The organism is Streptomyces sp. NPDC008001 (assembly GCF_042958085.1).
In the GTDB taxonomy this organism is placed as follows: domain Bacteria; phylum Actinomycetota; class Actinomycetes; order Streptomycetales; family Streptomycetaceae; genus Streptomyces.
Genome location: NZ_JBIBIZ010000008.1, coordinates 57068 through 169820, shown reverse-complemented (window position 1 = coordinate 169820; position 112753 = coordinate 57068). Strand labels below are relative to the sequence as shown.

At 73.4% G+C, this 112753-nt stretch carries 97 protein-coding genes, 2 pseudogenes and 1 riboswitch (1 of these 100 only partly in view); of the genes and pseudogenes, 29 read left to right on the top strand and 70 right to left on the bottom strand.

Features of this window, described 5'->3' with window-relative positions; all coding sequences use genetic code 11:
• Window positions 1-164: the 5' end (the start) of an AMP-binding protein gene (locus ACFZCD_RS22145; RefSeq protein WP_391833396.1), read on the bottom strand. The gene continues 1567 nt to the left of window position 1, outside the view; only the first 164 of its 1731 coding nucleotides appear in the window; the start codon lies at window positions 162-164; its stop codon lies beyond the left edge, outside the window.
• Between the two features lie 157 nt (window positions 165-321).
• Between ACFZCD_RS22145 and ACFZCD_RS22140 the strand changes: the two genes are divergently transcribed.
• Together ACFZCD_RS22140 and ACFZCD_RS22135 are read left to right on the top strand one after the other, a co-directional pair.
• Window positions 322-1455, top strand: a complete 1134-nt coding sequence (locus ACFZCD_RS22140) for an acyl-CoA dehydrogenase family protein (protein ID WP_391833394.1) — start codon at window positions 322-324, stop codon at window positions 1453-1455.
• Window positions 1456-1595: 140 nt separating this feature from the next.
• On the top strand, window positions 1596-1988 hold the full coding sequence (locus tag ACFZCD_RS22135; RefSeq protein ID WP_391833988.1) for a RidA family protein: 393 nt from the start codon (window positions 1596-1598) through the stop codon (window positions 1986-1988).
• A 66-nt stretch (window positions 1989-2054) separates the two neighbouring features.
• On the opposite strand, the gene ACFZCD_RS22130 is transcribed toward ACFZCD_RS22135, so the two are convergent.
• The 7 genes from ACFZCD_RS22130 to ACFZCD_RS22100 form a co-directional block, all read right to left on the bottom strand.
• Window positions 2055-2510 carry a hypothetical protein gene (locus ACFZCD_RS22130; RefSeq protein ID WP_391833392.1) on the bottom strand — a complete coding sequence of 152 codons (456 nt, stop codon included), beginning with the start codon at window positions 2508-2510 and terminating at the stop codon, window positions 2055-2057.
• Between the two features lie 301 nt (window positions 2511-2811).
• Window positions 2812-5508: a polynucleotide kinase-phosphatase gene (locus ACFZCD_RS22125; RefSeq protein ID WP_391833390.1), complete on the bottom strand. Its 2697-nt coding sequence runs from the start codon at window positions 5506-5508 to the stop codon at window positions 2812-2814.
• On the bottom strand, window positions 5505-7055 hold the full coding sequence (locus tag ACFZCD_RS22120) for a 3' terminal RNA ribose 2'-O-methyltransferase Hen1 (RefSeq protein WP_391833388.1): 1551 nt from the start codon (window positions 7053-7055) through the stop codon (window positions 5505-5507). Before ACFZCD_RS22120 ends, ACFZCD_RS22125 begins: the two co-directional genes overlap by 4 nt.
• Window positions 7056-7089: 34 nt before the next feature.
• A complete protein-coding gene (locus ACFZCD_RS22115; protein ID WP_391833386.1) occupies window positions 7090-7818 on the bottom strand; it encodes an NUDIX hydrolase in 729 nt (242 codons plus the stop codon).
• A 19-nt stretch (window positions 7819-7837) separates the two neighbouring features.
• Window positions 7838-9358, bottom strand: coding sequence for a hypothetical protein (locus ACFZCD_RS22110; protein ID WP_391833384.1), 1521 nt, complete (start codon window positions 9356-9358; stop codon window positions 7838-7840).
• Between the two features lie 213 nt (window positions 9359-9571).
• Window positions 9572-10507 (bottom strand): homocysteine S-methyltransferase, encoded by a 936-nt coding sequence (mmuM, locus tag ACFZCD_RS22105; RefSeq protein ID WP_391833382.1) that lies wholly within the window; start codon window positions 10505-10507, stop codon window positions 9572-9574.
• Between the two features lie 89 nt (window positions 10508-10596).
• A complete protein-coding gene (locus tag ACFZCD_RS22100; RefSeq protein ID WP_391833380.1) occupies window positions 10597-11520 on the bottom strand; it encodes an LLM class F420-dependent oxidoreductase in 924 nt (307 codons plus the stop codon).
• 247 nt (window positions 11521-11767) lie between these two features.
• Between ACFZCD_RS22100 and ACFZCD_RS22095 the strand changes: the two genes are divergently transcribed.
• Complete coding sequence (locus tag ACFZCD_RS22095) at window positions 11768-12106, top strand: hypothetical protein (RefSeq protein ID WP_391834034.1); 339 nt, start codon at window positions 11768-11770, stop codon at window positions 12104-12106.
• An 11-nt stretch (window positions 12107-12117) separates the two neighbouring features.
• Here the strand turns inward: ACFZCD_RS22095 and ACFZCD_RS22090 are convergent, their stop codons facing one another.
• The 4 genes from ACFZCD_RS22090 to ACFZCD_RS22075 form a co-directional block, all read right to left on the bottom strand.
• Window positions 12118-12576 carry a DUF6099 family protein gene (locus tag ACFZCD_RS22090; RefSeq protein ID WP_391833378.1) on the bottom strand — a complete coding sequence of 153 codons (459 nt, stop codon included), beginning with the start codon at window positions 12574-12576 and terminating at the stop codon, window positions 12118-12120.
• A 130-nt stretch (window positions 12577-12706) separates the two neighbouring features.
• A complete protein-coding gene (locus ACFZCD_RS22085; RefSeq protein WP_391833376.1) occupies window positions 12707-13102 on the bottom strand; it encodes a nucleotide pyrophosphohydrolase in 396 nt (131 codons plus the stop codon).
• A complete protein-coding gene (locus tag ACFZCD_RS22080; protein ID WP_391833374.1) occupies window positions 13095-14345 on the bottom strand; it encodes an AAA family ATPase in 1251 nt (416 codons plus the stop codon). Before ACFZCD_RS22080 ends, ACFZCD_RS22085 begins: the two co-directional genes overlap by 8 nt.
• A 24-nt stretch (window positions 14346-14369) precedes the next feature.
• Complete coding sequence (locus ACFZCD_RS22075; RefSeq protein ID WP_391833372.1) at window positions 14370-14783, bottom strand: cell division protein SepF; 414 nt, start codon at window positions 14781-14783, stop codon at window positions 14370-14372.
• Between the two features lie 296 nt (window positions 14784-15079).
• Between ACFZCD_RS22075 and ACFZCD_RS22070 the strand changes: the two genes are divergently transcribed.
• The 4 genes from ACFZCD_RS22070 to ACFZCD_RS22055 all read left to right on the top strand — a co-directional run bounded on the left by ACFZCD_RS22070 (window position 15080) and on the right by ACFZCD_RS22055 (window position 16927).
• On the top strand, window positions 15080-15502 hold the full coding sequence (locus tag ACFZCD_RS22070) for a YjbQ family protein (RefSeq protein WP_391833370.1): 423 nt from the start codon (window positions 15080-15082) through the stop codon (window positions 15500-15502).
• Window positions 15503-15804: 302 nt separating this feature from the next.
• Window positions 15805-16365, top strand: coding sequence for a DUF5994 family protein (locus ACFZCD_RS22065; protein ID WP_391833369.1), 561 nt, complete (start codon window positions 15805-15807; stop codon window positions 16363-16365).
• A gap of 5 nt (window positions 16366-16370) precedes the next feature.
• The gene (locus ACFZCD_RS22060; protein WP_391833368.1) at window positions 16371-16631 is read left to right on the top strand and encodes a hypothetical protein; all 261 of its coding nucleotides are present in this window, start codon (window positions 16371-16373) and stop codon (window positions 16629-16631) included.
• 2 nt (window positions 16632-16633) lie between these two features.
• The gene (locus ACFZCD_RS22055) at window positions 16634-16927 is read left to right on the top strand and encodes a hypothetical protein (RefSeq protein ID WP_391833366.1); all 294 of its coding nucleotides are present in this window, start codon (window positions 16634-16636) and stop codon (window positions 16925-16927) included.
• An 84-nt stretch (window positions 16928-17011) separates the two neighbouring features.
• Here the strand turns inward: ACFZCD_RS22055 and ACFZCD_RS22050 are convergent.
• Window positions 17012-17182: pseudogene (locus ACFZCD_RS22050) on the bottom strand (Asp23/Gls24 family envelope stress response protein); the annotation flags it as partial.
• On the opposite strand from ACFZCD_RS22050, the pseudogene ACFZCD_RS22045 reads away from it, so the two are divergent.
• Together ACFZCD_RS22045 and ACFZCD_RS22040 are read left to right on the top strand one after the other, a co-directional pair.
• Window positions 17181-17309, top strand: a pseudogene (locus ACFZCD_RS22045) (Asp23/Gls24 family envelope stress response protein); the annotation flags it as partial. The pseudogenes ACFZCD_RS22050 and ACFZCD_RS22045 sit on opposite strands and share 2 nt — an antisense overlap.
• 425 nt (window positions 17310-17734) lie before the next feature.
• On the top strand, window positions 17735-18172 hold the full coding sequence (locus tag ACFZCD_RS22040; RefSeq protein WP_391833364.1) for an STAS domain-containing protein: 438 nt from the start codon (window positions 17735-17737) through the stop codon (window positions 18170-18172).
• Between the two features lie 368 nt (window positions 18173-18540).
• Here the strand turns inward: ACFZCD_RS22040 and ACFZCD_RS22035 are convergent, their stop codons facing one another.
• The 11 genes from ACFZCD_RS22035 to ACFZCD_RS21985 form a co-directional block, all read right to left on the bottom strand.
• On the bottom strand, window positions 18541-19329 hold the full coding sequence (locus ACFZCD_RS22035) for an oxygenase MpaB family protein (RefSeq protein WP_391833362.1): 789 nt from the start codon (window positions 19327-19329) through the stop codon (window positions 18541-18543).
• A 721-nt stretch (window positions 19330-20050) separates the two neighbouring features.
• Complete coding sequence (locus tag ACFZCD_RS22030; RefSeq protein ID WP_391833360.1) at window positions 20051-21379, bottom strand: class I SAM-dependent RNA methyltransferase; 1329 nt, start codon at window positions 21377-21379, stop codon at window positions 20051-20053.
• Between the two features lie 98 nt (window positions 21380-21477).
• Entirely contained in the window at window positions 21478-23529 is a 2052-nt protein-coding gene (locus ACFZCD_RS22025; protein WP_391833355.1) for an APC family permease, read from the bottom strand.
• A gap of 119 nt (window positions 23530-23648) precedes the next feature.
• Complete coding sequence (locus tag ACFZCD_RS22020; RefSeq protein WP_391833353.1) at window positions 23649-24761, bottom strand: cytochrome P450; 1113 nt, start codon at window positions 24759-24761, stop codon at window positions 23649-23651.
• The gene (locus ACFZCD_RS22015) at window positions 24758-26230 is read right to left on the bottom strand and encodes a cytochrome P450 (RefSeq protein ID WP_391833986.1); all 1473 of its coding nucleotides are present in this window, start codon (window positions 26228-26230) and stop codon (window positions 24758-24760) included. The genes ACFZCD_RS22020 and ACFZCD_RS22015 overlap by 4 nt, the downstream gene beginning before the upstream one ends.
• 506 nt (window positions 26231-26736) lie before the next feature.
• On the bottom strand, window positions 26737-27381 hold the full coding sequence (locus ACFZCD_RS22010; protein WP_391833351.1) for an ATP/GTP-binding protein: 645 nt from the start codon (window positions 27379-27381) through the stop codon (window positions 26737-26739).
• Window positions 27359-27721: a DUF742 domain-containing protein gene (locus tag ACFZCD_RS22005; protein ID WP_058042179.1), complete on the bottom strand. Its 363-nt coding sequence runs from the start codon at window positions 27719-27721 to the stop codon at window positions 27359-27361. Before ACFZCD_RS22005 ends, ACFZCD_RS22010 begins: the two co-directional genes overlap by 23 nt.
• Window positions 27718-28119: a roadblock/LC7 domain-containing protein gene (locus tag ACFZCD_RS22000; RefSeq protein WP_391833984.1), complete on the bottom strand. Its 402-nt coding sequence runs from the start codon at window positions 28117-28119 to the stop codon at window positions 27718-27720. Before ACFZCD_RS22000 ends, ACFZCD_RS22005 begins: the two co-directional genes overlap by 4 nt.
• Window positions 28120-28148: 29 nt before the next feature.
• The gene (locus ACFZCD_RS21995; RefSeq protein WP_391833349.1) at window positions 28149-30014 is read right to left on the bottom strand and encodes an ATP-binding protein; all 1866 of its coding nucleotides are present in this window, start codon (window positions 30012-30014) and stop codon (window positions 28149-28151) included.
• A gap of 244 nt (window positions 30015-30258) precedes the next feature.
• Window positions 30259-31749: a 3-carboxy-cis,cis-muconate cycloisomerase gene (pcaB, locus tag ACFZCD_RS21990; RefSeq protein ID WP_391833347.1), complete on the bottom strand. Its 1491-nt coding sequence runs from the start codon at window positions 31747-31749 to the stop codon at window positions 30259-30261.
• Complete coding sequence (locus ACFZCD_RS21985; RefSeq protein WP_391833345.1) at window positions 31746-33740, bottom strand: FAD/NAD(P)-binding protein; 1995 nt, start codon at window positions 33738-33740, stop codon at window positions 31746-31748. Before ACFZCD_RS21985 ends, pcaB begins: the two co-directional genes overlap by 4 nt.
• Before the next feature lie 312 nt (window positions 33741-34052).
• Here ACFZCD_RS21985 and ACFZCD_RS21980 point away from each other — a divergent pair, with 312 nt between their 5' ends.
• From ACFZCD_RS21980 to ACFZCD_RS21970, 3 genes are read left to right on the top strand one after another with little or no spacing between them, the layout of a single operon-like run.
• Window positions 34053-35027 (top strand): NADPH:quinone reductase, encoded by a 975-nt coding sequence (locus tag ACFZCD_RS21980; RefSeq protein ID WP_391833982.1) that lies wholly within the window; start codon window positions 34053-34055, stop codon window positions 35025-35027.
• A 56-nt stretch (window positions 35028-35083) separates the two neighbouring features.
• Window positions 35084-35686, top strand: coding sequence for an SRPBCC family protein (locus ACFZCD_RS21975; RefSeq protein WP_391833343.1), 603 nt, complete (start codon window positions 35084-35086; stop codon window positions 35684-35686).
• A complete protein-coding gene (locus ACFZCD_RS21970) occupies window positions 35683-37065 on the top strand; it encodes an MFS transporter (RefSeq protein WP_391833341.1) in 1383 nt (460 codons plus the stop codon). The genes ACFZCD_RS21975 and ACFZCD_RS21970 overlap by 4 nt, the downstream gene beginning before the upstream one ends.
• A 475-nt stretch (window positions 37066-37540) precedes the next feature.
• On the opposite strand, the gene ACFZCD_RS21965 is transcribed toward ACFZCD_RS21970, so the two are convergent.
• The 3 genes from ACFZCD_RS21965 to ACFZCD_RS21955 are packed head-to-tail and all read right to left on the bottom strand — an operon-like array spanning window position 37541 to window position 41612.
• On the bottom strand, window positions 37541-39106 hold the full coding sequence (locus ACFZCD_RS21965; RefSeq protein WP_391833339.1) for an FAD-dependent monooxygenase: 1566 nt from the start codon (window positions 39104-39106) through the stop codon (window positions 37541-37543).
• Complete coding sequence (locus ACFZCD_RS21960; protein WP_391833337.1) at window positions 39103-40713, bottom strand: class I adenylate-forming enzyme family protein; 1611 nt, start codon at window positions 40711-40713, stop codon at window positions 39103-39105. Before ACFZCD_RS21960 ends, ACFZCD_RS21965 begins: the two co-directional genes overlap by 4 nt.
• A gap of 17 nt (window positions 40714-40730) precedes the next feature.
• Window positions 40731-41612: an arylamine N-acetyltransferase gene (locus ACFZCD_RS21955; protein ID WP_391833335.1), complete on the bottom strand. Its 882-nt coding sequence runs from the start codon at window positions 41610-41612 to the stop codon at window positions 40731-40733.
• A gap of 400 nt (window positions 41613-42012) precedes the next feature.
• Here ACFZCD_RS21955 and ACFZCD_RS21950 point away from each other — a divergent pair, with 400 nt between their 5' ends.
• Window positions 42013-42699, top strand: a complete 687-nt coding sequence (locus ACFZCD_RS21950; protein WP_391833333.1) for an NADPH-dependent FMN reductase — start codon at window positions 42013-42015, stop codon at window positions 42697-42699.
• Window positions 42700-42822: 123 nt separating this feature from the next.
• Here the strand turns inward: ACFZCD_RS21950 and ACFZCD_RS21945 are convergent, their stop codons facing one another.
• The 4 genes from ACFZCD_RS21945 to ACFZCD_RS21930 form a co-directional block, all read right to left on the bottom strand.
• Window positions 42823-43350: a hypothetical protein gene (locus ACFZCD_RS21945; RefSeq protein ID WP_391833331.1), complete on the bottom strand. Its 528-nt coding sequence runs from the start codon at window positions 43348-43350 to the stop codon at window positions 42823-42825.
• Window positions 43347-45254, bottom strand: a complete 1908-nt coding sequence (locus ACFZCD_RS21940) for an anthranilate synthase family protein (RefSeq protein WP_391833329.1) — start codon at window positions 45252-45254, stop codon at window positions 43347-43349. Before ACFZCD_RS21940 ends, ACFZCD_RS21945 begins: the two co-directional genes overlap by 4 nt.
• Window positions 45255-45334: 80 nt before the next feature.
• The gene (locus ACFZCD_RS21935) at window positions 45335-46015 is read right to left on the bottom strand and encodes an isochorismatase family protein (RefSeq protein WP_391833327.1); all 681 of its coding nucleotides are present in this window, start codon (window positions 46013-46015) and stop codon (window positions 45335-45337) included.
• A 5-nt stretch (window positions 46016-46020) separates the two neighbouring features.
• Window positions 46021-47196, bottom strand: a complete 1176-nt coding sequence (locus ACFZCD_RS21930) for a 3-deoxy-7-phosphoheptulonate synthase (protein WP_391833325.1) — start codon at window positions 47194-47196, stop codon at window positions 46021-46023.
• Between the two features lie 387 nt (window positions 47197-47583).
• On the opposite strand from ACFZCD_RS21930, the gene ACFZCD_RS21925 reads away from it, so the two are divergent.
• Entirely contained in the window at window positions 47584-48687 is a 1104-nt protein-coding gene (locus tag ACFZCD_RS21925; RefSeq protein ID WP_391833323.1) for a transaldolase family protein, read from the top strand.
• A 243-nt stretch (window positions 48688-48930) separates the two neighbouring features.
• Here the strand turns inward: ACFZCD_RS21925 and pabB are convergent, their stop codons facing one another.
• Together pabB and ACFZCD_RS21915 are read right to left on the bottom strand one after the other, a co-directional pair.
• Window positions 48931-51012: an aminodeoxychorismate synthase component I gene (pabB, locus tag ACFZCD_RS21920; RefSeq protein ID WP_391833322.1), complete on the bottom strand. Its 2082-nt coding sequence runs from the start codon at window positions 51010-51012 to the stop codon at window positions 48931-48933.
• Window positions 51013-51030: 18 nt separating this feature from the next.
• Window positions 51031-51780: a 50S ribosomal protein L11 methyltransferase gene (locus ACFZCD_RS21915; protein WP_391833320.1), complete on the bottom strand. Its 750-nt coding sequence runs from the start codon at window positions 51778-51780 to the stop codon at window positions 51031-51033.
• Window positions 51781-52051: 271 nt separating this feature from the next.
• Here ACFZCD_RS21915 and ACFZCD_RS21910 point away from each other — a divergent pair, with 271 nt between their 5' ends.
• A complete protein-coding gene (locus ACFZCD_RS21910) occupies window positions 52052-54025 on the top strand; it encodes a helix-turn-helix domain-containing protein (RefSeq protein WP_391833318.1) in 1974 nt (657 codons plus the stop codon).
• A gap of 28 nt (window positions 54026-54053) precedes the next feature.
• Here the strand turns inward: ACFZCD_RS21910 and ACFZCD_RS21905 are convergent, their stop codons facing one another.
• Window positions 54054-55313 (bottom strand): IS701 family transposase, encoded by a 1260-nt coding sequence (locus ACFZCD_RS21905; RefSeq protein ID WP_391833316.1) that lies wholly within the window; start codon window positions 55311-55313, stop codon window positions 54054-54056.
• Between the two features lie 402 nt (window positions 55314-55715).
• Here ACFZCD_RS21905 and ACFZCD_RS21900 point away from each other — a divergent pair, with 402 nt between their 5' ends.
• Complete coding sequence (locus tag ACFZCD_RS21900; protein ID WP_391833314.1) at window positions 55716-56384, top strand: potassium channel family protein; 669 nt, start codon at window positions 55716-55718, stop codon at window positions 56382-56384.
• A complete protein-coding gene (locus ACFZCD_RS21895) occupies window positions 56381-57055 on the top strand; it encodes a potassium channel family protein (protein ID WP_391833312.1) in 675 nt (224 codons plus the stop codon). The genes ACFZCD_RS21900 and ACFZCD_RS21895 overlap by 4 nt, the downstream gene beginning before the upstream one ends.
• Before the next feature lie 72 nt (window positions 57056-57127).
• Here ACFZCD_RS21895 and ACFZCD_RS21890 read toward each other — a convergent pair whose 3' ends face one another.
• The 4 genes from ACFZCD_RS21890 to ACFZCD_RS21875 all read right to left on the bottom strand — a co-directional run bounded on the left by ACFZCD_RS21890 (window position 57128) and on the right by ACFZCD_RS21875 (window position 61711).
• Entirely contained in the window at window positions 57128-57853 is a 726-nt protein-coding gene (locus ACFZCD_RS21890) for a DUF3159 domain-containing protein (RefSeq protein WP_391833310.1), read from the bottom strand.
• Window positions 57854-57856: 3 nt separating this feature from the next.
• Window positions 57857-58255, bottom strand: a complete 399-nt coding sequence (locus ACFZCD_RS21885; protein ID WP_391833308.1) for an OB-fold nucleic acid binding domain-containing protein — start codon at window positions 58253-58255, stop codon at window positions 57857-57859.
• A gap of 128 nt (window positions 58256-58383) precedes the next feature.
• Window positions 58384-59073, bottom strand: coding sequence for a response regulator (locus ACFZCD_RS21880; protein WP_391833306.1), 690 nt, complete (start codon window positions 59071-59073; stop codon window positions 58384-58386).
• Between the two features lie 85 nt (window positions 59074-59158).
• A complete protein-coding gene (locus tag ACFZCD_RS21875) occupies window positions 59159-61711 on the bottom strand; it encodes an ATP-binding protein (RefSeq protein ID WP_391833304.1) in 2553 nt (850 codons plus the stop codon).
• 193 nt (window positions 61712-61904) lie between these two features.
• Between ACFZCD_RS21875 and ACFZCD_RS21870 the strand changes: the two genes are divergently transcribed.
• On the top strand, window positions 61905-62441 hold the full coding sequence (locus ACFZCD_RS21870; protein ID WP_391833303.1) for a GNAT family N-acetyltransferase: 537 nt from the start codon (window positions 61905-61907) through the stop codon (window positions 62439-62441).
• A gap of 249 nt (window positions 62442-62690) precedes the next feature.
• Here ACFZCD_RS21870 and ACFZCD_RS21865 read toward each other — a convergent pair whose 3' ends face one another.
• The 8 genes from ACFZCD_RS21865 to ACFZCD_RS21830 all read right to left on the bottom strand — a co-directional run bounded on the left by ACFZCD_RS21865 (window position 62691) and on the right by ACFZCD_RS21830 (window position 71677).
• Window positions 62691-64568, bottom strand: a complete 1878-nt coding sequence (locus ACFZCD_RS21865; RefSeq protein WP_391833980.1) for an NAD-binding protein — start codon at window positions 64566-64568, stop codon at window positions 62691-62693.
• A 367-nt stretch (window positions 64569-64935) separates the two neighbouring features.
• Complete coding sequence (gene kdpC / locus ACFZCD_RS21860; RefSeq protein WP_391833301.1) at window positions 64936-65592, bottom strand: potassium-transporting ATPase subunit KdpC; 657 nt, start codon at window positions 65590-65592, stop codon at window positions 64936-64938.
• Between the two features lie 7 nt (window positions 65593-65599).
• Window positions 65600-67702 carry a potassium-transporting ATPase subunit KdpB gene (gene kdpB, locus ACFZCD_RS21855; protein ID WP_391833299.1) on the bottom strand — a complete coding sequence of 701 codons (2103 nt, stop codon included), beginning with the start codon at window positions 67700-67702 and terminating at the stop codon, window positions 65600-65602.
• The gene (gene kdpA, locus ACFZCD_RS21850) at window positions 67699-69390 is read right to left on the bottom strand and encodes a potassium-transporting ATPase subunit KdpA (RefSeq protein ID WP_391833297.1); all 1692 of its coding nucleotides are present in this window, start codon (window positions 69388-69390) and stop codon (window positions 67699-67701) included. The genes kdpB and kdpA overlap by 4 nt, the downstream gene beginning before the upstream one ends.
• 8 nt (window positions 69391-69398) lie before the next feature.
• The gene (gene kdpF, locus ACFZCD_RS21845) at window positions 69399-69488 is read right to left on the bottom strand and encodes a K(+)-transporting ATPase subunit F (protein WP_043188605.1); all 90 of its coding nucleotides are present in this window, start codon (window positions 69486-69488) and stop codon (window positions 69399-69401) included.
• Window positions 69489-69814: 326 nt separating this feature from the next.
• Complete coding sequence (locus tag ACFZCD_RS21840) at window positions 69815-70594, bottom strand: DUF3710 domain-containing protein (RefSeq protein WP_391833295.1); 780 nt, start codon at window positions 70592-70594, stop codon at window positions 69815-69817.
• Window position 70595: 1 nt separating this feature from the next.
• A complete protein-coding gene (gene dut, locus ACFZCD_RS21835) occupies window positions 70596-71096 on the bottom strand; it encodes a dUTP diphosphatase (protein ID WP_391833293.1) in 501 nt (166 codons plus the stop codon).
• Window positions 71093-71677 carry a PaaI family thioesterase gene (locus ACFZCD_RS21830; RefSeq protein WP_391833291.1) on the bottom strand — a complete coding sequence of 195 codons (585 nt, stop codon included), beginning with the start codon at window positions 71675-71677 and terminating at the stop codon, window positions 71093-71095. Before ACFZCD_RS21830 ends, dut begins: the two co-directional genes overlap by 4 nt.
• Before the next feature lie 59 nt (window positions 71678-71736).
• Here ACFZCD_RS21830 and ACFZCD_RS21825 point away from each other — a divergent pair, with 59 nt between their 5' ends.
• Window positions 71737-72186 (top strand): DUF3093 domain-containing protein, encoded by a 450-nt coding sequence (locus ACFZCD_RS21825; protein WP_391833289.1) that lies wholly within the window; start codon window positions 71737-71739, stop codon window positions 72184-72186.
• Window positions 72187-72241: 55 nt separating this feature from the next.
• Here ACFZCD_RS21825 and ACFZCD_RS21820 read toward each other — a convergent pair whose 3' ends face one another.
• From ACFZCD_RS21820 to ACFZCD_RS21805, 4 genes are all read right to left on the bottom strand, one after another.
• Window positions 72242-73057, bottom strand: coding sequence for a hypothetical protein (locus tag ACFZCD_RS21820; RefSeq protein WP_391833287.1), 816 nt, complete (start codon window positions 73055-73057; stop codon window positions 72242-72244).
• A gap of 14 nt (window positions 73058-73071) precedes the next feature.
• On the bottom strand, window positions 73072-73368 hold the full coding sequence (locus tag ACFZCD_RS21815; RefSeq protein ID WP_030366107.1) for a DUF4193 domain-containing protein: 297 nt from the start codon (window positions 73366-73368) through the stop codon (window positions 73072-73074).
• Window positions 73369-73766: 398 nt separating this feature from the next.
• Complete coding sequence (locus ACFZCD_RS21810) at window positions 73767-75029, bottom strand: sensor histidine kinase (protein ID WP_391833285.1); 1263 nt, start codon at window positions 75027-75029, stop codon at window positions 73767-73769.
• 5 nt (window positions 75030-75034) lie between these two features.
• Window positions 75035-75688 carry a response regulator transcription factor gene (locus tag ACFZCD_RS21805; protein WP_030368611.1) on the bottom strand — a complete coding sequence of 218 codons (654 nt, stop codon included), beginning with the start codon at window positions 75686-75688 and terminating at the stop codon, window positions 75035-75037.
• A gap of 361 nt (window positions 75689-76049) precedes the next feature.
• On the opposite strand from ACFZCD_RS21805, the gene ACFZCD_RS21800 reads away from it, so the two are divergent.
• The gene (locus ACFZCD_RS21800) at window positions 76050-76217 is read left to right on the top strand and encodes a hypothetical protein (RefSeq protein WP_391833283.1); all 168 of its coding nucleotides are present in this window, start codon (window positions 76050-76052) and stop codon (window positions 76215-76217) included.
• Between the two features lie 112 nt (window positions 76218-76329).
• On the opposite strand, the gene ACFZCD_RS21795 is transcribed toward ACFZCD_RS21800, so the two are convergent.
• Together ACFZCD_RS21795 and ACFZCD_RS21790 are read right to left on the bottom strand one after the other, a co-directional pair.
• Window positions 76330-77130: an inositol monophosphatase family protein gene (locus tag ACFZCD_RS21795; RefSeq protein WP_391833281.1), complete on the bottom strand. Its 801-nt coding sequence runs from the start codon at window positions 77128-77130 to the stop codon at window positions 76330-76332.
• 14 nt (window positions 77131-77144) lie between these two features.
• Window positions 77145-78272 (bottom strand): ferrochelatase, encoded by a 1128-nt coding sequence (locus ACFZCD_RS21790; protein ID WP_391833279.1) that lies wholly within the window; start codon window positions 78270-78272, stop codon window positions 77145-77147.
• Between the two features lie 141 nt (window positions 78273-78413).
• Here ACFZCD_RS21790 and ACFZCD_RS21785 point away from each other — a divergent pair, with 141 nt between their 5' ends.
• Both ACFZCD_RS21785 and ACFZCD_RS21780 read left to right on the top strand, forming a co-directional pair.
• Complete coding sequence (locus ACFZCD_RS21785; RefSeq protein WP_391833277.1) at window positions 78414-79715, top strand: MFS transporter; 1302 nt, start codon at window positions 78414-78416, stop codon at window positions 79713-79715.
• Complete coding sequence (locus ACFZCD_RS21780) at window positions 79645-81021, top strand: D-arabinono-1,4-lactone oxidase (protein ID WP_391833275.1); 1377 nt, start codon at window positions 79645-79647, stop codon at window positions 81019-81021. Before ACFZCD_RS21785 ends, ACFZCD_RS21780 begins: the two co-directional genes overlap by 71 nt.
• Window positions 81022-81139: 118 nt before the next feature.
• Here the strand turns inward: ACFZCD_RS21780 and ACFZCD_RS21775 are convergent, their stop codons facing one another.
• Window positions 81140-82213 (bottom strand): hypothetical protein, encoded by a 1074-nt coding sequence (locus tag ACFZCD_RS21775; RefSeq protein ID WP_391833273.1) that lies wholly within the window; start codon window positions 82211-82213, stop codon window positions 81140-81142.
• A 348-nt stretch (window positions 82214-82561) separates the two neighbouring features.
• Here ACFZCD_RS21775 and sepH point away from each other — a divergent pair, with 348 nt between their 5' ends.
• A complete protein-coding gene (gene sepH / locus ACFZCD_RS21770) occupies window positions 82562-83677 on the top strand; it encodes a septation protein SepH (RefSeq protein WP_391833271.1) in 1116 nt (371 codons plus the stop codon).
• Window positions 83678-83859: 182 nt separating this feature from the next.
• Here the strand turns inward: sepH and ACFZCD_RS21765 are convergent, their stop codons facing one another.
• Window positions 83860-84705 carry a sulfurtransferase gene (locus tag ACFZCD_RS21765; RefSeq protein ID WP_391833269.1) on the bottom strand — a complete coding sequence of 282 codons (846 nt, stop codon included), beginning with the start codon at window positions 84703-84705 and terminating at the stop codon, window positions 83860-83862.
• Between the two features lie 292 nt (window positions 84706-84997).
• Between ACFZCD_RS21765 and ACFZCD_RS21760 the strand changes: the two genes are divergently transcribed.
• A complete protein-coding gene (locus ACFZCD_RS21760; protein WP_391833267.1) occupies window positions 84998-85837 on the top strand; it encodes a VOC family protein in 840 nt (279 codons plus the stop codon).
• Here ACFZCD_RS21760 and ACFZCD_RS21755 read toward each other — a convergent pair.
• The 4 genes from ACFZCD_RS21755 to ACFZCD_RS21740 form a co-directional block, all read right to left on the bottom strand.
• Complete coding sequence (locus ACFZCD_RS21755) at window positions 85812-86540, bottom strand: thymidine kinase (RefSeq protein ID WP_391833265.1); 729 nt, start codon at window positions 86538-86540, stop codon at window positions 85812-85814. The genes ACFZCD_RS21760 and ACFZCD_RS21755 overlap by 26 nt on opposite strands.
• Window positions 86541-86654: 114 nt before the next feature.
• Entirely contained in the window at window positions 86655-87863 is a 1209-nt protein-coding gene (locus ACFZCD_RS21750) for an alkaline phosphatase family protein (protein WP_391833263.1), read from the bottom strand.
• Window positions 87863-88459, bottom strand: a complete 597-nt coding sequence (locus tag ACFZCD_RS21745; protein ID WP_391833261.1) for a DUF5998 family protein — start codon at window positions 88457-88459, stop codon at window positions 87863-87865. Before ACFZCD_RS21745 ends, ACFZCD_RS21750 begins: the two co-directional genes overlap by 1 nt.
• Before the next feature lie 511 nt (window positions 88460-88970).
• On the bottom strand, window positions 88971-91772 hold the full coding sequence (locus ACFZCD_RS21740) for a GNAT family N-acetyltransferase (protein ID WP_391833259.1): 2802 nt from the start codon (window positions 91770-91772) through the stop codon (window positions 88971-88973).
• Window positions 91773-91880: 108 nt separating this feature from the next.
• Between ACFZCD_RS21740 and ACFZCD_RS21735 the strand changes: the two genes are divergently transcribed.
• Window positions 91881-92162 (top strand): HPr family phosphocarrier protein, encoded by a 282-nt coding sequence (locus ACFZCD_RS21735; RefSeq protein ID WP_391833257.1) that lies wholly within the window; start codon window positions 91881-91883, stop codon window positions 92160-92162.
• A 206-nt stretch (window positions 92163-92368) separates the two neighbouring features.
• Here ACFZCD_RS21735 and ACFZCD_RS21730 read toward each other — a convergent pair whose 3' ends face one another.
• The 4 genes from ACFZCD_RS21730 to ACFZCD_RS21715 form a co-directional block, all read right to left on the bottom strand.
• Window positions 92369-93118, bottom strand: a complete 750-nt coding sequence (locus ACFZCD_RS21730) for a GntR family transcriptional regulator (RefSeq protein ID WP_391833255.1) — start codon at window positions 93116-93118, stop codon at window positions 92369-92371.
• Between the two features lie 233 nt (window positions 93119-93351).
• Window positions 93352-94161 (bottom strand): M23 family metallopeptidase, encoded by an 810-nt coding sequence (locus ACFZCD_RS21725; protein WP_391833253.1) that lies wholly within the window; start codon window positions 94159-94161, stop codon window positions 93352-93354.
• Window positions 94162-94174: 13 nt separating this feature from the next.
• Window positions 94175-94330: riboswitch (cyclic di-AMP (ydaO/yuaA leader) on the bottom strand.
• A 214-nt stretch (window positions 94331-94544) separates the two neighbouring features.
• Entirely contained in the window at window positions 94545-95912 is a 1368-nt protein-coding gene (locus ACFZCD_RS21720) for a M16 family metallopeptidase (RefSeq protein WP_391833978.1), read from the bottom strand.
• Window positions 95913-95947: 35 nt separating this feature from the next.
• Window positions 95948-97315: a M16 family metallopeptidase gene (locus ACFZCD_RS21715; RefSeq protein ID WP_391833976.1), complete on the bottom strand. Its 1368-nt coding sequence runs from the start codon at window positions 97313-97315 to the stop codon at window positions 95948-95950.
• Between the two features lie 237 nt (window positions 97316-97552).
• Here ACFZCD_RS21715 and ACFZCD_RS21710 point away from each other — a divergent pair, with 237 nt between their 5' ends.
• Window positions 97553-100009 (top strand): DNA topoisomerase (ATP-hydrolyzing) subunit A, encoded by a 2457-nt coding sequence (locus tag ACFZCD_RS21710; protein ID WP_391833251.1) that lies wholly within the window; start codon window positions 97553-97555, stop codon window positions 100007-100009.
• Between the two features lie 54 nt (window positions 100010-100063).
• On the opposite strand, the gene ACFZCD_RS21705 is transcribed toward ACFZCD_RS21710, so the two are convergent.
• Window positions 100064-101125, bottom strand: coding sequence for a CobW family GTP-binding protein (locus ACFZCD_RS21705; RefSeq protein WP_391833249.1), 1062 nt, complete (start codon window positions 101123-101125; stop codon window positions 100064-100066).
• A gap of 183 nt (window positions 101126-101308) precedes the next feature.
• On the opposite strand from ACFZCD_RS21705, the gene ACFZCD_RS21700 reads away from it, so the two are divergent.
• Window positions 101309-102277, top strand: a complete 969-nt coding sequence (locus tag ACFZCD_RS21700) for a sucrase ferredoxin (RefSeq protein ID WP_391833247.1) — start codon at window positions 101309-101311, stop codon at window positions 102275-102277.
• On the opposite strand, the gene ACFZCD_RS21695 is transcribed toward ACFZCD_RS21700, so the two are convergent.
• The 3 genes from ACFZCD_RS21695 to ACFZCD_RS21685 all read right to left on the bottom strand — a co-directional run bounded on the left by ACFZCD_RS21695 (window position 102261) and on the right by ACFZCD_RS21685 (window position 105169).
• Window positions 102261-103319 (bottom strand): ABC transporter substrate-binding protein, encoded by a 1059-nt coding sequence (locus tag ACFZCD_RS21695; protein ID WP_391833246.1) that lies wholly within the window; start codon window positions 103317-103319, stop codon window positions 102261-102263. The genes ACFZCD_RS21700 and ACFZCD_RS21695 overlap by 17 nt on opposite strands.
• Before the next feature lie 142 nt (window positions 103320-103461).
• Window positions 103462-104337, bottom strand: a complete 876-nt coding sequence (locus ACFZCD_RS21690) for an ABC transporter permease (RefSeq protein ID WP_391833244.1) — start codon at window positions 104335-104337, stop codon at window positions 103462-103464.
• A complete protein-coding gene (locus ACFZCD_RS21685) occupies window positions 104327-105169 on the bottom strand; it encodes an ABC transporter ATP-binding protein (RefSeq protein WP_391833242.1) in 843 nt (280 codons plus the stop codon). The genes ACFZCD_RS21690 and ACFZCD_RS21685 overlap by 11 nt, the downstream gene beginning before the upstream one ends.
• A 233-nt stretch (window positions 105170-105402) precedes the next feature.
• Between ACFZCD_RS21685 and ACFZCD_RS21680 the strand changes: the two genes are divergently transcribed.
• The gene (locus ACFZCD_RS21680) at window positions 105403-107109 is read left to right on the top strand and encodes an ATP-binding protein (protein ID WP_391833240.1); all 1707 of its coding nucleotides are present in this window, start codon (window positions 105403-105405) and stop codon (window positions 107107-107109) included.
• Window positions 107110-107112: 3 nt separating this feature from the next.
• Complete coding sequence (locus tag ACFZCD_RS21675) at window positions 107113-107790, top strand: response regulator (protein ID WP_391833238.1); 678 nt, start codon at window positions 107113-107115, stop codon at window positions 107788-107790.
• 11 nt (window positions 107791-107801) lie between these two features.
• Here the strand turns inward: ACFZCD_RS21675 and ACFZCD_RS21670 are convergent, their stop codons facing one another.
• The 4 genes from ACFZCD_RS21670 to ACFZCD_RS21655 form a co-directional block, all read right to left on the bottom strand.
• Window positions 107802-108593 (bottom strand): response regulator, encoded by a 792-nt coding sequence (locus tag ACFZCD_RS21670; RefSeq protein ID WP_391833236.1) that lies wholly within the window; start codon window positions 108591-108593, stop codon window positions 107802-107804.
• Entirely contained in the window at window positions 108590-109747 is a 1158-nt protein-coding gene (locus ACFZCD_RS21665) for a sensor histidine kinase (RefSeq protein ID WP_391833974.1), read from the bottom strand. Before ACFZCD_RS21665 ends, ACFZCD_RS21670 begins: the two co-directional genes overlap by 4 nt.
• Before the next feature lie 34 nt (window positions 109748-109781).
• A complete protein-coding gene (locus ACFZCD_RS21660) occupies window positions 109782-110261 on the bottom strand; it encodes a DUF1453 domain-containing protein (protein WP_391833234.1) in 480 nt (159 codons plus the stop codon).
• Between the two features lie 221 nt (window positions 110262-110482).
• Window positions 110483-112603 (bottom strand): type IIA DNA topoisomerase subunit B, encoded by a 2121-nt coding sequence (locus ACFZCD_RS21655; RefSeq protein ID WP_391833232.1) that lies wholly within the window; start codon window positions 112601-112603, stop codon window positions 110483-110485.
• Window positions 112604-112753 lie beyond the last annotated feature (150 nt).

Genomic DNA, 112753 nt, shown 5'->3' with positions numbered 1-112753 from the left:
AGGGCGGCGGGCGGGAGGTGGTCGCGCGGGAAGGTGTCGGCGTGGCCCGACGGCTGAAGCCCCGTCGCATCCGCCGCGCCCGCTGTACCCGCCGTGCCCGCGGCACCCGTCTCGCCCGCCGTCTCCGGCTCGCCCGCCGTATCCGTCGCATCCGTCGCTGCCATCGCTGATGCGCCCCCTCGCGCCGGTGACTGACCTGAGGTGAAGCAGGGTGAACGGGGGTCTTGCCAGCCGTGCGGATCCGCTGTCAGCGTAGCGACTTGGTGACGGCAGTCAACAGAGCGCGATAAGCGCCGCCACGCGATCACGAAGGGGCCGCCCATGGTCACCCCGTTCGCCCTCGACCCGCAACAGCGCGCCTGGTGCGACGGCCTGCGCACCCTCGCGGCGGAGCGCCTGCGCACCCTCGCCGCCGCGGGAGAGCCGGGCCGCGTCAACCGGCCCCTCGTCGCCGCCCTCGGCGAACTCGGCCTGCTGGCCAGGCTGTTCCCCGCCGAGGGCCCTGTGTGCGCCATGGACCTGTGCCTGCTGCGGGAGTCCCTCGCCCGGGAGTGCACGGAGGCCGAGACCGCGCTCGCCCTGCAGGGCCTCGGCGCGTACCCCGTCGTGCAGTCGGGCAGCGCCCGGCAGCGCGCCCGCTGGATGCCGGAGGTCGTCGCGGGCCGGGCCGTGGCCGCGTTCGCGCTGAGCGAGCCGGCGGCCGGGTCCGACGCGGCGGCGCTGGAGCTCTGCGCCGAACCGGACCCGTCGGGCGGGGACGGCTGGCGCCTGACGGGCGAGAAGACGTGGATCTCCAACGCGCCCGAGGCCGACGTGTACACCGTCTTCGCCCGTACGGGGCAGGCGCCGGGCTCGCGGGGCGTGACCGCGTTCCTCGTCCCGGGTGACAGCGCGGGCCTCTCCGGCCGGCGCCTGGACATGCTCAGCCCGCACCCCATCGGCACCCTGGCGTTCGACGGCGTGCCGGTCGGTGCCGGGGACGTGCTCGGCGTGCCGGGCGGCGGCTTCCGCGTCGCCATGCGCACGCTCGACCTGTTCCGGCCCAGCGTGGGCGCGTTCGCCGTCGGCATGGCGCGGGCCGCCCTCGCCGCGGCCGTCGCCCACGGCGGGGAGCGGCAGGCCTTCGGCGGCCCCCTCAAGGACCTGCAGGCCGTCTCCCACCAGCTCGCCGAGATGGCCACCCGGACGGAGGCGGCGGCACTGCTCGTGTACGCGGCGGCCGCGGCCTACGACGCGGGCGAGCCCGGCATCGCGGCCCGCTCGGCCATGGCCAAGCTCTTCGCCACCGAGACCGCGCAGTACGTCGTGGACGCGGCCGTCCAGCTCCACGGCGCCCGCGCCCTGCGGCGGGGGCACCTGCTGGAGCACCTGTACCGGGAGGTGCGCGCGCCCCGGATCTACGAGGGCGCGAGCGAGGTCCAGCGCACGATCATCGCGAAGGAGCTGTACCGGTGAGGGGGGCGGGGGTGCCGGAGGGGGGCGGGGTGCCGTCGCCGGGCGGGGCGGCCGGCTTGTCGTCGGGTGCACCAGCCGGCGCGACTTCAGGCCTGTCCTCCGGCGCGACGGCCGGATCGCCGCCCGGCTCGTCGTCCGGCCTGCGGAGGGTCAACCCCCCGGAGCTGTCCCCGCCCGCCGGCTTCTCGCACGCCGTCACCGTCACCGGCGGCCGCCTCGTCTTCCTCGCCGGGCAGACCGCGCTCGACGCGTCGGGCCGCATCGTGCCGGGCGGCCTGCCGGAGCAGTTCGAACGGGCCCTGGGCAATCTGCTCGGCGCCCTCGCCGCCGCGGGCGGCGCCCCGCAGCACCTCGCGCGCGTCACCGTCTACGCCACCGACGTCGCCGCCTACCGGGCCCACGCGCGGGAACTCGGCACCGTCTGGCGGCGGCTGGCCGGGCGGGACTATCCGGCCATGGCGGTCGTCGGCGTGGTCCGGCTGTGGGACGAGGAGGCGCTGGTGGAACTGGACGGCATCGCGGTGGTGCAGTGACGGCGGCCCGGGGCGGGCACGGGGTGGCGGTACGGGGCTACGGGCGTGCGGGGCGGCGGTGCGGGCTCAGAAACCGGTGCAGGTCGCCGTGGCCCCCGGGCCGGACGCCGTCGCGGTCCTCGGCCGGCCGTCGTTCACCGTCACCGAGCAGGAGACCGTACCGCCGCCCTTCCCGGCCGTGACGGCGAGCAATCCGCCCTTCACGAAGTCCTTCGTCACCAGCTCCTTGCGCCAGGGCAGGTCCCGGTGGGCCTCCTTACTGGTCACGCGGCCCCCGTCCTTCCAGGTCGTGTACGCGACGGCCACGTCCTGCGCGCTGCCGGTGACCTCGTAGCGCACCCGGACGGTCTTGCCGGTCTCGTCCGCGAGACCGATGACGAGCGCCGCGCACCCGCCGGCCAGCAGGAGCACCGCGGCGAGCAGCACCCAGGGCCACCTGCGGCGCCCGGCGCGGCTGCCCGCCGCAGGGCGAGGCGCCCAGCCGCCGTGCGTGGGGCCGCCGCCCGGATGAGGCGTACTCATGCGGCCAGCATGCCGTTGCCCCTGCGGGGTGGCGACCGGAGACCGCCGTACGGGCGGCGGTCCGCGGGCGGCGGTCCGCGGTCGGCGGTCCGCGGTCGGCGGTCCGCGGTCGGCGGTTCCCCGGGGCAGGCCAGGGGCCCGCGCTACGGCCCGGACCGGCACCGCCGGTCCGGGCCGGTCCGGGCCGGCACCGCCGGTCACCACCGTCGTGGCCGGTCGCCGCTGCGGCGGGAAGAAAGGTGACCGGCACCTTCATCCCGCCGCACCGGCCGCCACGTACCCGACGACCGGCCCGCGGCGCCTACAGCCGCGGGTCGACCGGTTCCGACTCCAGGGCGAGCACGCCGAAGACCGCCTCGTGGACCCGCCACAGCGGTTCGCCCTCCGCCAGCCGGTCCAGCGCCTCCAGGCCGAGCGCGTACTCGCGCAGGGCGAGCGAGCGCTTGTGGCCGAGGTGGCGGGCGCGCAGGCGGGCCAGGTTGTCCGGGCGGGTGTACTCCGGACCGTAGATGATCCGCAGGTACTCCCGGCCACGGCACTTGACGCCCGGCTGGACGAGCCGGCCGCCCTCGGTCCGTACGAGCGCCTGCAGCGGCTTGACGACCATGCCCTCGCCGCCCGCGCCGGTCAGGTCCAGCCACCACCGCACACCGGCGGCGACGGACGCCTCGTCCCCGGTGTCGACGAGGAGCCGGCGGGTCGGGGCGAGCAGGCGGTTCACGTACACCGGGGTGTACGCGCAGAGGCCGTTGTTCGCCTCGGCGTCGTACATCTCCGCCTCGATCATCCGGTCGATCAGGGCGAGCTGCTGGTCGTGCGGGAGCGCGGCCAGGCTGCGGCCCTGGACCGCCAGGATCTGGAACGGTGCCATCCGGATGCCGTCGAGGCCGTCCGTGCCCCTGGCGCCGACCCGGCGGAGGGACTGCGTCTCCGCCCGCTCCCCCGGCCAGCCCTGCGCGCTGTCGCCGGTGGTCCAGCAGTAGCGCCGGTACGCCTCGGTGAACGCCGCCGCGTCCGCGGCCCGCTCGCGCTGGCGGTCCAGCAGCCCGGAGACGTCGACGCCGCGCTCGGCGGCCGACTCCAGCGCGGCGAGCGCCGGCGGGAAGACCGCGCCGGCCGCGGCGCCCACCGCCGCGTACTGGTGGCGCAGCAGCCCCTGGGCCTTGAGGGACCAGGGCATGAGCTCGGCGTCCAGCAGCAGCCAGTCGGTCTCCAGCTCCTCCCACAGCCCGGCCGAACCGGCCGTCGCGCTCAGCCGTCGCAGGATGCGCTCGGTCATCGCCGGATCGTCGAAGAACGGCCGCCCGGTGCGGGTGTACAGGGCGCCGGACGCCCCGCCGGTCGCGCCGAAGCGCTCCCGCGCCACGTCCGCGTCGCGGCACACGAGGGCCACGGCGCGCGACCCCATGTGCTTCTCCTCGCACACCACCTGCCGCACCCCGTCGGCGCGGTAGGCGGCGAACGCCTCCGCCGGGTGCTCCAGATAGCCCTCTTCCTGGGAGGTCGCGCAGGGCGCCATGGTCGGCGGGAGGTAGGGCAGCAGCCGCGGGTCGACGGCGAAGCGGCTCATGACCTCCAGCGCGGCCGCGGCGTTCTCCTCCTTCACGGCGACCCGGCCCATGTGCCGGGTCTCGACGACGCGGCGGCCGGTGACGTCGGTCAGGTCGAGCGGGCGGCCGTCCTCGCCGCCGGGCGCGTCGCTCGCCAGCGGCCGCACCGGCTCGTACCAGACGCGCTCGGCCGGTACGTCCACCAGCTCGCGCTCGGGCCAGCGCAGCGCGGTCATCTTCCCGCCGAAGACGGCGCCGGTGTCGAGGCAGATGGTGTTGTTCAGCCACGTCGCGGACGGGGTGGGGGTGTGGCCGTAGACCACGGCGGCGCGGCCGCGGTAGTCCTCGGCCCACGGGTAGCGCACGGGCAGGCCGAACTCGTCGGTCTCGCCCGTCGTGTCCCCGTACAGCGCGTGCGAGCGGACGCGGCCCGAGGTGCGGCCGTGGTACTTCTCGGGCAGGCCCGCGTGGCAGACCACCAGCCGGCCCTCGTCCAGGACGTAGTGGCTGACGAGCCCGTCGACGAACTCCCGCACCTGCTCGCGGAAGGCGGGGTCCCGGGCGTCCTCGCGCTCCAGCTGCTCGATGGTCTCGGCCAGTCCGTGGGCGTGCTGGACCTTCTTGCCGTGGAGCCAGCGGCCGAGCTTGTTCTCGTGGTTGCCGGGCACGCACAGGGCGTTGCCCGAGGCCACCATGCCCATGACGCGGCGGAGCACGCCGGGGCTGTCGGGGCCGCGGTCGACGAGGTCGCCGACGAACACGGCGGTCCGGCCGCCGGGGTGGACACCGTCCTCGTACCCCAGCTTCGCGAGGAGCGTCTCCAGTTCGGAGCTGCAGCCGTGGATGTCACCGATGATGTCGAAGGGGCCGGTGAGGTGGCGGAGGTCGTTGAAGCGGCGCTCCAGGACGACTTCGGCGGACTCGGCTTCCTCGGCGCTGCGCAGCACGTGCACCTTGCGGAAGCCCTCGCGCTCCAGGCCGCGCAGCGAGCGGCGCAGCTCGCGGCGGTGGCGCTGGATGACGTGGCGCGGCAGGCCGGCCCGGTCGGCGCGGCCGGCGTTGCGCGCGGCGCACACCTCCTCGGGCAGGTCGAGGACGATGGCGATGGGCAGCACGTCGTGCTCCCGGGCGACCCGCACCAGCTGCCTGCGGGCCTCCGGCTGGACGTTGGTCGCGTCGACGACGGTGAGGCGGCCGGCGGCGAGGCGCTTGCCCGCGATGTAGTGCAGGACGTCGAAGGCGTCGCCGCTGGCGCTCTGGTCGTTCTCGTCGTCGGCGACGAGGCCGCGGCAGAAGTCCGAGGAGATCACCTCGGTGGGCTTGAAGTGCTTCCGGGCGAAGGTGGACTTGCCCGAGCCGGTCGCGCCGATGAGCACCACGAGGGACAGGTCGGTGACGGGGAGCGTGCGCTTCGCCCGTGCCGCGCCGGCTGTTGCTGTGGTCGTCATGCGGCTTTCTCCTGCTTCGGCTCTTTCTCTGTCCGGTTCGGTGTCCGGCTCTCGGTCCGGCTCTCGGTCCGGTTCACTGTCCCGTTCTCGGTCCGGGTGTCTGTCCGGTTCTCTGTCCGGGTGAAGACGGCCATCTGGGTCGGCGGTCCGGTCTCCGGGTCGTCCGGCCCCACGGGCGCGTGCGCCACCTCGTAGCCGTACCGCTCCGCGACCTCCGCCGCCCAGGTGCGGAACTCCTCGCGCGTCCACTCGAAGCGGTGGTCCGCGTGCCGGAGGTGCCCGGCGGGCAGCGTTTCCCAGCGCACGTTGTACTCGGAGTTCGGGGTGGTCACGATCACCGTCGCGGGGCGGGCCGCGCCGAACACCGCGTGTTCCAGGGCGGGCAGGCGCGGCAGGTCGAGGTGCTCGATCACCTCGCTGAGCACCGCCGCGTCGTACCCGGCCAGCCTGCGGTCCGTGTAGGCGAGCGAGCCCTGGAACAGGGTGACGCGCGCCGCCTGGCGCTCGGTCATCCGGTCCGGGCGCAGCCGCCGGGCGGCCTCCTTCAGGGCCCGGGTGGACACGTCCATGCCGGCCACCTCGGTGAACCGCGGGTCCTTGAGCAGCTCTCCGACGAGCTGTCCCTGTCCGCAGCCGAGGTCGAGGACGCGTGCGGCGCCGGCGGCGCGCAGGGCGCCGAGGATCGCCGTACGGCGCTGCACCGCTAGCGGCACGGGCCGCTCCTCGGTGTCCGTCTCCTCGTCGACGGCGTTGTCCAGCTCCTCGGCCTCGGCGTCGTCGGCCTCCGCGAGGCGCGCGAGGGCCAGGCGCTCCAGGGCGTCGCGGGTCAGCGACCAGCGGCGGCTCAGGTAGCGGCCGGCGATCAGACGCTGTTCGGGGTGGTCCTCCAGCCAGCCCTCGCCGGCTCGCAGCAGCTTCTCGACCTCGTCGGACGCCACCCAGTAGTGCTTGGCGTCGTCCAGCACCGGCAGGAGGACGTAGAGGTGGCGCAGGGCGTCCGCGAGCCGCTGCTCGCCCTCCAGCACCAGGCGTACGTAGCGCGAGTCGCCCCACTGCGGGAACTTCTCGTCCAGCGCCACCGGCTCCGCCGTCACCGTCCAGCCGAGCGGCGCGAACAGCCGCTCCACGAGCGCCGCGCCGCCGCGGGCGGGCAGCACCGGCACCTCGATGCGCAGCGGGCGCGCGGCGCCCGGCAGCTCCGGACGGGCCGCGCACTGCCCCTTCAGCGCGGTGGAGAAGACGCTGCTGAGGGCGACGGCGAGCAGCGAGGACGCCGCGTACGGGCGGTCGTTGACGTACTGCGCGAGGGCGGAGTCGGGCGCTCCGCCACGGCCCTTGCCCTTGGCCCGCCGCACCAGCGCCACCGGATCGACCTCCAGCAGCAGCGCGGCCGTGCAGCGCTCCTCGCCGGCCTCGGGGTAGAGGACGTGCGCGGTGCCGTGGGAGGTGGAGAACCGCTGCGCCTTCCCGGGATGCTTGTGCAGCAGGAACCCGAGGTCGGTGGCAGGGGATCCGGTCGTACCGGTGGTGGATATCGTCAGGAACACGCGGTCGAGTATCCCCGGCCGCGTACGCCGCCTGCTAATTCTTTTCGCCGGCGCCCTCGGCGGTATTTCCCAGAAGCCCGTTCAGCAGGGCGCGGGTGAGGACCGCAATGGTGAAAGCGCAGGTGATCGCCCCTGTCGCAATCATCTCGGCCACATCCGGCCAGGGGCGGGTGACGATCCGCCGGATGCCTTCCGAGGTCTCCGGAGATCCGAAGCCGCCGATACGGGCGGCGAACAGTTCGACGTGGTCCCCGAGCAGGCCGGTGTCGGGATGCAGGCGGCCCAGGGAAATCAATTCGAGGGGCTGCGCTCCGATTTCCTCCGCGAGTTCCCGCACGGCGCTTTCCTCTCCGGTGGCGCCCGGTGCGCCCATGCCGCGGGGCACTTCCCAGTGCCAGGAGCGGGTGGCGTGGCGGTAGTGCTCGACGAGGACGATGTCGCCCGTGGTGGTGAGCGGGAGGACGACGGCGCCGGGGCTGCCGGCCGTGGAGAGCATGCGGACGTAGAGCCCGAGCGCGCCGCCGGGGAAACGGACGGCGTCCCGTACGAGGGTGACGAAGCGGTCGGCGTAGACGACGCCGACGGGGGCCGGAGCGCTGGGGGCAGCAGCTTCTCCGGTCTCCGGCGCGCCGTGCGCCGTGCCCTCCGCCGCGCGCCGGGCCTCCTCGACCTCGGCCGGGTCGAGGAGGATGTCGATCCCGCCCGGGGTGTTGCCGAACAGCTCGGGGCGGGTGGCACGCAGCCGGTCGTAGGGGCTTGCCACGGTCTCTTCACACACGGGTTCAGTACTCCGGGATGTCGTCCTGCACGGTGGCGGAGCCGGTGGCGGCCGGGGAGCCGCCCGCCTCCCGGTACCCGGGCAGCTTGCTCACCATGCCGTGGAACCTTTCCCACTCCCGGGTGCTGTCGAACCGGACCGAGGCCATCTCCCGGGCGAACTTCTGCTCGCGCCGGCCCTCCACCCGGTTGCGGAGCACCAGCTGTACGGAGCCGCCGTACTTGGCCGAGATCCCGCCGAGGCTGCCGGCCACGCTCCAGGACTCGTCGCCGGTGATCGCCGTGAAGACGGCGCCGCCGACGGTGACGACGACCTCGATGACGGGCAGCCACCTGTTGGCCCCGGCCCGCCGGTCGCCGCGGGCCTCGGCGAGGCGGACGATCTCGGAGTTGAGCCGGACGTAGCGGTCGAAGACGGGCCCCACCCGCTCCTGGAAGGCCGCCGGATCCGCAGTCAGTTCGTCGAAGGCACGGATGTACGCGTTCCAGGCGTCGCTCTGGCGCAGGCTGCAGATGTCCTCCAGGGCGAGCGCGTCGACGGCGGAGGGGGTCAGGGCGAGCCGGTCCTGGACCGTCGAGAACGCCTGGCGCTTCAGGAACAGCAGCAGCTGCTCGGGGTCGGTGACCGTCCCGGCCGCGGTCGTGCGGACGTCCCGCCACTCCTGGAGGGCCACGCGCCGCAGGCTGCCCGCCGGGGTGAGCGGGTACATGCCGAGGGCGTCGGCGAGGTTCACGCTGTAGATGAGGTCGAGGAGCTGCTTGACCTCCGCGGCGAACGGCTTGGTCCCGTCGTACCGGCCCTCGGAGACCGGCGCGCCCGGCACCGTCACGAACTCCTGGTAGAGCGCGTTGCGCGTGACGAACTCGCCCCGGACGCTGAGCTCGTTGCTCCACCGGACCACCTCGCCGATCCGCTCCGCGAACGCCCCGTACTGCGGCTCCGGGACCCCGACCTGGCGGGCGAGGAGGGGGATGTCCTTCGCGGTGAGCGCCTGCACCCGCGCGGCGAACGCGTTGAACAGCGCCGTCCTGGTGGTGTCCCGGTTCTCCTGGTCCTCCCAGGAGAACCGGACGCACTTCACGCGCTCCCCGGCCGGCATCCCGTCGAGGGTCTCCTGCCAGGCCATGAACGCCCGCGCGTCGTAGTCCAGGCCCGGGCGCGGCGGCTCGGCGGGATCGCGCTCGTTCAGCAGGTAGGGCACCAGGGCCTCCTGCGCCAGCAGCTTCTGATGCGCGCGGCGCGCCGCGCCGCCCTCGATGAGATCGCAGCTCACGGCCGCGTTGTTGTAGAAGAACACCCGGTTGGCCACCACCTGCCGGGTGTTGATCAGGCTGCGGAAGTACTCGGCCCGCACTTCCTTGTCGCGCGCGCTCCCGACGTCCTGGAGCGACTTCCCGCGCGCGACCATCTCCCTGGTCAGCTCCGCGGTCACCCACTGGTTGTCCAGGGACTGTGCGATCACCGCGCCCGGCGCGAGATCCGCCGGTCTCACCCTGACTGCCGCCTCGGTGGAATGCTGGGCCATCCCTCCACACCCCCGCTCCTCGTCCCCCGGTGACGCTCTGCTCACGTCCGTACACACGCTAGCCGTGAACCAGTGGCCCGGACCCGCTGTTGCGTCAACTCAGCTCATATGCCCAGGTGTTGGTGATCAGCCGGGGTCGGTGATCAGCCCATGCGTCCCGTCGGCCGGCGCGCCGGCCGACGCGCCGGCGCCGGCGCCGGGCAAGGGAGCCGTCTACTCGGGCCCTGCGTCGAGGGCGCGGGCCAGGGCCGCGATATCGCCCGGGCCCACACGGCAGCAGCCGCCCAGGAGGCGCGCGCCCGCCGCGCACCAGGTCGTGACGCGGTCGGCGGTGAAGTCGGCGCTGAAGGCCGGGCGCCCCGTCCAGGAGCGGGCGGCGGCATCCCACTCCTCGCCGCTGTTGGGGTAGACCACGACCGGCTTACGGGCCGCCTCGGCCGCCGTCCGGACCGCCCCGACGGCATCCGCAGGGGTACAGCAGTTGACCCCGACGGCGATGACCTGGTCGTTCCCCGCGGCCAGGGCGAAGGCCTCCTGCAACGGCTGACCGGCGCGGGTGCGCTCACCCGCGACGCTGTACGAGAGCCATACGGGCACCCCGCAGCCCGCCACGGCCCGCAGCAGCGCCTCCGCCTCCTCCATGTCCGGCACGGTCTCCAGCGCGAGGACGTCGGGCTCCGCCTCCGCCAGAGCCTCGATCCTCGGCCGGTGGAACCGCTCCAGCTCCGCGACGCTCAGGCCGTAACGGCCGCGGTACTCACTGCCGTCGGCCAGGAAGGCGCCGTAGGGGCCGACGGACGCGGCGACCCACACGTCCTTCCCGGGAGCCTCCTTCTCCGCCGCGCTGCGGGCCAGCTCCACGCTGCGCCGCAGGAGCTCCGCCGCCTGCGGGCGGCCCAGGCCACGGCGCGCGAAGCCCTCGAACGTGGCCTGATAGCTGGAGGTGATGAGGACCTGTGCGCCCGCCCGCACATAGGCGGCGTGCGCCTGCTCGATCTGCCCGGGGTCGTCGGCGAGCAGCCGGGCCGACCACAGGGCGTCGGACAGATCACAGCCCTGCGCCGCCAGCTGGTTGGACAGCCCGCCGTCGAGGACGAGCGGACCACGCGCCAGCGCAGCGGCGAGAGGGACGGTGGGGGCGGGCGACACAGGCGATGCTCCTCATGGGATGGGGAGGGACGGTCGTCGGGTGTGGTGCTGGGGTATTGCGGGGCCCTGCTGGGCGTCGCCGGTAGGCGTCAGCCCAGCTGGGACTGGACCTCGGAGGCGATCAGCTCCAGGTGGTCGAGGTCGTCCAGGTCCAGGATCTGGAAGTAGATCCGGGACGAACCGACGGCCGCATAACGACCGATCTTGTCGACCACCTCGGCCGGGGAGCCCGCCAGGCCGTTCTCCTTGAGCTCGTCCACCTCCCGCCCGATGACCGCCGCCCGCCGTGCGACCTCCGCGTCGTCCTTGCCGACACAGGCGACGAGCACATTGGAGTACACGAGGTCGCTGCCCTTGCGGCCGGCCTCCTCCGCAGCCGCCCGCACCCGGCCGAACTGCCGCTCACTGTCCTCGACCGACGCGAACGGGATGTTGAACTCGTCGGCGAACTTCGCGGCCAGCCGCGGCGTGCGCTTGGCGCCGTGGCCGCCGATGAGCACGGGCAGCTTCTCCTGCGCGGGCTTGGCCAGTGCGGGGCAGTCGGTGAGCCGGTAGTACGTGCCGTCGAAGTCGAAGGTCTTGCCGGTCTCCGTCTCCCAGAGGCCGGTCACGATGGCGAGCTGCTCCTCCAGGCGGCCGAACTTCTCCTTCGGGAAGGGGATGCCGTAGGCCTTGTGCTCCTCCTCGAACCAGCCTGCGCCCAGGCCCAGCTCGACGCGCCCGCCGGACATCTGGTCCACCTGCGCCACCTGGATGGCCAGCACGCCCGGCAGCCGGAACGTGCCCGCCGTCATCAGCGTGCCGAGCCGGATGCGGCGCGTCTCGCGGGCGAGGGCCGCCAGGGTGATCCAGGCGTCGGTCGGGCCGGGCAGGCCGTCCGCGGAACCCATGGCGAGATAGTGGTCGGAACGGAAGAAGGCGTCGAAGCCGAGGTCCTCGGTGGCCTTGGCGACCGTCAGCAGCGTGTCGTAGCTCGCCCCTTGCTGGGGCTCGGTGAAGATTCGCAGATCCATGCCCCCATCCTGCACTGCCGGGCGGGCGTCAACCGGCTGTGCCCTGCGCCGGTGCACCCGCCCCGGTCGGGTGAAATTCCGCCGCACCCGCAGGGCCGGTGAGCCGCCGCCAGTGTCCGCCGAGGCCGGTGATCGTTGGCTCGGGCGGAGCCGGACCGCCCGGCCCGCGCACCGGTGCACCCTGCCGGAGGCGACGACTGCAACACCGCTCTCCCGCACCGGGAGGGCCGGGGCCGAGGAGGCCGCGATGACCCAGGAAGCCGTGCCCGACGAAACGGTGCCCGCCCAGCCCGCCGTCCGGCAGCCCGGCGCGCCCAAGGGCCTGCTGCAGCAGATGGAGGAGCTGATGGCGGCGCTCAACGCCGACCTGTCGCAGCTCGACGCGGACCTGCAGCCGCGCGACGGACGCCCTGCGTCCGCCGGCACCACCGCCGGCGCGAATGCTGGTGCCACCGCCGACGTGGCCGTTGGCGCCACCGTCGACGCGACCGCTGGTGCCACCGTTGGCGCCGCCCCCGACGCGACCGTCGACGCGACTGCCGATGCGACCGCCGGCGCGTCCGCCGACGGAGGGGATGCCCGCTGACCGCCCGCGCTTCACGCGGCACCCCCCTCCCGCTCGCGCGACGCGAGCCGTCTCTGTAACCAGCGCACTCTGTCGCTCGTCTCGTCGGCCGCGTCGATCGCTTCTATGCACTGCCAGTACATGGCGTCCTCGTCGGAGGAGCAGGCGACTCCCACCAGAGCGATGCCCACCTCCCCGAGCAGCCCGCACAGCCCGGCCAGCGCGCTCCACGGGTCGCGGACCTCGGTGAGCTGCCCGGCCCGGATCGCTCCGGCACGCAGCGTCTGACGCAGCGCGCCGGACGCGCGGGCACCGGCCTCGCTCAGACTCCCCGCGGCGGCGCGGGCCTCGAAGGGGCCGTGGACCGCGAGATGGCCGCCGACCGCACCCGCCAGCGCCTGGGTCTGCCATGCCTCGGTGACGATGTCGTGGACGGCCCTGGCCTGCGCCAGGGCCGCCCGGGTAGCTCCGATGAGCCGCACTGCATCCATGACCCGGACCCCCAACTTCCCGACTACGCCGTGCCCACACCTTCTCACTACCCAGAGTGATGACTAACCGCCGGAAACGCCAGGGGAATTCAGAAATCTGTGGATACCAGATGGGGTGTGGATAACTCAATCACTCCGGAGAGTGACGACCAGGCGACCCGGCGGCGTCCCGGTCCGGCACCGGGAACCGCTTCTCGTTGCGCTCGATCTTCGCGGCGAGCGCGGCCGCCGCGTCGATGCCCAGCACCTCGCAGAACTGCAGCAGATACGCCAGGACGTCGGCGACCTCGTCCTCGACCCGCGCGGCGGTCCCCGGGCGGTCCATCACCTGCACCGACTCCTCCGGCGTCAACCACTGGAAGATCTCGACGAGTTCCGATGCCTCGACGCTGAGCGCCGCGACGAGGTTCTTGGGCGTGTGGTACGGCTGCCAGTGGCGTGCTGCCGCGAAGTCGGCCAAGCGCCGCTGCAGCGCCCGCAGCTCGCCTTCGCCGCTTCCGCCTTCTGCCGGGTGTTGATCATTCACCCCTCAGGTCTACCACCGACACGCCTGCCACGGGCGGATCCGCGGCACCGGTATCCCGCACCGCGCCCACCAGCCGCACATGCCCGCGCTCCCCCATCCGTACCGCCAGGGCGAGCAGCTCGCGCTCCTGCCCGGCGTCCAGGCAGCGGTCGAAGTCGTCCGCGAGCACGGTGAGGGCCTGCCGCGCCTGCAGCACCTCGCCGGCGGGGTCCATGTCCAGCACGCCGGGGCCGGTCATCAGCACCAGGCAGAGCGCGAGGTAGCGCAACTCGCCGTCCCCGAGCCGCTCCAGCCCCACGGCGCCGCCGGCCCTCTGCCCCAGCACCGCCTGCACGAGGCCGTCGTCCGTCCCCCGTACGGACAGCCCGTCCACGGGCACCCGGCACCCGGCGTCCACCGCCGCCACGAGGGCGGCGTGCCGGGTCGCGCACTCATGGCGCGTACGGCCCAGGACCGCGGCGACGTTGTCACAGGTGCCGCGCAGCAGCCCGTCGTCGCGGGCGGCGGGGGCGCGCATCAGATCCGGGCGCGGATCGCAGGCGAAGACCGCGCGCAGGGCCACGACGACCTGCTCGGCGGCGTCGAGGACGAGCTGCTGCCCGGCGGTCTTCCCGGCGACGCGTAAGGGCATCAGGGCGGTGCCGAGCCGGTCGTCCGGCAGCGGTGCGCGGGTGACCGGAGCGGCCCCGGCCGTGTGCCAGGCGGCCTCCACGGCGCGGCGGCCGGGATCCCGGAGCGCCGTGGAGAGCAGGGTGCGGCCGGAGGCGGTCATCCGCTCGCCGACGATGCGGAGTTCGGGCTCGGCCTGGACGGCGACGTCGAGCCGGACGGGCCCCACGGGCCCCTCGACAGTGCAGCCGATACGGAAGCCGCGCCGCCCCTGCGCATCCGGCCGGGCTTGCTGGGGGACGCACGCCCCGGGGCCGCCGTCGACCAGGGAGAGGGCCTCCTCCAGAACATCACCGCCGGCGAGCCGCGCGAGGACCCCGTAGGCCTGGAGCGCACTGGACTTGCCGGAGCCGCTCGGTCCCCGGAAGAGGGTGAGCGGGCCGAGTGCGTAGGAGGCGTTGCGGTGCGACTTGAAAGCGGAGAGCCGGAGCTCGGTCACGACGGACCGCTGCACACAAGAAGGCGCAGGGGAGGCGGTAGAGGGAACGACAGAAGGGGCGGCAGAAGGGGCGGCAGAAGGAACGACGGAAGGAATGCCGGAGGAAGCGTCCGGTCGGGCACAGCGAGTGTCCATGCCCGGACCGTATGTGACAGATATTCAGCCAAACCGTTTCGGCTGATCACTTTTCCTACGATCGGGGTAACCCGATGCCACCTCCGTCCCTTCGGGTGCCAGCAGGAAGACGTTGGTGTCGACCCGGTGCATGCCACTGCCCAGGCCGAAGACGACCCCGCTGGAGAAGTCGAGGATGCGCTTGGCGACGTCCGTGTCGGCACTGGTGAGGTCCAGCAGCACCGGCACCCGCGCCATCAGGTGCTCGGCGACCTCGCGGGCGTCCGCGAAGACCTGGACCCGCAGCACGACCATGCGCCGCTGGTCGGGATCGGGCGCCTGCTCCTCCTCGGGCAGGGCCCGGTGGTTGGGCCATGACGGCCATGCGTGGTGCCCACGGAGCGGGACGACCTCGGCCAGACCCTCCCACTGCTCATCGGTGGCCTCGGACCTGTTCACCGGCTCACCCCTCCGGGGAACGTGCTCGCTATATGCATCCCACAATCCTAGGGACAATCGTCACCCGTCGGGACCAATGACACGCTCGAGTGCGGGGCGCCCCGGTCGGCGCGTCCGGCGCCGGCGCTCGCGTACAGAGACGGGAGCCGCCTACGCAGCGGGCGATCAGCGCCCCGCTCGTCAAAGGCCTTGCCGAGCACCTCGTCAGGGGGCAGGTCCGTCGCCCGTCCCGGAGTCCGGCGGAACAACCCGTCCAGCCGTCAGCGCTGCTCCCGTACAGCGGGTACTGGTCCACCATGACTGGCACCTTCACCACCCGCACCGTTGACGTGACGACCGGCTCCGCCGAAACCATGCACGACCTGACGAACGCGTGCTCCGCGTTCCTCCGGGAGGTTGCTCACGGGAGAGACGGACTGCTGAACGTCTTCACCCCGCACGCGACGTCCGGCCTGGCCGTCATCGAGACCGGGGCCGGCAGCGGCAATGACCTGCTGGCGGCCCTGCGGGAGGTTCTTCGTGCGGACGACCGCCGGCCGGACCGGCAAGGCGGTGCGGGCCCGGCCCGCGATCACATGCTCCCGGCCCTGGTCCCGCCCCACGCCACGCTGCCCGTGGTCGGCGGTGAGCTGGAGCTGGGGACCTCGCAGTCCATCGTTCTTGTGACCACTGGCCCGGAGACCCCCGGCCGAAAGGTCAGACTGTCCTTCCTCTGCTGACCGTACGCCGCTCGCCTGTCTCCCGGCGTTCCGCGCATTCGCTCGCCGTCTGGCAATGTGCCGGCACAGCCGGGCGAAGCGCTTGTGGTAATCCCACCGTACTCCGCAGGCCGGCGGCGGCAGGGCCGTCGCACGGCCGCGTTCCCGCAGGATTGCCCGGCCCCGAGAGGCCTGCGGACCCGCCTGCCGGAGTAGGGTGGAGAAACCGGGAACACTTCGTGCGCCGGCCTCCATGCGGGCGTCGTTCCCGGCGAGTCGCAATGCCGGGACGTCGACGACGAGCCCGGGGCAGGGTTCGCATCATGGCTGTGACCACCGATCGTACGACCACCGAGGAGCATGCCTCTTCGCCGCCCGCTCGCCTGTCCCTGACGCCGGGAACTGCGCCAGGACTTCTGGACGGTGCCTGGTGGCCTCGCTCCCGTGACCTCTCCCGCGAGCTCCCCGCACTGGCAGCGCGGCTGGACCAGTCCTGGGGGCGGGTCACCCGCGTCACGGTGAATCCGGCCTTCTGGCCCATGATCCCGCGCAAGGTTCCCGTCACCGGGCACACGGTGCACGTGGGGTGGTTCACCAATGAGCAGGACCCGCACAAGCTCCTCGTGTTCTCCTACTCCGCGGACCGCCTGGACCTGCTGATCATCCCGCCGGAGACCGACCCGGCCGCGGCCGCCAGACTGATGTCCGCCGCGACCGACCCCGGAGGTCTCCTCACCGCGAGCAGGCTGATGGAGGACGAGCGAGCGGCCGACGACGCGACGGAATCGCGGGACCGCGAAGAGGAGTGGGAGACCGAGGGCGGGACGGCGCCACCACCGGCCGGGAACCCGACCGGACCTCCGCGCTCCGCCCGAGGGGTGTGAGGGCAGTGGAGATCGCCGTCACCCTGGCCGTGATCCTCGGCCTGATCGCTGTGGGTTCCCTCCTGATCCACCGGCTCAACGTCCAGCACGCCGAAAGGATCGCAAGCAGCCGCTACAGCGGCGTCCTGCCGTGGCGCGACAGCAGGAGCCGGAAGTGCCCCCGGTCGGCCATCGACCCCGCCGGCCCCCTCCTCGCCCGTAGCCGCCGCGCACAACCAAGCGGGGACAGCGAACACCGCCGGATCTTCTCCGGGCGGAGCTGGTGAACATGACATCCGCACACGCCACGCCGCCCACCCCCGCACCAGCGGATCCGGTGCCCCCGGCGGGGTGCGCCGACATTCGCATCGTCGCCGCGTCCCCCGAGACCGCCCGCCGCGTCGCGGAAGTCCTCCGGCACTGCTTCGACTCCACCGAACAACGCAGCTACCCCGCCGGCCGCGAAGGCGGCACCCGCCTCCACCTCACCGTGGACACCACGCATCCCGCCGAACCCGCACGATCCTGGCTGGCGACCAGCCGGACTCCGGCCGCCGACCGCCCGCGGCACGACGACGCCTGAACACCCGTGCACGCCGCCCGTCGTCCGGCACGCGCGGCGCGCCCACTGAACCCGGACCGCCGCCGCGCCCGCCTGAGCGTGGTGCTACTGCGCCCGGCCCTCACTGGTCTCCGGCGTGTCCTCTTCGGGAAGGTGCCCGTCGTCGACGGAGACGTTGACTTCGACGATTTCAAGCCCTGCCATCCGTTCCACGGCCGCGATCACGTTCTCGCGCACGCCCACGGCGACCTCGCTGGTGCTCACGCCGTATTGCGGATTGAGCCGCACCATTGATGCGGTGCGCGACCGCGTCCCCGGCGCACGCTCCGGCGCCGGGCGCGGCGTCAAGGCCGAGGTCGGCGAGGAGCAGTCCGGCGTCGAACTGGACGTGGTCGTGGAATATGTACGCGGACGACCATCGGCCGCTCTTCGTACCAGTCTCCAAGTACCTTGTGGAACGCTGAATACGCACACCGGACACCCCCGAATCCCGGCCGAAGTCCTGCCCTTGAAATCGGGCGGATTCCGGCCGCCTTAACGGTGCCGGATGAGGACTATCCTGAGGTACGGACGTCCCGGACCCCGGCGGACCTGCTGTCGCTCCATACGGATGGCTGCGGGGAGCGGACCACGTCGTCCGGTCGCCCGGAGCATCCCCTCGGAGGGAACTGAGCGGTCCTTGTCCTGGTGGACAGATCGGCGGACCGCGGACCGCCTGTTCACCCACCTCCGCCGAATGTATGCCTCTGCCGGGAGCGTCCTGAGGGGATCCTGGAGTCAGGCTCCGCACCGTGGCTCTGCCCGGCAAATCTCTGGAACTGAGGCGTCATGCCCCTCCCACAGCTGAACGTCTACCGGCACGACAGGAAGACCCGGACTCTGATCACCCTGGCCGGTGAGATCGACCTGGAGACGGTACCGCTGATGCACGCGGCACTTGAGCGGTGCCTCCGGGACGGCGTGCGCACCATCGACGTCGATCTCGCCTCTGTCACCTTCTGCGACTGCAGCGGCCTCAACGCCTTCATCGAGGCGTTCCTGACCTCCACCACGGCCGGGCGAACGCTGCGGCTGCACTACCCGCCTCCCCTGCTGACACGGATGGTCGACCTGACCGGTTGCGACTTCGTCCTCATGGGGCTGCCTGCCGTTCCAGGACCAGCCCCCCTCCAGGCCCCCCACTCCTCCGTCCTGGATCCACTCCCCATGACGCGTTCCGAGACAGTGCATCGGCTCGGTCCTGCGGTCTCGGACGGTGTGCTGTAACGCCTGGTCCCGGCAGGGCCATTCACGGAAGGCCGTGGGCGACACCGCAACGGCAGCCGGGCGGCATCCCCGGACCGTCCGGCCGGTAGTACCTGCCGGCCGACGTTCGCCATGGGGATCGCGGAGTCGGATGGCTTGATGCGGTGCCTTCGGCTTCCCGCTGCGCGGCGGCGGCTTCCGGTGGCCCGGCGTGGCGGCCAGGTGGAGCAGGTACCGCAGAGGGGCCCTCCGAGGAGAAGCTCGGCCGACTCCGCTCTCCCAGCTCTGCGTTCAGGGTCGTTCTCCCCGCACTGACAGGGCCGGATCTGCTCGACAGGCAGATCAGCGCCCTGCACTGCAGACACCGAGCCGATCACGAACAGACCTGCTCATCCGAGCTCACGCACGGCTGGCGGCAGGACCGGGCGATAGTTGGGATCGGCATGAGAACGGCGGACACGGCGGGCGCGCAGCCGCATCCCTCCGGAGACCAGTGCAGCTACAGGAGAAGGCGGACGGCGGACTCCGAAGGCGCGGCGCAGTGGCTCGTCGAGGAGCGCGTCGGCGGCAGCGCGGACCGCGGGGCCGAGAACCGCCGGAAAACGGTTGACGAGGATGCCCCGGGTGGCAGCCCATAGCTCAGCTGCCTCAGGAGTGGGCGCGAAGCGTTCTTGCTCGTAGCGGTCCGTCCAGGCCGCGAACTCGCCCCATGTCGGCGGGACTGTGTGAATTCCCATGCGGTCGGCAAGGCCGAGGTAAAAGACGTGGGAGGCCTCTTTCTCCGCTGCGGTCGCGGACCTCCACGCGTACGTGTCACACCAGCGCATCGGGGCGACGTCGAAGCAGGCCAGAACGTAAAGGAACGCGTCGTTCCCGATCCGCCAGCGACTGTGAATACGGTTGAGGGCGGCCACGGTCCGTGCGCCCTGCTCGCTGTCCAGTCCGTCGCGGAACAGCAGGTACATCATCCGGCCGGTCATCTTGGCACGGAGCTCCGTCTGCTCCGTCATCCGCCTGGTGGAAACCAGAACCTTGGCGATCTCGGGCACGGCGAAGGTCCGGTAGAAGCAGATATTGAGGCCGAACGCAAGGTCCTCGCTGAATTCCGTGAAGGCGAGACGCCGGTAGACGTCCTCCGCCCACGACAAGGGGGTGTGCGCATCGGAAACAGGCTTCACTTCGTGTCCCCTTCGGCTCAGCGCGGTCAGCGAGGACGCCCCGGGCCCGGCCGGCCTCCCATACCTGGTCGACATGACGCGCTCCAACCCCTCGAAGGACTTCCGCAACACGCGCACGGCGGCAAGCCCTTCACGGATCTCCGCCGGAGGCCGCAACAGGAATCGGCTGATTCAGCTTCGCTTCGTTTGTGCCGTCAACCCAAGCTGACCCACCCGCTGACCGTCAAGCGGCAGACCGACCGAACGTCAGGCAGCAGGCCGGTGGTTCCCCGGCCGATACCTCCTTGACCGATCAGGAGCTCTTGTTCACCTGCTGCCTACCGCCCCCGCACTGGCCCGGTAGCCCGCCGGCGCAGGCTGCGGGAGCGGGACAACGCCGGGTCCGACAGCACCTGCCCGGATCTGTCGCGCACTGTGATCGGCAGCTCCCCGTCCGGGCACTCCAGGACGACCCGGAGCCGGACGGAGCCCCATCCGGTCTGCGACGCCGAGGGGATGTCGCTTGCGGTGACTCCCACCGGCGGCGACTGAAACGACAGCGCCCCGTTGAGCCGCCGCCGGCCACGGTCCCGCCGAAAGCAGGGCCGTCCCCGGCAACAGCCACCGCAGGTCCTGGCCGACCACCACCCACGCAACCCGAGTGCTCGGAGCGTGATTTCAGGGTCGGCAATTCGTCCCTCGCGCTCTTACCGCACATCGCACATACCTGCTGAACGGCAGGTCAGGCGTCCTTCGCCGCCGGCTTCAGGATGGCCACGCACTCCACATGGTGCGTCATCGGGAAGAGGTCGAACGCGCGGAGCTTCGCCGGCTTGTAGCCCTCTTCCTCGAAGTACTTGAGGTCGCGGGCGAGGGCGGCCGGGTCGCAGGCTACGTAGGCGATGCGGCGGGCGCCGAGGGAGGCGAGGTGGCGGACGGTCTGCTTGCCGGCGCCGGCTCGGGGCGGGTCGAGGACGATGATGTCGGCCTCCTTGATGCCCGTGCGCGGGAGGACCTGCTCGACCTTGCCCTGCTCGATGCGGACGCGGTCGAGGTCCTGGAGGTTGTGGCGGGCGTCCTCGACGGCGCGCTTGCCGGATTCGATGCCGAGGACCGCGCCCTTCTCGCCGACGCGCTCGCCGAGGGCGCCGGCGAAGAGGCCGACGCCGCAGTAGAGGTCGAGGGCCATGTCGCCCTTGCGGGGCATGAGGCCCTGCATGACGGCCTTGACCAGGGTGTCGGCGGCCTGGGGGTGGACCTGCCAGAAGCCGCCCTCGCCGACGCGGTACGTGCGCTCGTCGGCGCGCTCGCGGACGAAGGGGCGGCCGTGGACGCGGTGGACCTGCTTGTCCTTCTCGCCGATGCGGAGGACCGAGACCGGCTTGTCCAGCTCCACGATCGGGAGGCGGCCGCCCGGCTTGGGGGTGAGGATGACCTGGCGGTCCGCGGAGCCCGAGGCGGCGATGGCCTCGACCGTTGCGATCTGCGGCCACTCGCGCTTCTCGATGCCCAGCTCCGACACGCCCGGGGCCGCGATCATGCAGTGGTCGATCACCTGGACCTCGTGCGAGCGGTGCTTGCGCAGGCCCGCGTGGCCCTCGGCGTCGACGGCGTACTGGACGCGGGTGCGCCAGGCCGGGACCTGGCCCGCGGGGAGCTTGTCGCCCTCGGCCGGCATCACGGTGCCGTCCCAGCCGGCCTCCTCCGGGGTGAGGCCCGCGAGGCGCTGGAGCTGTTCGGCGATGACCTCGCCCTTGAGGCGGCGCTGGGCGCCGGGCTTGGCGTGCTGCCAGTCGCAGCCGCCGCACTTGCCCGGGCCGGAGAAGGGGCACGGGGCCGGAACCCGGTCCTTCGACGCCTCCAGGATCTCCACCGCGTCCGCGCGCAGGAAGCGGGACGTCTCCTCGCCCTCCGTCACGCGCACGATGACCCGCTCGCCCGGCAGGGCGTGGCGGACGAAGAGGACGCGGCCCGACTCCGTACGGGCCACGCAGTGGCCGCCGTGCGCCACCGGGCCCACCTCGACCTCGTACTCCTCGCCGACCAGCGATTCCTGCGGTTCGTTCTGCATGCGGTCGGCTCCAGACAACGTAAAACAAAGGGTGAGGCGGGACAGCCGTTCAGTCTACGGCCCGTCCCGCCCCATGAATGACGCGCTGCCCCGGCGCGCTACTTCTTCGTGCTCGCCTTTTCCTTCTTCGGCTGCGTCACCGGGCCCCTGCGCACCGAACCCGGCGCGTTCCACTCCGCCCGCTTGCGGGCCCGCAGCTTCGCCGCCTCGGACGAGTCGAGCTGCCACGGGACGGACGTCACCATCACGCCCGGCGTGAAGAGCAGGCGGCCCTTCAGGCGCAGCGCGCTCTGGTTGTGGAGGAGGTGCTCGTACCAGTGGCCGACCACGTACTCGGGGATGTAGACGCTGACCACGTCGCGCGGGCTCTCCTTGCGGAGGCTCTTCACGTACTCGATGACCGGGCGCGTGATCTCGCGGTACGGCGAGTCGAGGACCTTCAGCGGGACGTCGAGGGAGCGGCGCTGCCACTCGTCGCGCAGGAGCTTGGTCTCGGCCGCGTCGACGCTGATGCTGAGCGCTTCGAGGGTGTCGGAGCGCATGAGCTTGGCGTAGGCGAGGGCCCGCAGCGTCGGCTTGTGGATCTTGGAGACGAGGACGATCGAGTGGACGCGGGACGGGCGGACGGTCTCGTCGCCCGGGCCCTCGTCGGCGGCGATCTCCTCGGCCACCCGGTCGTAGTGCTTGCGGATCGCGGTCATCGTCGCGTAGAAGATCACCATGCCGAGCAGGGCGACCCAGGCCCCGTGGGTGAACTTCGTCAGCAGGACGACGACCAGGACCAGGCCGGTGAGGAAGGCACCGAAGGCGTTGATCGCACGGGAGCGGATCATGTGGCGGCGCTTGGCCGGGTCGGTCTCGGTGGCGAGGTGGCGGTTCCAGTGCCGCACCATGCCGGTCTGGCTGAGGGTGAAGGAGACGAAGACGCCGACGATGTAGAGCTGGATCAGCTTCGTCGAGTCCGCGCCGTAGATGTAGGTGAGGACCGCTGCCGCCCCCGCGAGCAGCACGATGCCGTTCGAGAAGGCCAGGCGGTCGCCGCGGGTGTGCAGCTGGCGCGGCAGGTAGCGGTCCTGGGCGAGGATCGAGCCGAGCAGCGGGAAGCCGTTGTACGCGGTGTTGGCGGCCAGGAAGAGGACCAGAGCGGTGGCGGCGGCGAGCACGACGAAGAAGAACGAGCCGCTGCCGAAGACCGCCTCGGCGACCTGCGAGATCACCGGGTTCTGGGTGTAGCCCTCGCCCAGCGGCGAGCCGTTCTTGAGCAGGTCCGTGGCCGGGTTCTCGGCCATCCGGACGTTGGTCGCCATGGCCAGGCCGATGATGCCGCAGAACATCGTCACGGCCAGGCCGCCCATCAGGGCCAGCGTCGTGGCGGCGTTCTTGCTCTTCGGCTTGCGGAAGGCCGGCACGCCGTTGCTGATGGCCTCGACGCCGGTGAGGGCGGCGCAGCCGGAGGAGAAGGCGCGCAGCAGCAGGAAGACGAGGGCGAACCCGGCCAGGCCCTGGTGCTCGGCGTGGATCGTGTAGTCGGCGGTGGGGGCCTTCATGGTGTCGCCCATGAGGAGGCCGCGGACGGCACCCCAGGCGATCATGACGAAGACGCCGCCCACGAAGACGTACGTGGGGATGGCGAAGAGCTTGCCGGACTCCTTGACGCCGCGCAGGTTCATCAGGGTGAGCAGGACGATCACGCCGATGGCGCAGGCCGTCTTGTGCTCGATGACGAAGGGGATGGCGGAGCCGAGGTTCTCGATGCCGGAGGCGATGGAGACCGCGACGGTCAGGACGTAGTCGACGAGCAGGGCGCTCGCGACGGTCAGGCCGGCCTTGGGGCCGAGGTTGACGTTGGCGACCTCGTAGTCGCCGCCGCCGCTGGGATAGGCGTGGACGTTCTGGCGGTACGAGGCGACCACCGTGAACATCAGCACGACGACGGCGACGGCGATCCAGGGGCTGAAGTGGTAGGCCGACACGCCTGCCGCGGAGAGCACGAGGAGCACTTCGCCCGGCGCGTACGCCACGGAGGAGAGCGGGTCGGAGGCGAAGACGGGCAGGGCGATGCGTTTGGGGAGGAGGGTCTCCCCCAGCTTGCTGCTGTGCAGCGCCCGGCCGATGAGGATCCGTTTCGGCAGGTCGGTCAGTTTGGACACAACAGAGGATCGTAAGCGCTCACCCGTACGGCCGCCCACCCGCCACCCGGCGGAGCGGAAATGTGGCGTACGCCGCATTCCCGCTCCGGCGTGCGCCGCGGCGGCCGTCCGTACGGCGCTCAGCCGTGCAGCAGGGCCGGCAGGGCCCGGTGCCCGTTCGAGATGAACGACTCCACCGGCCGCAGTTCTCCCGGCGCCGCGGCGAGCCGCATCCGGGGGAAGCGGTCGAAGAGGGCGGGCAGGGCCACGGCCGCCTCCAGGCGGGCGAGGGGCGCGCCGAGGCAGAAGTGGACGCCGTGGCCGAAGGCGAGGTGGTCCTTGACGGCGCGGGTGACGTCGAAGCGGTCCGGGTCGGCGCCGTGCAGCTCCGGGTCGCGGCCGGCCGCGGCGTAGGCGGCGAGGATCGCGTCGCCCCGGCGCAGGGTGACGCCTCCGCCGATCTCGATGTCGTCGGTGGCGTAGCGCAGCGGGAGGCTCGCGACGGGCGAGCGGTGGCGCAGGGTCTCCTCGATCACGTCGTCCCAGCCGGCCTCGCCCGCGCGGACGAGGGCGAGCTGGTCCGGGTGGGTGAGCAGGGCGTGGATGGCGTTGTCGAGGAGGTTGACGGTGGTCTCGTGCCCGGCGCTGATCACCAGCAGCAGCGTGTCGAGGAGCTCCTGCTCGCTGAGGCGGGAGCCGTCGTCCTCGCGGGCGGAGATCAGGACGCTGGTCATGTCGTCGCCGGGGGTGGTGCGCTTGGCGGCGACGAGGGCGCCGAGGAGCTCGTAGATCCGGGTGTAGGTGGCGGTGACCTCGGCGGGGTCGGCGGAGGTGTGGAAGATGCTGTCGACGCAGTCCCGCAGGCCCTCGCGGAGGTCCGGGTCGGTCACGCCGAAGAGCTCGCAGATGACCTGGATGGGGATCGGGTACGCGTACGCCTCGCGCAGGTCGACGGGCTCGCCGGGCGCGGCCGCGGCCAGGCCGTCGAGCCGGTCGAGGAGGTCCGCCGTCATCTCCTCGATGCGGGGGCGCAGGGCGGCGGTGCGGCGGGCGGTGAAGGCCTTGGCGACGAGCGTGCGCAGCCGCTTGTGGTCGGCGCCGTAAGCCGTGAACATGTTCCGCACCGCAACCCAGGTGAACAGGGGCCACTCGGGCGAGATGTCACCGTTGATCCAGGCCGGCCAGTGCTGGTGGGGGTCCTTCGAGACGCGCGGGTCGGTCAGGAGCTCCTTCAGCAGCGGCTGGGTGGTCACTGCCCACGCCACCACTCCGCCAGGAAGCTCCACGGGCGTCGCCGCGCCCCGGGCCCGGACGCGGGCGGCCTCGCCGTGGATGTCGCGGCCGGTGGCGTCGATCCGGAGGGGTGCGCGGTGAACCGGGACGGCGCTCTGCCCGCGTTCCGTGCTGGGCTTGTGTTCCATCGGCTGTCTCCAGGGGTGTCGGCCTGTGGCGAGGAGGGGGACCCGTCGGAGCGGGGCTGTTCGTACGGCGGTACGGGGCCGGAGCCGGGGCGGCGGACGGCCGAGAGGTCGTGCACGGGTGCAGGCCGCGGACCGGCGGGCGGAGCCGGGGGGAAGCGGACGGGCAGGGCCGTCAGGGCGCGGTGGAACGGGCCGGGCCGCCAGACGAGGCGGTCGGCGGGAACGGCGAGTTCGAGGTCCGGCAGCCGGTCCAGGAGCTTCTCGACGGCGACGGCGGCGATCAGGCGGGCCGCGTCCTTGGCCGGGCAGTGGTGGGGGCCCGCGCTCCAGGCGAGGTGGGCACGGTTGCCGGTGCGGCGGGTGGTGAGCAGTGCGGGGTCGGTGTTGGCGGCGGCGAAGCTGACGACGACGGGCTCGCCCGCGGCCAGCGGCACGCCGCCGAAGTCGACGTCCTGCACGGGGTAGTGGACGCCGTAGTTGGCCATCGGCGGGTCGAGCCAGAGCACCTCGTCGAGGGCGTCCTCGACCGGCATGCTGCCGCCCGCGAGGTCGCCCGCGAAGCGGTCGTCGGAGAGCAGCAGCCGCAGGGCGTTGGCGATGAGGTTCTGCTGGGGCTCGGTGCCGGCGCCGATGAGGACGACGTGCTGGTGGATCAGCTCCTCGTCGGTGAGGCGGGCGTGGTGCGCCATCAGCCAGGAGGTCATGTCCGCGCCGGGCTGCTCGCGCTTGAGGGCGATGAGCTCGATGAGGGTGCTGGTGATGAGCGCGTCGGCGCGTTCGGCGTCGACGCCGTCGAAGATGCCGGAGAAGCCCTCCACGAGGCGGTCGCCGAGGTCGGTCGGGCAGCCGAAGAGCTGCTGGAAGACCAGCAGCGGCAGCACCTTGGCGTACGCGCCGAGCAGGTCGGCCTCGCCCTGGCCGGCGAAGCGGTCGATGAGGGTGTCGGCGCTGCGCTCGACGTAGCCGCGCAGGGCGTTGGGGTCGATGCGCGAGAGGGAGTCGGTGACGGCCTGGCGCAGCCGCGTGTGGGCCTCTCCGTCGGAGAAGAGGCAGTTGGGGCGGTAGGCCATCATCGGCACGACCGGGTTGTCCGGGGCGACGCGGCCGTCGGCGAGGGCGCGCCAGCGGCGGGCGTCCTTGCCGAAGATCTCGGGCGTGCGGAGCACTTCCAGTGCGGCCCGGTAGTCGGTGACGAGGGTCGCGTGGGCGCCCGGGGCCAGCTCGACGGGGGCGGCGGGGCCCTGGGTGCGCAGCCGGGCGTAGACGGCGTGCGGGTCGGCGGCGAAGTCGGGCCCGTACATGGGGGTGGGGGCGGCGGGGCAGCCGGGAGGCGGCTGGGGGGACCAGGCGTCGGGGGTTGCGGGGGACGGCTCGGGAGCCCAGGCGTCCGGGGTCCGGGCGTCGGGGGTCCATGCCTCGGCGCGGCCGGGCTGGGGGTGGCCGGCTTCGTGGCGGCCGGCTTCGTGGCGGCCGGCTTCCTGGCGGCGAGCCTCGTGGTGGCCGGCCTCCCGGTTGCCGGCTTCGTGAGTCCACGCCTCGGGGGGCCACGCCTCGGGGTTTCGCGCCTCGGGGTTCCGCGCCTCGGTTCCGGCCTCGGGGGCGTGGCCGGGCAGCGGGGCGTGGTGGGCGCCGCCTTGGTGGGCGGAACCCTGGTGACCGGAGCCCTGATGGACAGAGCCCTGGTGGGCGGACTCCTGGTACGCGGAGCCCTGGTGCGCGGGGCAGCCGGGCGGGGGGACCGCGCCGGATGCGGGACCGGATGCGGGGAAGGTGCCGGGCGGGGTGCCCCATGCGTCGGGACGGTCGTTCACGCGTGCTCCCGTACGGTGCGCCGCTGCAGGTACTCGACGAGGGCGATGAGCGCGCGGGTGGAGGAGACCCGGTCGCGGGCGTCGCAGGTGACCAGAGGGGTCTCGGGCAGCAGGTCGAGCGCCTCGCGGATCTCCTCCTCCGGGTACACGGGCGCGCCGTCGAAGTGGTTGACGGCCACCGCGTACGGCAGGCCGAGCTCCTCCAGCAGGCCCATGACGTCGAAGGACTGCTCCAGGCGGCGGGTGTCGGCGAGGACGAGGGCGCCGAGCGCGCCGTGCGTCATGTCCTGCCAGAGGCGGGTGAAGCGCTGCTGGCCGGGGGCGCCGAACAGGTAGAGCACGAGGCTGTCGCTGAGGGTGAGGCGGCCGAAGTCCATGGCGACCGTGGTGGTGGTCTTGCCCTCGATGCCGGCGAGGTCGTCGACGCTCGCACCGGCCTGGGTCATGGTCTCCTCGGTGCGCAGCGGCCGGATCTCCGACAGCGAGCCGACGAACGTGGTCTTGCCGACGGCGAAGTGGCCGACGACGAGGAGCTTCGCGGCGGTGCGCACACTGCGGCGCAGGTAGAGATCGCCGCCGTCGCCGGCGACGGGAACGGGCTCGACGGGGTCGACGGGCTCAGAGGCGAGCGCGAAGTCCATCCAGCACCTCCTGCAGGATCTGGGCCTCGGGGAGTTGTGCCGAGGGGATGGGGGCCCGGGTGATGAGGTGGCCGCTGTCGACCAGGTCGCCGAGCAGCACCTTGGTGACGCTCACGGGCAGCATCAGGTGCCCGGCGATCTCGGCGACCGACAGGGGGCCGCCGAGGCAGAGTTCCATGAGCCGGCGCTTCTCGGGGCTGAGCCCGGTGAGCGGCCGGTCGTACTGGGCCAGGACCAGGGTGACCAGGTCGAAGGTGTTGCGGGTCGGGTGGGCGCGGCCGTCGGTGACGACGTACGGGCGCACTAACCCTCGCTCGTGCCTCGGCGTGGGCGGGGTCATGCCGGGGCGCCCGTGCCCTGCCAGGTGCCCGCGCGGGGCGGGCTGGTGAGCTCCTTGCCGAGCCGGTCGACGAGCTTCTGCATGCGGTACGTGACCGCTTCCATGTCGACGTGCTCGGTGGCGGAGACCGCGAGGTAGGCGCCGGGGCCGGCGGCTATGAGGAAGACGTAGCCGTGCGCGAACTCGACGAGCGTCTGCCGCCACGGGCTGTCCTGCTGCGCCTGGTGGGTGCAGAACTCGGAGGTGGAGCGGCTGATGGACTGCAGGCCGGAGAGGGCGGCGGCCTGGCGCTCGGCCTCGTCGCGCTCGATGCCCTGGGAGCGGGCGCGCAGCATGCCGTCGGCGGACAGGAGGATCGCGTGCCGGGCTTCGGGCATCTTGACGACCTCGTCCAGCATCCAGCCGAGTTCGTTGTTGAGGTGGTCGTTCACGTGCGGGGGTTCCCTTCGTCGTCTACGGGGGCGGGGGCCTGGGCAAAGGGCTGGGACGGCTGGCCGGGCTGGCCGGGCTGACCGGGCTGACCGGGCTGGCCGGGCTGACCGGGCTGACCGGGCTGACCGGGCTGACCGGGCTGGCCGGGCTGACCGGGGTGGCCGGTGCGGTCGCGGTGGCCTGGATGATCGAAGTGACCGGTGCGGGTCGTGTCCGTGTCCGGGGCCGGGGAGTCTCCCGGCAGCGGGCCGACGGGGGTGCCGGCGGCGGGCGTACGGCCCGCACGGGTGCCGCGGGCGAAGGCGCCCATGCGGCGGGCGGTCTCCTCGGCCGTGCGCTCCGGGACGTCCGGCGGGGCCGCGTGGGGCGCGGGGGCCGCGGCGGCCGGGGTCGCTTCCGGGAGCGGAGCCGCGGCGGCGGGCTTGCGGCGGCGGCGCTTGGGGAGGCCGCCGGCGGTGGAGCCGACGGCGCCCGGTACGGAGCCGCCGCGGGCGGAACCGGCGTCGCCCGGCGTACCGGAGGAGGCTCCCGGCATCCCGGAGGACGCGCCCCGCATGCCGGGGGACGCGGCGGCACCGCCGCTTCCGGGCCCGGGAGTGAAGCCGTGGGCGCCGAGGCCACGGGCGCCGAACCCGCCGGCCGGCCCGGCCGGGAAGTCGGGGATGTCAGGGACACCCGGGACATCCGGCATACGCGAGACGTCCCGCACACCCGAGGCGTCCGGGACACCTGGGACATCCGGCACGGGAGCCCGCCCCGGGGAACGCCCCGGGGAACGCTCCGCGGAGCGCCCCGCGGAGTGCTCCTGGGAGCGTCCCGCCGGCCCCGCGCCGTCCGCCTCGCGCCCGCCCGGGGGCCGCAGCGGCGTGGTGTCGGGTCCGTCGATGTCGATCTGGGTGAGCAGGGTGCTCGGGAGGAACAGGACGGCCCGGACGCCGCCGTACGGCGAGCGCGTGTCGACCGAGACGCTGAACCCGTAGCGCGCGGCGAGGACGCCGATGACGGGGAAGCCGAACTGGGGCGGGTCGCCGAGCCGGGAGACGTCGACGGTCTGCCGGCCGGTGAGCAGGGCCCCGGCCCGCTGGATCTCCTGGCCGTCCATGCCGACGCCGGCGTCGTCGATGACGATGCAGGCGCCGTTGTGCACGGGCTGCAGGCCGACCTCGACGGTGGTGTTGGGCTGGGAGTGGCGCGCGGCGTTGTCGAGGAGCTCGGCGACGGCGAGCACGACGGGCTCCACGGCGCGGCTGACGACGGCGAGGTCGGCCTGGCTGTGGACCTGGACGCGCCGGTAGTCGCGGATGCGGGAGGTGGCCCCGCGCACGACGTCGGTCAGGGGCGAGGCGGAGCGCTGCCGTCCGGGCCAGGAGCCGCACAGGACGGCGATGGCCTGGGCGCGGCGGCCGAACTGGGAGTTGGCGTGGTCGATCTGCAGCAGGTCGCGCAGCACGTCCGGGTTGTCGTGCCGGTCCTGCATGTCGGAAATGGCGAGCTGCTGCTCGTGGGCGAGGCCCTGGAGGGCGCGCATGGAGGCCTTGAGGGCGGCCTTCGCGGACTGGTCGGCGCGGGCCTGGGCCTTGTCGACGGCCTGGGTGAAGGTGTCCATCACGGACTGCAGGCCGTGCGCGAAGACGGTGCCGGCGAGCTGTTCGTCGAGCAGGCCGGGCAGGGGCACGGGCTGGTGCATGGATGCCGTCACGGCGGGGAGCCGCACGGCGACCAGGTGGCCGAGCTCCGTGTCGCGCGCCCGCTGGCCCTCCTCCAGCGTGGCGGCGCGTTGCCGCAGGGCCGCGGTGATGCCTCGCTGACGCACCAGCAGGACCGCTACGGCGATCAGTGCGACGGCCAGACACCAGGTCACTACGTCCGGTATGTGATGTGACATCAATTCCTCATGGACGCAGGGGGCATGTGGACGGCTGGACGAGGCCGTTGTCCCTGACGTCCCGTCCAGAAGCGGAATACGGCGATCATCCTAACCACGGCCGTGGCCGGGTGGCCGATCTTCGCCTACGGATGACCGAACACGCATGCGCCTTCCGCAGGGCCTCGGACGAGGGTACGGAAGGCGGGCGGCGAACGCAGTCCGTTCGCGTGAGGTGTTGTCAGGACCACAGTGAGCGATCGACCAGGGAACCCGCGGCGCCGGTGTAGTCGGCGGGGTCACAGAGGGCGGCCAGTTCTGCCGCGCTGAAGTGACCGTCCAGTAGGGGGTGCCCGGCGAGAATCTCGTGCAGTTCCCGGCCACTGACGGCCGCTTCGGCCGACGCCGCGGTCAGCAGCCGCTTCGCCTCCGCCCCGCCGATGCGCGGCGCCAGGACGGCCGCGAGCCGCTCGGAGACGATCTGAGCGCCGGTCAGGCGGAGGTTCTCGCGCATCCGGTCCGCCCGGACGTGGAGCCCCTCGGCGAGTTCGGCGGCGGTGCGGGCCGCGCCGCCCGTCAGGCGCAGGGACTCGCGCAGCAGCTGCCACTCCGCGTGCCAGGCGCCGGCGGACCGCTCGTCCTCGGCGGCCAGGCACTGCGTCAGGCCGGCGGCCAGGGCCGGGACCTGCAGGGCCGCGCTGCGGATGAGGGTGGCGAGCACGGGGTTGCGCTTGTGCGGCATGGCGGAGGAGGCGCCGCGCCCGGCCCGCCCGCCGTCCGGCTCGGCGACCTCGCCGACCTCCGTGCGCGCCAGCGTCTGCACGTCCGCCGCGATCTTGCCGAGCGCGCCGGCGGTGAAGGCGAGGGCGGCGGCCAGGTCGGCGACCGGCGTGCGCAGGGCGTGCCAGGGCAGGGCCGGGCGGGCCAGGCCGGTCTCGGCGGCGAAGGCGTCGGCGAGCCGGGCCGCGTAGCTGCCGTCCTCGGTGCCCCGGGCGCCGGCGAGGCGCGCGTGCTCCAGGTAGCCGGCGAGGGTGCCGGCCGCGCCGCCCAGCGACACCGGCAGGCTCTCGTGCACCCTCGCGAGCCGCTGCTCCGCGTCCAGGACCAGCTGCCGCCAGCCGGCGGCCTTCAGGCCGAAGGTCGTCGGCACGGCGTGCAGCGTGAGCGTCCTGCCGGCCATGAGGGTGTCCCGGTGGCGGGCGGCGAGCGCGGCCAGTGCACCGGCGGTACGGGTCAGGTCCGCGCGGACGGCGCGCAGCGTGCGGGCCGCGACCAGCATGGCGCCCGTGTCGAGGATGTCCTGGCTGGTCGAGCCGCGGTGCACGTACTCGGCGGCCTGCGGGTCGTCCGCCGCGACGAGCGCCGTGAGCGCCTGCACGAGGCCGACGACGGGGTTGGCGGTCTCGCGCGCCGCCAGGGCGAGGGCCCGCACGTCGAACCGTCCCGCCTGCGCGGAACGGCCGATGGCCTCCGCGGCCCCGGCCGGCAGCGCCCCGAGCCGCGCCTGCGCCCGGGCGAGCGCGGCCTCGGCATCGAGCATGGCCTGCAGCCAGGCGGTATCGGTGGTGGCATCCTCGGCGGCGCTCCCGACCCGGACGGGAGACAGCAGCCCGGCATCGGCGACGGGGGCCTCGCCGGCCGGCCCGGCACGGGTGGGGCCGCGTCGGGGCTCGGGGGCGGGGCGTTCCCGGTCGTTGGCGGCGGCGTCGGGGTCGGGGTCGGGCCGGGTCATACGATCACGCCTTCCTCGTACCCGTCGGGAGACACCACGCGGAGGGGTGGCGGGACGTGGGCTATCGGGGGGAGGGACAGGACCGCGCGGGCGATGGCGTCCGCGTCGCCCAGCGTCACCGAGTCGACGCACGGCCGGATGCCCGCCGCGGTGACCCAGTGCACGGACTCGGTGGGCACCCCGTAGGCGAAGCGCCGCGGGTGGGGGCGGCCGCGGCCGTCGACGACGTGGTACGGGCGTTCGGTGACGGCCAGGCCGCCCGTCTCGTAGCCGGCGCCCGTGGCCGTCGGGATGCGGAACGTGGTGATCTGATCGGTGTTCAGGAGGTGCCGCAGCAGGGGATCGGCCGTGCGGCGCAGGTCCGGTTCGGGCAGCCGGGCCTCGATGAGCACGCGGGAGCGGACGGGCGGCCCGGGCACGGCCCGGCTGGCGGCGACGAAGGCGGGCCCGCCGGGGCCGGCGACGTCCAGGCGGACGACAGTGCCCGGCCCGGTGACCTCCAGGACGCCCGCTTCGACGAGGGCGGCCATCTCGTCGATGCGGGAGGCGGGCGGCCCGATGGAGAGGAAGGCGTTGAGGGGGGTGTACCAGCCTTCGAGGTCGTCGCGGTGGGAGTCGCCCTCCAGGCCGCCGTGGTCGACGGCGAGCCGGATCTCGTTGCGCAGGTCGCGCAGGACGTCCAGGGCTGCCTTCAGGGGTCCGCTGACGTTGCCGGCGCGGGCGGCCCGGACGTCCGCGCGCAGGTAGTCCAGGAGCCAGGCGCGGAACTCGGCGCGGCCGGCGAAGACCCGGTCGGCGTACGGTCTGGCGAGCCGCTGCCAGTCCCAGCGGTCGGCGGGCGCGATGCGGAAGGCGTCGAGGAGGTCCGCGCGGTCGTCGTCCTTCTCCAGGGCCAGGAACCGCTCCGTGAACTCCTCCCGCTCCCCCGCCCGGCCCAGCCGCTCCAGCAGCGTGCCGTAGTAGACGCTCTCCACCTCGCCGGCGATCAGGGGCCACAGGTCGGTGCCGAAGCGCACGGGGCCGCCGCGCGCGGCGCGCTCGCGCAGCCCTGCGATGTATCCGGCGGTGAGCAGCCGGGGCAGGTGGCGCCCGTGGGCGCCCTTCTCGTTCTCGCCGCGCGCGTGGTACGGCACGCCGCGCCGGGAGAAGGCGTACAGCCGCGGCTCCGCGCCGGAGGGCCGGTAGACGGTGCGGTCCCCCTCGCGGGCGAACGTGCCGCCCCGCCCGGCGGTGAACAGGGCCATGTAGTCGAAGAAGTTCAGCCCGAGCCCGCGCAGCAGGACCGGCGCGCCGGGCTCGATGTGCCCGAGGTCGAGGTCGGCGGGGTTGACGGGCGGGACGTATTCGAGGTGGTGGATGCGGGCCAGCGACGCCGTACGCGCCTCCCGGGCGGACAGCTGCGCGGGCACGTGGCCGAGCGCCATGACGATCGCGTCGAGGTGGTTCAGGCGCGTGCCGTCCTCCAGGCGGATGCCCTGGGGGCCGCCGGTGATGCCCTCGGTGTCGGCCATGGCCACCGCGCGCGAGCGGTGCACCTCGATGGTCACGTGCGCGGGGGCGCGGGCGGCGATGCGGCGGAAGCTGTCGTGGAGGTAGCGGCCGTAGAAGGCGCGGGTGGGGTAGTCGTCCGGGCCGAGCGCCCGCGCCTCGGCGAGGGTGGCGGCGTCGTGGTCCGTGCTGCCGGGCGGGAGGCCCGCGACGCCGTGCGCCCATTCGTACAGGCTCGGGCCCGGCTCGACGGGGCCCTCGATCCGGGCGCTGTCGTCCGTGTACACGGTGATCTGCGAGGCGACCGTGTTCATCAGCAGGTGGGGGGACTGGCCGGCGCGCCACACGGTGCCCGCGCCCGGGGCGGACGGGTCGACGACGTGCACGGTCACCGCGGAGTGCGAGGGCTCGGCGCGCTCGTTGGCGCACAGCCGCTCCAGCACGGCCAGCCCGCGCGGGCCGGCGCCGACGATGCCGACCTCTGTACGACTGCTGCTCCTCATGCGTCTGCTCCTCCGTTCTGAGGGGACTTCCGCTCCGCACGCCGTTCCGTTGCGCCGTTCTTTCTCGCTGTTCCGTTTGCGCCGTTCCGTCTCGGCAATCCGTCTCGTCGCTCCATCTCGCCGTTCCGGCCGGGGCCGGGTCAACGGGCGGCCGCCTGGTCCGTCAGGTCCCCGCCGGGGCAGAAGTGACATACCGTCAGTGGTGGTTTCACGGTCCCGCCGGCTCGCCGTGCCACAGTGGAGGGCATGGCTGACCCGGGTGACACGGCTGCTGACACAGGTGACATGGCCGGCACGGCCGGCACTGCCCGCATGCGCGCCGCCTACATCGAACGGTTCGGCCCGCCGGAGGCGATCGTGACCGGCACGCTCCCGGTGCCGAGCCCGGGACCGACCGACGTCCTGGTCGACGTCGCCGCCACGGCCGTCAACCCCGTGGACACGCTCATCCGCTCCGGGGGCTTCCGCACCGCGCTGGCCTTCCCCTTCGTGATCGGCCGGGACATGGTCGGCACGGTCGCCGGGGCCGGGCCCGGGGCGGCCGGGTTCGCGCCCGGCGACCCGGTGTGGTGCAACAGCCTGGGTCACGGCGGCCGGCAGGGCCCCGCCGCCGAGCGGGCCGTCGTCCCCGCCGACCGGCTCTACCCGCTGCCCGCCGGGGTGCGGGCGGAGGACGCCGTCGCCGTCGCCCACCCCGCCGCCACGGCGTACCTCGCGCTGTTCACCCACGGGCGGCTGCGGCCCGGCGAGACCGTGCTCGTCGCCGGGGCCGCCGGGAACGTCGGCAGCGCCCTCGTGACGATGGCGGTGTGGGCCGGTGCCCGGGTGGTGGCCACGGCCGCGGCGCGCGACGCGGAGTACGTGCGCTCCCTCGGCGCCGCCGAGGTCCTCGACTACGCGGCTCCCGGGCTCGCCGGGCTGCTCGCGGCCGCCGCGCCCGGCGGCGTCGACGTCCACGTCGCGACCCACGGCCGGCACGACCTGGAGATCGCCGTGCCGCTGCTGGCCCGGCGCGGGCGGATCGTGGTGTTCGCGGGGACCTCCGCGCGGCCGGTCCTGCCGGTGGGGCAGCTGTACCAGAAGGACGGGGCCCTCGTGGGCTTCGTGATCTCCCACGCGACCACGGCCGAACTCGCCGAGGCGGCCGGGGCCGTGGGGCGGCTGCTCGGCGCCGGGCTGCTCCGGCCGCGGGCCGTCGAGGAACTGCCCCTCGCGGACGCCGCCGAGGCCCACCGGCGCATGGAGCGCGGCGAACTGCGCGGGCGGCGGCTGGTCCTGAGGACCTGACGCATCGCCGCGGCCCCCGTTGCCGGGGGACTCCCGGCCCGCGCACCCTGGACCGTATGACTCCCCCAGCCACCGGCACCCCCGCGATCCTCCGGGTACGGGCGCACATCCTGGTCGCGGCCGCGCCGGGCACCGTCTACGACACGGTCAGCGACCTCACCCGCAGCGGCGAGTGGAGCCGCGAGTGCACGGGCGGGCGGTGGGTGTCCGGCACGCCCCGCACGACCGGGGCCGTCTTCCGCGGCGAGAACTACCGCGGGGCGGACGTCGTGCCCTGGGCGCCGGTCGTCCGCGGGCCCTGGACCACGGAGTCCGAGGTCGTGGCCGCCGAGCCGTGGCGCCTGTTCCGGTGGGTGGTGCGCGACAGCGCCGGCCGGCTGCAGGACAGCACGTGGACGTACGAGCTCCAGGCCACCGCCGGCGGGTGCCTGCTCGTCCACCACTACCGGCTCGGGCGGCCCACGGAAGGGCTCGCGAAGATCTTCGGGCGGCTGGGGCCGGACGGGCGGCGCCGGTTCACCGCCGCGTGGAACGAGAAGCTCGCCGACGACGTGGCCGCGTCGCTGTCGCGCATCAAGCGCGTGATCGAGGGCGGCGTCGAGCGGGCGGGCGGACGCGCACACGGCGGCGAGCGGGGCGGGGCGGGCGTGCCGGCATGACGAACCCGGCGGTGCCGTTGCGGCCGAAGGCCGAGCGGTGGGACGCGGAGGACCCGGGCTTCTGGGAGCGGGGCGGCCGGCACGTCGCCCGCCGGAACCTGCTGCTGGCGGCGCTCTGCGGGCACGCCGGAGCGTCCGTGAGAAGCATGTGGGCGGTACTGGTCCTGTTCCTGCCCGCCGGTAACGGGACTGCGGCCGGCCGCGGCGCAACGTCTCTGCTGCTCGTCACGCCACTCCTCGCGGGGGCCGCCCTGCGGCCGGTCGCGGAACGGGCCCTGCGCCGGCTGGGCGGCCGGGACCGTACGGTCGTCGCCACGGCCGCGCTGGCCCTGCCCGTGCTCGCCGCCGTGTACATGCTGCAGCGGCCCGGTGCGCCGCTGTGGCTGCTGGTGGCCGTCGCCGCGACGGCGGGTGCGGGCGAGTCGGCCGCGGCCTCGGCGACCCGTACAGCCGCGCTCTTCCCGCGGCGCGCGCGGGGCAGGGCCTTCGCCGTCGCGACGGCGGGGGCCGATCTCGGTGCGGCTGCCGTCCAGGCGGCCGGGGTTGTGGCTGCCATCGCCGCGGCCGGCGGCTCGTCGTGGGTGTGGATCGCCGCGGTGCACGTGCCGCTGGTGGCGCTGGCCGCGGTGGTTGCGGCGCTGCGGATGGACAACCTGCCGGTGGCGGACGGGGCGGCGGCGAGTGCGGGGGCTGGGCGTTCGGCATTCCGGGATCCGCAAGTGTGGGGGTTGTCGTTGCTGTCCCTGGCGACGGTGGGCACGTTCACGGGGGGCGGGCTGGCCTTCGGCCTGGTGCTGCGGAACGGGTTCGGTTGCCCGGTCCCGGCGGCCCTTGCCTGCGCCCTGCTCGCCACGCTGCTCGGCGCGGCCGCCCGGCCCTGCGGCGGCCGCCTCGCCGGCCGGTGGGGCGCGGCGCGGGTCACGCTCGCGAGCCTGGTGGGGATGGCGGCGGGGACGGTGGTCCTGGCCGCGGCGGCGGCGCGGGGTGCGGTGGGGGTGTTCGCTGCCGTGTTCACGGCGGTGGTCGTCCTGGCGGGGCTCGGTGCGGGGGCCGTCGGTGTGCTCGTCCCGGCGGTGTTCGCCGCGCGGGCGGGGGCGGCCATCCTCGCGGGGCGGGACGCGGCGACGGCGTTCGCGGCGTCCCACGAGGGGACGGCCAAGGTCTCCCGCCTCGGCGGGGCTTCGGGCGCGCTGGGGGCCGCGGCGATCGGGGCGTCCCTGACCGGGTCGGCTGCGCCTGCGCTCCCTGCGCTGTGGGGCCTCCTCGGCTTCTACGCGCTGTGCGTGCTGATCACGTGGCCGGCCTACGCCCGAAAAGCGGCCGCACGGGTACGGGGGCGTGGTCGGCCGGGGCCGCTCATCCCGTACGAACGGGGGTAGCCGGGCCGCGCCGGCCACCCGGGCCTCAGGACGCCACGCGTCCTTGGCACCGCCGCCGCGGGGCGCACCGGCGGTGCCCCGCACGCGCTTAGGCACGGCTCGGCACCGCCGGACAGCGGCGTTGGGGCTGAGCACCGCTGCGGCGGAAGAGGGAGGCTGGCCTCCCTGAAGCCAAGGCATCCCCACGCCCCCGTGCTCTCGCACCTGGCTGGCTCGGCACCGCCGGACAGTGGCGTTGGGGCTGAGCACCGCTGCGGCGGAAGAGGGAGGCTGGCCTCCCGCGCCCCCGGCCGAAAGCCACGGACGCCGAGCGTCCTTGAAACCGCCGCCGCGGCGCGCCACCACCGCGGCGCACACCGGCGGTGCCCCACACGCGTACAGGCACGGCTCGGCACCGCCGGACAGTGGCGTTGGGGGTGAGCGCCGCTGCGGCGGAAAAAGGAAGGGGGTGCCCCGCGCACCGGCAATGCCCCGGTCAGCGTGACGGGGTCGTCGCGTGGGTCAGTTCCTGGGTCAGGTGGGGGAGGTCGTGGGAGTGGCCGTGGGCGGCTATGTGGCCGTCCGGGCGGATCAGGTAGTAGCCGGGGCGGCGGCAGCGGGTCGTGGGGGCGGCGGCCGCCAGGCTCAACCGCACCGGGCGGACCCCGCGCCGGGCCGCGGCCATCACGGTCGCCTCCACCGCCCATGCCAGCCCCGCCCACGCCTCCCCCGCCCCCTCGTGGACGACCAGGGCCAGCACCCACGCCGACGGGACCGCGCGCACGAGTTGCCGCGGGAACAGCTCCCCCGCCCGTACCCCGCAGAGCGCCGGCCGCGTGGGCCCCTGCGTGCGGCGCCGTGCGCGGTAGGCCAGGCGGTGGCCCGCCATCACCGGCGCGTAGAAGCGCGTGACCGCACCCGTGCGTTCCAGGAGCCGGAAGGCGGCGTCGCGGGCCGCGACGCGGAGCCGTCCGTCCGCCATCCACGCCCGCGTCTGCAGGTCCGTGTCGCGGACGATGCGGCGCGTGGCCTCCTCGCGTTCGGCCTGGTAGCCGTCGAGGAGGGCGGCCGGGGAGTCGCCGTGGAGGACCGCGGCGAGTTTCCAGGCGAGGTTGTGCGCGTCCTGGAGGCCGTTGTTCATGCCCTGGCCGCCGGCCGGGCTGTGCACGTGGGCGGCGTCGCCGAGCAGGAAGACCGGGCCGCGCCGCAGAGCCGTCGCATGGCGCGCGTGGACGCGGAAGACCGCGTGGTGGACCGGCTCGGTGATCCGTACGCCGCGCGGCCCCCGCGCGTCGATCAGCCGCTGCATGTCCGCGACACCGGGTGCCGGTGTGCCCTCGGGGAGCGCCGTCAGGACGCGGAAGACGTCCCCCGGCATGGGCACGATCACCAGCGTGCCGGACGCCGCCTGGTAGTAGAGGATCTCGCCGGGCGGCAGCCGGCGGCCGCCCACCCGGGTGTCCAGCACGGCGAACGCCATCGGGTACGTGGTCCCCGCGAAGCCCGTCCCCAGCCGTTCCCGCACCGTGCTCCGCGCCCCGTCCGCACCCAGGAGGTACGGCGTACGGGCCCGTTCCGTCCGCCCGCCGGGGTGGCGCAGCACCACCCGCGCTCCGCCGCCCTCCGCGGAGAAGTCCAGGAGCCGCACGCCCCGTTCGACCGCGCCCCCGAGCGCATGCAGCCGGCGCGTGAGGAGCCGTTCCGTCTCGTACTGCGGCAGGTTGCGGGCCGCGCAGTCCGCGGGGAACGCGAACGCCGCGAGCGGCCGCCCGCCCGTGAAGTAGCGGTAGCCGTCGATGCGCAGGGACGCTGCCCGGATCTCGTCTCCGATGCCGAGGTCGTCGAGGATGGTGAGCGCCCGGGGCCACAGGGACAGGGCCCGCGGGGTCCGCGCGGGGGCGGGTGCGTGGTCGATGAGGCGTACGGGGATGCCGCGGCGCAGGAGTTCGCAGGCGGCGAGGAGTCCCGTGGGGCCCGCACCGGTGACGAGGACCGCGGGCCCGGGGCCGCTCACGAGGGCCGCGGACCCGGGGCCGGGGCCCCGGCCGGAAGGGCCGGTCACTGCGCCAGGCTCCGGGCGAGTTCGAGTCGCCGCACCTTCATCGTGGCGGTGCGGGGCAGCGCGGACAGCGGCAGCCGCACGGGCCGGGCGAGCTGCGGCCAGTCCGCGGCGGCGGACGCCCAGCGGCCGGGGTCGAGGGGCGCGTCGCCCCGGGTGCACACGACGGGGACGGGCTCCCGGCACGGGCCCGGTACGAGGACGACCTCGGCGAGTTCGGGCAGCCGGTCCATCAGCCGGTCCTCGACGTCGAGGGTGGAGCCGATGTCCGGGATGACGTCGACCTCGCGGTCGAGCAGGTGCAGGCAGCCGGCCCGGGTGCGGTAGCCGACGTCGCCGGTGCGCCACCACCCGTCGCGCAGCTGGCGTGCGAAGCGCTCGGGCTCGGCGTGGTAGCCGGTGGCCCGGCCCGCGGCCCGCACCTCGATCATGCCCGGCCGCTCCCGCGTCGCACGCCGCCCGCCGGGGCCCGCGACGCGCAGCCGCACTCCGGGCAGCGCCAGGCCCAGGCAGCGGCCGTCGGCGCGCCCGGCGGTGCGCCGTGTGTACCAGCGGCCGGACAGCGGGCCGCACTCGCTCTGCCCGTAGAACTGGAAGAACAGCGGCCCGGCGCGCCGGGAGGCCAGCAGCAGCCTGCGCATGGTGGGCGGGTGCAGGGCGTCGAAGGTGGAGCTGAAGTACCGCACGGAGGCGAGGGGCCGGCGCGGGTCCTCCGCCAGCGCCTCCCACGCCACGAACGAGTTGGGGTGGGTCTCGACGAAACCGGGGCGCGTACGGGCGAAGAGGTCCGCGACGTGCGCCGGGTCCGGGTCCCCCACGACGACGACCGGCATGCCCTTGGGGAGGGCGACGGCGAGCGCCAGGTACATCCGCGAGTGGACGGGGCTGAGGTGCGCCGCGTACGTCTCGGGCGTACGGATCAGCGCGGCGAGTCTGCGCTGCGGGACGTACCGGCCGTGCAGGCTCGCCGCCGTGTGCACCACCAGCTTGGGGAGGCCGGTGGTGCCGGAGGTGTGGGTCATGAGCGCGGGGCGGTCCGGGGGCAGGAGCACGGGGGCGCGGCGCGGGGCGCCGGCCAGTGCCGCGAGGGGCGTACAACCGGGGCGGGCGGGGCCAGTGGTGAGGACCGTGGCGGCGATGTCCGCGAGGGTGAGGCGCGCGAGGCCGGTGTGCAGCTTTTCGTCGTCGGTGAGCAGGTGCGGTCGCCGGGAGGGAGTGGAGGCGGCAGAGGGGGTGGAGCGGTTCAGGCGGCGCAGGAGTGCGGCGGCCGTGGCGCCGTCGAGCTCCGGGGAGAGCAGGACGGGGACGGCACCGATGCGGGCGGCCGCGCAGGCGAGCAGGTAGATGTCGAAGTTGGCGGCCTTGTGGACGGCGAGGTGCTCGCCGGGGCGGACGCCGGCTGCCCACAGGCGGGCGGCCAGGTCGTCCACGTGGTCGGCGAGCCCGGCGTACGTCATCCGGCGGCCCGTGCCGGGCAGGGCGTCCAGGTCGTGGTCGAGGGTGACGGTGACGGAGCCGTGCCGGGCCGCGGCCCGTTCGGGGACGAGGCCGAGGTGGAGGGCGTTGCGGTGGGCATTGCGGTGGGCGTCGCGGTGGGTTCCGGGGTTCATGAGAGCTCCGCGATCCGCTAGTGCAGCAGGACGGCGTCCTGCGCCGTGAGGTGGAGGCCGAACGTGCCGCGCAGGACGTGGACGACCTCGTCGGGGGCGAGTTCGGTGCGCAGGAGGCGGCCGTCGGCGTAACGGGCGGCGAGCGTGCGGTCGGTGAGGGTGTGGCGGACGTGCTCGTCACCGCGCTGGGCGACGAGCCGGCCGGTGAAGGGTGAACGGGGGTGGTGGGAGGTCCAGTAGTGGGCGGCCTCGAAGTCGTCGGGGACGTGGTGCTCCATGCGGAACGCGTAGACGTCGAACCAGTGGCCGTCCGGGTGCAGGGAGCGCAGCGCCCACTGCTCGGGGGCGGGGCCGTCCGGCGGTTCGAGGTCCAGGCGCCAGGTCCAGTCGCCGGTGGTCACGGTGGCGCCCGGGGCGAGGGGTACGGGTTCGAGCGGCCCTTCGTCGCCGAAGCCGACGTCACTGAGCCAGGGGCGGCCGTCCGCCTCGACCACCAGGGTGACGTGGGAGCGGCGGCGCACGCGCGTGCTGCCGCGGCGGACGCGGGCGAGGTGCCGGACGACGCGGAACCCGAGGTGTTCGAGGACGGTCGCGAAGAGGAGGTTCTGCTCGAAGCAGTAGCCGCCGCGTCCGGCGTGGACGATCTTCCGCTGGAGTGCGGCCGTGTCGAGCGGCATGTCCCGGCCGAGGAGGACGTCGAGGTTCTCGAAGCTGACGGCGGCAATGTGGGCGCGCTGGAGGGTGCGGAGGGTTGCGGCGGTGGGCGGGAGGGGGTTCCGGTGGCCCGCCAGGCGGATCCGGGTGAGGTAGGCGGGGAGGTCGGGGGGCGGGACGGCGGTGGTGGCATCGACAGGGCCGGCGGGGCCTTCCTGGCCGTGGACGACGGCGGTGTTCGGCATGGGCCGTGCGCTCCTTCCTCCGTGCGGTTCGGTGGTGTCCGGGAGCGCGCCGGCGTGGCGCCCCGGTGAGTACGCATTTCCGCCGGGCTCTCAGCGTCGTTCGTGCGTACGTCGCCGTTGCGGCGGGCGCTTCTCCAGCTCTTCAGCGGGCTGCAGAACACGGTCCGCCGCCGCGGCGCGCCGCGGCAGTGATCCGCCCCCGCCATCGTGATGCGCCCGCGCACGCGTCACCAGGCACCCGCCCCGCAGTCCGTCAGGCCCGCGGCCACTGCGTCAGGTCGGGAGGGGGCACCTGACACAGCGGTCCGGGGGCCCCGGCGCGCACGCGACGGGCGGACCTACCCTCGGAGCGTCCGGCAGGGCCGGGCCCGGACCTCCGACGGAGAAGCGGGGAACCGACATGACCAAGGTGGTACTGATCTCGGGCAGCCTGCGCGCCGCATCGGTGAACTCCGCGGCGCTCCGGGCCGTCCGCCGCATCATCCTGCAGGACCGCCCGGCCGCCTCGGTGGTCTCCCTGCCGATCGGCCGGCTGCCCTTCTACAACGGCGACGTCGAGTCCGCGGGGACGACCCCGGCCGTAGCGGCCGCCCGTGCCCTCGTCGCGGACGCCGACGCCCTGGTGATCAGTACGCCCTCCTACAACGGCGCGGTGCCCGGCGTGCTGAAGAACGCCCTCGACTGGCTCTCCCGCCCGGACGGCGCGAGCCCGCTCACCGGGCGGATCGCCGCGGTCCTGAGCGCCTCACCGAGCGGCCGCGGCGGGATCGACGCCCAGCCCGCACTGCTGGACCTGCTCGACAGCTGTGAGGCGATCACCGTCGAGCACCCTCCCGTAGCCCTGCGCAGGGCGCACCAACGACTCGATGCGGCGGGTGAGATGACCGAACCGGAGGCCGTCGCGGCGCTCCGCGAACTGGTGGACGCCACGTTCGAGGCGGTGGCCATCATCGCCGAGCAGCGCCGGTCCCTCGCCGGGCAGCACGGACCGGCGCAGCGGCCGGATCGACCGGATCGACCGGATCGACCGGCCCGGCCGGTCGCCGTCTCCCCGCCGAGCGCGAGGGCCGCCCTGTCCGGCAGCTGATGCCGGACAGTGTTCAGTCCGGCCGCTGCCGAACCGCCGCAGCCGCAGCCGCAGGGGCCCGAGCGGCCGGCGGGCCGGGGCGTAACGGACCGCACCGTCGCCCGCCGCGCCCCCTTACCGCTCTCAGCGCCGTCTCCAGCCCCGGCCCCGGGCGCGGGCCAGGCTCGCGCGGGCCGCGGCCGCCACCCGCTCGGGGGTCAGGCCGCCGTGCTCGAAGATGCCCGTGTGCGGGACGGTTCCGGTCGCGGCGCGGTCCAGGCCGACGCCCTCGCCGGCGGGCTTCAGCAGCTGGTAGCGGCCCACCTCGGCGGCCGCCCCGACCGAGACGGTGGCGGGCGTGCCGGGCGGCAGCACCTCGTCCCGGTAGGCGCGGCTCTGCCGCCGGAACCACGCGGCGCAGGGCATGCACACCACGCGGGTGGCGATGCCCTCGCGCTGCAGGATGCGGCGGGCGGCCAGTGCCGCGGGCGCCTCGCCGCCGTCGGCGACGAGGACCACGTCGGGCGCCACGGCCCCCGCATCGGCGTCCCGGGCCTCGGCGAGGACGTAACCGCCGCGTGCGGCCCGGTCGTCGCGCGCGACCTGGTCGTCACGCACGGCCCGGTCGTCACGCGCTGCGGCAACAGCTTCCGGTATCGGAACGGGGTTCATGCGACAGGCACCTCCGGAACGAGATCGGCGAGCAGAGACCCCACGATGCGCGGCCCTCCTTGAGTAAGGACGGATTCCGCATGAAATTGCATGGAAGCGAAGTGCGGCCCCCGCAGGGCGTGCACCTCGCCCGTGTACGGGTCGCGGCTGACGCCGACCGGGCCGGTCCCCGCCACGTCCACGGCGTCGCGGTCGCTGCGGGCGGCGAAGGTGTTGTAGAAGCCGACGCGTTCCCGCACCCCGAACAGATCGATCTCGCGCTGGACGCCCTGGTTGGGGACCTCCCGCCGGACGAGCTCGAAGCCGAGGGCGAGGGACAGCACCTGGTGGCTGAGGCAGACGGCGAGGAAGGGCCTCCGCTCGTCCAGGAGCGTGCGGACGGCGCCCCGCAGGTGGGCGATCTTGGGGTGGCGGCCGTCGCGGGGGTCGCCGGGGCCCGGCCCCATCACGACGAGGTCGTGCCCGTCGAAGGCGTACGGCTCGTCGAAGCGCCGGACGGTCACCGCCAGCCCCATGGAGCGCAGCTGATGGCCGATCATCGAGGTGAAGGTGTCCTCGGCGTCCACGACCAGGACGCGCCGCCCCGCCAGCCCGGGCGCGGGGTGCACCCGGTCGGCCTCCTGGGCGAGCCAGAAGCCGGCGATGGTGTCGTTGCGCTGTTCCAGGGCGGCCCGCACGCGCGGGTGGCCGCCGAACCGGGCCGCCCCGCCCGACTCCAGGGCGGAGATCAGCCCGGCGGCCTTGGCGCGGGTCTCGGCGACCTCGGAGGCGGGGTCGGAGTGGCGCACGAGGGTGGCGCCCACCCCGATGCGCACCCGCCCGGCGGAGTCGATGTCCGCGGTACGGATGAGGATGGAGGAGTCCAGGGTGCGCTCGCCGCGCGCGTCGCGGCCGATGAGGGCGAGGATGCCGCTGTAGTAGCCCCGGCCCCGGGGCTCGTAGCGGTCGATGACGCGGCAGGCACTCTCCAGCGGGCTGCCGGTGACGGTCGGCGCGAACATCGTCTCCCGCAGGATCTCCCGCGGATCCCGGTCGGTGGTGCCCTCGATGAAGTACTCGGTGTGGGCGAGGCGCGCCATCTCCTTGAGGTACGGGCCGACGACGCGGCCGCCGCCCGCGCAGATGCGGGCCATCATCTTCAGCTCCTCGTCGACGACCATGTACAGCTCGTCGGCCTCCTTGCGGTCGGCGAGGAAGTCCATGACCTCGGGCAGGCTCGGGCCCGTCGCCGGGTAGCGGTAGGTGCCGCTGATGGGGTTCATCACGGCCGTGCCGCCGCGGACGCTGATGTGGCGCTCCGGCGTCGCCCCGACGAACGTGCGCTCGCCGGTGTGCACGACGAAGGTCCAGTACGCGCCGGACTCGCGCTCCAGGAGGCGGCGGAAGAACGTCAGGGCGTGGGCGGGCGTGTAGTCGTCGATGCCGGCGGTGAACGAGCGTTTGATGACGAAGTTCGCGCCCTCGCCCTCGCCGATCTCGTCGGCGACGACACGGCGGACGGTGTCCGCGTACGTGGCGTCGTCCATGTCGAAGTGCCCGCCGGAGAGGCCGATCGGCGTCTCCGGGATACGGGCCAGCACCTCGGCGAGCGGGAGGACGGCCTGGTGGGTGACGGTCATGGCGAGCAGCGGCGCGCCGTCGTCGGCGCCGCGGAAGCCCCGCTCGGCGATCTGGCGGTAGGGGACGACGGCCAGCACGTCGGCGGTGGGGGACGCGCCGGCGGCCGCGGGCCCGCTGGCGGCCCCGGGCCCGTCGTCCAGCGGGATGGACGCCAGCGTCTCCGGTGCGGACATCTCGCCCAGGAGCAGTTCCACGGCGCCCGGGCCCGTGGCCCCGGGGCGGTGGAGGAGGGCGAAGGCCGGGGGCCGGGCGGCCAGGATCCGGGCGAGCAGGTCCTCCGTCATGTCGTTTCCTCCCTCTCCATTTCTTCTCCCTCCGTCTCCTCCACGTCCGTCTCCCCTACGTCCGTCTCCCCCGCGTCCGCTCATACCGCCGCTCCCCGGACCGTGAGCGTCTCCGCCGGGCGGCCCCGCTCCTGCAGGCGGCACAGCATGTCCTTCGTCGTCGTGACGACCGCGCAGCGCGCCGCCGCGTACTCCAGCGCCAGCCGGTGGTACGCGGCCGAGAAGTCGGCCACGGCGTCGGCGACCAGGAACGTCCGGATGTCGTTCGTGAACGCGTCGACCGCGCTCATCAGCACCCCGACGTGCGCGTACACCCCGCACACGATCAGCTGGTCCCGGCCGTTCGCCCGCATCCGCCCCAGCAGGTCCGAGCGGAAGAAGGCGCTGTAGCGCCACTTGGTGAAGACCCAGTCGCCCGGGGCCGGCGAGAGCGGATCGACGACGCGCCGGTCGGCGGGGTCGACGCGCATCCCCGGGCCCCAGAAGTCCTGGAGCAGGCCGCGCTGTTCACCGGTCATGCCGCCCGGCTGCGCCGTGTAGGCGACCGGGATGCCGAGGGCGGCCGCCGTCTCCCGCAGCAGGGCCGCGTTGGCGACGAGCTCGTCGCGCAGGCCCTGCGGGAGCGGCCCGAGGAAGTAGCGCTGCATGTCGTGGACGAGCAGCACCGCGCGGGCCGGATCCGCGCCCCAGCGGGCGGTGTTCTCCGGCAGGTCGCCCGGGGTGGGCATCGGGTAGGGCTCGATGGGGGGAATGCCTGTCATGGCGATCAGCCCTCCCAGGCCGAGACGACGGAGATGGCCTGCTGCGGATTGAGGCGGGGGTCGCAGAAGCTCGTGTACTTGTCGCCCACGTGGGCCAGTCCCGCCTCGTTGCGGACGCACTCGGTGACGTTCTCCGGCGTCGTCTCCAGGTGCAGGCCGCCCGCGACGCCGCCCCCGGTCCGGACCGAGCACTGGAATCCGCTGACCTCACGGACGACGGTCTCCAGCAGCCGCGTCTTGAGCCCGTCGGGCGCCGTGACGGTGTTGCCGTGCATCGGGTCGCTGAGCCAGACGACCGGGTGCCCGGCCTCGCGGACCGCTGCCACGAGCGGGGGCAGCTTCTCGGACACCGCGCCGGCCCCCATGCGGGCGATGAGCGTGAGCCGGCCGTGCTCCCTCTCCGGGTCCAGGAGCTCGCACAGGGCCAGGAGTTCGTCCGTGGTCGTCTTCGGGCCGACCTTGCACGCGACCGGGTTCGCCACCGCCGCGAGCAGCGCCACGTGCGCGCCGTCCGCCTGCCGCGTGCGCTCGCCGATCCACGGCCAGTGCGTGGACGTCAGCAGGGGACGCCCGTCCTCGCCGGTGCGGACCATGGGCAGTTCGTAGTCCAGCAGCAGCGCCTCGTGGCTCGTCCACACCGGCGGGCAGACGCCCGAACGGCGCGACGGGTCGAGCCAGCCGAGGTGCGTCATGGCCTCCCCGGCGGCCAGGTAGCCGGACAGCATGCGCTGCGGGTCGGGGCGGCGGCGTTCCGGGTGCGGCTCCGGGCTGTTGACCATGTGGCCGCGGTAGACGGGAAGTTCGGCACCGCCCGCGGCGCATTCCGTGGCGCTCGACCGGGGCTTGGCGAACTGGCCGGCCATCCGGCCCGCCCGGACCACCGGCTTGTGGGCCATCATCTTCATCACACCGGCCAGCACGTCCAGCAAGCCGGCCTTGCGGGCGACGTAACCCGAGGTGCACTCCGCGGGGTCCTCCGCGCAGTCGCCCGCCTGGACCACCTGGGCCGCGCCGCGCGCCACCTCGGCGAGGTGGTGGCGCAGCGTCCGTACGTCGTCGGCGCGGACGAGCGCCGGGCGGCGGGAGAGCTCCTCGCGGACCCGCCGCACCTGGGGGGCGTCGCCCCAGTCGGGCTGCTGGAGGGCGGGCTTGTGCCGGACGTCGAGCAGAGCGTCGGTCATGGGTTTCTCCAAAAACGCTTAAGTGACTGCTCTTGAGAACCTTGAGAGCCTTGAGACTCTTGAGAACAAAGCAAGCAACGGTGGTGCAGGAGTTTTTGAGGGAACGGCTCCCTTCGGCCCGGGGCTGGACGCCCGGGTGAGATGCGCCGCCGCTTCGGTGGCGAGCGCGCGGGTACAGCGATCGTCCGGGGCCGCCCCGGTTCCTCCAACGTCCCCCCGGCCACTCCGTCAGATGGGCCGCGAGTCCATCACCTGCTGTCAAGTCACCGTTCTCGCCAAGTTGACGGAGTACGGGCGGACTGTTCCGGTCCGCGCCGGAACGGACTTACGGTCGTGCCCTCTGCCCTAGGTGTTCCGCGGTCGATCCGGAGAGGGGGCGACCCCGTCATGGGAGAGCGCACGGTGACGTCGGGCGGCGAGGTCCTGCAGGAACTGCTCGCCGAAGGCGTCTCCCCCTGGCTCGACGGCCTCCGCCGCTCGCTCCTCACCTCCGGCGCGCTGGCCCGGCTCGTGGCCGGCGGCCGCGTGCGGGGGGTCACGTCCGACCCGGCAGTGCTCGCGGCCGAGGTCTCCGGCGGCACGGCCTACGCACAGCAGCTGTCCCACCTCGCCTGCCGGTCCGTGCCGCTGACCACCGCCGTGCAGGCGCTGTGCGCGTACGACCTGCGGGCCGCGTGCGACGAGCTGCGGCCGGTTTTCGACTCCACGGACGGGCTCGACGGGCACGTCTCCATGGACCCCGTCGTGCGGCCGGGAAGCGGCGCCCGGGCCACGGCCGACGCCGCCGCCGCGCTGCACCTGGCGGCTTGCCGCCCCAACGCGCTCGTGAAGCTTCCCGCCACGGACGACGGGCTCGCGGCGGCCGGCGAGTGCCTCGCCCGGGGCATCGGGGTGCACGTCACCGGGATCCACTCCGTGCGGCGCTACGAGCAGGTCGTGGAGGCCTGGTTCGGCGGTCTGGAGCGGGCCCGGGCCGCCGGGCTCGACCTGGCGGCCGTTCCCTCGGTCGCCTCGCTGCCCGTGGCCCGGATCGACGCCGAGGCCGACGGATGGTTGCGCGAGACCGGCGGCCGGGACGCCGCGGGGCTGCTCGGCACGGCCGCCCTCGCCGTCGCCCGGCTCGTGTACCGGCGCTACGAGGAGGGGCTCGGGAGTGTGCGGTGGCGGGCCCTGGCCTCGGCCGGGGCCCGGCCGCAGCGGCTCATGTGGGCCGTCGGCTCCGGTGTCCCGTACGTGGAGTCGCTGGTCGCCTGGGGCACCGTCAGTGCCATGTCCGAGGCCGCGCTCGTGGCGGTGGAGGAGCGGGGGCGGCTGCGGGGGGACACGCTGACCGGGCAGGACGGGGCGGGCCGGGGGGCCGTCGCCCGGCTGGAGCGGGCCGGCATCCCTTTCGACGAGGTCACGAAGACGCTGGAGGCCGAGAGCCTTGCGCAAGCGGTTTCCTCCTGGCGCGGTTTGCGGGACGCCGTCGGTGCGGGGTTACGGGCCTGATGTGGGGCGCGGGGGTGCGGGGCCTGACGTGCGGGGTGCGGGGGTGCGGGGCCTGACGTGCGGGGTGCGGGGCCGGTGCCTCCGGGGCAGGGGTCCGGGACCGTATATTTACGGGCCCGCACCCCCCTCCCTGTTCGCACCCCCGCTCCTGCCGGGCCCGCACATACACGTCAGCGTCCCGGACCCCTGCCCCTGCGGCCCCGTCCCCTCCCGTCTCGTCTCCCCCTACCGGCCGGTGCTCCTTCAGATGCTCACCCTTGCCGGCCTGCGGTCCGGGAACGGGCTGCCCGTCAAGGCGGTCAACGGGGCTGCCTTCACCGCTGTTTCCTCGTACTCCGCTTCCGGGTCGGAGAGGGCGATGACGGCGCCTCCCACCCCGTAACGGATCCGGTCCGGGGTGACGACCGCTGTGCGGATCACCACGCTCAAGTCCGCCGCTCCGGTGAGGGAGAAGTAGCCGATCGCTCCCGCGTACACACCGCGGGGACCCTCTTCGAGGGCGTCGATGATCTGCATCGTGCGGATCTTGGGCGCCCCCGTCATCGAGCCCGGCGGGAAGGCCGCCCGTACGCAGTCCACGGCGGAGCGGTCCTCGCGCAGCTTCGCCCTGACCGTGCTCACCAGCTGGTGGACCTTGGCGTAGCTCTCCACGCGGAAGACGTCCTTCGCCTCGACCGAACCGACCTCGGCGCAGCGGCCCAGGTCGTTGCGGACCAGGTCCACGATCATCAGGTTCTCCGCGCGGTCCTTCTCGTCGGTCGCGAGGTCCTCGGCCAGGCGTGCGTCCTCCTGCGGTGTCGCGCCGCGCGGGCGGGTGCCCTTGATCGGGCGGGACTCCGCCCGTCCCTCGCGGTCGATGCGCAGGAACCGTTCGGGCGAGGTGCTGAGGACCGACAGCGCGCCGAAGGACAGCAGGGCGCCGAAGGGGGCGGGGCTGGTGCGGCGCAGGAAGCGGTAGCTCTCCCAGGGGTCCTGTACGCCTCCGGTCTCGGCCATGTTGGTCAGGCAGATCTCGTACGACTCCCCCGCCGTGATCTGCTCCTGGCACGCGTCGATCAGCCGGAGGTAGGCGTCGCGGTCGTGGCGCAGTTCCAGTGCGCCGGGGCTGCCGGGGCGGCGGGCCGGGAAGGGGCTCAGCCCGGCGAGCGCCGTGAGCCTGCGGGCCGTGGTGTCGAGCCAGGTGCGGGCCGCGGACTCGGCGCCGTCCTCGGCGAGCGCGAGGAGGTGGGTGGTGCCGGTCGCGTGGTCGAGGACGAGGGCCCGGTCGGCGAAGACCATGGTGGCGTCGGGCTCGCCGGGCCGGTGGCCCGGCTCGCCGCCGCACTCGGCCTTCAGGCCGTAGCCGAGGTAGCCCACCCAGCCGAGCGCGAAGTCGGAGGGCAGGGAGGGCACTTCGGTGCGGGTCGCCCGCAGGTCGCGGTCGAGCCAGTCGAGGAACTCACCGGTGACGACCTCGGTGGCGTGCCGGGAGCGGACGGTCACGGTGCTGCTGTGGACGTCCGCGGCGGCGGTGCGGGCGAGCGGGCCGGAAGCGTCCCCCATCAGGGAGAACCTGCCCGTACGGGCGTCCCGGCTGCTGCTGTCCAGCCAGTACGCGTGCGGGCCCCTGCGGAACAGGCGGTCGAAGACCACCTCGTCGTCCCAGCGGGTCGGCAGTGCCGCCGCCAGGACCCGCAGCCTGCGTTCCGGCGCCCGGGGTTCCTCCTTCGGCCGGGGCGCCGGGCGTGTGGCGCGCTTCCTTCCCGTGCTGCTGAGCTCGCTCAGCCGCCGGAAGTTGTCCAGAAGGCGGTGGCCGTGTTCGCTGCCGACCGACTCCGGGTGGAACTGCACGCCCCACAGCGGGCGTTGGCGGTGCCGCAGGCCCATCACGATGCCGTCGGGCGTCCGCGCCGTCACCTCCAGGGCGGGCGGCAGCCGGCGGACGGCCAGCGAGTGGTAGCGCACCGCGGCAAAAGGGGACGGCAGCCCCGCGAACAGATCCGTGCCGTCGTGGACGACGGGCGACACCCGGCCGTGGTACGGCTCCGGGGCCCGGCCCACTTCGCCGTCGTACAGCAGGGCGATGCCCTGGTGGCCCAGGCAGACCCCCAGCGTGGGCAGTCCGCCGTGCCGCAGGATTTCCCGGCATATTCCGAAGTCCGTTTCGCGCTCCGGGGTTCCCGGGCCGGGCGAGATTACTACGTTGTCGAATGCGGTGAGACGGCTGGTCTGCCAGGTCTTGTCGTCGTTGGTGACCACTTCCGGTTCCCGGCCGTTGACCTCGGCCAGACAGTGGAACAGGTTGTAGGTGAAGGAGTCGTAGTTGTCGACTAATAACGTACGCACGTATCCCCCGTTTCGGCGTTATCGGACGACTTCCGGGCGGCGGACGGAATCCGCCGCCGGTGTCACTTCCATGAGCATGTGCTCGACCTCGTGCGCGCCTTCCCGTACGGCGATGCGGCGGACGACGTCCAGCCGGCGGTCGCACGCGCCGGCGATCCGGCGCAGTGCGGGCACGTCCCCCCGGGTGCTGAAGTGCAGCAGAACCCTGCCTCCCGGGGCGAGCCGGTCCGGCGCCTGTTCCAGGAAGCGGCGGTGCGCCGCGTAGCCGGGGTCGACGTATGCCCTCTCGTGCATGGTTCTGGGCCGGTAGTCGGGCGGGGCCAGCACGAAATTCGAATGCCAGAAAATCGTGTCGAAGCCCCCCTGGCGCGGCAGGTTCTCGAAGAGGTCGCTGTGCAGGCCGGCCACTCTGTCCGACACTCCGTGCCGGGCCGCGTTCCGCTCGGCGTTCAGCACCGCAGCGGGATTGATGTCGCTCGCCACCACCCGCGGGCAGCCCGCCAGGGCCGCCGCCACGGCCACGACGCCGGTGCCGCATCCGATCTCCAGCAGTGACCCCTTGCGCAGGGCGGCGGATCCGGCGGGCGCGTTCTTCAGGTCCAGGAAGTCGAGCGCGATTTCCGTCGCCGGCGAGTAAATCGGAGCAAATACCTCCGGTAGCAGCTCCCAGTCCCGGCCGCACATCGTGAAAACGTCCGGCCGGTCCTCCCGCACGAGCGCCCGGCGGCTGCGCTCAAGAGAGAGCCTGTAGTCCCCTACCCCCGTCATACCGATCCCCCTGAATCAGCGACAACCACCGGGCGCGAGCCCGGTGTTCATCAACCTTCACCTATTGGGACGCTAAAGAGGAAGGTGATCCAGTAACACACCCGCAAGATTCGGCGGTGGTCCGGACACCACCGTCCGCGGCCCGCCGGCCGCCTCGTCCGCCCGGCTTGATCAGCCGCGGTTGACGGGCCACTGCGGGTGTGCATAGCTTCCGGCATACCGTGCCGCGGCTCTATCCGTGCGGCAGAGCGCACCGGACCCGGGGGGCATCGTGTCGCAAGACATGTCCGAGGACGGCATATTCGCCGTACTGGAGCTATTGGCCGCCGGAGCACCGGCCCAGGAATACGAGGCCCTCACCGATCGGCTCCGCGCTTGCGGAGCGGGCCCCGGAGACCTCGGCAGGCTCGACCGGGCGGTCCAGCTCGGGCTGACCATACGGACGTGGACGGAGCGTCAGCAGCAGCGGGAGGCGGGGCTGTCCGCCCTCGTCGACACCGCACGCGACCTGGCCACGCCGCACGACCTCGACACCCTGCTGAAGGTCATCCTCCGGCGCGCCCGGCTGCTGCTCGCCGTCGACATGTCGTACATCGGCATGTACGACGAGGGGGAACGGTACGTCACCATCCGCGCCTCCGACGGCCACACCACCGCGTTCAACGTGGGGCTGCGGCTGCCCGGCGGGAGCGGGCTGGGCTCCGCCGTGATGTCCAACCCCTCGCCGTTCTGGACCCCGGACTACCTCGCCGACGAGCGCATCCAGCACAGCGGCGACATCGACCACGTGGTGAAGGCCGAGGGGCTGCAGGCCGTCCTCGCCGTCCCGCTGAACCGCGGCGCGCGCCCCTTCGGCACGCTCTACGTCGCCGAGCGCAAGGTCCGGCACTTCACCACCGACGAGATCGCGCTCCTCAGTTCGCTGGGCGACCTCGCCGGCGTGGCCATAGAGAAGGCCGAGCTGCTGGACCGGACCACCGCCCTGGTGGACGAGCTGGAGCAGCACTCCACGCGGGTCGAGGCCGGGCTGCGCAGCGCCCAGGAGCTGAGCGACACCCAGCACCGGCTGATCCAGCTGGTGCTGGGCGACTGCGACCTGGACGCCCTCGCCCGGGCCGCGGCCGGCGAGCTGAACGCCGCCGTCCAGGTGTGTGCCGCCAACGGCACGATCCTCTGCGCCTCCGGGCAGGTGCGGGAGGAGGGCGCGGACCCCGGGTCGCTGCTCGTGCCCGCCGCCATGGACGCCCACGCCGCGCGCGAGCCCGTGGCCCTCGACGGAGGGCTGTGGGCCGTGCCGATCTCGGCGGGCACCGGCAGCAGCCTCGGCACCCTGCTGCTGCGGCCCGAGCGGCCCGGCGCGGTGCAGGACGAACGGCTGATGCGGCTGGTCGCGCAGGTCATGGCCGTCCAGCTGCTGGTGGAGAGCAGCCGGACGGCGATCGCGGAGGGGCAGGTCCGCGACGACTTCCTCGCCGACCTGCTGGCCAGCCCGCAGCGGCCGCCCCACCAGCTCGAACAGCACGCGCGGCGGCTCGGCATCGACCTGACCAAGCCGCACGTGGTGGTCGTGGCGCGCCCCGAGGGCGACGCCCGCGGCAAGACGGCGATCTGGGCGTCCTCGTACGCACACCGGCTCAGCGGGCTCAAGAGCATGCACAACGGCTGCGCGGTGCTGCTGCTGCCGGGCACGGACGCGGGCGGTGCGGGGCGCGCCGTCTCCGCGGAGCTGTCGCCGCTCCTCGGCCACCCGGTGACGGTGAGCTCGGCCGGCCCGGTCGCGGGGCCGGCCTCCGTCCACCACGCCTTCCGGGAGGCGCTGCGCTGCCTGGACGCGATGACGTCGCTCGGGGTCATCGGGCGGTCGGCGTCGGTGCGCGAGCTGGGCTTCCTCGGCGTGCTGCTCTCCGACAACCACGACGTCGAGGGGTTCGTCGACTCCGCCATAGGGCCGGTGATCGACTACGACCAGCAGCGGTTCACCGACCTGACGCGGACGCTGGAGACGTACTTCGAGGCGGGCGGCAGCCCGACGAACGCGGCCAAGAAGCTTCATGTGCACCCCAATACGGTGGCCCGTCGCCTGGAGCGGATCAGCGAGCTGCTGGGGCCGCAGTGGCAGCAGCCCGGGCGCGCCCTGGAGGTGCAGCTGGCCCTGCGGGTCTTCCGGGTGCGGCACAGCCTGCAACTGGGCGAGCGGCCGGCGCCCGCGGAGGGCGGCGGCCCCGCGGAGGCCCAGGAGACGTAGCGGAGGCTCAGGAGAGGCGGCGGAGGCTTCAGGAGACGTAGCCGAGCCGCACGGGCTCCTGCGGCCCGCCGGTGAGCGCGGCCACGGCGTGGGCGGCGGAGGCGAGCGTGACGTGCCGGTGCCAGCCGCTGAACGAGCGGCCCGCGAAGTCCCGGATGCCGACCTCGTCGGCGATCTCCGCGAAGTCCCGGTCGACCCGGTCCAGGAGCTTGCTCAGCCGGACGAGGGCGGCGGGCGGGACGTTGACGAGGTCCGTCAGCCACAGGTCCGCCGGCCAGCGGCGGCCGTTCTCGCCCACCCCCAGCAGGAGTAACTCCCGGCGCCGCGCCGCACCGGGCCCGGCCGCCGCGCGCAGCGGGGGCAGGCCCACGCGGACGGCCGCGGTCAGCGAGGTCCGGACGGCGCCCGCGGGGCCGTGGTCGCGCCACATCACCGGGCGCCGCAGGTCACGGGCCGCGCCGAGGATCTGGTGGGCGGGCAGCGCCTCGGTGCCGCGGCCGGCCGCGGCCGGGCCGGACACGGTGAGCCGCAGCGAGGGGCTGATGCGGGCCATCGCCGGCACGCCGCAGGCGCGCAGCCGCATCAGGGCCGCGGGGGCGTCCATGTCGCGGGCGTCCAGCAGCAGGGGGCGCAGCGGCAGGCCCCAGTCGCGCATCATCCCGGCGTAGGCCTCGACGGTGCACTCCCCCAGCGTCTCGGGGCGGACCGACTCGGGTATCGAGGCCTGGCTGCGCCGGAGCTCGTCCTGGAGCCAGGTGCCGGAGAGGTGCAGGCGCCAGTTGACGGGGGTGCTGCGCCCGGCGGAGGCGGCCCAGACGCCGACGGCCTCCTGCGCGTTGAGCACCTGGCCGACGGCCGGGCAGAAGCGGCGGTCGACGCCCACCGAGTTGTCGCCGGCCTTGGGGATGACCATGGGGCGGACGACCCAGGCGTGCGGGGGCGCGACCCGGGTGAGGTAGTGGGCGAGGGCGCGGCGCACGGGGATCCAGTCCCAGGTGGAGCTGGAGACGAAGTGGTGCAGGCTCTGCTCGGCGGCCTGGCCGCCGATGAGCGCGGCGATGTTGCGGATGGACTTGCGGCCCTGCGTGTCCAGCAGGCCGCGCACGTAGGCCTCGCCCCGGCGGCGCTGGTCGCTGCGCGGCAGGGAGGCGAAGAGGGCGGCGCACAGCTCGGCCAGGACGGCGTCCCGGGTCTCGGGGCAGGCCGGGGCGGGAACGGCGGCGGGCCGGACCGGGCCGGTGGTCCCGGCGGTCCCGGTAGTCCGCGGATAGAGAGCAACACCACGCATCGGAATCCCCCATCTCGGCTGCTGGCTGGCACTCTCAACGGTGCTTCCGCGCGCCCCCGGGCGCCCAGGTGTCAAGGCCACCCGCGTGCACCCTCCGGTGGTGGTCCCGCCACCATCCGGCGGTCCGCGACCTCCCGTGCGGCGGCCGGGAGGGCCCCCGGGGTGTGGTCCCGCCACCACCCCGGGGGCGGCACGGGGGGCCACTCGGCGGACGGGGTCGGAGCGGCGCGGGACGTTGCGGATACGGTGGTGCCGTGCACCGGTGCGGACGGGCCCCTCGCGGCAGCCCGTGCCGGAAACCGCGGGCAGCTTTCGGCCACGCGGGGCAGGAACCGGGAAGGAACACGTGAGCAGGTTGTTGGTGCAGGTCAGCGCGGTAGTCCGGAGCGTGGGGTAAGCGTCGTGCACATTGTGATCATGGGCTGCGGGCGGGTCGGCTCGGCCCTCGCCCAGACCCTTGAGCAGCAGGGTCACACGGTGGCCGTGATCGACCAGGACCCGACGGCCTTCCGCCGCCTGGGCTCCGGGTTCGGCGGCCGCCGCGTGACCGGCGTCGGTTTCGACCAGGACACCCTGCGCGAGGCGGGCATCGAGGAGGCGGGCGCCTTCGCCGCCGTCAGCAGCGGCGACAACTCCAACATCATCGCGGCCCGGGTGGCCCGCGAGATGTTCGGCGTGGAGAACGTGGCCGCGCGGATCTACGACCCGCGGCGCGCCGAGGTCTACCAGCGGCTCGGCATCCCGACCGTGGCCACCGTGCGGTGGACGGCCGACCAGATGCTGCGGCGGCTGCTGCCGTCCGGCGCGGAGCCGCTGTGGCGCGATCCGAGCGGCGGCGTGCAGCTCGCCGAGGTGCCGGCCTCGGAGGCCTGGGTGGGCCACAAGATCAGCAAGCTCCAGGAGGAGACCGGTGTGCGGGTGGCGTTCCTCACCCGGCTGGGCGAGGCGATTCTGCCGGCGTCCTCGACGGTGTTGCAGGAAGGCGATCTGGTGCATGTGATGATGCGCACCGACGAGGTCGAGAAGGTGGAAGCGGCGTTCGCGCAGGGTCCCGAGGAGGCGCACGCATGAGGGTCGCCATCGCCGGTGCCGGCGCCGTCGGCCGCTCCATCGCGGGCGAGCTGCTGGAGAACGGCCACGAGGTGCTGCTCGTCGACAAGGCCCCGACCGCCATCTCGGTGGAGCGGGTGCCGCTGGCGGAGTGGCTGCTGGCCGACGCGTGCGAGATCACCTCGCTGGACGAGGCCGCGCTGCAGCGCTGCAACGTGGTCATCGCGGCCACGGGTGACGACAAGGTCAACCTCGTCGTCTCGCTGCTGGCCAAGACCGAGTACGGGGTGCCCCGGGTCGTGGCCCGGGTGAACAACCCGAAGAACGAGTGGCTCTTCAACGAGTCCTGGGGCGTCGACGTGGCCGTGTCCACGCCGCGCCTGATGTCGGCGCTGGTCGAGGAGGCCGTGAGCGTCGGCGACCTGGTGCGGCTGATGCGCTTCAGCCAGGGCGACGCGAACCTGGTGGAGCTGACGCTGCCGCCGGAGTCGGCGCTGGCCGGCACCCGCGTCGGGGACGTGGACTGGCCGGACGACACCTCGCTCGTCACGATCATCCGTGGCAACCGGGTGCTCACCCCCAGCCGCGAGGACGCGCTGGAGGCGGGCGACGAACTGCTGTTCGTCGCGGCACCGGCGCGCGAGGAGCAGCTGGAGGACCTGCTGTCCGCGACGCGGGACGGCGGCGCGTAACCCCCTCGTTCATGCGTGAGCGCCGGTGGGCCGGTCTTCCGGCCCACCGGCGCTCACGCATGTGAGGAGGCTTCAGGTGCGCTCCGCTGCCTCCGCGGCCTCTGCCGCCTCGGCCGCCTCCATCTCCGCGATCACGTCGATCGGCGGCGGCGCCTTGGCCAGGAAGATCCAGGTCAGATAGACGGACAGCAGCATCGGCGGGATGCCGAGGGCCACCTTCACCCAGCCGAGCTCGGTGGCGTCGCCCCACCAGTACAGCGGGAAGAGGATCGCCGACTTGGCCAGCAGGATCAGGCCCCAGGCCCAGCTCGCCTTGGTGTAGGCGACCTTGCGGCCGGGGTTGCGGGTGCGCCAGGAGAGGTTCTCCTTGAACACCGGGCCGAGGATCAGGCCGAGCAGCGGATAGCCCGCCAGGGACGTGACGATGTACGCCACGGCCAGGCCCAGGGTGTAGAGCATGCCCGGCAGGTGGAAGTTCTTGGCATCGCCGGTCATCATCGCGAAGACCGCGCCGATGGCGACCCCGAAGACGCCGCTGAAGGCGTGCTTGACGGTGTCCTTGCGCAGCAGCCGTGCGATGCCCATCAGCAACGAGAGGGCCAGCGCGGCGATGGCCGCCGTGTGGATGTCCCGCTCGGCCGTGAAGATCGCTACGAAGACCAGGCCGGGCACGGTCGTCTCGACCATGCCCCGCACGCCGCCGAAGGCCTCGAAGAGGGCCGCCTTGGTGGCCGCCGACGCGTCGGCGTCACCGCCCGTCCCCTGCTGGTCCACGATCGGCTTGTCGAGAGACGTCACCCGCTACTCCTGTCCGAGCGGTCGGAGCTCGTACTTGGGATTGAACAGCACCCGGCGGCCGCGGCTCATCGAGATCCGGCCGGAGGCGATCAGCTTACGGCCGGGCTCTATTCCGGTGATGGAACGACGGCCCAGCCACACGACGTCGAGCGCGGCCGAGCCGTCGAACAGCTCGGCCTCCAGCGCGGGGACGCCGGCGCGCGGACGCAGTGTGACGGTCCGCAGCGTACCGGTGACCTTCACTATCTGACGGTCGTCGCAGTCGCATATCCGCGTGCAGCCCACGGCTTCCGCGTCCTGCTGCAGCTCTGCGTGGTGCAGCTCCTCCTGGGAGGAGGACAGCCGGTCGAGCATCCGGCGGAAACGGCCGGTCGGCTTCTCGGAACGGGGTACGGCACTCATGAATCCAGCGTACCGGGAGCCCTCCGGGCGGGTTCCTGCCCCACGAGGGGCACCGTTTCGTCCTCAGTCGCCGGACGGGCTCACAAATTCTTGTGAGCCCGTCCGGCGACTGAGGACCGGGCCCCCTGTCACATCTCGAAGCGGTACCCCATTCCCGGCTCCGTAATGAAGTGCTTCGGGTGGGACGGGTCGCGTTCCAGTTTGCGGCGGAGCTGGGCCATGTACACCCGCAGGTAGTTCGTCTCCGTGCCGTACGAGGGGCCCCAGACCTCCTGGAGCAGCTGCTTCTGGCTGACGAGACGCCCCGTGTTGCGGACCAGGACCTCCAGCAGGTGCCACTCCGTCGGCGTCAGCCGGACGTCGCGCCCCTCGCGGTTGACCTTCTTCGCCGCCAGGTCGACGGTGAAGACCTCGGTCTCGACGATGGCGTCGTCCCCCGCGGCCGCCGGCCCCGTCGGCTCGGCGCGCCGCACCGCGGCGCGCAGCCGGGCCAGCAGCTCGTCCATGCCGAACGGCTTGGTGACGTAGTCGTCGGCGCCCGCGTCCAGCGCCTCGACCTTCTCGTCGGAGGTCTGGCGGGCGGAGAGGACCAGGATCGGGACCCGGGTCCAGCCCCGCAGCCCCTTGATCACCTCGACGCCGTCCATGTCGGGCAGGCCGAGGTCGAGGATGACCACGTCGGGGTGGCGGGCGGCGGCGAGCTGGAGCGCGGTCGCGCCGTCGGGCGCGGCGTCGACCTCGTACTTCCGCGCCTTGAGGTTGATCACGAGAGCGCGGACGATCTGCGGCTCGTCATCCACCACGAGCACCCGGTTCATCGGTAACCACCTCTGCTGGTCGTACGGGCCCACCCGCGGGGCCCTGGGTCGGGGACTGCTGGTCTGTCGGTGTGCCGGGGAGGTCTCACGAGGTGGCCTGCGCCGGGAGGTCCGCGCGGACGGGGGCGATCCCCTCGGCGGCCCGCAGGGTGAGCACCATCGTCATGCCGCCGCCGGGCGTGTCCTCGGCGGCGAGCGTGCCGCCCATGGCCTCGGCGAAGCCCCGGGCGACGGCCAGGCCGAGGCCGACGCCGGCCCCGCGCGGCGCGTCCCCGTAGCGCTGGAAGGGCTCGAAGATGCGGTTCTTGGCGCTGTCGGGGACGCCGGGGCCGCGGTCGGCCACCCGGACCTCCACCCGGTCGCCCAGGGCGCTGGCGGAGACGTGGACCGGCGTGCCGCCGGGGCTGTACTTGACGGCGTTCTCGACGACGTTGGCGACGCTGCGCTCCAGCAGGCCGGGGTCGACGGCGACCATCGGCAGCGACTCGGGGATGTCGAGGGTGACGCTGCCCTCGGGGACGCCGCCGAGGGCCATGGGCACGACCTCGTCCAGGTCGATCTCGCGGATCAGCGGGGTGACGGTGCCGGTCTGCAGCCGCGACATGTCGAGGAGGTTGCCGACGAGGTGGTCGAGGCGGTCGGCGCCGTCCTCGATGGCCGCCAGCAGCTCGGCCTCGTCCTCCTCGGACCAGGCGACGTCGTCCGAGCGCAGGGAGGTCACCGCGGCCTTGATCGCGGCGAGCGGGGTGCGCAGGTCGTGGCTGACGGCGGCGAGCAGCGCGACGCGGATGCGGTTGCCCTCGTCCAGGCGGCGGGCCCGCTCGGCCTCGCCGACCAGCCGCTGCCGGTCCAGCACGACCGCGGCCTGCGCGGCGAAGGCGGCGAGCACGCGGCGGTCCTCGGCGGGCAGGACGCGGCCGGCGAGGGCCAGCGCCATGTTGTCGCCGACGGGCATGTCGACGTCGGCGTCCTCGGGCCGCAGCAGGGGCCTGCCCGAGCTGGTCACGACGCCGGCCGCGCAGGTCCAGGGGTCGACGTCGCTGGCGCGCTCCAGGAGGGCCACGGACTCCATGGCGAAGGTCTCCCGGACCCGCTCCAGCAGGGCCTCCAGGCTGGTGTCGCCGCGCAGCACGCTGCCGGCGAGGAAGGAGAGGATCTCCGACTCCGCGCGCAGCCGCGCCGCCTGGTGGGTGCGGCGCGCGGCCGTGTCCACCACGGAGGCCACGGAGACCGCGACGAAGACGAAGATCGCGATGGCGACGATGTTCTTGGGGTCGGTGATCGTCCAGCGGTGAAGCGGCTCGACGAAGTAGTAGTTCAGCAGCAGCGAGCCGAAGGCCGCCGAGGCGAGGGCGGGCAGCAGGCCGCCGAGGAGGGCCGCGGCCACCGTCATGCACAGGAACAGCAGCATGTCGTTGGCGAGGCCGAGGTCCGGGCCGATGTGCGTCAGCAGCAGGCTCAGCCCGGCGGGGCCCAGGAGGCCCACGAGCCAGCCGGCCACGATGCGGCCGCGGCCCAGGCGGGCGCCGCGCGCCACGGGCAGGCCGCGGCCCTTGGCGGCCTCCTCGTGGGTGACGATGTGCACGTCGAGGTCGGGCCCGGAGTCGCGGGCCACGGTCTGGCCCACGCCGGGGCCGAAGATGTACTGCCAGGTCTTGCGCCGGCTGGAGCCGAGCACGATCTGGGTGGCGTTGACTCCGCGGGCGAACTCCAGCAGCGAGGCGGGCACGTCGTCCCCGATCACGTGGTGGAAGGTGCCGCCGAGGTCCTCGACCAGGGTGCGCTGGACGGCCAGCTCCTTCGGCGACGCCGAGGTGAGGCCGTCGCTGCGGGCGATGTAGACGGCGAGGATCTCGCTGCCGGAGCCCTTGGCGGCCATGCGCGCCGCGCGGCGGATCAGGGTGCGGCCCTCGGGGCCGCCGGTGAGGCCCACGACGATGCGCTCGCGGGCCTGCCAGATCGTGGAGACGCTGTGCTCGGTGCGGTACTGGCGCAGGTACTCGTCGACGCGGTCGGCCGTCCACAGCAGCGCGAGCTCGCGCAGCGCGGTCAGGTTGCCGGGCCGGAAGTAGTTGGAGAGGGCCGCGTCGACCTTGTCGGGCTTGTAGATGTTCCCGTGGGCCATGCGGCGGCGGAGCGCCTGCGGCGACATGTCGACCAGCTCTATCTGGTCGGCGCGGCGCACCACCTCGTCGGGCACGGTCTCCTGCTGCCGGACGCCGGTGATCGACTCGACGACGTCGCCGAGCGACTCCAGGTGCTGGATGTTGACCGTGGAAACGACGTCGATGCCCGCCTGGAGCAGCTCCTCGACGTCCTGCCAGCGCTTGGTGTTGCGCGAGCCGGGCACGTTGGTGTGGGCGAGCTCGTCCACGAGGGCGACGGCGGGGCGGCGGGCGAGGACGGCGTCGAGGTCCATCTCGGGGAAGACCGTCCCGCGGTAGGCGATCTCCCGGCGGGGCACCTCCTCCAGGCCGTGCAGCATCACCTCGGTGCGCGGCCGGCCGTGGTGCTCGACGAAGCCGACGACGGCGTCCGTGCCGCGCTCCACGCGGCGGTGGGCCTCGGAGAGCATCGCGTACGTCTTGCCGACGCCCGGTGCCGCGCCGAGGTAGATCCGAAGCTTGCCGCGTCCCATGGCCCCATTGTCTTTCACGCCCCGCGGTGGTGTCCGGCCGCTCCGTGACGGCCGGCAGTGCCGATGTGCCCGCACTGCCGCGTACGGTCGACCTTACGGCCAAAGTTCTGGACATTCGGGGCGTCCGGGGGCCTCGGCCGCGGTATTGACGCAGCTCTGACGCCGCAGGCCGTGTCGCTGGCAGCATGGCCGCATGACTGACGTACGCACGGCCCACACGTCCGAACTCACCGGCGCGGAACTCGCCGCGGTCCGCGCGCTCATGGACGACGCGTTCGAAGGCGACTTCTCCGACGACGACTGGGACCACACCGTGGGCGGCATGCACGCCCTCGTCCGGGACGGCGGAGAGCTCATAGGCCACGGCTCGCTCGTGCAGCGGCGCCTGCTGCACGGCGGGCGGGCGCTGCGCGCGGGCTACGTGGAGGCGGTCGCCGTCCGCGCGGACCGGCGCCGGCGGGGCGTGGCCTCGGCCGTCATGGAGGCGCTGGAGCGGGTCCTGCGGGACGGGGCGTACGAGGTGGGGGCGCTGGGAGCGGCGGACGAGGCGGTGCCGCTGTACGTGGGCCGCGGCTGGCAGCTGTGGCGCGGCCCGTCCTCGGTCCTCTCCCCCTCGGGCCTGCAGCGCACGAAGGAGGAGGACGGCTGCATCTACGTCCTGCCCCTGACGGCGAAACTCGACCTGGACGCCCCCCTGACGTGCGACTGGAGGCCGGGCGACGTCTGGTAACGCCCGGCTCGCAAGCCGGGTGACGCCGCCGCCTTCTCCCGCCGCGACGGCGCTCAACCACCGCGGCGCAGACCGGGGGTGCCAGGACTGGCCCGCGGCCGGCGCAAAAGCCAGGTGGCGCCGTCACCCACCCCGCCGCAACGGCGCTCAACCACTACGGCGCAGACCGGCGGTACCCGGCCGCCTGAGTCGAGCGGCGGCCGCAGGACAGGCCCGTAGGGGCCGAGCACGGAGACTCCGCGCGATCCGTCAGCGGGCGCGGGGGACGGGATCCCGGTGGCGGCCCAGGAGGTCGGCGAGGCCGCGGCGGGTCGCGGCGACGATGACGCGGTCCTGCGGGCGCAGCACGTAATGCACGGGCAGGTTCCGCAGCAGGACCGTCTGGCGCCCGGGCGCGTCCGGCCGTTCCATGGTGAGGGCGAGCGCGCGCCACGCGCCGGGCGCGAAGGCCTCGGCGGCGCGGCGCCCCTCCAGCCCGGCGCTGCCGCCCACCTCGACGGCCGCGATGAGGATGACGGTCCGCTCGACGGGGACGGCCCCGAGGATCTGCCGCCCCACCATCGCGCCCGCGAAGGCCGGCGCGGCGAGGAAGGAGACGCTGCGGCTGCGGGTCCACGCCTGGGGGTGGGCGCCGCGCAGGGTGCGGTAGACCGCTTTCGCGAAGCGGTCGTCGTAGAGCCGCATGACCACCCGTACGTCCGGCTTGACGGCGCGCGCGTACAGCGCGGCCTCCAGGTTGGTGATGTCACTGCTGGTCAGCGCCAGCAGCGTCGTGCTCTGGCCGATCTTGGCGGCGTCCAGGACGCCGTCCTCGGTCACGTCGCCGATGATCGTGGGCACGCGCAGCGCGCGGGCGAGCGCGACGCCGCGGGCCTGCGGGTCGCGCTCCACGCACACGACGGGGATGTTGAACTCGCGCAGCCGGGCCAGCACCCGCGCACCGATCTTGCCGAGCCCGAGCAGCACCACGTGCCCGGACAGGCCGCGCCGCGGACGCCGGAGCGCAGAAGCGGAGCGGAACGTTCCGAGGCCTTCCAGCGCGGCGGCCACCAGCAGGGGAAGCAGCAGCAGCCCGACGAAGCCGGAGAGCAGCTGCAGTATCTGCCGGCCGTGGTTCTCCCTGATCGCCGGCTCGTTGATGGCGAACAGGTCGAGCAGCGAGAGGTACACCGCGTGCGTCGGATTGTCGCTGGTGACGCTCCACGAGACGACGGCGAGCCCGCACACGGCGGCGGTCAGCAGGCCGAGCGCCCAGCGCAGGCGCCGGGAGAAGAACGATCCGAGCGGCAGGCTGAGAATGGCGGGCCGGTCGGGCGCGGTGGGCAGCACGGTATAGGGGACCGTTTCCAGGACGACCCGCGAGCGCCCCTCGCTGCCGCGCAGCCGCTGGTCGAAGCGGGGGTCGCCGGGCAGCAGCAACGGCCCGTCGCTGTCGGGGCCTTCGAGGACGGACGGCCGTACGGACGGGGAGAGCAGGGCGAGGGTGCACAGCTCCCGGGGCCGCTCGCCGGTGTCCGTCGCGGGCCGCTCCTTCGTCCTCAGCATCAGGCCGCCCGCCTCGATGACCTTGCTGTGGCCGGAGACGGCGGCGGTGACGAGGGCGGGGGCGGCGGTGTCGGCGTCCGACAGGACGGTGGTGGTGGCCTCGGCCGCGAGCGAGGCGTCCCGCCCGGTGGCGGTCAGCTGGGCGGCCTGGTCGAGGAGCGCTTCCAGGTGCTGCCCCAGCCGCCGGTTGTAGAGGCGGATCACGAGCCGGACGCGGGGGTTGAGGCTGCGGGCGAGGAGGGCCGCCTGGATGTTGGTCTCGTCGTCCTCGTAGACGAGGGCGAGCGCCGTGGCCCGGACCACCTGCGCCTCGGTGAACGCCGCCTCGTCGGGCTCGGCCGCCTCCACGACCCGTACAAGGCCGTTGCCGGCCGGCGCGGTGCCGTTGCGGTCGGGAAGGCCGGCGCGGCCGACGGCCCCGGTCATGCGCCCGAAGAAGGCCGCGGCACGGCCGACGACGGGCGCGGGGCGCCGCCGGGCCTCGCGCGCCGGCGGCAGGACGACGGTGACGTGCTCCCCGTACACGCCGGAGAGCTCGGCGGCGAGCCGGTGCACGAGCCCGTCGTCGCCGCACACCACCATGTGGGGGACGCCCGGGACGACTTGGGGCTGAGGGTTCAGAGTGGCCACACCGTCAGACTGCCCTCTGCCGGTCGAACATTCACCGGATTCCACCGGGATATGCGGGGACATCCGGGACGGCAGGGGCGGAAGCCGGGCTTCTACGGGCGGAAGCCGCCCGTCCGCCACCGGACCGGCCCCGGCCCGGCCCCCGCCAGGGATTTCGGCCCGGCCCCGCCACGTATGACGGCCCCATCCGGCCCCCGCCATGGACCGCATCACGCCACGCCACGGACCGCAGCCCGGCCCCTGTCGGCAGGGACCGGGCTGCGGCGCCGCTCACGCGGGCGCCGGTGCGCCCGCCGGTCTCACGTTCACACCCCGGAGGTCACCGCGTCCCGCCGCCCGCGAGCTCCCGCAGCGCGACGTTGAGCTTCAGGACGTTGACCCGCGGCTCGCCCATGAAGCCGAGGACGCGGCCGTCCACATGGTCCTCGACCAGCTTCTCGACCTTGTCCGCCGGCAGGCCGTTGGCCTCGGCGACGCGCTTGGCCTGCAGGCGCGCGTAGGCCGGCGAGATGTCCGGGTCGAGACCCGAGGCGGAGGCCGTCAGCGCGTCCACCGGCACGGCCGACGGGTCGGCGTGGTTGAACGCGGCGACGTCCGCCCGCCGCTGCTTGACGGCGTCCAGCAGCGTCCTGCTGTCGGCGGCGAGGTTCGAGGCACCGGAGACGATCAGCTGGTGCTGGGTGTTCTCGGTGTTCGGGCCGGCGGCCGACGGGCGCGGCTGGAAGTACTTCGGGTCCGGCAGCGGGTTGCCGTCCTTGTCCTTCTTGTCGAGGGTGTAGCTCTGGCCGAGCCGCTCGGAGCCCACGGACCTGCCGCCGGCCTTGATCTCGGAGCCGTTGGCCTTGTCGTGGAAGGCCGCCTGGGCGATGCCGGTGACGACCAGCGGGTAGATCACCCCGCAGACCACCGTGAGGACGAGCAGGGCGCGGAGCCCCGCGCCGACCAGGCGGGCCGTGCTGCGTACGGAGTTGTTCATGGTGACGTCACCCGATGCCAGGGATGAGGGAGATGAGCATGTCGATGATCTTGATGCCGATGAACGGGGCGATCAGGCCGCCCAGTCCGTAGATGCCGAGGTTCCGCCGCAGCATGCTGTCCGCGCTCATCGGCCGGTAGCGCACGCCCTTGAGGGCGAGCGGCACCAGGGCGACGATGATCAGCGCGTTGAAGACGACCGCCGAGAGGATGGCCGACTCGGGCGAGGTCAGGCTCATGATGTTGAGCTTGTCCAGGCCGGGGTAGGCCACCGCGAACATCGCCGGGATGATGGCGAAGTACTTGGCGACGTCGTTCGCGATCGAGAAGGTCGTCAGGGCGCCGCGCGTGATGAGCAGCTGCTTGCCGATCTCGACGATCTCGATGAGCTTGGTGGGGTTGGAGTCCAGGTCCACCATGTTCCCGGCCTCCTTGGCGGCCGAGGTGCCGGTGTTCATGGCCACGCCCACGTCCGCCTGCGCCAGCGCGGGAGCGTCGTTCGTGCCGTCACCCGTCATCGCCACCAGCTTGCCGCCGGCCTGCTCGCGCTTGATGAGCGCCATCTTGTCCTCGGGCGTGGCCTCGGCGAGGAAGTCGTCGACGCCGGCCTCCTCCGCGATGGCCTTGGCTGTCAGCGGGTTGTCGCCCGTGATCATGACGGTCTTGATGCCCATGGCGCGCAGCTCGTCGAACCGCTCGCGCATGCCCTCCTTGACGACGTCCTTGAGGTGGATGACGCCCAGGACGCGCGCGCCCTTGTCGTCCTCCACGGCAACGAGCAGCGGGGTGCCGCCGGCCTGCGAGATGTCGTCGGTGAGCTTGCGGGCGTCCTCGGCGACCGTGCCGCCCTGCTCCTCGACCCAGGCGATGACCGAACCGGTCGCGCCCTTGCGGACCTTGCGGCCGTCAACGTCCACGCCGGACATACGGGTCTGTGCCGTGAACGGGATCCACTCGGCGCCCACGAGCTCGCCCTCGTGGCGCTCGCGCAGGCCGTACTTCTCCTTCGCGAGGACGACGATCGAGCGGCCCTCGGGCGTCTCGTCGGCGAGCGAGGAGAGCTGGGCGGCGTCGGCAACCTCGGCCGCCATGGTGCCCTTGACGGGCACGAACTCGGCGGCCTGCCGGTTGCCGTAGGTGATGGTGCCGGTCTTGTCGAGCAGCAGCGTCGAGACGTCGCCCGCGGCCTCCACCGCGCGCCCGGACATCGCCAGGACGTTGCGCTGCACCAGCCGGTCCATGCCCGCGATGCCGATCGCCGACAGCAGGGCGCCGATGGTGGTCGGGATGAGGCAGACGAGCAGCGCCGCGAGGATGATCATCGACTGCTCGGCGCCCGCGTAGATCGCGAACGGCTGGAGCGTGATGACGGCCAGCAGGAAGACGATCGTCAGCGAGGCGAGCAGGATGTTCAGCGCGATCTCGTTGGGCGTCTTCTGCCGGGCCGCGCCCTCGACCAGGTTGATCATCCGGTCGATGAAGGTCTCGCCGGGCTTCGTCGTGATCTTGATGACGATGCGGTCGGAGAGGACCTTGGTGCCGCCGGTGACCGCCGAGCGGTCGCCGCCGGACTCGCGGATGACCGGAGCCGACTCGCCGGTGATGGCCGACTCGTCGACCGAGGCGACGCCCTCGACGACGTCGCCGTCGCCCGGGATGATGTCGCCGGCCTCGCAGACGACCAGGTCGCCCACGCGCAGCTCGGTGCCGGGCACCGACTCCTCGGTGCCGCCGTTCAGCCGCCGGGCCACCGTGTCGGTCTTGGCCTTGCGCAGGGTGTCGGCCTGGGCCTTGCCGCGGCCCTCGGCGACCGCCTCCGCCAGGTTGGCGAAGAGCACGGTCAGCCACAGCCAGACGGTGATCGCCCAGCCGAACCAGGAGCCCGGGTCCTTCAGCGCCAGCACGGTGGTCACCACCGAGCCGATCAGGACCACGAACATGACCGGGGCCTTGACCATCACCCGGGGGTCGAGCTTGCGGAAGGCGTCCGGCAGCGACTTCAGCAGCTGCGCGGGGTCGAAGAGGCCCCCGGAGACCCGGCCGGGATCCGGGGAGCCCTGCGGGTGGGTGTCCTCCTCGGACGCCGTACGGACAGGAGTGGTCGTGCTCATGAGAGTCCCTCCGCCATCGGGCCAAGGGCCAGGGCCGGGAAGTAGGTCAAGCCGGTGATGATCAGGATCGCGCCGACGAGCAGGCCCGCGAAGAGCGGCTTCTCCGTGCGCAGGGTGCCCGCGGTCTCGGGGACGGGCGTCTGCTCGGCGAGCGAGCCGGCCAGCGCCAGGACGAAGACCATCGGCAGGAAGCGGCCGAGCAGCATGGCCAGGCCGATCGTGGTGTTGTACCAGGGCGTGTTGGCGTTCAGGCCGGCGAAGGCGGAGCCGTTGTTGTTGGCGCCGGAGGTGAACGCGTAGAGGACCTCGGAGAAGCCGTGGGCGCCGCTGCCGTCCACCGAGTTGCCCTTGACGTTCAGGATCGACTCGGGCGGCGCGGACAGCGCCATGGACAGGGCGGTGAAGCCCAGCACCAGGGTCGGGGTGATGAGGATGTAGCACGCGGCGAGCTTGATCTCGCGGGTGCCGATCTTCTTGCCGAGGTACTCGGGCGTCCGGCCCACCATCAGGCCCGCGATGAACACCGCGATGATCGCCATGACGAGCATGCCGTAGAGGCCGGAGCCGACGCCGCCGGGCGCGATCTCGCCGAGCATCATGCTCAGCAGCGCGATGCCGCCGCCCAGGCCGGTGAAGGAGGAGTGGAAGGAGTCCACCGCGCCGGTCGAGGTGAGCGTCGTGGTGGTCGCGAAGATGGCCGAGGCGCCGACGCCGAAGCGCTGCTCCTTGCCCTCCATCGCGCCGCCCGCGGCCTGCAGCGCGGCGCCGTGGTGCGCGTACTCGGTCCACATCATCAGCACGGTGAAGCCGAGCCAGATGACGCCCATCGCGGCGAGGATCGCGTAGCCCTGCCTGACGTTGCCGACGAGCTTGCCGAAGGTCCGGGTCAGCGCGAAGGGGATGACGAGGATCAGGAAGATCTCGAAGAGGTTGGAGAAGGCGTTGGGGTTCTCGAACGGGTGGGCGGAGTTGGCGTTGAAGTAGCCGCCGCCGTTGGTGCCGAGCTCCTTGATGACCTCCTGCGAGGCCACGGCGCCGCCGTTGACCTGCTGGGTGCCGCCGGTCAGCCGGCCGATCTCGTGAATGCCCGAGAAGTTCTGGATGGCGCCGCAGGCGACCAGGACGATCGCACCGATCACGGAGAGCGGGATCAGGATGCGGACGGTGCCGCGGACCAGGTCGGCCCAGAAGTTGCCGAGCTCGCCGGTGCGCGAGCGCGCGAAGCCGCGGACCAGGGCGACGGCCACGGCTATGCCGACGGCCGCGGAGACGAAGTTCTGCACGGCGAGGCCGAGCGTCTGGACGGCGTGGCCCATGGCCTGCTCGCCCGAGTACGACTGCCAGTTGGTGTTGGCGACGAACGAGGCGGCGGTGTTGAACGCCTGGTCCGGGCTGATGGCGGTGAAGCCCAGCGACAGCGAGCCGGGGAGGATCCCCTGGATCCGCTGCAGGAGGTACAGGAAGAGGACGCCGGCGACGGAGAAGGCGAGGACGCCGCGCAGGTACGCGGGCCAGCGCATGCCGGCGTCCGGGTCGGCGCCGATGGTGCGGTAGATCAGCTTCTCGGCGCGCAGGTGCTTCTCGGAGCTGTAGACGCGGGCCATGTAGTCGCCCAGCGGGCGGTAGGACAGCGCCAGCGCCGCGACGAGCGCGAGGAGCTGGAGGGCTCCGGAGAGAACGGGGCTCATATCTGTGCTCAGAACCTCTCCGGGAAGACGAGGGCGAGGATCAGGTAGCCCAGGAGGGCGACGGCCACGACGAGGCCGACGATGTTCTCGGCGGTCACAGCTTCGTCACCCCCTTGGCGACGAGAGCCACCAGCGCGAAGACCGCGATCGTGGTGACGACGAAGGCCACGTCGGCCATCGTGTGCTCCTAGAGAGGGTTCGGATATGAACGGACCATCACAGGAAACCGTTCACCGCCCGCTCCGGGCGCTCCGTTGACGCGCTCTATACGGCCATTAGCGGCCCCTTGACGCAATCCATACGGATACGCCTTTGACCTGCAAAAACGCCGCTGGGCCGCAACCCCGGTCAGGGGTTGCGGCCCAGCGGAAGGCCGTAATCCAGCCGCCGGCGAGGGTGGTTCGCCGGTGGCTGCGGGCGTCCGTCAGCGCACTTCGGTGATCTCCGGACCGCGCTCCAGGCGGTCCACGCCGCCCGCGAAGCGCGAGCGGTCGTCGTCCGGCTGCTGCAGGCCCTCGGCGACCATCTGTGCGTCCTCCGGCAGCTTCAGGACGATCGGGTCGCGGGGAGCCATCGGGGACTCGCCGCGGACGACGACGGTATCCCGGAAGATCTGCTCCAGCAGGCCGGCGGTCTGCGGCTGCACCGCGCCCTGGCCGGAGATCACGCCGCGCAGGAACCAGCGCGGCCCGTCGCACCCGATGAAGCGCACCATCTGCACGCCCTGCGTGCCGTCCGGCAGCGCGACCGGGACCTGCGCCCGCAGCTCCCAGCCCAGCGGCCCCTGGACCTCGTCCACGACACCGCCCTGCTGGGTGATGCCGGAGGCGATCTCCTCGCGGACCTCGACCCAGATGCCCTCGCGCTTGGGGGCGGCGAAGGCCTGCAGCTGCACGGCGCTGTCGCGGAGCACGACGGTGGCGGCGACGATCGCGTCACCGGCGACCTCCACGCGCAGCTCCATGCCCTCGACCCCGGGCACGAACAGACCGCCCAGGTCGACCCGGCCCTCGGCGGGGTCACGGACCTCGGAGAGGTCCCACGGCCCGTCGGGGCGGGGCTCCGGCTCCAGCCGGACACGGCTCTCGGCCGCGGAGTCCTGCGCGGACGGCAGAGAATCCTCAGCCAACTCCTCGGAGGTCACGTCGTCGGGACGGGAGTCCTCGACTACGTCCTCACTGCGCTTGCGGCGACGACCGAACACGTCACTGTCCTTCCCGGTCGCTGGCGACCGAAGCGAATCCATACCCCACGGCAGCGTGGCCACCGGTGGACCCGAAGCCCCCTTCGGCCCGTGCCGAGCCCGGAAGCTCCGCGACCTCGTGGAAGCGGATCTTCTCTACTTGCTGGACGACCAACTGGGCAATGCGGTCGAACCTCTCGAACCGAACGGTCTCCCGCGGGTCCAGATTGACCACAATCACCTTGATCTCTCCACGGTACCCGGCATCGATCGTCCCCGGGGCATTCACCATGGAGACTCCGCACCGGGCGGCGAGACCCGAACGCGGGTGCACGAAGGCGGCGTAGCCGTCCGGCAGCGCGACGGAGATCCCCGTCGGGAGCACCATCCGCTCCCCCGGGGCCAGCTCGGCGGCCTCGGTGGTCACGAGGTCGCAGCCGGCGTCGCCGGGGTGGCCGTAGGAGGGGAGGGGCACCTCGGGGTCCACTCGGCGGACGAGGACGTCCAAGGGTTGACGCGTCACGGGTTCACCTCGAAAGCTCGCGCGACCTTCACCTGGTCGGGATTGGCCAGCGTGGCCTGGATCTCTGCGGGACGGCCGTGCTCGATGAAGTGGTCGACCTTGACCTCGACGAACACCGCCTCGGCGCGGAGTGCGAGCGGGCCCTCGGGCCCGCCGATCCGGCCGGTGGCCGCGGCGTAGATCTTACGGCCGTGCACGGCCTTCACCTCGGCGCGCAGGTGCAGCACGGTGTCCACCGGCACGGGCAGCAGGTAGTCGGTCTCCAGCCGGCCGGTCACCGCGATCACCCGCAGCATCCAGCCGAGCGCGCTCAGCGTCTCGTCCAGCGCCGTCGCCAGCACCCCGCCGTGGGCCAGGCCGGGGGCGCCCTGGTGGGCGTCCTTGACCCGGAACTCCGCGGTGACGCATACCCCGTCGCCGGCCCGCACCTCCACGTGCAGCCCGTGCGGGACACCGGGGCCGCAGCCGAAGCAGTACTCGTAGTGCGACCCGATGGTCTCGCCGGGCGCGGGCGCGTCGGGGTGCCGCACCGGGGGCACGGCCCCCTCCGGCGGCGTCAGCGCTGTCGTTCGTCCACTCACAGGGGCTGACCTTACCCGCGAGGGCCGGGCCCGGTCCCGCTCGTGTCAAGCTTGGGCCCATGCAGGCTTACGAAGAACGTCTCACCGCACCCCGTTCCTGGTGGTTCATCGCGGTTCTGACCGGGGTGGCCCTGGCGCTGATCCTGCTGCCCCTGGGCACGGTGCCGATGCTCGGCGGTCTGGTGGGCGGCGCGGCCCTCGCGGCCGTCGCCGTCAGCTCCTACGGCTCGGTGCGCATCCGCGTGGTGGGCGGCGCGCTGATCGCGGGCGACGCGCGGATCCCGGTCGAGGCGCTGGGGACGCCGGAGGTGCTGGACGCCGAGGAGGCGCGCGCCTGGCGCACGTACAAGGCGGACACCCGGGCCTTCATGCTGCTGCGGGGCTACGTGCCCACGGCCGTCCGGGTCGAGATCACGGACCCGGCGGACCCCACGCCGTACGCCTACCTCTCCACACGCTCTCCCGAGCGGCTGGCCGCCGCGCTGACGGCGGCCGTACGGGCTTCCTGAACGGGCTCCCCCGCGGCCTCCCGCACGGCGCGGTCTTCCCGGCGGCACGGGCTCCTCACGGCCTCTTCGGCGGTGGGGAGCCTTCGGCGCCGGCGGGGAGCTCCTCCCACGGCACCTGCCGGGAGCGCAGGTCCTTGCGGATCTTGGCGGCGAGCCTGCGGGTGTCGCGGCGGTTCATCACCGCGCCCACGGTCGCGCCGATCATGAAGGGGGCGAGGCTGGGCAGATTGCGGAACGTGCGCTTGAGGATCTGCTGGCGCAGCTCGCGCCTCAGCTGGACCCCCAGGGCCGCGTTGAGGGTGGCGGGGGCCGTGATGTCGATGCCGCGCTCGTCGGCCCAGGCGGCCAGATAGGCCAGGGAGCGCTGGCGGGCGTTGCCGGGGGCCCGCAGGCCGTAGACCTCGTGGAGCTCGGCGATGAGCTTGATCTCCACGGCGGCCACGCCGGCGATCTCGGCCGCCAGCTCGGCGGGCATCGCGGGCGGCACCGGCAGCATGGCCGCGGCCCCGACTCCGGCGCCCACGGTGGAGGTGCCGTGGGCCGCGCCGGCCACCAGCTTGTCGGCGAGCTCCTCCGGGCCGAGGCCCGGGAACTGGGCCCGCAGCGCGGCGAGGTCGCGCACGGGGATGCGCGGGGCGTTCGCGATGAGCCGGTCGGTGAGGGCGGCGAGGCTCGCCCGCGCTCCCCGGCCGCCCTTGGCGGCGCCACGGCCGACCGCTGCGGCGAGCGAGGCCGTGCGGCCTCGCTCGACGTGGGTGCCGGCCGTGTCGCCGGGGGCAGGGACGTCCTGCCGTACAGCATCCCGGCCCGGCCCGGTGGTCAGCTCGGGCTGGCGGGAACGCCGCTTCCGGAACGGGGTCGAGCCTGCCATCGCAGACCCGGTCCTCAGTCGCAGTCGCGGCAGATCGGCTGGCCGTTCTTCTCGCGCGCCAGCTGGCTGCGGTGGTGCACGAGGAAGCAGCTCATGCAGGTGAACTCATCGGCCTGCTTGGGCAGGACCCGGACGGCCAGCTCCTCGTTGGAGAGGTCCGCGCCGGGCAGTTCCATGCCTTCGGCGGCCTCGAAGTCGTCCACGTCGACGGTCGACGCCGACTTGTCGTTCCGGCGGGCCTTGAGCTCTTCAAGGCTGTCCGAGTCGACGTCGTCGTCGGTCTTGCGTGGGGTGTCGTAGTCCGTTGCCATGTCGCTCTCCCCCTCTGGGTGTCTGCGGTGTCTCCAGCGCACGTAACGCGTGAGAGGCCGGACTTGTGCCCGACCCGAGGCGGAGATTTTGCCTCACATCAAGGTCTGTTACTCAATCGACACCCAACCGCACACCTGAAGAGGTGATGGGGATGGATGGCGAACCGGACCGTACACGGTCCGGATGCCGCATGCAGATGCGCCATCACGTGTACTTCCCGTGATCAGGACCTGCGGAAACCCCCATTTTTCCGGCGTTCCGACGAGCCTGATGATCACGGAGAGTGGATGGCCGGAAGTTTGCGTGTGTGAGCGATTCCACACACCCACAGCAAGGGTCGGAACGTGAAAATTCCGCCCAAAGCGAACCAACGGCCGCCCTATTCTCGCAGAAATTTTCAGGTGGGCAGGACCACTCGCATGATCAACCCGCCTCCCTCGCGCGGCTCCGCGGTGATCCGCCCGCCGTGCGCGCGGGCCACCGAGCGCACGATCGACAGCCCCAGGCCGACGCCCTTGTCGCTGCCCGTGCGCTCCGTGCGGAGCCTGCGGAACGGCTCGAAGATGTTGTCCAGCTCGTACGCCGGGACCACGGGCCCGGTGTTCTCGACCACCAGCACCGCCTGGCCCGGCTGCGCCTCGGTGGTGACCTCGACCCAGCCGTCCGGGGTGTTGTAGCGCACGGCGTTCTGCACCAGGTTCAGCGCGATCCGCTCCAGCAGCACGCCGTTGCCCTGGACCACCGCCGGCTGCCGGGTCCCGCGCAGCTCCACGCCCTTGCCCTGGGCCTCCGAGCGCGTCTGGTCCAGGGCCCGGGACGCCACCTCGGCGAGGTCCACGGGCTTGCGGTCGACGATCTCGTTGTCGCTGCGCGCGAGCAGCAGCAGGCCCTCCACCAGCTGCTCGCTGCGCTCGTTCGTGGCCAGCAGCGTCTTGCCCAGCTGCTGGAGCTCCGGCGGCGCGCCGGGGTCGGAGAGGGTGACCTCCAGCAGCGTGCGGTTGATCGCGAGCGGGGTGCGCAGCTCGTGCGAGGCGTTGGCCACGAACCGCTGCTGCGCGGTGAAGGCCCGCTCCAGCCGGTCCAGCATCTCGTCGAAGGTGTCGGACAGCTCCTTCAACTCATCCTCCGGACCGCCCAGTTCGATGCGCCGGGACAGGTCGGTGGCGGCCACCCGGCGGGCGGTCCGCGTCATCTTGCCCAGCGGCGAGAGGACCCGGCCCGCCATGGCGTAGCCGAAGGCGAAGGCGATCACGGCGAGGCCGAGGAGAGCGAGCAGGGAGCGCTTGAGGAGGCCGTCGAGGGCCATGGCGCGCTGGTGCTCCATGCACAGCCGCAGGCCGTTCATGAAGGTGTCGCTGTTGGTCGCGGTGCCCTGGGGCAGGCTGTGGCAGCTGGCGCTGGTCTCGACGTTGGCGTTGAGGATCCGGAACGGCAGCTGGTTGCCCTGGGTGAGGGCGTCGGCCGCCAGCAGGTAGATGATCGTCAGCAGCAGCACCCCGGCCATCAGGAACATCCCGCCGTAGAGCAGGGTGAGCCGTATCCGGATGGTGGGGCGCAGCCACGGGAAGGGCCGCACGACGGGCTGCCGCGGGTCCCAGGTGGGCTTGGGGGGCGCTGCGGGGGGTGCGGGCGCGGGGGTGGGGGTGGGGGTGGTGGACATCAGGGTCAGATCCGGTATCCGGAGCCGGGCACGGTGACGATCACCGGGGGCTCCCCGAGCTTGCGGCGCAGGGTCATGACGGTGACCCGGACCACGTTGGTGAAGGGGTCGGTGTTCTCGTCCCAGGCCTTCTCCAGGAGCTGCTCGGCCGAGACGACCGCGCCCTCGCTGCGCATGAGGACCTCCAGGACGGCGAACTCCTTGGGGGCGAGCTGGACCTCGCGGCCGTCGCGGAAGACCTCGCGGCGGTTGGGGTCGAGCTTGATGCCCGCGCGCTCCAGGACGGGCGGCAGGGCGACGGTGGTGCGGCGGCCGAGGGCCCGCACGCGGGCGGTGAGCTCGCTGAAGGCGAAGGGCTTGGGGAGGTAGTCGTCGGCGCCGATCTCCAGGCCCTCCACGCGGTCGCTGACGTCGCCGGAGGCGGTGAGCATCAGGACGCGGGTGGGGATGCCGAGCTCGACGACCTTGCGGCACACGTCGTCGCCGTGCACGAGGGGCAGGTCCCGGTCGAGGACGATCACGTCGTAGTCGTTGACGGCGATGCGCTCCAGGGCGGCGGCACCGTCGTACACGACGTCGACCGCCATGGCCTCCCGGCGCAGTCCGGTGGCGACGGCATCGGCGAGCAGCTGCTCGTCCTCGACGACGAGTACGCGCACGGCGTTGATCCTTCCCTTTGGGCCCGGGCGGGCAGGCTGGAGATACCCCTTGCGGGTGCCTCCATCCTGCCTCGAACCTCGGTAAACCGGCTGTAAGGGGCGCCGGGGCCGACCGGCCGGCCGGTCGTTCCGGATGGCCGCGGGGGCGGGGGCGCGGCGCGGTTTCCGGTCGGCCGGGGGATTGGTTCCGGACGGGAGGTTTCCGCGCGGACGGCGTTGGGGAAGACGTTTGCACACCCGCGATCACGCCCAGTGGCGGCACGCCACTACGGCACGCCCGCCCGCGCCAGGGCAGGGGCGCGATCGATTCGCCGTCGGCACACCCCCGTGCCATCGACCCACGACGAGGGGGCGCAGCACCATGGACGCGTTCACCGCTGGCATTCTGCAGCGCATAGAGAGCACCCGCAGCGAACGGGACCAGGCCCGCATGCTCGGCGACGAATACACCGCCGAGGTGGAGCAGTTCGCCCTGGAAGACCTGCACCGCCTGGCCGCCGAGCACGGCGTCGAGGTCTCCGCGGCCTGATCCGGACCCTAGGGCGACGCCCCGGCACCCTGTGGGTGCCGGGGCGTCGTCATGCCCGCAGGCGGGGCCCCAGGGGCCCTCTCGGCCCCGTCGCGCCCTGCTCCGGGACCGGCTAGCCCTGCCAGGCTCCCAGCTCCTCCAGGCGGCCCTGCAGCTGTTCGAAGAGGGCCGGCGGGGCGGCCACGGTCAGCTCCGTGGAGGCGGGCTCGCCGGGGCGGCCGCCGGTCAGCGCGCCGGCCTCGCGGGCGATGAGCGCGCCGGCCGCGTAGTCCCAGGGGTTGAGCCCGCGCTCGTAGTAGCCGTCGAGCCGGCCGCAGGCGACGTCGCACAGGTCGATCGCGGCCGACCCGCCGCGCCGGATGTCCCGCACCTGCGGCAGCAGGGAGCGCAGGACCTCCGCCTGGGCGGCGCGGCGCGAGGCGAGGTAGCCGAAGCCGGTGCCGATCAGCGCCTGGTCGAGGGCGGGCGCGGGCCGGACGCTCAGCCGCCGGTCGCCCAGATGGGCGCCCTCGCCGAGGACGGCCCGGTAGGTCTCGCCCCGCATCGGGGCGGCCACGACGCCGACGACGGCCTCGCCGTCGATCTCGGCCGCTATGGACACGGCCCAGGACGGCAGGCCGTAGAGGTAGTTGACGGTGCCGTCGACGGGGTCGACGACCCAGCGGACGCCGCTGGTGCCCTCGCTGCTGGCGCCCTCCTCCCCGAGCACGCCGTCGTCGGGGCGGCGCTCGGCGAGGAAGCCGGTGATCAGCTTCTCGGCGGCGATGTCCATCTCGGTGACGACGTCGATCGGGCTGGTCTTCGTCGCGGCGACCCCCAGGTCCGCCGGGCGTCCGTCGCGGAGCAGCGCTCCGGCGCGGTCGGCGGCCTCGAGGGCCACGGCCAGGAGTTCTGCCTTCAGGGTGTCGCTCACGGTGCTGGTACTCCTTACGCGTACGGGCTGTCGGCTCCGGCGGCCGCGGGGCGCGGGGCCCTGGCCGGGCAGCAGCCGACGGGACAGAGGTCGTGCGAGGGGCCGAGGGCGCCCAGGGCGCACCGCTCGGGGTGCTCCCCGCGCTCGCTCGCGGCGCGCTCCAGGACGAGCTCGCGGACGGCGGCGGCGAAGCGGGGGTCGGCGCCGACGGTCGCCGCGCGGGCGACCGGCAGGCCGAGCCCGGCGGCCTTGGCGGCGGCCTCCGTGTCGAGGTCGTACTTGACCTCCATGTGGTCCGAGACGAAGCCGATGGGGACCATGACGACGGCGGGGGCGCCGGCGCCGTGCACGGCCTCCAGGTGGTCGCAGATGTCGGGTTCGAGCCAGGGGACGTGCGGGGCGCCGCTGCGCGACTGGTAGACGAGCCGCCAGGGGTGGTCCGTGCCGGTCTCCTCGCGCACCGCCTCCGCGACGGTGCGGGCGACGTCGAGGTGCTGGGCGACGTAGGCGCCGCCGTCGCCGTGAGCGCCGGCCGGGCCGGAGGTGTCCGCGGCGGCCGTGGGGATGGAGTGGGTGGTGAAGGCGAGGTGCGCGCCCTCGCGGACGGCCTCGGGCAGCTCGGCGAGGGCCGCCACGACGGCGTCGGCCATGGGCCGCACGAAGCCGGGGTGGTTGAAGTAGTGCCGCAGCTTGTCGACGCGGGGTGGCTCGATGCCCTCGGCCTCCAGGGCGGCCAGCGCGTCGGCCAGGTTCTCCCGGTACTGGCGGCAGCCCGAGTACGAGGCGTAGGCGCTGGTGGCGAGGGTGAGCACGCGGCGGTGGCCGTCGGCCGCGATCTCGCGCAGGGTGTCGGTCAGGTACGGCGCCCAGTTGCGGTTGCCCCAGTAGACCGGCAGGTCCAGGGCGTGCTCGGCGAATTCCCTGCGCAGGGCGGCGAGCAGCGCCCTGTTCTGGTCGTTGATCGGGCTGACGCCGCCGAAGAGGAAGTAGTGCTGCCCGACCTCCTTGAGGCGCTCGCGGGGGATGCCGCGCCCGCGCGTGACGTTCTCGAGGAACGGGACGACGTCGTCCGGGCCCTCGGGGCCGCCGAAGGAGAGCAACAGCAGGGCGTCGTAGGGGGCGTGCGCTGGCTGATCCGACATGCGTCAGATCCTGCCACTCGTCACTGACAGGCAGGAAATGGCGGTGCGCCGCACAAACGCACCCCCGTAAGCTGTATGAGCCACCTACGTCCCTTACGGCACCCTCTTCCGTACCGCCTCCGACCTCCCCGGGAGCCGTCGTTGCCCAGTCCGTACCGCGCGATCTTCGCCGCCCCCGGCACCCGGAGCTTCTCGGCCGCCGGCCTGCTGGGCCGGATGCCGCTGTCCATGTTCGGCATCGGCGTGGTCACGATGGTCTCCCAGATCACCGGGCGCTACGGCCTGGCGGGCGCCCTCTCGGCGACCCTGGCCATCTCGGCCGCGGTGCTCGGGCCCCAGATATCCAGGCTCGTCGACCGGCACGGGCAGCGCCGGGTGCTGCGCCCGGTGACCCTCCTGACCCTGGTCGCCGCCGCGGGGCTGCTGCTGAGCGCGCAGCAGCGCTGGCCCGACTGGACGCTGTTCGTCTTCTCGGCGTGCGCCGGGTGCGTGCCGAACGTGGGCTCCATGGTGCGCGCCCGCTGGGCCGCCCTCTACGGGGGCGGCCCGCAGCTCCACACGGCCTACGCCTTCGAGTCCGTCGTCGACGAGGTGTGCTTCATCTTTGGCCCGATCCTGTCGATCGGCCTCTGCACGCAGTGGTTCCCGGAGGCGGGTCCGCTGCTGGCCACCTGCTTCCTCGCGGTCGGCGTGTTCTGGCTGACCGCCCAGCGCGGCACCGAGCCCGAGCCGCACCCGCAGGGAGAGCGGGCGCGCGGCGGTGCGCTGCGCTCGCGCGGCCTGCAGGTCCTCGTGGCCACGTTCGTCGCGACGGGCATGATCTTCGGCACCTGCGACGTGGTGACCGTCGCCTTCGCCGAGGAGCAGGGCCACAAGAGCATGGCGAGCCTGGTGCTCGCCACGTACGCGCTGGGCTCCTGCGCGGCGGGGGTGGTTTTCGGACTCCTGCCGCTGAAGGGGGAGATGGCCCGCCGCTGGCTCGTGGGCGTGTGTGCGATGGCCGTGAGTATGATCCCCCTCCAACTGGTCGGGAACCTGCCGTTCCTGGCCGTGGCGCTCTTTGTCTCGGGGCTGTCGATCGCGCCGACCATGGTGACGACGATGGCCCTGGTCGAACAGCACGTACCGCGCGCGCAGCTGACCGAGGGCATGACCTGGACGAGCACGGGTCTCGCGGTCGGCGTGGCACTGGGGTCGTCGGCCGCCGGCTGGGTGGTCGACGCCCGCGGCGCCGCCGCGGGGTACGCGGTGTCCGGGGTGGCGGGGGCCGTCGCGGCGGCGGTCGCGTTCCTGGGGTACCGCCGGCTCCGCACGCAGGCAGAGCAGCGGCCGGGGGCACCTGTGCCGCAGGCAAGGGGAGGGTCTGACGCGCATGACGGAGACGACCGGAACGACGGCGGGCACGAAGGCCGGGGCGACCGCAGCGAGGGCGTCGTCGCCTGAGGGGGCCGGGACACCCGGATGGCGCAACTGGGCGGGGAACGTCACCGCACGCCCCGCGCGCTCGGTCTCCCCGGCGACGGCGGAAGAGGTCGCGGAGGCGGTCGCCCGGGCCGCGGCGGACGGCCTGAGGGTGAAGGCGGCCGGCACCGGTCACTCGTTCACCGCCGCGGCCGCCACCGACGGCCTGCTGCTCCGCCCCGAGCGCCTGGGCGGCCTGCGCGCCGTGGACCGCGCGGCGGGCACGGTCACGGTGGGGGCCGGCACGACGCTGCGGCAGCTGAACCGCACCCTGTCCGCGCACGGCCTGTCGCTGGCCAACATGGGCGACATCATGGAGCAGACCGTCTCCGGCGCCGTCAGCACCGGCACTCACGGCACCGGCCGCGACTCCGCCTCGCTCGCGGCCCAGGTCCGCGGCCTGGAGCTGGTCACGGCGGACGGCTCGGTGCTGTCCTGCTCCGCGGACGAAAACCCGGAGGTCTTCGCGGCCGCCCGGCTCGGGCTCGGCGCCCTGGGGGTGATCACCGCCCTCACGTTCGCGGTGGAGCCGGAGTTCCTGCTCCGGGCCCGTGAGGAGCCGATGCCGCTCGACCGGGTCACGAACGAGTTCGACCAGCTGGTCGCCGAGAACGAGCACTTCGAGTTCTACTGGTTCCCGCACACCACCGGCTGCATGACCAAACGCAACAACCGCAGCGCGGGCCCCGCGGCACCGCTCGGCCGGATCGGCGCCTTCGCCGAGGACGAGCTGCTCTCGAACGGCCTCTTCGGCGCCCTGTGCGCCGTGGGCCGCGCCGCCCCCGCCGCCGTCCCGGCCATCGCCCGGCTCACCGGCCGCGCCCTGTCGGCCCGCACCTACACGGACGTCCCGTACAAGGTCTTCACCAGCCCGCGCCGGGTCCGCTTCCTGGAGATGGAGTACGCGCTGCCCCGCGAGGCGGCGATACCGGCGCTGCGCGAGCTGCGGGCCGCGATCGCGCGCTCGCGGCTGCGCGTGTCCTTCCCGGTCGAGGTCCGCACGGCCCCGGCCGACGACATCCCCCTGTCCACCGCCTACGGCCGGGACACCGCCTACATCGCCGTGCACATGTACAAGGGCACCCCTCATCAGGCGTACTTCCGGGCCGCCGAACAGATCATGACGGCGCACGGGGGGCGGCCGCACTGGGGGAAGCTGCACAGCCGCGACGCGGGGCACCTGGCGGCGGCCTATCCGCGGTTCGCGGAGTTCACCGCGGTACGGGACCGGCTGGACCCGCAGCGGGTGTTCGGCAACGCGTACCTGCGGCGGGTGCTCGGGGAGTAAGGCCCCGGGGCGGATGCCCGGGGAGTAAAGCCCCGGCCGGCACGGGGCGCCTGCCGGGCCCGGTGCCGGGCACGGCCCGCGGCCGGAGAGGCCCGGCCGGCCGTACGGGGGACCGCGCCTACGAGACGGCGCCGGCGGTCGTCACCGCACCCCCGGCCGGCCCCGCCGCCGCGTTCTGGCCCTGCGCCGAGGGCGTGGGCGTGCCCTGCCCGCCCGTCGCACCCTGGCCGCTCGTCCCGGAGCCGCTGCCGCCCTTGCCGTCGCCGCCGTCCTGGGACGTGGAGGGGTTCGGCGTCGGGTCCGGCTTGGGGCCGGGCGTGGAGCCGCCGGAGGACGGGGACGTCGACGGATCCGGCGACTTCCCGCCCGTACCGCCGCCCTGACGGGACGCGTCGGGGTCGGGCGAGGAGCCGGAGTCGCCGCCGTCCCGGCGCTCGTGCTCGCCGTCGCCGTCCGAGCGACCGGGGCCCTGGTGCCGCTCCGGTGCCGGATCCTGCTTCTTCTGTGCCTTCCCGCCGTCGAAGATCTGGCCGACCGTGGTCCCGCCGCCGCCGTCCGCGCTCGAACCCTTGACCAGTTCGACCGCGGTGACCGTGCCCATGGCGAGGACGAAGACCGCGCCGGCGGCGAGCAGCGGACGCTTCCAGCCGCGCATGCGGGTGCCGTGCGTCGTGGCCGGGGTGTACTCGTCCGCGTACGCAAAGGAGTGATCACCGGCGCGTGCACCCGCATGCGCGCCCGCGTGTGCGCCGCCGGGCTCCGGCGCCTGTGGCACCCCGTGCACCAGCCGTGTCTCCGCGTCGCCGGCCGCGGGCAGCATCTGGGTGGCGTCGGCCGGCGGGAGTGCACGGGTGGCGTCGTCCTGCGCGCCGCGCCGGGCTGCCGCAGCGGCGCGGTCGACGGCCCGGCCCGCGTCCCGCACGGGCACCTGGCGCAGTTTCGGCCTCGCCGCCTGGGCGGTCGCCCCGCGGAGCTGTTCCCCGGTGCGCTTGAACAAGTGGTGGAAGATCGTGCCGCCGGACGTGGCCACGACGCTCACGACACCGGCGCCGATGACCGTGCCGTACACGCCGAGCTTGCCCGCGAGCAGGGCGGCGATCACCGCCGCGAGGGCGCTGCCGGCGACCTGCGCGAGGCTCAGTTCCAGACGCTTGTTCTTCGCTTTTGCCTCGCTTTCGCCTTTGCCGTCCATCTCCTGCCTCTGTGTAGCCCTTGGGTCCGCCTTGCAGGGAGAAGAGACATTCGAGCGTAACGAACAGTTCCGGATCTGGCGATTGTGTGAACCTCGACACCCGCGCAACCGCCGGTGCACCCGATAGGTACGATCAACTCCCTTCTCCCGCGTGAACTTCGATGGCGCGCCATTCCACCCCCAGTGGCCCGAATGGAGTACTGTGGCGAGCCCTGGCCCCGGTGTCCCGTCCGGCTGCCCGGACCCAACGGGCGGGGCCCGAGCGGCTCTCACCCCCGTCAACTCGGCAATGTTGTGGCAGGCTGCACCCGGGCAGGCCACACTCGACTAGCGGAAGCAGCGACGCACGTGACGTCGGCAGGCACCACCCGGGAGGTCCCCATGCCCGAACTGCGTGTCGTGGCCGTCTCCAACGACGGCACACGGCTGGTGCTCAAGGCTGCGGACAGCACGGAGTACACCCTTCCCATCGACGAGCGGCTGCGCGCCGCCGTGCGCAACGACCGTGCTCGCCTGGGGCAGATCGAGATCGAGGTGGAGAGCCATCTCCGCCCCCGCGACATCCAGGCGCGGATACGTGCAGGAGCCTCCGCGGAGGAGGTGGCGCAGCTCGCGGGCATCCCCGTCGAGCGGGTGCGCCGGTTCGAGGGCCCGGTCCTGGCCGAGCGCGCGTTCATGGCCGAGCGCGCCCGCAAGACGGCCGTGCGCCGCCCGGGCGAGAACACCGGCCCGCTCCTCGGCGAGGCCGTCGCCGAGCGGCTCATGCTGCGCGGGGCCGAGAAGGACACCGCGCAGTGGGACTCCTGGCGCCGGGACGACGGCACGTGGGAGGTCCTGCTCGTCTACCGGGCGGCAGGTGAGCCCCACGCGGCGAGCTGGTCGTACGACCCGCCGAGGCGGATCGTTCAAGCGATGGACGACGAGGCCCGCGCGCTCATCGGCGAGACCGACGACACGCCCGAGCCGAGCTTCCCGTTCGTGCCGCGGATCGCGCGGCTGCCCCGGGACCGGCCCCTCGACCGGTCGCTGGACCGGCAGGAGCGTCAGGACCGGCAGGACCGGCAGTCGTCCTCCGGCCCTCCGGCGGCGCCGGAGCAGGAGGCGGAGTCCGCCGAGGAGTCCGGCAAGGAACGGGAGCGGGAGCGGGATTCGCTGACGAGCCTGCTCGAAGCCGTCCCGAGCTTCCGCGGCGACATGGTCGTGCCCGAAACGGCCACGGCCGTGCAGGCCGCTGACGATCCGTCCGAGATGCCGGAGACCGTCGAGCCCCCGGCACCGGCCGCAAGTGCGGGCGCCGCGTATGCGGACGTCCTGATGCCACGGTCCGTGGCCGGTCACCGCGACCGCCTGACCGGTACGACGGACCGTCAGGCCGAGGCCGACGGGGTCCGTCCGGGCCGCCGCGCGGCGGTCCCCAGCTGGGACGAGATCGTCTTCGGCACCCGCCGCAAGAAACAGGAGTAACCACTACGGCAGTGACTCCCCGTCAAGCCCCCGGTCCGTGCGGCCGGGGGCGCCGACGTCAGCGCGCACCGGCAGGACCCCGGCCGCCGGACCGCCCACGGCCGCCCCGGAGCGTGTGCGCGCCCCCTCCCCCGCCGCAACGGCAACCCGCCGGCCACCCGATCGGCCGGTCGGCCGTGGGATCAGCCCCGCTGGGGGCCCGTGGCCACGGGCCGCGACGGGTCGGACGACCACTCGCTCCACGAGCCGACGTACAGGGCCGCCGGAATGCCCGCGACGGCCAGCGCCAGCACCTCCTGCGCGGCGGATACGCCCGAGCCGCAGTACACGCCCACCTCCGCACCGTCCGCGGCCCCCAGCGCGCCGAAGCGGGCCGCCAGCTCCGCCGCGGGGCGCAGCCGCCCGTCCGCGGCCACGTTCTCCGTGGTCGGTGCGGAGACCGCCCCCGGAATGTGGCCCGCGACGGCGTCGATCGGCTCCACCTCGCCCCGGTAGCGCTCCCCCGCCCGGGCGTCCAGCAGCAGCCCGCGGCGGGCCAGCGCCGCCGCGCCGTCGGCGTCGAGCAGGGGCAGCGCTCCCGGCTGCGGAACGAAGTCGCCCTCGCGCACGGGCGTCCGCTCGTCCGTGACCGGGCCGCCCTGCGCGCGCCAGGCCGCGAGCCCCCCGTCGAGGACCCGGACGGACGGGTGCCCGGCCCAGCGCAGCATCCACCACGCCCGCGCGGCCGCCCAGCCCTGTCCCCCGTCGTAGACGACGACCTCGGTGTCCGAGCCCACGCCGGCCCCGCGCATCGCCGCGGCGAAGACCGCGAGGTCCGGCAGCGGGTGCCGGCCCTGCTTCCCCGCGGGCCCGGCGAGTTCGCTCTCAAGGTCCACGAAGACCGCGCCGGGGATGTGCCCCGCCTCGTACTCGGGCCGCCCGGGCGGACCCCCGAGCTGATAACGGACGTCCAGCAGGACCGGCGGCTGCCCGCTCGCCGACGCGTCCACACGGTCCATGAGTTCGGCTGCGCTGATGATGGGATTCATGGACCCCATCCTGACGTAGCCGGACGTGCGGTCAACGGGCCTCTGGCGAGGCCGCGCACACCTGATCGATACTGGGCGCCTCCGCTCACCGCGGCGCCCGCGGGCGCCGGAACGGTACTGCCCCGCGATTGCGGGCATTCTCCTTCGGGAACCCGGGAATCCCGGCGCGGCCGGGGGGCGCGCGGCGGCCGGTGGTGCAACCATCTGGTCGTGCCCCGTCCCGTACCACCCCCGCGCGCCGCGGCCCGGCGCGGGACGCGCGGCCACCACGAGGGTCCGAGGAGAGAGTGACATGACCGAGGTTTGGGGCTCGCCCCGGCCAGGAGCGCGGGAGGCCCGGCAGGCGCCGGGCAGCCCGTGCTGGACGAGTCTCCTGGCGCACGACCTGGAGTCCATCCAGGAGTTCTACGGAGGTCTGTTCGGCTGGGCGTTCTACAGCCCCGGGCCGCGCCAGCTGGGCCCCTACGTCCGCGCCACGATCGACGGCCGGGACGTCGCCGGCCTGGGCGAGCTCGCGCCCGGCGTGCGGCTGCCGACCGCCTGGACCACGTACCTCGCCAGTGACGACGCCGACGAGGCCGCGGAGTGGATCCGCTGCCTGGGCGGCACGGTGGGGGTCGGCCCGCTGTCCGCGGAGGACGCGGGGCGGCTGGTGCTCGCGTGCGACCCGGCCGGGGCGCCGTTCGGCGTGTGGCAGGGCCAGAAGCTGACGGGCGCGCAGCTCACGGGGGTGCCCGGCACGCCCGCGTGGCACGAGCTGGTGACCCGCCGGGCGTCCGCGGTCTCCGGCTTCTACCGGTCCCTGTTCGGCTACGACGTCAAGCCGGCCGACGCCGCGCACTCGCCCCATTCGGCGGAGGCGGAGACCACCGACTACGTCACGCTGCACCTGGACGGCCGCCCGGTCGCGGCGATCCAGGGCGTCGGCCGTGCCCTGTCCGAGCTGTCCCGGCAGCGGGGCCCGTACTGGATGACGTACTTCGAGGTCGCGGACACCGACGCCGCGGCGGTGCGGGTGGCGGACCTGGGCGGTCAGGTCCTGCGACCGCCGCACGAGGAGCCGGCCGGCCGGGTGGCCACGGTCACCGACCCGGAGGGCGCGGTCTTCACCCTGCTGCGGACGGGTCGCTGACGCGGCCGTCCACCGACCCGCCGGCGGAGCGCTCGGCGGGGTCACCGGCGTCGCCGACCGGGTCCACCGGCAGCACGTCGGGGGAGAGCGCCGCGGCACGGGCCGCGGCGGACGTCAGCCTGCGGCGGTGGTGGCGCCGGCACAGCACCTCGTAACCGACCACGGTCTCGGGCTGGTTGACGTCGCCCACGACCACCTGCGCGCCCTCGACGACCATCTGCCCGCCCACCGTACGGGCGTTGTGCGTGGCCCGCGCGCCGCACCAGCACAGCGCCTCGACCTGCAGCACCTCGATGCGGTCGGCGAGCTCGACCAGGCGCTGGGAGCCGGGGAAGAGCTTGGTGCGGAAGTCGGTGGTGATGCCGAAGGCGAAGACGTCGAGTTCGAGGTCGTCGACGATGCGGGCGAGCTGGTCGATCTGCTCGGGGGCGAGGAACTGCGCCTCGTCGGCTATGACGTAGTCGGCGCGGCCGCCCGCGGACAGGTGGGCGACGATGTGCGCGTAGAAGTCGAACCCCTCCCCCGCCTCGACGGAGTCGGTGACCAGACCGAGCCGCGAGGAGAGCTTGCCCGCGCCGGCACGGTCGTTGCGGGTGTAGATCATCCCTTGCAGGCCGCGGGCCGAGCGGTTGTGCTCGATCTGCAGAGCGAGGGTGCTCTTTCCGCAGTCCATGGTTCCGGAGAAGAACACCAGCTCGGGCATGGGGAAGCCAATGCCTTTCATAGGTCGGGGCGTTGTGGGGGGTGTCGTACGGGCTACGGGCTGCAAGCTACGGGCGGCTGAGACTGCGGTCCGCGGCTACGGACTGCCGGCCGGTCAGGGGCGCACTTCGAGGAGCGGCACGAGCTGCTCGACGGGCGTCATGGAGCCGTGCAGCCCCACCATCGCGGACTCGTTCGGCTCGGTCTCGGTGGCGACGATCGCGACGTCGTCACGGGCGGCGGCGACCACGTCGCCGATCCGGCCGTACACGCGGTCGTCCACGCCGTCGCCGGGCCGGCCGAACCAGCCCGCCTCGATGGCCTCGTCGCGGCTCGCGATCCACATCTGCTCGCCCAGCACCTCCCGCCACACGGCGAGGACGTCGGCCGCCGCACCGGGCACGGCGTAGACGTGGCGGGCGCGCGCCTCGCCGCCGAGCAGGGAGACGCCCGCGCGGAGCTCCCAGTCCTCGTCGAAGTCGATGCGCGACTCCGGGTCGAAGGGGATGTCGATCATGCCGTGGTCGGCGGTGACGTACAGGGCGGAGCGGGGCGGCAGTTGCTCGGCGAGACGCTGGGCGAGCCGGTCGACGTACATCAGCTGGCCGCGCCACTCGTCGGAGTCGACGCCGAAGCGGTGTCCCTTGCCGTCGACGTCGCTGTAGTACGTGTAGACGAGCGAGCGGTCCGCGGCGCCGAGGCGGTCGGCGGCGAAGTCCATCCGCTCCTCGCCGGAGAGCCGGCCGTGGAACGTGCCGCCGCTCAGCGCGATCTTCGTCAGCGGGGTGTGCTGGAAGTCCGGGGCGGAGACCTGGCAGGTGTGCACGCCCGCCGCGTCCGCGAGCTGGAAGACCGTCGGGTACGGCTGCCAGGCGTGCGGGTCGGTCCACGGGCGCCAGCGCAGCTGGTTCATCAGCCGGCCCGTGGCCGGGTCGGCGACCGTGTAGCCGGGCAGGCCGTGGGCGCCCGGCGGGAGCCCCGTGCCGACCGAGGCGAGGGAGGTCGCCGTGGTGGACGGGAAGCCCGCGGTCAGCGGGTCGCCGGTGCCGTTGCGGGAGCCCGCCATCAGCGAGTGCAGGAACGGGGCCTCGGCGGGGTGGGCGCGCAGCAGCTCCCAGCCCAGGCCGTCGATCAGGAAGACGCACACGCGGTCGGCCGGGGCGAGCTCCAGGCCCGCCGGGAAGCCCGGGACCCCCATGCCCGCCACGACGGAGGGCAGCAGATCGGCCAGCGAGCCCGTGCCGTAGCGGGGCAGCGGGGCCGTGCGGGGATCGAGCGGGGCGGGCTCGTGCCAGGCGGAGCCCGCCGTCATCGGATGGGACATCAGCGGTTGGTCGCCGGGGTCGCCGCAGTGGCCTCGGAGAGCGCCTGGGCGAAGGCCAGGGTCTGGCGCACGGTGTCCGGGCCGTCGCCGGCCTCGCTGACGCGCAGGCTCAGGTCGTCGGCCGTGGAGGAGCCGGTGTAGCCGTGGTCCGCGTCGCAGTTGGGGTCGCCGCAGGCCGCGGGCTCCAGGTCGATCCGGGACACGGCGCCCCAGCCGATGTTCAGCACGACCTCGCGGGGCAGGGTGCCCGGCGTGTACGACTCGGGGTTGGCGACGACGCGGCTCAGCACGACCGAGGAGATCCGCTCCAGCTTCACGGACTCCGTGGAAGTGGTGGCGTAGGGGGACGGCGACGTGCCGTCGGCGGCCTGCTCGTCGGTGTGGCTGACGATGAAACGGTTGCCGGTGAGGACGAGGACCGTGACGTGGCGGCGCACCTCGTTGGAGTCGAACGTCGTCTCCTGGTGGACCAGGTACGACACGACCGGCTCCCCGCCCACTGCGGCCTCCACCGCCTCGGCCACGAGGGCCGGGTAGTAGCCACTGCGCTCGATCGCCGCGCGCAGCCCTTGGGTCGTCGTACCGGTCTTCGCCATAAGCCCATCCTAAGGGGCCCACGGGGCCTGACCGCCCGATGCGGCGACGCCGGCCTCTGCCGAGGCCGGCTGGATGGGACGGGCATCACACCCCCGTCCCCTCCCACCCCACCCGAACCCGGCCCGGACCCCGGCCCGGCCCCGGGGCCGGCCTCGCACCCGGGGCCCGCACGCCACCGCCACCGAAGCTGCCACGCACCGACTGAGGCGGCCCCACCATCCGGACCCGCAGCGGACAGGCGTTGCCGATGCCTGCCTGCCCGGACGCCCCCGCCATCCACTCCCGCCGCAACGGCGGCAAGCCACCGCGGCGCAGCCCGGCGGTGCCGCGACGGGCTCAAGCGGAACCGGGCGCACACGCCCGAGGCGGCAACGAACACCGCCGGACAGCACCATCGCGGCGGACAGGAGTCGCCGCGCACGCCCGCTCGGGCGCCCCCGCGGCGCAGCCCGGCGGTGCCGGACCGGGTGTCTGTCGTCGTGGCCCCCGGCCCCCGGTGGGCTGTTGCTGTCAGACCACCGGCAGGCTGCGGGGGCCCAGGTCCGTGCGGGCCGGGGCCGGGGAGAGGCGGATCGTGGCGCCGAGGACGTGGACGCCGTGGGGTGCGACGATCACCGGTTCCAGGTCGGCGCCGACGACCTCGGGGTGATCGTCGACCAGCCGGGAGACCCGCAGCAGGAGCTCCTCCAGCGCCCGGGTGTCGACCGGCGTCGCGCCCCGCCAGCCGAACAGCAGCGGCGCGGTCCGGATCGAGCGGATCTGCTCGGCGGCGTCCCGGTCGGTCACGGGGACGAGCCGGTGGGCGGTGTCGCCGAGCAGCAGGGAGGGCGCCCCGGCGAGCCCGAAGGAGAGCACCGCGCCGGCCGCGGGGTCGATCGCGGCCCGGACGACGGTGTCGACGCCGCGCGGCGCCATGGACTGCACGACGAGCCGGAGCTCCTCGGGCTTGCCGAGGAGCTCGGTCAATTCGGCGTAGGCGCGGCGCAGTTCCGCCTCGCCGCCGAGGTCGAGCCGGACGCCCCCGAGGTCGGCGCGGTGGCGCAGGTGCGGCGCCGTGGGCTTGAGGGCGACGGGGAAGCCGAGCCGCGCGGCGGCCCGCACAGCGCTGTCGGGGTCGGGCGCCGGCAGGGCGGGCATCACGGCGATGCCGTAGCGGGCGAGGAGCCGCTGGGTGTCGGGCGCGGAGAGGGTGACCGCCCGCGGCCCCTCGGGCGGCGGGGCGAGGAGCGCCCCGTGGGCCTCCAGGAGCACGTCGATGTCGGCGGCGGCCCCCGCCTCGTCGATGTCGTCGTATTCGGGCACCCGCCCGGGCTCGGCGGCGAGCCGCCGCCAGCGCGCGTACCGCGCGGCTTCGGCGAGCGCCCGGACGGCCCGCTCGGCGGCGGGGTAGGCGGGTATCCGTACGGCCGCTTCCCCGTCGTCCTCCCCGGCCGGCTCCGCGAGGGCCTCCGCGAGCCCCGGGATCTCCAGGTGCACGACGGCGACCGGCTTCGCGCCGGGCGCGGCGGCGACCGCCTCCCGCAGCGCCCGTGCGAGGTCCGCCGCGGAGGCGTCGCCGACCCAGGGGATGGCGGTGACGACGACGGCGTCGCACTCCTCGTCCGCCAGGGCCCCGGCCAGGGCGCGGCGGAAGTCGGCGGGCCGGGCGCCGGTGGTCAGGTCGTACGGCGGCTGGGGCCGCAGCCCGTCGGTGAGGCAGGCGTCGTAGGTGAGCAGGGCGAGGGATTCGGAGTTGCCGAGGATGGCGACGCGCGGCCCCGCGGGCAGCGGCTGGGAGGCGAGGAGCAGCCCGGTGTCGGCGAGCTCGGTGACCGTGTCGACGCGGATGACGCCGGCCTGCCGGAGCAGGTCGGAGACGGTGGCGTCGGGGATCCGGGTCGTCGGGACGGCGTGCCCGGTGGGCGCGGCGCCGCCGTGCCGGGCGCCCTTGACGACGACGACCGGCTTGCGGGCGGCGGTGCGCCGCGCGAGCCGCGTGAACTTGCGGGGGTTGCCGATGGACTCCAGGTACATGAGCACGAGGTCGGTGTCGGGGTCGTCGTGCCAGTACTGCAGGAAGTCGTTGCCGGAGACGTCCGCGCGGTTGCCCGCGGAGACGAAGCTGGAGATGCCGACGAGCCCGGCGGCGCGCCGGTGCAGCCCGGCGAGCAGGGCGATGCCGATGGCCCCGGACTGGCTGAAGAGCCCTATGCGCCCGGCGGCGGGCAGCTCGGGCGACAGGGAGGCGTTCAGCCGGACGCCGGCGGCGGTGTTGATGAGCCCGAAGGCGTTGGGCCCGATGATGCGCATCCCGTACGAGCGGGCCTGGCGCACCAGCTCGCGCTGCCGGTGGCGCCCGTCGGCGCCGCTCTCCCCGTAGCCGGCGGAGAGGACGACGAGGCCCTGGACGCCGTGCTCGCCGCACTCGGCGACGACGGAGGGCACCTGCTCGGCGGGCACGGCCACGACGGCGAGGTCGACGGGGCCGGAGATGCCGAGGACGGAGCGGTGGGCGGGCACGCCCTCGGGGTCGAGCCGGATGGTGCCCTCGGGGAAGGCGTGGTTGACGGCGTGGACGTGCCCGGTGAAGCCGGCGGCCAGGATGTTGCGCAGGACGGTGCGCCCCATGCCACCCGGCGCCCGGCCGGTGCCGATGACGGCGACGGAGCCGGGGGCGATCAGCCGCTGGACCGAGCGGGCCTCGGCGCGCTGCTCGCGGGCCCGCTGGACGGCGAGCGAGCGGTCGGTGGGCTCCAGGTCCAGTTCGAGGCGGACGACGCCGTCCTCGAAGCTGCGCTTCTGCGTGTAGCCCGCGTCGGTGAAGACCTTGATCATCTTGCTGTTGGCGGGCAGCACCTCCGCGGCGAAGCGCCGGATGCCGCGCTCCCGGGCCACGGCCGCGATGTGCTCCAGGAGGGCGGAGGCGACGCCGCGGCCCTGGTGGGCGTCCTGTACGAGGAAGGCGACCTCGGCCTCCTCCTCGGCGGGCCCGGAGGCCGGCATGCCGCGGCCGTCGATGCGGTCGTAGCGGACGGTGGCGATGAACTCGCCGCCGACCGTGGCGGCGAGGCCGACCCTGTTCACGTAGTCGTGATGGGTGAAGCGGTGCACGTCCCGGTCGGAGAGGCGGGGGTAGGGGGCGAAGAAGCGGTAGTACTTCGACTCGTCCGAGACCTGCTCGTAGAAGCTGACGAGGCGCTGCGCGTCGTCGGGCGTGATGGGACGCAGATGCGCGGTGCCACCGTCGCGCAGCACGACATCGGCTTCCCAGTGGGCGGGGTACGCGTGCTCGTGCCCGGACTGCTGCCCGGCGTGCGCTGGCGGCGTCTGCATGGGGCCAGCGTAAGGCCGGGCACCGACAGCCGGAGCGCTGCGCCGGAGCACTCCGGGCACCGTGAGACACTGGTCTAGACAACCCCTACGACCTGAAGGGCACACACCATGGCTGAGCGCCGCGTCAACGTCGGCTGGGCCGAGGGCCTGCACGCCCGCCCCGCGTCGATCTTCGTCCGTGCGGCGACCGCCGCCGGCGTCCCCGTGACGATCGCCAAGGCCGACGGCACCCCCGTCAACGCCGGCTCCATGCTGGCCGTGCTGGGCCTGGGCGCCCAGGGTGGCGAGGAGATCGTCCTGGCGAGCGACGCCGAGGGTGCCGAGGCGGCGCTGGAGCGCCTGGCGAAGCTGGTCGCCGAGGGTCTCGAGGAGCTTCCGGAGACCGTCTGATCCGACGGAATCACCCGCGGCGGGGCCGCGGCGGCCGACTGAGGCCGCCGTGGCCCCGTTGTCGTTCCCGCGCGAAATCCATGGCTTTCCGGCGATGACGGCAGACCATTCCATAGGCACGAGTTCAGCCGGAGAACATTTCCTTCGGTAACCACGGATGAAGTCCCGGGCGAAACGAACTCCGGTCACTAATGCGCGCACGCGCTTCAAGAACCGGCGATCACTGTTCTCACGGCCGGCCCCGCATTCCCCGTCCGCGCCGCCGGCACCAAGCGCCGCAGCCGGAATTCCCCCGGCGCCCGGTCCGCACGGGCCGCGGCGATCGACCGGGCCCGCTCCGCGTCACCGCGGGCGACGGCGTCCACGAGGGAGCCGAGCAGCTCCCAGGTGTCGACGGGGCGCACCGGCGGCTCCGCCGCGTACACCCAGGTGATCTTGAGGCGCAGCTGGGTGAGCAGCCCCGCGAGGCTGGGGCTGCCGGACGCCTGGGCGAGCGTCTCGTCGAACCAGTCCCCCAGCGGCCGCAGCTCGCCCGTGCGCCCGCCCCGGGCGCGCTCCTGGCCGAGCCTGACCAGCCCGCGCAACACCTTCAGGTGCGCCTCCGTGCGGCGCTGCGCGGCGCGCGCGGCGCCCAGCGGCTCCAGCAGGGAGCGGACCTCCAGCAGATCCGCCGCCTCCTGTTCGGTGGGCTCCGCGACGCACGCGCCGGCGTGCCGCCGGGTGGTCACGAACCCCTCCGAGGCGAGGGTGCGCAGCGCCTCGCGCACGGGCACGCGGGAAACGCCGTAGCGGCGTGCGAGGACTTCCTCGGTGAGCCGGCTGCCGGGCGGAAACGTGCCGGAAACGATGTCGTCACGAATCGCCGTGCACACGGCATGCGCAGAAATGCGACGGCCTTCCTGAGCCGCTGTCCCCTCACCGTTCACGTACGGCCCCGCATGGGTGAACCTCCGCATAACCCCCGCGAAACGCGGCCGATTGACGCCTGTTCAGCGACTCTATTGCAGCGGACCGCGATTTCCGACGGCGCACGGGAAGTCATCGCTATGTTTTGGCCAACACGGGGGCCGGCGGCGGCCACGGCGCGGGGGATGTTCGGGCACGGCGAAGGCCCCGGCCGGTGGGCCGGGGCCTTCGTCAGGCGTGTGTGCGGCGAGTGCGCGTCAGGACTCGCCCGGGTGCCGGAGCGTCAGACGGAGACGCCGTGCTCGGCGAGGTACGCGACCGGGTCGATGTCGGTGCCGTACGTGGCACCCGTGCGGGCCTCGAAGTGCAGGTGCGGGCCGGTCACGTTGCCCGTGGCGCCGGAGAGGCCGATCTGCTGGCCGGCGGTGACGGTCTGGCCGACGGAGACGCCGATGGACGACAGGTGGCCGTACTGCGTGTACGTGCCGTCGTTGTGCTTGATGACGACGTTGTTGCCGTAGGCGCCGCCCCAGCCGGCCTCGACGACGGTGCCGGCGCCCACGGCCTGGACCGAGGTGCCGGTCTCGGCGTGGAAGTCGACGCCGGTGTGGCTGCCGGAGGACCACAGGCCGCTGGAGGCCTTGTAGGACGTGGAGACGTAGGAGCCGGCGATCGGCGAGACGAAGGCGTTGAGGCGCTTGCGCTCCTGCTCGCGGGCGACGCGCTCCTGCTCCTTGCGCTCGGCCTCGGCCTTGCGCTTGGCCTCGTCCGCGGCCTTCTTCACGTCGGCGGCCTGCTGCTTGGCAGCGGACTCGGCCTCGTGGACGGCGGTGGACTCGGCAGCGGCGCTGCTCTGGACCTGGGCCTGCTCGCCGATGCGGCCGGCGGTGTCCTCGCCGATGACGACGGCCTGGGTCAGGCCGGTGTCCTCGGTGGAACGGTGGGCGTCGTCGGTGGACGCGGCCAGCGCCGGAGCGGCGAAGCCCGCGACGACACCGGTGGCGGCGAGGGTGGCTATGCCTGCCGCGTTCGCGCTGACGCGAACGGCGCGGCTCGGCTTGCGGTGCTTCCCGGTGGCACGAGTGAACGCCATGGGTGAGGCTGGTCCTTTCCTTCCCTCTCGCCTACCGGGTTAGCTGACGGGTTCGGAGCAGGAAGGTCTCCTACGGATCCCTCCGGAAAGGGGCCCGATTCACCCCAGGGACACTTGGGTCCCCGGCTCCCCTGGCTCGCGCCGTACGGGGACTCGGCGATGACTGCCCGGGCCGCGGATGCGACGCACATCGGACGGACAGCCGCTTTGACGCTAGACGCCGTCACTTTCGATCGGCAAACAGAAGCACCATTTTGTGTCCCACGCCACAGTGCAGACGTGCAACCACTCCGCTAAACCGGACATTTGGCAGGCACGCGCGCCTCGCGGGCGCGCGTGCCTGCCGGTTGACGGCGGGCCACCGGTGGGCCGGCCGCCGGGGATCAGCCCGTGATCACGGTCACTTCGCCGATGCCGAGGGCCCGGACGGGCTCCTCGATCTGCGCGGCGTCACCGACGAGCACCGTCACCAGACGGTCGACCGGGAACGCGCTCACGACGGCGGCGGTGGCCTCCACCGTGCCCGTCGCGGCGAGGCGTTCGTACAGCCGCGCCTGGAAGTCGTCCGGGAGGTGCTGCTCGACCTGGTCGGCGAGGGTCCCGGCGACGGCCGCCGCCGTCTCGTACTTGAGCGGGGCGACGCCGACGAGGTTCTGCACGGCGGCGTCGCGCTCCTCGTCCGTCAGGCCCTCGGCGGCGAGGGTGCGGAGCACCGTCCACAGGTCCTGCAGTGCGGGGCCGGTGGAGGCGGTGTCCACCGAGCCGCTGATGGCCAGCATGGCCGCGCCGGTGCCCTCCGGGGAGGACAGCAGCACCTGGCCGAAGGCGCGCACGCCGTAGGTGTAGCCCTTCTCCTCGCGCAGGACGCGGTCCAGGCGCGAGGTGAGGGTGCCGCCGAGGCAGTACGTGCCGACGGACTGGGCGGGCCACACGCGGTCGTGCCGGTCGGCGCCGATGCGGCCGATGAGGAGCTGCGTCTGGACCGCGCCGGGGCGGTCCACGATGACGACGCGGCCGGTGTCGTCGGCGGTGACCGGCGGGAGCGGGTGGGGCTCGGCCGGGGAACCCGTCCAGGCGCCGAGGGAGTCGGCGAGGGCCGCGTCGAGGTCGATGCCGGTGAAGTCGCCGACGACCACGGCGGTCGTGGTGGCGGGCCGGACGTGGGCCTCGTAGAAGGCGCGGACGGAGGCGGCGTCGATGCGGGCGACGGTCTCCTCGGTGCCCTGGCGGGGGCGGGACATCCGCGAGGCGGCCGGGAAGAGCTCCTTGGAGAGCGCCATCGCGGCCCGGCGGGCGGGGTTGGCCAGCTCGTGCGGGATCTCGTCGAGGCGGTTGCCCACGAGGCGCTCGACCTCGTTGTCGGGGAAGGCCGGGGCGCGCAGGGCGTCGGCCACGAGGCCGAGGGCCTTGGCGAGCCGGGAGGCCGGCACCTCCAGGGAGAGGCGCACGCCGGGGTGGTCCGCGTGGGCGTCGAGGGTGGCGCCGCAGCGCTCCAGCTCGGCGGTGAACTCCTCGGCGGTGTGCTTGTCGGTGCCCTCGGACAGGGCGCGCGCCATGATGGTGGCGACGCCGTCGAGGCCCTGGGGCTCGGCGTCCAGGGGGGCCACGACGTTGATGTCCACGGCGACGACCTGCTGGCCGGGGCGGTGGCAGCGCAGCACCGTGAGGCCGTTGGGCAGCGTGCCGCGCTCGGGAGCGGGGAAGGCCCAGGGCGCGGGGGCCCCGGCCCGGGGCCGCGGGTGGAAGGTCATGGAAGGCTGGGCGGGGTCAGCGGCCACGGCGTCGCTCACTTGGCCGTCTCCTCTTCTGCTTCTGCGTCGGCTGCTCCGGCGTTCTCGCCGGCGGTGGGGGCGGCGGGCTCCGTGGGCTCGTACACCAGCACGGCGCGGTTGTCGGGGCGCAGGCGGGCCTGAGCGACCCGCTGCACCTCCTCGGGCGTGATGTCCAGGACGCGCTGCACGGCGGTGAGGGCGAGCTGGGGGTCGCCGAACAGCACCGCGAAGCGGCACAGTTCGTCGGCGCGGCCGCTGACGGTGGCGAGCCGGTCCAGCCACTCGCGCTCCAGCTGGGCCTGGGCGCGCTCCATCTCGGCGGGGGTCGGCCCCTCGGCGGCGAAGCGGGCGAGCTCCTCGTCGACCGCGGCCTCGATGGCGGCCACCTCGGCGCCGCCGGACGCCTTGACGTCCAGCCAGCCCAGCGAGGGGGCGCCGGCGAGCCGCAGCAGGCCGAAGCCGGCCGCGACGGCGGTGCGGTCGTGGCGGACCAGGCGGTTGTGGAGCCGGGAGGACTCGCCGCCGCCGAGGACGGTGACGGCCAGGTCGGCGGCGTCGGCCTCGCGGGAGCCGTCCTGCGGGAGGCGGTAGGCGGCCATCATCGCGCGCGCCGGGACCTCTTCGCGGACGACCTGGCGGAGCTCCTCGCCGATGACGTCGGGGAGGCTGCCGTCGCGCGGGGGCTGCTTGCCGTCGTGCGCGGGGATGGAGCCGAAGTACTTCTCGACCCAGGCGAGCGTCTGCTCGGGGTCGATGTCGCCGACGACGGACAGGACGGCGTTGCCCGGCGCGTAGTACGTGCGGAAGAAGGCGCGGGCGTCCTCCAGGGAGGCCGCGTCCAGGTCGGCCATGGAGCCGATCGGGGTGTGGTGGTACGGGTGGCCGTCGGGGAAGACCATGGCCGTCAGCCGCTCGAAGGCGGTGCCGTAGGGGACGTTGTCGTAGCGCTGGCGGCGCTCGTTCTTGACGACGTCGCGCTGGTTCTCCATCGACTCGTCGTCGAGGGCGGTGAGCAGGGAGCCCATCCGGTCGGCCTCGAGCCACAGGGCCAGCTCCAGCTGGTGCGCCGGCATGGTCTCGAAGTAGTTGGTGCGCTCGAAGCTGGTGGTGCCGTTGAGGGAGCCGCCGGCGCCCTGCACCAGCTCGAAATGGCCGTTCCCCTTGACCTGGGCCGAGCCCTGGAACATAAGGTGCTCGAAGAGGTGGGCGAGGCCGGTGCGGCCCTTGACTTCGTGGCGCGAGCCGACGTCGTACCAGAGGCAGACCGCGGCGACCGGGGTCTGGTGGTCTTCGGAGAGCACCACCCGCAGGCCGTTGGCCAGCCGGTGCTCGGTCGCTGTGAGGCCGCCGGTACCGGCCTGTTGCGTGGCCGTGTGACCCATGGGCATGTACGTCCCTTCGATCGCTTGAAATCCCGCGCCCGTGCGCGATGACCCGAGCGCGATGACTCGCGTGATGAACAGTGCTGTCACTGTATGCAAGCGCGCTGACATCCGGCGAAGTTCCCGGCGCCGTGCCCCCTTACGGACGGGTCGTGTCCGGGGTTGTCAGTGGCGCGGTCCACAATGGTCCGCGTCAGCACCCTGCCTCGGCAATCGATCGAAGGAGCCGCAGCCGCGATGGCCCGCCGCAGCACGAAGACCCCGCCGCCGGAGAACTTCGAGGAGCGCATCCTCGACATCGACGTCGTCGACGAGATGCAGGGTTCCTTCCTCGAGTACGCCTACTCGGTCATCTACTCCCGGGCCCTGCCCGACGCGCGCGACGGCCTCAAGCCGGTCCACCGCCGCATCCTCTACCAGATGAACGAGATGGGGCTGCGCCCCGACCGCGGCTACGTGAAGTGCGCCCGCGTCGTCGGCGAGGTGATGGGAAAGCTCCACCCGCACGGCGACGCCTCGATCTACGACGCCCTGGTGCGCATGGCGCAGCCGTTCTCCATGCGCGTCCCGCTGGTCGACGGCCACGGCAACTTCGGCTCCCTCGGCAATGACGACCCGCCGGCCGCCATGCGGTACACCGAGGCCCGGATGGCCTCGGCCACCTCCCTGATGACGGAGTCCATCGACGAGGACACGGTCGATTTCGCGCCGAACTACGACGGCAGCGAGCAGGAGCCCGTCGCCCTGCCCGCCGCCTATCCGAACCTTCTGGTCAACGGTTCGTCCGGAATCGCGGTCGGCATGGCGACGAACATGCCGCCGCACAACCTCGGCGAGGTCGTCGCCGCCGCCCGGCACCTGATCAAGCACCCGGGCGCCGACCTCGACACGCTGATGAAGTACGTGCCCGGCCCGGACCTGCCCACGGGCGGCCGGATCGTCGGCCTGAGCGGCGTCCGGGACGCCTACGAGACGGGCCGCGGCACCTTCAAGATCCGCGCCACGGTCTCCGTGGAGAACGTGACGGCCCGCCGCAAGGGCCTGGTCGTCACCGAGCTGCCCTTCACGGTCGGCCCCGAGAAGGTCGTCTCCAAGATCAAGGACCTGGTCGGCTCGAAGAAGCTCCAGGGCATCGCCGACGTCAAGGACCTCACCGACCGCGCCCACGGCCTGCGCCTGGTCATCGAGATCAAGAACGGCTTCAACCCCGAGGCCGTCCTGGAACAGCTCTACAAGCTCACGCCGATGGAGGAGTCCTTCGGCATCAACAACGTCGCGCTGGTCGACGGCCAGCCGCTCACCCTGGGCCTCAAGGAGCTCCTGGAGGTCTACGTCGACCACCGCTTCGAGGTGGTGCGGCGGCGCAGCGAGTTCCGGCGCACGAAGCGGCGCGACCGGCTGCACCTGGTCGAGGGCCTGCTGGTGGCGCTGCTCGACATCGACGAGGTCATCAGGATCATCCGTTCGAGTGAGAACGCGGCGGCGGCCAAGGAAGGCCTGATCGCCCGCTTCTCCCTCTCCGAGGTGCAGACGCAGTACATCCTCGACACCCCGCTGCGCCGGCTGACGAAGTTCGACCGCATCGAGCTGGAGGCCGAGCGCGACAAGCTGAACGAGGAGATCGAGAAGCTGACGCGGATCCTGGAGTCCGACGCGGAGCTGCGCAAGCTGGTCTCGAACGAGCTGGCCGACGTGGCGAAGAAGTTCGGCACCGACCGCCGCACGGTCCTGCTGGAGTCGGCGGGCTCCCCGGCCTCGGCGGTGCCGCTGCAGGTCGCCGACGACCCGTGCCGCGTCCTGATGTCCTCCACGGGCCTGCTGGCCCGTACGGCCACCGGCGAGCCGTTCCCGCCCGCCGCGGGCGAGGCCAAGCGCGTCAAGCACGACGCGATCGTCTCGGCGGTGCCGGCGACGGCCCTGGGCGAGGTGGGAGTGGTCACCTCCACCGGGCGGCTGCTGCGGATCCGGGTGATCGATCTCCCGCAGCTGCCGGAGACGGCGGCGGCGCCCAGCCTCGCGGGCGGCGCGCCGGTGTCGGAGTTCCTGTCCCTGGATGACGGCGAGACGGTCGTCTGCCTCACCACGCTGGACGAGTCCTCGCCGGGGCTCGCGATCGGCACGGAGCAGGGCGTCGTCAAGCGCGTGGTCCCCGACTATCCGGCCAACAAGGACGAGCTGGAGGTCATCTCCCTCAAGGACGGCGACCGCATCGTCGGCGCGGCCGAGCTGCGGACGGGCGAGGAGGACCTGGTCTTCATCACGGACGACGCCCAGCTGCTGCGCTACCAGGCCTCGCAGGTGCGCCCGCAGGGCCGCGCGGCGGGCGGCATGGCGGGCGTCAAGCTCTCGTCGGGGGCGAAGGTGATCTCCTTCACGGCCATCGACCCCGCGGCCGACGCGGTGGTGTTCACCCAGGCGGGGGCGCGTGGCGGCCTGATCGGCGCCACGGACGGCACGGCGAAGCTGACGCCCTTCGACCAGTACCCGCGCAAGGGGCGGGCGACGGGCGGTGTGCGCTGCCAGCGCTTCCTCAAGGGCGAGGACTGCCTGGTCCTGGCCTGGGCGGGCGCGGCCCCGGCGCGCGCGGCCGGTGCGAACGGCGTCCCGGTGGAGCTGCCGGAGCCGGACCCGCGCCGGGACGGCTCGGGCACGCCCCTGGCGAAGCCGGTGAAGGCGGTGGCCGGCCCGGTGTGACCGGGGCGGGGAGCACGGCGGGCACGGAGGGCGGGGGCGCTGCGGGCGCCCCCGTCAGCCTTGTGCGTACCGCAGGACTCCCCACATGGTGTGCTCCTCGGCGAGGGGCGTCCCCGCGGTGACGCGGCAGCGGTCCAGCCCGGCCCGCAGGGCCTCCGCGTCGACTCCCCGGCCGATCAGCACGAGCTGGGTGAGCCGTTCCTCGGCGCGGGCCCAGGAGGAGCGGTAGAAGCGCAGGAAGTCGCCCACGGCGTGCACGGCGAACTTCTGTTTGTGCCCGGCTATGCCGAAGTACACGAAGCCCTTGATGCGGTAGAGGCCCTCCGGGCGGCTGTCGAGGAACTCCATCAGCCGCCGCGGGTCCACGGGCTCCGCGGAGACGAACTCGACGCTTTCGTAGGCGGTGTGCAGGTGCCCGCCATGATCGCGGCCGCAGTCGTGGTCGTGGCAGTCGTCCTCGTCGCCGGCGTGCAGGTCCTCGAAGGACAGCTGCCGCACCGCCGTGGGGTCCTCCTCGCGCGGCTTGCGGTCGAAGAGCAGCTCCGGGTCGACGCGCCCGTAGGAGGCCGGTACGACGGGCGTGCCGGGGCTGAGCTCCGCCAGCACGCCGAGCAGGTCCCGGCGGGCCTCGTCGTCCACCCTGTCCGCCTTGTTGAGGACGACGAGGTCGGCGATCGCCACGTGCCGGTCGAGCTCCGGGTGCCGGGCCCGGACGGCGGTGAACTCCGCCGCGTCGACGACCTCGACGAGGCCCCCGTAGACGATGTCCTTGTTGTCGCTGGCGAGGATCATCCGGATGAGTTCCTGCGGCTCGGCGAGCCCGCTGGCCTCGATGACGATGACGTCGATGCGGGCCGCCGGGCGGGACAGCTTGTCCAGGAAGCCGTCGAGCTCGCTGGTGTCCACGGCGCAGCACAGGCAGCCGTTGCCCAGCGACACCATCGAGTCCACCTGTCCGGCGACGCTCATGGCGTCGATCTCGATGCTGCCGAAGTCGTTGACGACCGCCCCGATCCGGGTGCCGCCGCTCCTCGCCAGGAGGTGGTTGAGGAGGGTGGTCTTGCCCGAGCCGAGGAAGCCCGCCAGGACGATGACCGGGATCTGTCGTTTGGCCACGGGAGGCGCCTCCATCGTCATTCGGTCGAGCGGATGATCTCCGGGTGCTCCGCCCGCCCCAGGATATGGGCGCTGCAGCCGTGGCCGTGGCCCTGCCCTCGGGCCTGACCCCGGCCGTGGTCGAGGCCTTGGTGGTGGCCGTCCGCTCAACGATCACGAGCGACCCAGGTTAGGCTTCCCTTTGTGAGTACGTGCGCGACCGCATCCCGCCGGCTGGCCGAGCCCTTGGCCGGCACCGCCGCCCCCGCCCGGACATGGCTGCTCGTCGAGCAGCCGGGCCCCTGGGGCGCGGACGCGCTCACCGCGAGCCACCTCGACCCCGCGGTCGGCCGGGCGCTGGACGCCGCCGCCGAGGGCACGGGCGTACGGATCGCGCTGATCCGCCGCCCCGGCCGGCACGCCGACTGCCACCGGCCCGGCGTCCAGCGGGTGTTCGCCGCGCACACCGCGCCGGGCCGCTCCTGGATCCGCACCACGGCGCTCACCGACGCGGCGGAGCTGACCCGGCTGGACCTCGCCGCCCTGGGCAGCGGCGAACACGGCGGCCTGTGGGAGCCGTACGAGGGCGACCCGCTGGTGTTCGTGTGCACCAACGGCAAGCGCGACCGCTGCTGTGCCCTGCTGGGCCGCCCGCTCGCCGCGGAGCTGGCCGCGTCCGGCGCTGAGGCGTGGGAGGTCACCCACATCGGCGGCCACCGCTTCTCCCCGACGCTCTTCGTCCTCCCGTACGGCTACGCCTACGGCCGGGTCACCGCCCACGGCGTCAAGGACGTCCTGGAGGCGGTGCGCGAGCGCCGGATCGTGACGGGCGACTGCCGCGGCCGCTCGGCCTGGGAGCGCCCGGCCCAGGCGGCCGAGCTGGCGGTGCGCGAGCTGACCGGCGAGGAGGACGCCGACGCGCTCGACGTGACGCGCACCGAGGGCACGGCGCCCCACTGGGCGGTCACCGTCACCCACACCGACGGCCGGTCCTGGCGGGTGGCCGTCGAGCAGGGCGCCTCGGAACCGGCGCGGCCGGAGAGCTGCGGCCGGGCCCCCGCCACGCCCGCCCGGATGGACGTCATATCCATCACTCTCCTCCGTACGGACGACCGCACGGACGACCGCGCGGAGGCATCCGTCAGCCCGCGCCGGGTCAGCCGGCGTTCTTGACGAACTCCGTGGTGTAGGTCTTCTGCAGGTCGACCTTGGCGCCCTTGAGGTCGGGGTTGAAGGACTTCAGCACCTCGTGGACGGTCTTGGGCCCGTCCGCGGGCATCACCCCGTCCTTGGTGAACATCGGCAGCGTGTTCTTGATCGCCTGGATGTAGAGGTCCTTGCCGCCCTTGGCGTAGTCCTCGGGCATCTTGGCCGCGATCTCCTCGGGCGTGTGCTCGGACATCCACGTGAGGGTCTTCACGAAGGCGTTGGCGAGCTTCTGCACCACGTCCTTGTTCTTGTCGACCCAGCTGGTGTTCATGTAGACGCTGGACGCCGGGTAGAGGCCGCCCAGCGCCGCCCGGGACCCCTCGGGGGTGCGCATGTCGACGAGCACCTTGCCCGCGTCCTTGGCGAGGATCTGTGCGACCGTCGGGTCGGTGGTCATGCCGCCGTCTATGGAGCCCTGCTGGAGCGCGGAGATGAAGGTCTGCCCCGCACCGACCGCCACCGGCGTGAAGTCGCTGACCTTCACCCCGTTCTTCACCGCCAGGTACTTCGTCAGGAAGTCGGTGGAGGAGCCGAGCCCGGTGACGCCGAGCTTCTTGCCCTTGAAGTCCTTCGGCGAGCCGAGGTCGGCCGCGGCCTTCTTGGAGACGACCTCCACCTCCCCCGGCGTCTGCGCGAGCTGCACCACGGACTCCACCTGCTTGCCCTTCACCTGCAGGTCGAGCGTGTGGTCGTAGAAGCCGACGACGCCCTGCACCTCGCCGGACACGAGCGCCGTCGTCGCCTGGACGCCCGCGGGCTCGCTCAGGAGGTCGACGGTGATGCCCTCCTCCTGGAAGTAGCCGAGCCGCTGGGTGAGGACCGCCGGCAGATAGATGACCTTGTCCAGGCCGCCGACCATGATCTTGACGATGTCGCCCTTCGCCGCTTCGATCGCCGAGCTCTGCTTGTTGGTCGACGACTCGTCGGCGCACCCGGCCAGGGTCAGGCACATGGCCGCCGCGACGGCGCCCGCGCGGGCTCTGGCGGTCTTGCTGAACGTACGCATCGCTGTTCCTTACGGTCGGTGGTTCGCAGGAGACAAACAGGACGTGCAGAACGTGCAGAACGTGCAGGGTGAGCAAGACGTGCAAGACGTGAAGGATGTGTGACACGTGCAGGGCGCGCAAGAGGGGCAGGGCGCCTTGCCGTCACTCCTTCGCCCCGGAACCGCCCGGCTTCCAGCGGAAGAGCCGCTTCTCGGCGAAGGTCAAGAGCCCTTCCGCCAGCAGCGCGACGACGGCGAGGATGACCATGGCGGCATAAACGCCCGCCGAGTTGAACGTGCCCTGCGAGGCGGAGACCAGCAGCCCGATGCCCTTGGTCGCACCGATGTACTCGCCGACGATCGCGCCGATGAGTGCGAAGCCGAAGCTGACGTGCAGGCTGGTGAAGATCCAGGAGGTCGCCGAGGGGATGACCACCTGCAGCGTCACGCGGCGGTTACTCGCGCCCAGGATGCGGGCGTTGGCCACCAGGTTGCGGTCGACCTCGCGGGCGCCCTGGAAGGCGTTGAAGAACACGGGGAAGAAGACCAGGACGACCGCCGAGGCGACCTTGGAGGCCGGCCCCAGGCCAAACCAGATCAGGAAGATCGGCGCGAGCACGATCCTCGGCAGCGCGTTGAGGACCTTGACGTAGGGGCCGAAGACGTCGGCCAGGAAGCGCACCCGGCCGAGCGCGATTCCGAGCACCACGCCACCGGTCACGCCGAACACCCATCCGAGCAGGGCCTCGTAGAGCGTGTACCAGATCTGCTCGCCCAGCGAGCCCTGTGCGGTGCCGTGGAGCGTCCACTGGACGATCTGGTCCCAGATCTTCGACGGCATCGAGAAGTTGAACGGATCGATGACGTCGTTGCGCGACAGCAGCTCCCACGCGCCCAGCACGACGACCAGCACCAGCACGCGCGCCGCGTACACGGTCAGCCTGCGCTGACGGACGGCCTTGGCGCGGGCGAGTGACCGGCCGGTAGTGGCGGTCAGGGCGGTGGGAGCACCCACGGATTCGGCCGACTCAAGCGACACGGGAGGCACCCCTCTCACGGGTGATACGGACCTCTTCGCCGAGGGAGGACCAGATCTCGCGGTAGATCTCCACGAACTCCGGCTCCAGGCGCACGGATTCGACCTTGCGCGGCCGGGGCAGCCGGACGGGGAAGACCTGCTTGACGGTCGCCGGTCCGGCGGTCATCACGACGACCTTGTCGGCGAGGGCGATCGCCTCCTCCAGGTCGTGGGTGACGAAGACGACGGAGGCCGCCCGTCCGCCGGGCCGGGAGCCGCCCCACAGCTCCAGCAGCTCGTCCGACATCAGGGCCCGGGTCTGTACGTCGAGGGCCGAGAAGGGCTCGTCCATCAGGAGGATCGCCGGGTCGCCCACGAAGGTCTGGGCGAGCGCGACGCGCTTGCGCTGGCCGCCGGAGAGCTGGTGCGGATAGCGGTCGGCGAAGGCCGCCAGGCCCACCCGGCCGAGCCAGTCGCGCGCCCGCTCCCGCGCCTCGGCCTTGGGCACGCCGCGGAAGCGCGGCCCGGCCATCACGTTGGACAGCACCGTGCGCCAGGGGAAGACGGCGTCCTGCTGGAAGACGAAGCCGACTTCCGGCCGGATGCCGGTCACCGGCTCGCCGCCGACCAGGACTTCGCCCTCGGTCGGCTCCTCCAGGCCGCTGACCAGGGTGAGCGTGGTGGACTTCCCGCAGCCCGTGGGGCCGACGACCGCCACGAACTCACCCTGTTCCACGGTCAGGTCGAGGTCCCGTACGGCCGTGTGCGACGCGCCCGACGGCGTGCGGAACACCTTGCTCGCGCCACGCAGCTCGATCGCCGGAGCGTGGCCCGGCGGGGTGCCACTGATCATGCTTGCCGCCTCCTCCTGTGCAGGTTTCCGGCCAAGGGGGTGGCCGGTGCTGGAGGCTAGATGTGGCGTGCGGCGCACAGACAGCCTTGTGAGCGCTGTGCGGCTTGAGTGCACGAACCCTGTTCTGCTCGTTTTGCTCGCGGTAGAACAACAATGAGCGACGAAGGCGCCACGGAAGATGACGCCGGAAGACCACACCAGGACGACGAGGACGAAAAGGGAGGCGGACCCGCATGCGCCCCCGCTGGCCCCGCCGCGTCTTCGCCCAGGTCCTCCTCGTCCAGCTGCTGACGATCACCGGGGTGACCGGTCTCGCCGCCGGCCTCTTCCTGGCGCCCCTGGCCGCCCAGCTGGACGACCAGGCCGAGCAGCGGGCCCTGGCCATCGCCCGGGCCACGGCGGCCCAGCCCGGCATCGCGCACAGCCTGCTGGCCGGGCCGCCCTCCCCCGGCGGGCCCGTGCAGGCCGACGCCGAGCGCATCAGGCTGGCCACCGGCGCGAGTTACGTCGTGGTCGTCGACACCCGGGGCATCCGCTACTCCCACACCGTCCCGGAGCGGATCGGGGAGCGCGTCAGCACCGATCCCGGCCGCGCCCTCGGCGGGCAGGAGTGGACGGGCATCGCGCGCGGCACCCTCGGCCGCTCCGCCCGCGGCAAAGTGCCGCTGCGCGACGGCGAGGGCGCCGTCGTCGGCGCCGTCTCCGTCGGCATCGCCTACGACGACGTGCACGCCCTGCTGCTGCGGGCCGTGCCGGGCATCCTCATGTACGCCGGGGCGGCCCTAGGCGTCGGCGCGGTCGCCGCGGTCGTCGTCTCCCGCCGGCTGCGCAAGCGCACCCGCGGCATCGAACTCACCGAGATCTCCGCCCTCCTGGACGAACGCGAGGCCATGCTGCACGGCATCCGCGAGGGCGTGGTCGCCCTCGACCGGAGCGGCCGCGTCCGCCTGGTCAACGACGCGGCCGCACGGCTGCTGGGCATCGGCCGGGACGCCATCGGGCACCCCCTGGACAGCGTCCTGCCGCCCGGCCGCACCACGGACGTGCTGGCCGGCCGGGTGACGGGCACCGACCTGCTGACCGTCCGCGACGGGCGGGTGCTGGTCGTCAACCGCAGGGACACGGCGGGCGGCGGCACCGTGGCGACACTGCGCGACCGCACCGAGCTGGAGCAGCTCCGCCGCGAGCTCGACGGCACCCGCGGCCTGACGGACGCCCTGCGCGCCCAGGACCACGAGCACGCCAACCGCCTGCACACCATCGTCGGGCTGCTGGAACTCGGCCTGTACGAGGACGCCGCCGACTTCGTCGCCGAGGTCACGGGCGCGCACCGGGCGACGGCCGAGGAGGTCACCGAGCGGGTCCGCGACCCCCTGGTGAGCGCCCTGCTGGTGGGCAAGAGCGCGGTCGCGGCGGAGCGCGGCGTGGCCCTGCGGGTGAGCCCGGCGACCCGGCTGCCGGACCGGGTCGTGGACCCGCGCGACCTGGTCACCGTGCTCGGCAACCTCGTGGACAACGCCCTGGACGCGGCGTCGGGCGCGGATCGCGACGGGTCCGGCGCGGCGTTCGTGGAGGTGGAGCTGCGGGCCGTCGGGGAGACGCTCGTCGTCCGGGTCGCGGACAACGGGCCGGGAGTTCCGGCCGCGGTCCGCGAACTGGTCTTCACCGACGGCTGGTCCACCAAGGAGGCCGTCCCGCACCGCCGCCGGGGCCTCGGCCTCTCCCTGGTACGGCGGCTCGCCGAGCGGTACGGAGGCTCCGTACGGGCCGGCGAACGGGAAGGCGGCGGCGCGGTGTTCACCGTGGAGCTGCCCGAAGCGCTGCGCCCACCGGACCAGCCGGCTCACGCGGCTCACACGCCCCCTTTCGGCCACCCCGCGCGCCCCGCCCCCTCGGCTCACCCGGCGCACTCCACCCACTCAGCTCCCTCGAAGGGGTGAACGATGATCGAGGTCCTGGTCGTGGACGACGACTTCCGCGTCGCCGAGATCAACGCCGCATACGTGGCGCGGGTCCCCGGCTTCCGCGTCGGTGCCAAGGCGCACAACGCGGCGGAGGCCATGGCCGTGCTGGAGAAGGGCGGCATCGACCTGGTGCTGCTGGACCACTTCCTCCCGGACGAGACCGGCCTGTGGGTGGTCCGCCGCCTGCGACAGCTCGGCGACCTCACCGACGTGATCATGGTGACGGCGTCCCGCGACGTCGCGACCGTGCAGGCGGCCATGCGCTACGGGGCCCTGCAGTACCTGGTCAAGCCGTTCACCTTCCCGGGGCTGCGGGTGAAGCTGGAGGCGTACGCGCAGCTGCGCCGCACGCTCGACGGCGCCCAGGAGGCGGGGCAGGACCAGGTCGACCGGATCTTCGGCACGCTCCGTACGGCGGTCACCAGCACGCCGCTGCCGAAGGGCCACTCGGCGCCCACGGCCGAGCTGATACGGCAGGTGCTCTCGGACGCCGCGTCCCCGCTGTCGGCGCACGAGGTCGCGGCCCGTTCGGGGCTGAGCCGCTCCACGGCGCAGAGATATCTCAAACGGCTGGAGGAGTCCGGGCGGCTGAGCCTCACCCTCAAGTACGGCGAGACGGGGCGCCCTGAGCACCGGTACGCGTGGACGGGCCGCTAGGCGCACCGCTCTCACGACCCGGGGGGACGCGCGAGGCCGTACTGGAAGGCGTAGCGCATGGCCTGGGCCCGGTCGCGCACGCCCGTCTTGGCGAAGAGGTTGTTGATGTGCGTCTTCACCGTCGCCGTGCTCACGTGCAGACGGCGGGCGATCTCGGCGTTGGACAGCCCGTCGGCGACCAGCGACAGCACCTCCGCCTCCCGTGCGGTGAGCCCGTCGGGGAGCTCCCTGCGGACCGGGGACGCGGCGGCAGGGGCCATCGCCGCACCCATGCCCGGGCCGGCGGGCGCGGTGACACCGGCCGCGGCGCTGTCCGAGAGGCGCTCCAGAAGGCGCCGCTGCACATTCGGCGACAGGCCCGCCTCGCCCGACATGACGTGCTGCACGGCCCGGACGATCTCCTCGCCGCCGGCGTCCTTGGTGAGATATCCCCGCGCCCCGGCCCGGAGCGCCGGGAACAGCGAGTCGTCGTCGGCGTAGGTGGTGAGGATGACGACGTGGGTGGCCGGGTGCTCCGCGCGGATGCGCCGGGTGGCCTCCACCCCGTCGCAGCGGGGCATCCGGAGGTCCATCAGCACCACGTCCGGAGCGTGCTCGGCGACGAGCCGCACCGCTTCCTCACCGTCGGCAGCGGCCCCGACCACCTCGATGCCGGGCAGCAGCCCCAGCAGCATCACGATCCCTTCGCGCACCACGGTCTGGTCGTCCGCGACGACGACCCTCGCGACCTCCCCGCCGGCGCCGCCCGCACTGCCACCCGCACCGCCGCCGGTACCCACGGCACCGCGCCCGCCACCCGTCATGCGGGCACCCGCAGATGCACCACGAACCCCTCCTCCCCGGACCCGGCCGGCCCGGCCTCCAGCGTGCCGCCCAGCAGCTCGGCCCGCTCCCTCATCCCGAGCAGACCGTACCCGGCACCGGCGGCCCCCAGTTCTCCCGGCGCTCCGCGCGCCCCCCGGTCGCGGACCCACAGCTCGACCCACCCCTCCAGATAGGTGAACCGCATCTCCACCGGCGCGCCCGGGGCGTGCTTCCGGACGTTGGTCAGCGCTTCCTGGGCGACCCTGCGCACGGCCAGCCCCGCTTCCGCGGGCAGGGGACGCGGCTCCCCCGTCACCTCCAGCCGCGTCCCCTCCCCCGCCGCGGACTCCCGCAGGAACTCCTCCACCGGCGTCATCTCCCCGCGCAGGGCGGACAGCGCCTGCCGGGTCTCGGCCAGGCCCTCGCGGGCCATGCCCCGGGCCGCCACCACCCGCTCCAGCACCCGCTGCGGATCCTCACCCCGCTCGATCAGCAGCCGGGCCGCCTCCAGATGGACCATCTGGGCGGACAGGCTGTGCGCGAGGACGTCATGGATCTCCCGGGCGATCCTGGCCCGCTCGGCCAGCGCCGCCGACTCGGCCTCCGCACGCCGTGCCGCCCGCTCCTGAGCCAGCAGCCGGAACCCCGCCCCCCGGGCCTCCTCGTCCAGCCGAAGGGCGTAGCCGATGAAGGGCAGCGCCACCACGGTGCCCGCGATCACCAGGGGCCGTTCGGTGCTCGCCAGGGCGTAGGCCCCCATGGCGAGGGCCGAGACGCCCAGCGCATGGACGAGCGGCAGCCGCTCCACGGCGATCAGGGCGCTGCCGCACCAGAGCACCGCGGCCGCTGTGTGCGCCCCCGACAGCTGGGCGGCCGCGCCCACCGCCAAGAGCACCCCGACGAGCGCCAGGGACGGCCGCAGCCGCTGCGCCAGCGTGCTGAGGAAGAACCCCCGCACCGCGGCGGCACACACCAGGAACCCTGCGGCGAGGGCCGCATAGCCCCAGCCTTGAAAGGCGTTCTCGCGCAGCACCCCCCAGAGCACCAGGGCCGCCAAGCCGCCCCGGACGCCCCAGGTCATCACCTGCCGGCGTCTGGGCACGCCCATCCCGGAGAGCGCCTCGCGGGCGGGCCAGGCCGTCCAGTTCTCCATCGCCACCTGCGTTCCTTCCGCCCTGCCCCCGGGGTCAGCCGCCGGCCGTGACACGGTACGCCGGGCGTATGCCCTGGACCCGGTGGAGGACCACGGCGGTCCGGGCCAGCAGCACGGCCGCGACGGTGACCATCGTCGCGGAGCTTCCCTGGTGCACGCCCGCCAGCGCGCCCAGGCCGTGCAGGCCCAGCCGCAGGACGGCACCGCCGAGCCATATCGCGGCCGTCGCCCTGCTGCCGCGGACCCATATCTCACCGGACGCGTCGGCCCGGATGCTGCTGCTCCAGGCCCAGGCCACGCCGGTCGCGAGCCCGGCCACCACCCCGGCCGCCAGCAGGCCCGCCGACGCGGCCGGGTGCCGGGAATCGATCAGCCCCGGCTCCCGCACGGCCATGAAGACCAGCACGGCCGGCAGGACCCACCAGCTCTTGGCGTCCGCGCTCACCCGCTGCGGCCGGACCTGACGGGCCAGCGTGAGCACGAGGACGGCGACGATCACCAGACCATTGGCCATACCCGACATGAGGAGCCTCCGCGGATCCGGGAAGTGCGCTGACGAACAACGCTTCCGAAACTACGGACCGGGCTCCCGCCGCGGATCGGACCAGGGGTGGGCGCCGGGTGGAGATGCACGACGGTGCTTTCTCCACCCGTGGGTGGAGAAAGCACCGGGGACGTGCCGGAAGCCGCCGCAAGACCGGGCGAGGGGCCGCCGGCGGCGCGGGGCGGGAAGGCTCAGGCGTCGATGCGCGAGCGGTCCAGGGTGGCCGCCGAGTTGGTGATGAACTCCTTGCGCGGCGCCACCTCGTTGCCCATCAGCAGGTCGAAGGTGCGCTCCGCCGCCTCCAGGTCGCTGATGTTGATCCGGCGCAGGGTGCGGTACCGCGGGTCCATCGTGGTCTCCGCGAGCTGGTCGGCGTCCATCTCGCCGAGGCCCTTGTAGCGCTGGATGGAGTCCTTGTAGCGGACGTTCTTCCGCTCCAGCTCCAGCAGCGTCTGCCGCAGCTCGCTGTCGGAGTAGGTGTAGATGTACTTGTCCTGCCCCTTCTTGGGGTGGGTGAGCTCCACCCGGTGCAGCGGGGGGACCGCGGAGAAGACCCGGCCCTCCTCGACCATGGGCCGCATGTACCGCTGGAAGAGGGTCAGCAGCAGGACCCGGATGTGCGCGCCGTCCACATCGGCGTCGGCCAGGAAGATGACCTTGCCGTAGCGTGCCGCGTCGATGTCGAAGGTCCGGCCGGACCCGGCTCCTATGACCTGGATGATCGCGCCGCACTCGGCGTTCTTCAGCATGTCGGAGACCGACGCCTTCTGAACGTTGAGGATCTTGCCGCGGATCGGCAGCAGCGCCTGGAACTCGGAGTTCCGCGCCAGCTTCGCCGTACCGAGCGCCGAGTCTCCCTCGACGATGAACAGCTCGCTGCGCTCGACGTCGTCGCTGCGGCAGTCGGCGAGCTTGGCCGGCAGCGAGGAGGACTCCAGGGCCGTCTTCCGGCGCTGGGCCTCCTTGTGCTGCCGGGCCGCGATACGGGTGCGGGCCGCGGCGACGACCTTCTCCAGCACGGCCCTGGCCTGCTGCTTGGCGTCGCGCTTGGTGGAGGTCAGGAACGCCTTGAGCTCCTTGGCGACCACGTTCGCCACGATCCGCGAGGCGGCCGAGGTGCCCAGCACCTCCTTGGTCTGCCCCTCGAACTGGGGCTCGGCCAGCCGCACCGTCACGACGGCCGTGAGGCCCTCCATGGCGTCGTCCTTGACGACGTCGTCCTCGGCGACCCGCAGGAGCTTGGAGGAGCGCAGCACCTCGTTGACGGTCTTGGTGATCGAGCGCTCGAAGCCCGTCACGTGCGTGCCGCCCTTGGGGGTGGCGATGATGTTGACGAACGATCTGACCGTGCTGTCGTAGCCGGTGCCCCAGCGCAGGGCGATGTCGACGCCCAGCTCGCGCGTGACCTCGGTGGGGGTCATGTGGCCGCGGTCGTCCAGGACGGGCACGGTCTCCTTGAAGGTGCCCTGGCCGCTGAGGCGCAGCACGTCGCAGACGGCCTTGTCCTGCGCCAGGTACTCGCAGAACTCGCTGATGCCCCCGTCGTAGCGGAAGACCTCCTCGGTGCTGCCCGCACCCTCGAGGTCGCGCTCGTCGCGGACGACGATCGTCAGGCCGGGCACCAGGAAGGCCGTCTGCCGGGCGCGCCCGTAGAGGGTCTCCAGGGAAAGCTTGGCGTCCTTGAGGAAGATCTGGCGGTCCGCCCAGTAGCGGATGCGGGTACCGGTGCGCGCCTTGGGCACCTTCTTCCCCTTGAGGAGGCCGTTGGCCGGGTCGAAGGGGGCGTCCGGGCCGGACTCGGTGAAGATGCCGGGGACACCGCGGCGGAAGCTGATCGAGTGGGTCCGGCTGTTGCGGTCGACCTCGACGTCCAGGCGGGCGGAGAGCGCGTTGACCACGGAGGCGCCGACGCCGTGCAGACCGCCGGACGCCGCGTAGGAACCGCCGCCGAACTTGCCGCCCGCGTGGAGCTTGGTCATGACGACCTCAACGCCGGACAGCCCGGTCTTGGGCTCGACGTCCACGGGGATGCCGCGGCCGTTGTCGCACACCTCCACGGAGCCGTCGTCGTGGAGGATCACCTCGATGCGGTCGCAGTAGCCGCCCAGGGCCTCGTCGACGGAATTGTCGATGATCTCCCAGAGGCAGTGCATCAGGCCACGGCTGTCCGTCGAGCCGATGTACATGCCGGGCCGCTTGCGGACGGCTTCCAGGCCTTCGAGGACGAGCAGGTGCCGCGCGGTGTAGTTGGACCCGTCCCGGTCTGCCCCGGTGAGCAGCGCAGTGGACGGCACAGACGTTTCGGCGGTCACGCGGGTTCGCTCCTCGCTGAATTTCTTTTCGGCCCCGGTCGGGCGGACCGGCGGCCCGGTTGCCGTTCAGAGGGTACCGATGCCTGGTAGAGCCTTTGTGCAGCCACCCGTGGGAACGACCATGCTAGTCCAGGCTTCGATCACATGTTC

What these genes read in the sequence shown, in the direction of transcription:
- ACFZCD_RS21915 (WP_391833320.1), bottom strand. Translation starts at nt 51,780, where the DNA reads ATGACGGGGGTAGGGGACTACAGGCTCTCTCTTGAGCGCAGCCGCCGG.
- ACFZCD_RS21715 (WP_391833976.1), bottom strand. Translation starts at nt 97,315, where the DNA reads ATGGGTCACACGGCCACGCAACAGGCCGGTACCGGCGGCCTCACAGCG.
- ACFZCD_RS21775 (WP_391833273.1), bottom strand. Translation starts at nt 82,213, where the DNA reads ATGGACGGCAAAGGCGAAAGCGAGGCAAAAGCGAAGAACAAGCGTCTG.
- kdpC (WP_391833301.1), bottom strand. Translation starts at nt 65,592, where the DNA reads ATGAACAACTCCGTACGCAGCACGGCCCGCCTGGTCGGCGCGGGGCTC.
- ACFZCD_RS21670 (WP_391833236.1), bottom strand. Translation starts at nt 108,593, where the DNA reads ATGACGGGTGGCGGGCGCGGTGCCGTGGGTACCGGCGGCGGTGCGGGT.
- ACFZCD_RS21930 (WP_391833325.1), bottom strand. Translation starts at nt 47,196, where the DNA reads ATGACCGACGCTCTGCTCGACGTCCGGCACAAGCCCGCCCTCCAGCAG.
- ACFZCD_RS21695 (WP_391833246.1), bottom strand. Translation starts at nt 103,319, where the DNA reads ATGCGTACGTTCAGCAAGACCGCCAGAGCCCGCGCGGGCGCCGTCGCG.
- ACFZCD_RS21745 (WP_391833261.1), bottom strand. Translation starts at nt 88,459, where the DNA reads ATGGCGAAGACCGGTACGACGACCCAAGGGCTGCGCGCGGCGATCGAG.
- ACFZCD_RS21870 (WP_391833303.1), top strand. Translation starts at nt 61,905, where the DNA reads ATGACTGACGTACGCACGGCCCACACGTCCGAACTCACCGGCGCGGAA.
- ACFZCD_RS21740 (WP_391833259.1), bottom strand. Translation starts at nt 91,772, where the DNA reads ATGCAGACGCCGCCAGCGCACGCCGGGCAGCAGTCCGGGCACGAGCAC.
- ACFZCD_RS21730 (WP_391833255.1), bottom strand. Translation starts at nt 93,118, where the DNA reads ATGCGGAGGTTCACCCATGCGGGGCCGTACGTGAACGGTGAGGGGACA.
- ACFZCD_RS21865 (WP_391833980.1), bottom strand. Translation starts at nt 64,568, where the DNA reads ATGGTGGTGTGCGGCGACGACGGGCTCGTGCACCGGCTCGCCGCCGAG.
- ACFZCD_RS21810 (WP_391833285.1), bottom strand. Translation starts at nt 75,029, where the DNA reads ATGTCCACCACCCCCACCCCCACCCCCGCGCCCGCACCCCCCGCAGCG.
- ACFZCD_RS22125 (WP_391833390.1), bottom strand. Translation starts at nt 5,508, where the DNA reads ATGACGACCACAGCAACAGCCGGCGCGGCACGGGCGAAGCGCACGCTC.
- ACFZCD_RS21710 (WP_391833251.1), top strand. Translation starts at nt 97,553, where the DNA reads ATGGCCCGCCGCAGCACGAAGACCCCGCCGCCGGAGAACTTCGAGGAG.
- ACFZCD_RS21880 (WP_391833306.1), bottom strand. Translation starts at nt 59,073, where the DNA reads ATGAACCGGGTGCTCGTGGTGGATGACGAGCCGCAGATCGTCCGCGCT.
- ACFZCD_RS21970 (WP_391833341.1), top strand. Translation starts at nt 35,683, where the DNA reads ATGACGAACCCGGCGGTGCCGTTGCGGCCGAAGGCCGAGCGGTGGGAC.
- ACFZCD_RS21980 (WP_391833982.1), top strand. Translation starts at nt 34,053, where the DNA reads ATGCGCGCCGCCTACATCGAACGGTTCGGCCCGCCGGAGGCGATCGTG.
- ACFZCD_RS21800 (WP_391833283.1), top strand. Translation starts at nt 76,050, where the DNA reads ATGGACGCGTTCACCGCTGGCATTCTGCAGCGCATAGAGAGCACCCGC.
- ACFZCD_RS21955 (WP_391833335.1), bottom strand. Translation starts at nt 41,612, where the DNA reads ATGCCGAACACCGCCGTCGTCCACGGCCAGGAAGGCCCCGCCGGCCCT.
- ACFZCD_RS22040 (WP_391833364.1), top strand. Translation starts at nt 17,735, where the DNA reads ATGCCCCTCCCACAGCTGAACGTCTACCGGCACGACAGGAAGACCCGG.
- ACFZCD_RS22015 (WP_391833986.1), bottom strand. Translation starts at nt 26,230, where the DNA reads ATGTACGGGCCCGACTTCGCCGCCGACCCGCACGCCGTCTACGCCCGG.
- ACFZCD_RS22070 (WP_391833370.1), top strand. Translation starts at nt 15,080, where the DNA reads ATGACTGGCACCTTCACCACCCGCACCGTTGACGTGACGACCGGCTCC.
- ACFZCD_RS22100 (WP_391833380.1), bottom strand. Translation starts at nt 11,520, where the DNA reads ATGGATCTGCGAATCTTCACCGAGCCCCAGCAAGGGGCGAGCTACGAC.
- ACFZCD_RS22010 (WP_391833351.1), bottom strand. Translation starts at nt 27,381, where the DNA reads ATGGACTTCGCGCTCGCCTCTGAGCCCGTCGACCCCGTCGAGCCCGTT.
- ACFZCD_RS21790 (WP_391833279.1), bottom strand. Translation starts at nt 78,272, where the DNA reads ATGTCGGATCAGCCAGCGCACGCCCCCTACGACGCCCTGCTGTTGCTC.
- ACFZCD_RS21685 (WP_391833242.1), bottom strand. Translation starts at nt 105,169, where the DNA reads ATGATCAGTGGCACCCCGCCGGGCCACGCTCCGGCGATCGAGCTGCGT.
- ACFZCD_RS21905 (WP_391833316.1), bottom strand. Translation starts at nt 55,313, where the DNA reads ATGCGTGGTGTTGCTCTCTATCCGCGGACTACCGGGACCGCCGGGACC.
- ACFZCD_RS21925 (WP_391833323.1), top strand. Translation starts at nt 47,584, where the DNA reads ATGGGAGAGCGCACGGTGACGTCGGGCGGCGAGGTCCTGCAGGAACTG.
- ACFZCD_RS21735 (WP_391833257.1), top strand. Translation starts at nt 91,881, where the DNA reads ATGGCTGAGCGCCGCGTCAACGTCGGCTGGGCCGAGGGCCTGCACGCC.
- ACFZCD_RS21985 (WP_391833345.1), bottom strand. Translation starts at nt 33,740, where the DNA reads ATGAGGAGCAGCAGTCGTACAGAGGTCGGCATCGTCGGCGCCGGCCCG.
- ACFZCD_RS21885 (WP_391833308.1), bottom strand. Translation starts at nt 58,255, where the DNA reads ATGAGTGCCGTACCCCGTTCCGAGAAGCCGACCGGCCGTTTCCGCCGG.
- ACFZCD_RS21815 (WP_030366107.1), bottom strand. Translation starts at nt 73,368, where the DNA reads ATGGCAACGGACTACGACACCCCACGCAAGACCGACGACGACGTCGAC.
- ACFZCD_RS21780 (WP_391833275.1), top strand. Translation starts at nt 79,645, where the DNA reads ATGACGGAGACGACCGGAACGACGGCGGGCACGAAGGCCGGGGCGACC.
- ACFZCD_RS21895 (WP_391833312.1), top strand. Translation starts at nt 56,381, where the DNA reads ATGAGGGTCGCCATCGCCGGTGCCGGCGCCGTCGGCCGCTCCATCGCG.
- ACFZCD_RS22000 (WP_391833984.1), bottom strand. Translation starts at nt 28,119, where the DNA reads ATGCTGGACGAGGTCGTCAAGATGCCCGAAGCCCGGCACGCGATCCTC.
- ACFZCD_RS21935 (WP_391833327.1), bottom strand. Translation starts at nt 46,015, where the DNA reads ATGACAGGCATTCCCCCCATCGAGCCCTACCCGATGCCCACCCCGGGC.
- kdpA (WP_391833297.1), bottom strand. Translation starts at nt 69,390, where the DNA reads ATGAGCCCCGTTCTCTCCGGAGCCCTCCAGCTCCTCGCGCTCGTCGCG.
- ACFZCD_RS21660 (WP_391833234.1), bottom strand. Translation starts at nt 110,261, where the DNA reads ATGGCCAATGGTCTGGTGATCGTCGCCGTCCTCGTGCTCACGCTGGCC.
- ACFZCD_RS21820 (WP_391833287.1), bottom strand. Translation starts at nt 73,057, where the DNA reads ATGGCAGGCTCGACCCCGTTCCGGAAGCGGCGTTCCCGCCAGCCCGAG.
- ACFZCD_RS21675 (WP_391833238.1), top strand. Translation starts at nt 107,113, where the DNA reads ATGATCGAGGTCCTGGTCGTGGACGACGACTTCCGCGTCGCCGAGATC.
- ACFZCD_RS21765 (WP_391833269.1), bottom strand. Translation starts at nt 84,705, where the DNA reads ATGAATCCCATCATCAGCGCAGCCGAACTCATGGACCGTGTGGACGCG.
- ACFZCD_RS21680 (WP_391833240.1), top strand. Translation starts at nt 105,403, where the DNA reads ATGCGCCCCCGCTGGCCCCGCCGCGTCTTCGCCCAGGTCCTCCTCGTC.
- ACFZCD_RS21825 (WP_391833289.1), top strand. Translation starts at nt 71,737, where the DNA reads ATGCAGGCTTACGAAGAACGTCTCACCGCACCCCGTTCCTGGTGGTTC.
- ACFZCD_RS21760 (WP_391833267.1), top strand. Translation starts at nt 84,998, where the DNA reads ATGACCGAGGTTTGGGGCTCGCCCCGGCCAGGAGCGCGGGAGGCCCGG.
- ACFZCD_RS21940 (WP_391833329.1), bottom strand. Translation starts at nt 45,254, where the DNA reads ATGACGGAGGACCTGCTCGCCCGGATCCTGGCCGCCCGGCCCCCGGCC.
- ACFZCD_RS22130 (WP_391833392.1), bottom strand. Translation starts at nt 2,510, where the DNA reads ATGAGTACGCCTCATCCGGGCGGCGGCCCCACGCACGGCGGCTGGGCG.
- ACFZCD_RS22065 (WP_391833369.1), top strand. Translation starts at nt 15,805, where the DNA reads ATGGCTGTGACCACCGATCGTACGACCACCGAGGAGCATGCCTCTTCG.
- ACFZCD_RS22110 (WP_391833384.1), bottom strand. Translation starts at nt 9,358, where the DNA reads ATGGCCCAGCATTCCACCGAGGCGGCAGTCAGGGTGAGACCGGCGGAT.
- ACFZCD_RS21960 (WP_391833337.1), bottom strand. Translation starts at nt 40,713, where the DNA reads ATGAACCCCGGAACCCACCGCGACGCCCACCGCAATGCCCACCGCAAC.
- ACFZCD_RS21720 (WP_391833978.1), bottom strand. Translation starts at nt 95,912, where the DNA reads ATGACCTTCCACCCGCGGCCCCGGGCCGGGGCCCCCGCGCCCTGGGCC.
- ACFZCD_RS21755 (WP_391833265.1), bottom strand. Translation starts at nt 86,540, where the DNA reads ATGCCCGAGCTGGTGTTCTTCTCCGGAACCATGGACTGCGGAAAGAGC.
- ACFZCD_RS21750 (WP_391833263.1), bottom strand. Translation starts at nt 87,863, where the DNA reads ATGTCCCATCCGATGACGGCGGGCTCCGCCTGGCACGAGCCCGCCCCG.
- ACFZCD_RS22055 (WP_391833366.1), top strand. Translation starts at nt 16,634, where the DNA reads ATGACATCCGCACACGCCACGCCGCCCACCCCCGCACCAGCGGATCCG.
- ACFZCD_RS21975 (WP_391833343.1), top strand. Translation starts at nt 35,084, where the DNA reads ATGACTCCCCCAGCCACCGGCACCCCCGCGATCCTCCGGGTACGGGCG.
- ACFZCD_RS21725 (WP_391833253.1), bottom strand. Translation starts at nt 94,161, where the DNA reads ATGGCGTTCACTCGTGCCACCGGGAAGCACCGCAAGCCGAGCCGCGCC.
- kdpB (WP_391833299.1), bottom strand. Translation starts at nt 67,702, where the DNA reads ATGAGCACGACCACTCCTGTCCGTACGGCGTCCGAGGAGGACACCCAC.
- ACFZCD_RS22090 (WP_391833378.1), bottom strand. Translation starts at nt 12,576, where the DNA reads ATGGATGCAGTGCGGCTCATCGGAGCTACCCGGGCGGCCCTGGCGCAG.
- ACFZCD_RS21665 (WP_391833974.1), bottom strand. Translation starts at nt 109,747, where the DNA reads ATGGAGAACTGGACGGCCTGGCCCGCCCGCGAGGCGCTCTCCGGGATG.
- ACFZCD_RS22140 (WP_391833394.1), top strand. Translation starts at nt 322, where the DNA reads ATGGTCACCCCGTTCGCCCTCGACCCGCAACAGCGCGCCTGGTGCGAC.
- pcaB (WP_391833347.1), bottom strand. Translation starts at nt 31,749, where the DNA reads ATGACCCGGCCCGACCCCGACCCCGACGCCGCCGCCAACGACCGGGAA.
- ACFZCD_RS21875 (WP_391833304.1), bottom strand. Translation starts at nt 61,711, where the DNA reads ATGGGACGCGGCAAGCTTCGGATCTACCTCGGCGCGGCACCGGGCGTC.
- ACFZCD_RS22030 (WP_391833360.1), bottom strand. Translation starts at nt 21,379, where the DNA reads ATGCAGAACGAACCGCAGGAATCGCTGGTCGGCGAGGAGTACGAGGTC.
- ACFZCD_RS21950 (WP_391833333.1), top strand. Translation starts at nt 42,013, where the DNA reads ATGACCAAGGTGGTACTGATCTCGGGCAGCCTGCGCGCCGCATCGGTG.
- ACFZCD_RS22005 (WP_058042179.1), bottom strand. Translation starts at nt 27,721, where the DNA reads ATGACCCCGCCCACGCCGAGGCACGAGCGAGGGTTAGTGCGCCCGTAC.
- ACFZCD_RS22080 (WP_391833374.1), bottom strand. Translation starts at nt 14,345, where the DNA reads ATGGACACTCGCTGTGCCCGACCGGACGCTTCCTCCGGCATTCCTTCC.
- ACFZCD_RS21945 (WP_391833331.1), bottom strand. Translation starts at nt 43,350, where the DNA reads ATGAACCCCGTTCCGATACCGGAAGCTGTTGCCGCAGCGCGTGACGAC.
- ACFZCD_RS22095 (WP_391834034.1), top strand. Translation starts at nt 11,768, where the DNA reads ATGACCCAGGAAGCCGTGCCCGACGAAACGGTGCCCGCCCAGCCCGCC.